General features: G+C 64.3%; 101 protein-coding genes and 5 tRNA genes (2 of these 106 cut by a window edge). 62 read left to right on the top strand and 44 right to left on the bottom strand.

What is annotated here, in order from left to right:
* The 4 genes from CAL22_RS07970 to CAL22_RS07985 form a co-directional block, all read right to left on the bottom strand.
* Positions 1–6: the 5' portion of an NAD(P) transhydrogenase subunit alpha gene (locus tag CAL22_RS07970; protein WP_094812023.1), read on the bottom strand. The gene continues 309 nt to the left of window position 1, outside the view; the window shows 6 of its 315 coding nt (coding positions 1–6); its start codon is at positions 4–6; the stop codon falls past the left edge of the window.
* A 1-nt stretch (position 7) separates the two neighbouring features.
* Positions 8–1,126 carry a Re/Si-specific NAD(P)(+) transhydrogenase subunit alpha gene (locus tag CAL22_RS07975; protein ID WP_094812025.1) on the bottom strand — a complete coding sequence of 373 codons (1,119 nt, stop codon included), beginning with the start codon at positions 1,124–1,126 and terminating at the stop codon, positions 8–10.
* Positions 1,127–1,316: 190 nt separating this feature from the next.
* A complete protein-coding gene (locus tag CAL22_RS07980) occupies positions 1,317–2,183 on the bottom strand; it encodes an N-formylglutamate amidohydrolase (RefSeq protein ID WP_094812027.1) in 867 nt (288 codons plus the stop codon).
* 59 nt (positions 2,184–2,242) lie between these two features.
* Positions 2,243–3,226: a tripartite tricarboxylate transporter substrate binding protein BugE gene (locus tag CAL22_RS07985; RefSeq protein WP_094812029.1), complete on the bottom strand. Its 984-nt coding sequence runs from the start codon at positions 3,224–3,226 to the stop codon at positions 2,243–2,245.
* A gap of 146 nt (positions 3,227–3,372) precedes the next feature.
* On the opposite strand from CAL22_RS07985, the gene gcvA reads away from it, so the two are divergent.
* The 3 genes from gcvA (at position 3,373) to CAL22_RS08000 (ending at position 6,316) form a co-directional block, all read left to right on the top strand.
* Positions 3,373–4,293 carry a transcriptional regulator GcvA gene (gene gcvA / locus CAL22_RS07990; RefSeq protein WP_094812031.1) on the top strand — a complete coding sequence of 307 codons (921 nt, stop codon included), beginning with the start codon at positions 3,373–3,375 and terminating at the stop codon, positions 4,291–4,293.
* An 8-nt stretch (positions 4,294–4,301) separates the two neighbouring features.
* On the top strand, positions 4,302–5,414 hold the full coding sequence (mnmA, locus tag CAL22_RS07995; protein ID WP_094812033.1) for a tRNA 2-thiouridine(34) synthase MnmA: 1,113 nt from the start codon (positions 4,302–4,304) through the stop codon (positions 5,412–5,414).
* 80 nt (positions 5,415–5,494) lie between these two features.
* Positions 5,495–6,316: a sulfite exporter TauE/SafE family protein gene (locus tag CAL22_RS08000; protein WP_094812035.1), complete on the top strand. Its 822-nt coding sequence runs from the start codon at positions 5,495–5,497 to the stop codon at positions 6,314–6,316.
* A gap of 82 nt (positions 6,317–6,398) precedes the next feature.
* Here CAL22_RS08000 and CAL22_RS08005 read toward each other — a convergent pair whose 3' ends face one another.
* On the bottom strand, positions 6,399–7,007 hold the full coding sequence (locus CAL22_RS08005; RefSeq protein WP_094812037.1) for a glutathione S-transferase N-terminal domain-containing protein: 609 nt from the start codon (positions 7,005–7,007) through the stop codon (positions 6,399–6,401).
* A 141-nt stretch (positions 7,008–7,148) separates the two neighbouring features.
* Here CAL22_RS08005 and purB point away from each other — a divergent pair, with 141 nt between their 5' ends.
* Entirely contained in the window at positions 7,149–8,525 is a 1,377-nt protein-coding gene (purB, locus tag CAL22_RS08010; protein ID WP_094812039.1) for an adenylosuccinate lyase, read from the top strand.
* 62 nt (positions 8,526–8,587) lie between these two features.
* Positions 8,588–9,031, top strand: a complete 444-nt coding sequence (locus CAL22_RS08015) for a c-type cytochrome (RefSeq protein WP_094812041.1) — start codon at positions 8,588–8,590, stop codon at positions 9,029–9,031.
* Positions 9,032–9,100: 69 nt separating this feature from the next.
* Here CAL22_RS08015 and CAL22_RS08020 read toward each other — a convergent pair whose 3' ends face one another.
* Together CAL22_RS08020 and CAL22_RS08025 are read right to left on the bottom strand one after the other, a co-directional pair.
* Positions 9,101–9,766, bottom strand: coding sequence for a cytochrome b/b6 domain-containing protein (locus CAL22_RS08020; protein ID WP_094812043.1), 666 nt, complete (start codon positions 9,764–9,766; stop codon positions 9,101–9,103).
* A 68-nt stretch (positions 9,767–9,834) separates the two neighbouring features.
* Positions 9,835–10,116 (bottom strand): hypothetical protein, encoded by a 282-nt coding sequence (locus CAL22_RS08025; RefSeq protein WP_094812045.1) that lies wholly within the window; start codon positions 10,114–10,116, stop codon positions 9,835–9,837.
* 689 nt (positions 10,117–10,805) lie between these two features.
* On the opposite strand from CAL22_RS08025, the gene CAL22_RS08030 reads away from it, so the two are divergent.
* Genes CAL22_RS08030 through speG form a run of 3 tightly spaced genes read left to right on the top strand, consistent with a single transcriptional unit; the run spans position 10,806 to position 13,313 of the window.
* Entirely contained in the window at positions 10,806–11,594 is a 789-nt protein-coding gene (locus tag CAL22_RS08030) for a DUF3053 family protein (protein WP_094812047.1), read from the top strand.
* Positions 11,591–12,697, top strand: a complete 1,107-nt coding sequence (locus CAL22_RS08035) for an AI-2E family transporter (RefSeq protein ID WP_094812049.1) — start codon at positions 11,591–11,593, stop codon at positions 12,695–12,697. Before CAL22_RS08030 ends, CAL22_RS08035 begins: the two co-directional genes overlap by 4 nt.
* Before the next feature lie 28 nt (positions 12,698–12,725).
* Positions 12,726–13,313, top strand: a complete 588-nt coding sequence (gene speG / locus CAL22_RS08040) for a spermidine N1-acetyltransferase (RefSeq protein ID WP_094812051.1) — start codon at positions 12,726–12,728, stop codon at positions 13,311–13,313.
* Positions 13,314–13,335: 22 nt separating this feature from the next.
* On the opposite strand, the gene CAL22_RS08045 is transcribed toward speG, so the two are convergent.
* The 3 genes from CAL22_RS08045 to gvpU form a co-directional block, all read right to left on the bottom strand.
* Complete coding sequence (locus CAL22_RS08045) at positions 13,336–14,694, bottom strand: diguanylate cyclase (RefSeq protein ID WP_094812053.1); 1,359 nt, start codon at positions 14,692–14,694, stop codon at positions 13,336–13,338.
* A 37-nt stretch (positions 14,695–14,731) separates the two neighbouring features.
* Complete coding sequence (locus tag CAL22_RS08050) at positions 14,732–15,889, bottom strand: GGDEF domain-containing protein (protein WP_143276946.1); 1,158 nt, start codon at positions 15,887–15,889, stop codon at positions 14,732–14,734.
* Positions 15,890–16,476: 587 nt separating this feature from the next.
* Entirely contained in the window at positions 16,477–16,893 is a 417-nt protein-coding gene (gvpU, locus tag CAL22_RS21275; protein ID WP_244193812.1) for a gas vesicle accessory protein GvpU, read from the bottom strand.
* Positions 16,894–17,084: 191 nt separating this feature from the next.
* Here gvpU and CAL22_RS21115 point away from each other — a divergent pair, with 191 nt between their 5' ends.
* From CAL22_RS21115 to CAL22_RS08070, 4 genes are all read left to right on the top strand, one after another.
* Entirely contained in the window at positions 17,085–17,261 is a 177-nt protein-coding gene (locus CAL22_RS21115) for a hypothetical protein (protein WP_167383579.1), read from the top strand.
* Positions 17,262–18,110: 849 nt separating this feature from the next.
* Positions 18,111–18,617 carry a sigma-70 family RNA polymerase sigma factor gene (locus CAL22_RS08060; RefSeq protein ID WP_094812057.1) on the top strand — a complete coding sequence of 169 codons (507 nt, stop codon included), beginning with the start codon at positions 18,111–18,113 and terminating at the stop codon, positions 18,615–18,617.
* Between the two features lie 11 nt (positions 18,618–18,628).
* Positions 18,629–19,600: a FecR domain-containing protein gene (locus tag CAL22_RS08065; protein WP_094812059.1), complete on the top strand. Its 972-nt coding sequence runs from the start codon at positions 18,629–18,631 to the stop codon at positions 19,598–19,600.
* 201 nt (positions 19,601–19,801) lie between these two features.
* On the top strand, positions 19,802–22,222 hold the full coding sequence (locus tag CAL22_RS08070; RefSeq protein ID WP_244193813.1) for a TonB-dependent siderophore receptor: 2,421 nt from the start codon (positions 19,802–19,804) through the stop codon (positions 22,220–22,222).
* 445 nt (positions 22,223–22,667) lie between these two features.
* Here CAL22_RS08070 and CAL22_RS08075 read toward each other — a convergent pair.
* From CAL22_RS08075 to egtD, 3 genes are all read right to left on the bottom strand, one after another.
* Positions 22,668–22,744, bottom strand: a tRNA-Met gene (locus CAL22_RS08075).
* Between the two features lie 114 nt (positions 22,745–22,858).
* A complete protein-coding gene (egtB, locus tag CAL22_RS08080; RefSeq protein ID WP_094812063.1) occupies positions 22,859–24,175 on the bottom strand; it encodes an ergothioneine biosynthesis protein EgtB in 1,317 nt (438 codons plus the stop codon).
* Positions 24,176–24,186: 11 nt separating this feature from the next.
* Positions 24,187–25,200: an L-histidine N(alpha)-methyltransferase gene (gene egtD / locus CAL22_RS08085; protein WP_094812065.1), complete on the bottom strand. Its 1,014-nt coding sequence runs from the start codon at positions 25,198–25,200 to the stop codon at positions 24,187–24,189.
* A 262-nt stretch (positions 25,201–25,462) separates the two neighbouring features.
* Here egtD and CAL22_RS21280 point away from each other — a divergent pair, with 262 nt between their 5' ends.
* A complete protein-coding gene (locus CAL22_RS21280) occupies positions 25,463–26,029 on the top strand; it encodes a hypothetical protein (protein WP_244193814.1) in 567 nt (188 codons plus the stop codon).
* Positions 26,017–27,405 (top strand): phospholipase D-like domain-containing protein, encoded by a 1,389-nt coding sequence (locus tag CAL22_RS08095; RefSeq protein WP_094812067.1) that lies wholly within the window; start codon positions 26,017–26,019, stop codon positions 27,403–27,405. The genes CAL22_RS21280 and CAL22_RS08095 overlap by 13 nt, the downstream gene beginning before the upstream one ends.
* On the opposite strand, the gene CAL22_RS08100 is transcribed toward CAL22_RS08095, so the two are convergent.
* The 4 genes from CAL22_RS08100 to CAL22_RS08115 all read right to left on the bottom strand — a co-directional run bounded on the left by CAL22_RS08100 (position 27,402) and on the right by CAL22_RS08115 (position 32,783).
* Positions 27,402–29,060: an FMN-binding glutamate synthase family protein gene (locus CAL22_RS08100; protein ID WP_094812069.1), complete on the bottom strand. Its 1,659-nt coding sequence runs from the start codon at positions 29,058–29,060 to the stop codon at positions 27,402–27,404. The genes CAL22_RS08095 and CAL22_RS08100 overlap by 4 nt on opposite strands.
* A gap of 151 nt (positions 29,061–29,211) precedes the next feature.
* Complete coding sequence (locus tag CAL22_RS08105; protein ID WP_432264294.1) at positions 29,212–30,504, bottom strand: YeeE/YedE family protein; 1,293 nt, start codon at positions 30,502–30,504, stop codon at positions 29,212–29,214.
* Between the two features lie 50 nt (positions 30,505–30,554).
* The gene (locus tag CAL22_RS08110; protein ID WP_094812073.1) at positions 30,555–31,838 is read right to left on the bottom strand and encodes an arsenic transporter; all 1,284 of its coding nucleotides are present in this window, start codon (positions 31,836–31,838) and stop codon (positions 30,555–30,557) included.
* Positions 31,839–31,841: 3 nt separating this feature from the next.
* A complete protein-coding gene (locus CAL22_RS08115; protein WP_094812075.1) occupies positions 31,842–32,783 on the bottom strand; it encodes an AEC family transporter in 942 nt (313 codons plus the stop codon).
* 112 nt (positions 32,784–32,895) lie between these two features.
* Here CAL22_RS08115 and CAL22_RS08120 point away from each other — a divergent pair, with 112 nt between their 5' ends.
* Complete coding sequence (locus CAL22_RS08120) at positions 32,896–33,345, top strand: GNAT family N-acetyltransferase (protein ID WP_094812077.1); 450 nt, start codon at positions 32,896–32,898, stop codon at positions 33,343–33,345.
* 130 nt (positions 33,346–33,475) lie between these two features.
* Here the strand turns inward: CAL22_RS08120 and CAL22_RS08125 are convergent.
* Positions 33,476–33,560, bottom strand: a tRNA-Leu gene (locus CAL22_RS08125).
* A gap of 145 nt (positions 33,561–33,705) precedes the next feature.
* Positions 33,706–33,790, bottom strand: a tRNA-Leu gene (locus CAL22_RS08130).
* 147 nt (positions 33,791–33,937) lie between these two features.
* On the opposite strand from CAL22_RS08130, the gene CAL22_RS08135 reads away from it, so the two are divergent.
* Positions 33,938–34,546, top strand: coding sequence for a tRNA-uridine aminocarboxypropyltransferase (locus tag CAL22_RS08135; protein ID WP_094812079.1), 609 nt, complete (start codon positions 33,938–33,940; stop codon positions 34,544–34,546).
* A 149-nt stretch (positions 34,547–34,695) separates the two neighbouring features.
* Here CAL22_RS08135 and CAL22_RS08140 read toward each other — a convergent pair.
* A tRNA-Leu gene (locus tag CAL22_RS08140) sits at positions 34,696–34,780 on the bottom strand.
* A 129-nt stretch (positions 34,781–34,909) separates the two neighbouring features.
* Here CAL22_RS08140 and rnr point away from each other — a divergent pair.
* From rnr to CAL22_RS08205, 13 genes are all read left to right on the top strand, one after another.
* Entirely contained in the window at positions 34,910–37,384 is a 2,475-nt protein-coding gene (gene rnr / locus CAL22_RS08145) for a ribonuclease R (RefSeq protein ID WP_094812081.1), read from the top strand.
* 108 nt (positions 37,385–37,492) lie between these two features.
* On the top strand, positions 37,493–38,230 hold the full coding sequence (gene rlmB / locus CAL22_RS08150; protein WP_094812083.1) for a 23S rRNA (guanosine(2251)-2'-O)-methyltransferase RlmB: 738 nt from the start codon (positions 37,493–37,495) through the stop codon (positions 38,228–38,230).
* A gap of 49 nt (positions 38,231–38,279) precedes the next feature.
* Complete coding sequence (locus CAL22_RS08155) at positions 38,280–39,524, top strand: cystathionine gamma-synthase family protein (protein WP_094812085.1); 1,245 nt, start codon at positions 38,280–38,282, stop codon at positions 39,522–39,524.
* 325 nt (positions 39,525–39,849) lie between these two features.
* Positions 39,850–40,122 carry an HU family DNA-binding protein gene (locus CAL22_RS08160; protein ID WP_094812087.1) on the top strand — a complete coding sequence of 91 codons (273 nt, stop codon included), beginning with the start codon at positions 39,850–39,852 and terminating at the stop codon, positions 40,120–40,122.
* A gap of 116 nt (positions 40,123–40,238) precedes the next feature.
* Positions 40,239–40,314, top strand: a tRNA-Val gene (locus CAL22_RS08165).
* 299 nt (positions 40,315–40,613) lie between these two features.
* Positions 40,614–41,399 (top strand): energy transducer TonB, encoded by a 786-nt coding sequence (locus CAL22_RS08170; protein ID WP_208621919.1) that lies wholly within the window; start codon positions 40,614–40,616, stop codon positions 41,397–41,399.
* A 21-nt stretch (positions 41,400–41,420) separates the two neighbouring features.
* On the top strand, positions 41,421–42,338 hold the full coding sequence (locus tag CAL22_RS08175) for a MotA/TolQ/ExbB proton channel family protein (protein ID WP_094812089.1): 918 nt from the start codon (positions 41,421–41,423) through the stop codon (positions 42,336–42,338).
* Positions 42,338–42,913 (top strand): ExbD/TolR family protein, encoded by a 576-nt coding sequence (locus CAL22_RS08180; protein WP_094812091.1) that lies wholly within the window; start codon positions 42,338–42,340, stop codon positions 42,911–42,913. Before CAL22_RS08175 ends, CAL22_RS08180 begins: the two co-directional genes overlap by 1 nt.
* Positions 42,914–43,027: 114 nt before the next feature.
* On the top strand, positions 43,028–43,699 hold the full coding sequence (locus CAL22_RS08185) for a response regulator (RefSeq protein WP_094812093.1): 672 nt from the start codon (positions 43,028–43,030) through the stop codon (positions 43,697–43,699).
* Positions 43,700–43,754: 55 nt separating this feature from the next.
* The gene (locus CAL22_RS08190; protein WP_094813519.1) at positions 43,755–44,876 is read left to right on the top strand and encodes a sensor histidine kinase; all 1,122 of its coding nucleotides are present in this window, start codon (positions 43,755–43,757) and stop codon (positions 44,874–44,876) included.
* Positions 44,860–46,740 carry a potassium transporter Kup gene (locus tag CAL22_RS08195; RefSeq protein ID WP_208621927.1) on the top strand — a complete coding sequence of 627 codons (1,881 nt, stop codon included), beginning with the start codon at positions 44,860–44,862 and terminating at the stop codon, positions 46,738–46,740. The genes CAL22_RS08190 and CAL22_RS08195 overlap by 17 nt, the downstream gene beginning before the upstream one ends.
* Positions 46,741–46,921: 181 nt before the next feature.
* A complete protein-coding gene (locus CAL22_RS08200) occupies positions 46,922–48,109 on the top strand; it encodes an FkbM family methyltransferase (RefSeq protein WP_094812097.1) in 1,188 nt (395 codons plus the stop codon).
* A gap of 327 nt (positions 48,110–48,436) precedes the next feature.
* Positions 48,437–49,489 carry an acyltransferase gene (locus CAL22_RS08205; RefSeq protein ID WP_244193815.1) on the top strand — a complete coding sequence of 351 codons (1,053 nt, stop codon included), beginning with the start codon at positions 48,437–48,439 and terminating at the stop codon, positions 49,487–49,489.
* 111 nt (positions 49,490–49,600) lie between these two features.
* Here CAL22_RS08205 and argG read toward each other — a convergent pair whose 3' ends face one another.
* The 3 genes from argG to CAL22_RS08220 all read right to left on the bottom strand — a co-directional run bounded on the left by argG (position 49,601) and on the right by CAL22_RS08220 (position 53,226).
* Positions 49,601–50,938 carry an argininosuccinate synthase gene (argG, locus tag CAL22_RS08210; protein ID WP_094812101.1) on the bottom strand — a complete coding sequence of 446 codons (1,338 nt, stop codon included), beginning with the start codon at positions 50,936–50,938 and terminating at the stop codon, positions 49,601–49,603.
* Positions 50,939–51,047: 109 nt separating this feature from the next.
* On the bottom strand, positions 51,048–51,989 hold the full coding sequence (gene argF / locus CAL22_RS08215) for an ornithine carbamoyltransferase (protein ID WP_094812103.1): 942 nt from the start codon (positions 51,987–51,989) through the stop codon (positions 51,048–51,050).
* Positions 51,990–52,044: 55 nt separating this feature from the next.
* Positions 52,045–53,226 (bottom strand): aspartate aminotransferase family protein, encoded by a 1,182-nt coding sequence (locus CAL22_RS08220; RefSeq protein ID WP_094812106.1) that lies wholly within the window; start codon positions 53,224–53,226, stop codon positions 52,045–52,047.
* A 158-nt stretch (positions 53,227–53,384) separates the two neighbouring features.
* On the opposite strand from CAL22_RS08220, the gene CAL22_RS08225 reads away from it, so the two are divergent.
* Positions 53,385–53,675 carry a DUF3579 domain-containing protein gene (locus CAL22_RS08225; protein WP_094812108.1) on the top strand — a complete coding sequence of 97 codons (291 nt, stop codon included), beginning with the start codon at positions 53,385–53,387 and terminating at the stop codon, positions 53,673–53,675.
* A 54-nt stretch (positions 53,676–53,729) separates the two neighbouring features.
* Here CAL22_RS08225 and CAL22_RS08230 read toward each other — a convergent pair whose 3' ends face one another.
* The gene (locus tag CAL22_RS08230; protein ID WP_094813521.1) at positions 53,730–54,683 is read right to left on the bottom strand and encodes a 2-hydroxyacid dehydrogenase; all 954 of its coding nucleotides are present in this window, start codon (positions 54,681–54,683) and stop codon (positions 53,730–53,732) included.
* A gap of 193 nt (positions 54,684–54,876) precedes the next feature.
* Here CAL22_RS08230 and CAL22_RS08235 point away from each other — a divergent pair, with 193 nt between their 5' ends.
* The 6 genes from CAL22_RS08235 (at position 54,877) to garL (ending at position 61,399) form a co-directional block, all read left to right on the top strand.
* Complete coding sequence (locus CAL22_RS08235) at positions 54,877–55,809, top strand: dihydrodipicolinate synthase family protein (RefSeq protein ID WP_094813523.1); 933 nt, start codon at positions 54,877–54,879, stop codon at positions 55,807–55,809.
* A gap of 61 nt (positions 55,810–55,870) precedes the next feature.
* The gene (locus CAL22_RS08240; RefSeq protein ID WP_244193816.1) at positions 55,871–56,575 is read left to right on the top strand and encodes a FadR/GntR family transcriptional regulator; all 705 of its coding nucleotides are present in this window, start codon (positions 55,871–55,873) and stop codon (positions 56,573–56,575) included.
* Positions 56,576–56,655: 80 nt separating this feature from the next.
* Entirely contained in the window at positions 56,656–57,741 is a 1,086-nt protein-coding gene (locus CAL22_RS08245) for an Ldh family oxidoreductase (protein WP_094813525.1), read from the top strand.
* A gap of 17 nt (positions 57,742–57,758) precedes the next feature.
* Positions 57,759–59,501, top strand: coding sequence for an L-arabinonate dehydratase (araD, locus tag CAL22_RS08250; RefSeq protein ID WP_094812112.1), 1,743 nt, complete (start codon positions 57,759–57,761; stop codon positions 59,499–59,501).
* Positions 59,502–59,591: 90 nt separating this feature from the next.
* Positions 59,592–60,587, top strand: a complete 996-nt coding sequence (locus CAL22_RS08255) for a Bug family tripartite tricarboxylate transporter substrate binding protein (protein WP_094812115.1) — start codon at positions 59,592–59,594, stop codon at positions 60,585–60,587.
* Positions 60,588–60,631: 44 nt separating this feature from the next.
* Entirely contained in the window at positions 60,632–61,399 is a 768-nt protein-coding gene (garL, locus tag CAL22_RS08260) for a 2-dehydro-3-deoxyglucarate aldolase (RefSeq protein WP_094813527.1), read from the top strand.
* Between the two features lie 125 nt (positions 61,400–61,524).
* On the opposite strand, the gene rpsT is transcribed toward garL, so the two are convergent.
* The 13 genes from rpsT to CAL22_RS08325 form a co-directional block, all read right to left on the bottom strand.
* The gene (gene rpsT, locus CAL22_RS08265; RefSeq protein WP_012417773.1) at positions 61,525–61,788 is read right to left on the bottom strand and encodes a 30S ribosomal protein S20; all 264 of its coding nucleotides are present in this window, start codon (positions 61,786–61,788) and stop codon (positions 61,525–61,527) included.
* Between the two features lie 206 nt (positions 61,789–61,994).
* Entirely contained in the window at positions 61,995–63,014 is a 1,020-nt protein-coding gene (locus CAL22_RS08270; protein WP_094812117.1) for a FecR domain-containing protein, read from the bottom strand.
* 185 nt (positions 63,015–63,199) lie between these two features.
* Positions 63,200–63,577 carry a c-type cytochrome gene (locus CAL22_RS08275; protein WP_094812119.1) on the bottom strand — a complete coding sequence of 126 codons (378 nt, stop codon included), beginning with the start codon at positions 63,575–63,577 and terminating at the stop codon, positions 63,200–63,202.
* A 23-nt stretch (positions 63,578–63,600) separates the two neighbouring features.
* Complete coding sequence (locus CAL22_RS08280; RefSeq protein ID WP_094812121.1) at positions 63,601–65,382, bottom strand: GMC family oxidoreductase; 1,782 nt, start codon at positions 65,380–65,382, stop codon at positions 63,601–63,603.
* Between the two features lie 9 nt (positions 65,383–65,391).
* Complete coding sequence (locus CAL22_RS08285; RefSeq protein WP_094812123.1) at positions 65,392–66,123, bottom strand: gluconate 2-dehydrogenase subunit 3 family protein; 732 nt, start codon at positions 66,121–66,123, stop codon at positions 65,392–65,394.
* A 280-nt stretch (positions 66,124–66,403) separates the two neighbouring features.
* Positions 66,404–67,963 (bottom strand): murein biosynthesis integral membrane protein MurJ, encoded by a 1,560-nt coding sequence (gene murJ, locus CAL22_RS08290; protein WP_094813529.1) that lies wholly within the window; start codon positions 67,961–67,963, stop codon positions 66,404–66,406.
* A 63-nt stretch (positions 67,964–68,026) separates the two neighbouring features.
* Positions 68,027–68,785: a 3-hydroxyacyl-CoA dehydrogenase gene (locus CAL22_RS08295; RefSeq protein WP_094812126.1), complete on the bottom strand. Its 759-nt coding sequence runs from the start codon at positions 68,783–68,785 to the stop codon at positions 68,027–68,029.
* A 96-nt stretch (positions 68,786–68,881) separates the two neighbouring features.
* Positions 68,882–69,538, bottom strand: a complete 657-nt coding sequence (adk, locus tag CAL22_RS08300; protein WP_094812128.1) for an adenylate kinase — start codon at positions 69,536–69,538, stop codon at positions 68,882–68,884.
* 164 nt (positions 69,539–69,702) lie between these two features.
* Positions 69,703–70,467: a 3-deoxy-manno-octulosonate cytidylyltransferase gene (kdsB, locus tag CAL22_RS08305; protein ID WP_094812130.1), complete on the bottom strand. Its 765-nt coding sequence runs from the start codon at positions 70,465–70,467 to the stop codon at positions 69,703–69,705.
* A gap of 17 nt (positions 70,468–70,484) precedes the next feature.
* Positions 70,485–70,664 carry a Trm112 family protein gene (locus CAL22_RS08310; protein ID WP_094812132.1) on the bottom strand — a complete coding sequence of 60 codons (180 nt, stop codon included), beginning with the start codon at positions 70,662–70,664 and terminating at the stop codon, positions 70,485–70,487.
* Between the two features lie 25 nt (positions 70,665–70,689).
* Entirely contained in the window at positions 70,690–71,724 is a 1,035-nt protein-coding gene (lpxK, locus tag CAL22_RS08315; protein ID WP_094812134.1) for a tetraacyldisaccharide 4'-kinase, read from the bottom strand.
* Positions 71,721–72,137: an ExbD/TolR family protein gene (locus CAL22_RS08320; protein ID WP_094812136.1), complete on the bottom strand. Its 417-nt coding sequence runs from the start codon at positions 72,135–72,137 to the stop codon at positions 71,721–71,723. The genes lpxK and CAL22_RS08320 overlap by 4 nt, the downstream gene beginning before the upstream one ends.
* The gene (locus CAL22_RS08325) at positions 72,134–72,730 is read right to left on the bottom strand and encodes a MotA/TolQ/ExbB proton channel family protein (RefSeq protein ID WP_208621934.1); all 597 of its coding nucleotides are present in this window, start codon (positions 72,728–72,730) and stop codon (positions 72,134–72,136) included. Before CAL22_RS08325 ends, CAL22_RS08320 begins: the two co-directional genes overlap by 4 nt.
* Before the next feature lie 340 nt (positions 72,731–73,070).
* Between CAL22_RS08325 and xseA the strand changes: the two genes are divergently transcribed.
* From xseA to pcaF, 4 genes are all read left to right on the top strand, one after another.
* Complete coding sequence (gene xseA, locus CAL22_RS08330) at positions 73,071–74,429, top strand: exodeoxyribonuclease VII large subunit (protein ID WP_094812140.1); 1,359 nt, start codon at positions 73,071–73,073, stop codon at positions 74,427–74,429.
* A gap of 93 nt (positions 74,430–74,522) precedes the next feature.
* Positions 74,523–75,101 carry a superoxide dismutase [Fe] gene (sodB, locus tag CAL22_RS08335; RefSeq protein ID WP_094812142.1) on the top strand — a complete coding sequence of 193 codons (579 nt, stop codon included), beginning with the start codon at positions 74,523–74,525 and terminating at the stop codon, positions 75,099–75,101.
* A 218-nt stretch (positions 75,102–75,319) separates the two neighbouring features.
* Positions 75,320–76,651 carry a chloride channel protein gene (locus CAL22_RS08340; RefSeq protein ID WP_348271684.1) on the top strand — a complete coding sequence of 444 codons (1,332 nt, stop codon included), beginning with the start codon at positions 75,320–75,322 and terminating at the stop codon, positions 76,649–76,651.
* Between the two features lie 104 nt (positions 76,652–76,755).
* A complete protein-coding gene (gene pcaF / locus CAL22_RS08345; protein ID WP_094812144.1) occupies positions 76,756–77,961 on the top strand; it encodes a 3-oxoadipyl-CoA thiolase in 1,206 nt (401 codons plus the stop codon).
* Positions 77,962–78,021: 60 nt separating this feature from the next.
* On the opposite strand, the gene CAL22_RS08350 is transcribed toward pcaF, so the two are convergent.
* On the bottom strand, positions 78,022–78,471 hold the full coding sequence (locus CAL22_RS08350; RefSeq protein ID WP_094812146.1) for a DUF192 domain-containing protein: 450 nt from the start codon (positions 78,469–78,471) through the stop codon (positions 78,022–78,024).
* Positions 78,472–78,603: 132 nt separating this feature from the next.
* The gene (locus CAL22_RS08355) at positions 78,604–78,849 is read right to left on the bottom strand and encodes a cold-shock protein (RefSeq protein WP_012249572.1); all 246 of its coding nucleotides are present in this window, start codon (positions 78,847–78,849) and stop codon (positions 78,604–78,606) included.
* A 224-nt stretch (positions 78,850–79,073) separates the two neighbouring features.
* Between CAL22_RS08355 and clpS the strand changes: the two genes are divergently transcribed.
* The 13 genes from clpS to CAL22_RS08420 all read left to right on the top strand — a co-directional run bounded on the left by clpS (position 79,074) and on the right by CAL22_RS08420 (position 101,843).
* Positions 79,074–79,388, top strand: coding sequence for an ATP-dependent Clp protease adapter ClpS (clpS, locus tag CAL22_RS08360; protein WP_094812148.1), 315 nt, complete (start codon positions 79,074–79,076; stop codon positions 79,386–79,388).
* 102 nt (positions 79,389–79,490) lie between these two features.
* A complete protein-coding gene (locus CAL22_RS08365; RefSeq protein ID WP_244193817.1) occupies positions 79,491–84,683 on the top strand; it encodes an alpha-2-macroglobulin family protein in 5,193 nt (1,730 codons plus the stop codon).
* Positions 84,641–86,833, top strand: a complete 2,193-nt coding sequence (gene pbpC, locus CAL22_RS08370) for a penicillin-binding protein 1C (RefSeq protein WP_094812153.1) — start codon at positions 84,641–84,643, stop codon at positions 86,831–86,833. The genes CAL22_RS08365 and pbpC overlap by 43 nt, the downstream gene beginning before the upstream one ends.
* 53 nt (positions 86,834–86,886) lie before the next feature.
* Entirely contained in the window at positions 86,887–89,196 is a 2,310-nt protein-coding gene (gene clpA, locus CAL22_RS08375) for an ATP-dependent Clp protease ATP-binding subunit ClpA (protein WP_094812155.1), read from the top strand.
* A 23-nt stretch (positions 89,197–89,219) separates the two neighbouring features.
* Entirely contained in the window at positions 89,220–90,524 is a 1,305-nt protein-coding gene (locus tag CAL22_RS08380) for a paraquat-inducible protein A (protein WP_094812157.1), read from the top strand.
* 25 nt (positions 90,525–90,549) lie between these two features.
* Entirely contained in the window at positions 90,550–92,217 is a 1,668-nt protein-coding gene (locus CAL22_RS08385) for an intermembrane transport protein PqiB (protein ID WP_094812159.1), read from the top strand.
* Positions 92,218–92,221: 4 nt separating this feature from the next.
* Positions 92,222–92,875 (top strand): PqiC family protein, encoded by a 654-nt coding sequence (locus CAL22_RS08390; protein ID WP_094812161.1) that lies wholly within the window; start codon positions 92,222–92,224, stop codon positions 92,873–92,875.
* Between the two features lie 143 nt (positions 92,876–93,018).
* Positions 93,019–96,825, top strand: coding sequence for a trifunctional transcriptional regulator/proline dehydrogenase/L-glutamate gamma-semialdehyde dehydrogenase (gene putA / locus CAL22_RS08395; protein ID WP_094812163.1), 3,807 nt, complete (start codon positions 93,019–93,021; stop codon positions 96,823–96,825).
* Positions 96,826–97,053: 228 nt separating this feature from the next.
* Positions 97,054–98,199, top strand: a complete 1,146-nt coding sequence (locus CAL22_RS08400; protein ID WP_094812165.1) for a branched-chain amino acid ABC transporter substrate-binding protein — start codon at positions 97,054–97,056, stop codon at positions 98,197–98,199.
* Positions 98,200–98,393: 194 nt separating this feature from the next.
* Positions 98,394–99,245, top strand: a complete 852-nt coding sequence (locus tag CAL22_RS08405) for a branched-chain amino acid ABC transporter permease (protein WP_432264300.1) — start codon at positions 98,394–98,396, stop codon at positions 99,243–99,245.
* A complete protein-coding gene (locus CAL22_RS08410; RefSeq protein WP_094812169.1) occupies positions 99,242–100,318 on the top strand; it encodes an ABC transporter permease subunit in 1,077 nt (358 codons plus the stop codon). The genes CAL22_RS08405 and CAL22_RS08410 overlap by 4 nt, the downstream gene beginning before the upstream one ends.
* The gene (locus CAL22_RS08415) at positions 100,315–101,121 is read left to right on the top strand and encodes an ABC transporter ATP-binding protein (RefSeq protein WP_094812171.1); all 807 of its coding nucleotides are present in this window, start codon (positions 100,315–100,317) and stop codon (positions 101,119–101,121) included. Before CAL22_RS08410 ends, CAL22_RS08415 begins: the two co-directional genes overlap by 4 nt.
* Entirely contained in the window at positions 101,118–101,843 is a 726-nt protein-coding gene (locus CAL22_RS08420; protein WP_094812173.1) for an ABC transporter ATP-binding protein, read from the top strand. Before CAL22_RS08415 ends, CAL22_RS08420 begins: the two co-directional genes overlap by 4 nt.
* On the opposite strand, the gene CAL22_RS08425 is transcribed toward CAL22_RS08420, so the two are convergent.
* Positions 101,840–103,135 (bottom strand): MFS transporter, encoded by a 1,296-nt coding sequence (locus CAL22_RS08425; protein ID WP_094812175.1) that lies wholly within the window; start codon positions 103,133–103,135, stop codon positions 101,840–101,842. The two genes, CAL22_RS08420 and CAL22_RS08425, sit on opposite strands and share 4 nt — an antisense overlap.
* A gap of 83 nt (positions 103,136–103,218) precedes the next feature.
* Between CAL22_RS08425 and CAL22_RS08430 the strand changes: the two genes are divergently transcribed.
* Positions 103,219–103,824: a TetR/AcrR family transcriptional regulator gene (locus tag CAL22_RS08430; RefSeq protein ID WP_094812177.1), complete on the top strand. Its 606-nt coding sequence runs from the start codon at positions 103,219–103,221 to the stop codon at positions 103,822–103,824.
* 86 nt (positions 103,825–103,910) lie between these two features.
* Here the strand turns inward: CAL22_RS08430 and amt are convergent, their stop codons facing one another.
* Both amt and CAL22_RS08440 read right to left on the bottom strand, forming a co-directional pair.
* Complete coding sequence (amt, locus tag CAL22_RS08435) at positions 103,911–105,149, bottom strand: ammonium transporter (RefSeq protein ID WP_094812179.1); 1,239 nt, start codon at positions 105,147–105,149, stop codon at positions 103,911–103,913.
* 47 nt (positions 105,150–105,196) lie between these two features.
* Positions 105,197–105,535: a P-II family nitrogen regulator gene (locus CAL22_RS08440; protein ID WP_094812181.1), complete on the bottom strand. Its 339-nt coding sequence runs from the start codon at positions 105,533–105,535 to the stop codon at positions 105,197–105,199.
* 682 nt (positions 105,536–106,217) lie between these two features.
* Here CAL22_RS08440 and CAL22_RS08450 point away from each other — a divergent pair.
* From CAL22_RS08450 to CAL22_RS08485, 8 genes are all read left to right on the top strand, one after another.
* A complete protein-coding gene (locus CAL22_RS08450) occupies positions 106,218–106,481 on the top strand; it encodes an accessory factor UbiK family protein (protein WP_094812183.1) in 264 nt (87 codons plus the stop codon).
* A gap of 104 nt (positions 106,482–106,585) precedes the next feature.
* On the top strand, positions 106,586–108,088 hold the full coding sequence (locus tag CAL22_RS08455) for a YifB family Mg chelatase-like AAA ATPase (RefSeq protein ID WP_094812185.1): 1,503 nt from the start codon (positions 106,586–106,588) through the stop codon (positions 108,086–108,088).
* A 387-nt stretch (positions 108,089–108,475) separates the two neighbouring features.
* Positions 108,476–108,673, top strand: a complete 198-nt coding sequence (rpmI, locus tag CAL22_RS08460; protein WP_005012868.1) for a 50S ribosomal protein L35 — start codon at positions 108,476–108,478, stop codon at positions 108,671–108,673.
* A gap of 15 nt (positions 108,674–108,688) precedes the next feature.
* Positions 108,689–109,048, top strand: coding sequence for a 50S ribosomal protein L20 (gene rplT / locus CAL22_RS08465; RefSeq protein WP_012417735.1), 360 nt, complete (start codon positions 108,689–108,691; stop codon positions 109,046–109,048).
* A gap of 73 nt (positions 109,049–109,121) precedes the next feature.
* Positions 109,122–110,144, top strand: coding sequence for a phenylalanine--tRNA ligase subunit alpha (pheS, locus tag CAL22_RS08470; protein ID WP_094812187.1), 1,023 nt, complete (start codon positions 109,122–109,124; stop codon positions 110,142–110,144).
* Between the two features lie 12 nt (positions 110,145–110,156).
* A complete protein-coding gene (gene pheT / locus CAL22_RS08475; protein ID WP_094812189.1) occupies positions 110,157–112,574 on the top strand; it encodes a phenylalanine--tRNA ligase subunit beta in 2,418 nt (805 codons plus the stop codon).
* Positions 112,575–112,591: 17 nt separating this feature from the next.
* On the top strand, positions 112,592–112,930 hold the full coding sequence (locus tag CAL22_RS08480; protein WP_094812191.1) for an integration host factor subunit alpha: 339 nt from the start codon (positions 112,592–112,594) through the stop codon (positions 112,928–112,930).
* A 57-nt stretch (positions 112,931–112,987) separates the two neighbouring features.
* The gene (locus CAL22_RS08485) at positions 112,988–113,386 is read left to right on the top strand and encodes a MerR family transcriptional regulator (RefSeq protein ID WP_094812193.1); all 399 of its coding nucleotides are present in this window, start codon (positions 112,988–112,990) and stop codon (positions 113,384–113,386) included.
* A 65-nt stretch (positions 113,387–113,451) separates the two neighbouring features.
* On the opposite strand, the gene CAL22_RS21415 is transcribed toward CAL22_RS08485, so the two are convergent.
* On the bottom strand, positions 113,452–113,577 hold the full coding sequence (locus CAL22_RS21415) for a hypothetical protein (protein WP_279628537.1): 126 nt from the start codon (positions 113,575–113,577) through the stop codon (positions 113,452–113,454).
* A protein-coding gene (locus CAL22_RS08490) for a D-alanyl-lipoteichoic acid biosynthesis protein DltD (protein ID WP_094812195.1) crosses the window boundary here: on the bottom strand, positions 113,574–113,707 show its final stretch. 976 nt of this gene lie beyond the right edge of the window; 134 of the gene's 1,110 nt are visible here — the last part of the coding sequence; its start codon lies off the right edge, out of view; the stop codon is at positions 113,574–113,576. The genes CAL22_RS21415 and CAL22_RS08490 overlap by 4 nt, the downstream gene beginning before the upstream one ends.

The following is a 113,707-nucleotide window of genomic DNA, read 5'->3' on the forward strand; positions in this document are numbered from 1 at the left end:
TTCCATCTTAGGACCTCCGCGTGGGCTGGCCGGCTTCGCAGACCAGGCAGGCCGCGACGATGTCGTCGTCGCGCCGGATGGTGAGCGTGGCACCGTCGCCGGTGATGAGTTTGAGAAAATCCAGCAGGTTGCGTGCATAGAGCGCCGAAGCATCGGTGGCCAGCATGCCCGGCAGATTGCTCAGGCCGATCAGCGTCACGCCATGTTTTTGCACGATCTTGCCCTTTTCGCTCAGCGGGCAGTTGCCGCCGCGTTCGACCGCCAGGTCGACCAGCACCGCGCCCGGCTTCATGGCTGCGACGGTCTCCGCGCTGATGAGCACCGGCGCGGGGCGGCCAGGGATGAGCGCGGTGGCAATCACCACATCGGCCTGTTGGCAGCGCTGGGCCACCAGCGCCGCTTGCCGCGCCATCCAGCCGGCGGGCATGGGCCGGGCATAGCCGCCTGTGCCCTGAGCGATCTCGCGTTCTTCGTCGGTTTCGAACGGCACATCGATGAACTTCGCGCCCAGCGACTCAATCTGCTCCCGAACGGCGGGACGCACGTCGGAGGCTTCGACCACGGCACCCAGGCGTCTGGCCGTGGCGATGGCCTGCAGTCCGGCTACGCCAGCGCCCAGGACCACGACGCGAGCGGCCTTCACCGTACCGGCGGCCGTCATCATCATGGGAAACAGGCGCGCGCTGTGGTCGGCGGCCAGGAGCACCGCCTTGTACCCGGCCAGATTGGCCTGCGATGACAGGACGTCCAGGCTTTGGGCGCGTGTCGTGCGAGGCGCGGCCTCCAGGGCGAAGGCAGTCAGGCCGGCCTGCGCCATGCGGGCGATGCCCTCGGCGTCGAAAGGGTCCAGCATGCCGACCAGCACGGTGCCTGGCCGCAGCGTCTGCAGCTCCGTGCTCGAGGGCGCGCGCACTTTGAGAACGACCTCGGCGCTCAAAGCGCTTGCCGCATCGGCCAGTTCGGCGCCTGCGGCGCGGTACTCCTCATCGGCATAGCGGGCGGCGGCTCCGGCTTGCTGCTCGACGATGACGCGATGGCCTGCCGTCACGTACTTCTTGACCGTTTCGGGTGTCGCGGCGACCCGCGGCTCTCCGTCTCGGGTTTCTTTGGGTATCCCGATCTGCATCTGCGCTTCTCCTCCGAAGGCTTGCGTAGTTATACACGAAAGCCTTCGGCGGCCGCCGCAGGCCGACCTGGGCCGACGTCGGGCAGGCGGAGAAGAAAAACACCCCCTGGGCCTTATGGAACCCAGGGGGTCGAACGGATGACCGGGGCCGTGGCCGCCGGGTCCATCCCGAGCACGCAAGCGTCCGGCGTCAGGCCGTTTGCGCGCGCGTCCAGTCGATCAGCGCGGCCGTCAGGTCGCGCAGATCCGATTTGAGTTTGGCGTAGCCCTCATTGGGGCGCAGGCTGACTTCGTCCATGTACAGCTTGCGGTTGATCTCGATCTGCAGGCTGTGGCGGCCTTGCGCCGGGTTGCCAAAGGCACGCACCAATTCCACGCCCTTGTAGGGATCGTTGACGGTGACGTTGTAGCCCCGCTCGCGCAACCATTTGGCGATGAATTCGCGGAAGGCCGGATCGCTGGTCGAGCCGTCGCGATCGCCCAGCACGAAATCGGGATGCACCAGGCCGGGCCGGTCGGTGGCGAAGGCGCCCGCCACACTGGGCATGGAGTGGCAATTGATATGCCAGACCTTGCCAAAGTGGGCGTGGGTCTGGTCCAGCACTTCCGCAAGCTTGGCGTGATACGGCTTCCAGCAGGCATCGATGCGATGCCGGACTTCGGCGGCCGAGAGCTTGCGGTCATAAAGCGGGGTGCCGTCATCGAGCATGCGCCAGATCAGTCCCTTGCCCAGTTTGACCTTGGGCGAATCGCTCATGGGGCCATCCCAGGGCGCATCGAGCAAGAGCGGATCGACTTCTTCGGCCGAGCGGTTGGCGTCGATGTAGGCGCGCGGAAAGCTGGCGGCAATCAGCGGTACGCCCAGGCCGATGGCGTCGCCCCAGAGGTCGTCCACCCAGGTGTCCTCTGCGGTGCGCAGGGCGCCGAAATCGACCGAGGGCGCGAAATCCGGCGGGTAGCTCGTGCCGCTGTGCGGCGAGTCGAGCACCAGGGGTGCGGCTTGCGGAAAATGCTGCGGCAGGTCGAGGCGGTAGGACAGGGGATGGATGATAGGCATGACTGAAGGTGCGACAGGAATGGGGTGGGTCCCCGCGACACGCGGGGACCGGAGATCGATTAGTCGATCTTCACGTTGGCTTCTTTGGCGATGCGCTTGTTCTTGGCGATTTCATCGGAAATCTGCTTGGAAAACTCGGCAGGCTTGTTGCCCACCGGCGCGGCGCCCAGGCTTTCCAGACGGCTCTTCACATCGGGATCGGCGCTGACCTTGGCCACGGCGGCGTAGACCTTGTCGGTCACGGCTTGCGGCAGCTTGGCCGGGCCGACCAGGCCAAACCAGGAGGAGTCGTTGACCGGGGTCAGGCCGACTTCGGCAAAGGTGGGCACGTTGGGCAGATTGGCCACACGATGGGGGGCGGCCACCGCCAGCGCGATCAGCGCGCCGGACTGGATGTGCGGCAGCGAGGACGGCAGGTTGTCGAACAGCACGTCGACCTGACCGGCCAGCGTGTCGTTCAGCGCCGGGCCCACGCCACGGTAAGGCACGTGCATCAGATCCACGCCGGCCGACATCTTGAACAGTTCGCCCATCATGTGCGAGACCGAGCCGTTACCGGCCGAAGCGTAGGTGATCTTGCCCGGCTGGCTCTTGGCCAGTTTGACGAACTCGCCCATGTCCTTGGCGTGAACCTTGGGATTGATGGACATCACGTTGGGCACGGCGGCCAGATTCGAGATGGGGGTGAAGTCCTTCTCGGCGTCAAAGGCCAGGTTGGAATAGATGGCCGGGTTGATGCCGTGGGTCGAGACCGTGGCGATGCCCAGGGTGTAGCCGTCCGGCGCGCTGTTGGCGATGAAGGCCGAGCCGATCGAGCCGCCGGCGCCGCCGCGGTTTTCCACCACCACGGTCTGGCCCAGTTCCTTGCCGAGCTTGTCGGCAAACAGGCGGCCGACGATGTCGGTCGTGCCTCCGGGCGGGAAGGGGACGATCAGGCGGATGGGCTTGCTGGGATAGTTGTCTTCGGCGTGGACGGCGGTCAAGGGCGCGGCCAGGGTGGCGGCGGCCAGGGACAGGCCCAGGATGAGATGGCGACGTTGCATGATTTCCCCTGATTGGATGTGGGTCTTTGTGACTAACTGCGCGATTCTGAGAGCCGCAGGCAGGTTTGCGCAAACGAAAGATTCTCCGTAAGCTATTACTTTTTTTCATGCCAGGGCATTCTGTATTTCCGGCCCGGGCTTAAACCATGCGCCGATTCTGCCCCTCGCTTACCGACCTGCAAGCTTTCGAAGTGGCTGCACGGCATAGCAGTTTTACCCGCGCGGCCCAGGAACTATGCGTCACGCAGGGCGCGGTCAGCAAACAAGTGAAACATCTTGAAGAATTTGTTGGCGTCGAATTATTCCTGCGGATCAGGCAAGGCCTGGTTTTGACCGAGGCCGGCCGCAGCTATCTCAAACAGGTGCAGGCCGGGTTGAGCCAGATCGAAGCCGCCACGGTGGAGCTCATCGCCCACCAGGGCCGGGGGGGCACAGTACGCCTGACGTCCATGCCGACTTTCGGGGCGCGCTGGCTGATTCCGCGCCTGACGGCATTCCGGCGCCTGCGGCCGGACATCCATGTGGAATTCCTGCCGCACCGGCAGGGCTACGATTTCTCCACGCCCGAGCTCGACGCGGCGGTGCGTTTCGGCGAAGGCGTCTGGCCCGGCAGCGGCGCGGACTATATCGTTGGCCGCGAGATCCTGCCCGTCTGTAGCCCGCGCTTGATTCCACAGTCCTGTAGCGAGGCCGAGGAGCTGCTGCGTTATCCGCTGCTGCACCATACTTCGGCGCTCGAGGGTTGGCGCGACTGGTTCGAGCAGGCCGGCTGTGACGCGCGCCGGGCGCTGGAAGGCGCGCGCTTCGATCAGTATTCGCTCTTGTCGCAGGCGGCCGCGGCCGGCTTTGGGATTGCCCTCATCCCGCGCTGCCTGATCGAGGATGAGTTGCGCGACGGCAAGCTCGTCGTGCCGCTGCAACTGCCCATCCGGGCCCGCCAGGGCTATTACCTCTGCTATCCCGAGCAGAAAGCCAGTTCGCCGACCTTGCAGGCCTTCCGCTCCTGGCTCATGGAGGTCTCGCGCGCGGCCGAGCCCGCGCCGGACAATGCTCTGCCCTTAAAATAAGCTGCATCATGGTTCACACATCACCAAAGAAAGGCCGTGTCGTGGTCGGCATGTCCGGCGGGGTCGACTCCTCGGTCACTGCCTGGCTGCTCAAGCAACAGGGCTATGAAGTCATCGGCCTGTTCATGAAGAACTGGGAGGATGACGACGACTCCGAATACTGCTCGACGCGCCAGGATCTGCTGGATGCGGCCAGTGTGGCCGATCTGGTCGGGGTGGAGTTCGAGTACGTCAACTTTGCGACGGAATACAAGGATCGCGTGTTTGCGGATTTCCTGCGCGAGTACTCCGCTGGCCGTACGCCCAACCCCGACGTCCTGTGCAATGCCGAGATCAAGTTCAAGGCCTTCCTGGATCATGCGATGGCGCTGGGCGCCGAACATATCGCCACGGGCCATTACGCGCGCGTGCGCGCCGTCGACAGCGACCGCGGGCGGCGCTTTCAGTTGCTCAAGGCGCTCGACGGCAGCAAGGATCAGAGCTATTTCCTGCACCGCCTGAATCAGGCGCAGTTGGCGCGCACCTTGTTTCCGCTGGGCGAGCTGCACAAGACCGAAGTGCGCCGCATCGCCCATGAGATCGGGCTGCACAATGCCGCCAAGAAAGACTCCACGGGCATCTGCTTTATCGGCGAGCGGCCGTTTCGCGAGTTCCTCAGCCGCTATCTGCCGACCGCGCCGGGTCCCATCCTCACGCCCGAAGGCAAGCGCCTGGGCCAGCATCATGGCCTGGCGTTCTACACATTGGGCCAGCGCAAAGGGCTGGGCATCGGCGGCGTCAAGGGGCAGCAGCGCGAAGACGGCACGGCCGACGCCTGGTATACCGCTCGCAAAGACCTGAAGCACAACGCGCTGTATGTGGTGCAGGGGCATGACCATCCCTGGTTGTTGAGCCGCAGCCTGCACGCGCAGGACGTCAGCTGGATTGACGGCCAGGCGCCCGCGCCCGGCGACTATGCCGCCAAGACCCGCTACCGCCAGGCCGACGCCGCCTGCCGCCTCGAGGCCGATGCGCAAGGATTCGCTTTGTCGTTTGCCCAGGATCAATGGGCGGTCACGCCGGGTCAGTCCGCCGTGCTCTACGACGGCGAGGTTTGCCTCGGCGGCGGCATCATCAACTGATTGCCTGGCGGCGCTGGGGCCTTGAGGCCGGCCGCAGGGGCCTGCCGGCCGCTTTTTAACAATAACGATAGGAGACGAGCGTGGATGTGACGATGGTGGTTTGCCTGCTGATTCTGGGAGGGATCGTGGGCTTTGCGGCCGGTCTGCTGGGAATCGGCGGCGGCATGATGCTGGTGCCGTTCTTGACCATGTTGTTCAGCTGGAAGGGGATCGTGCCGGCGGACATGGTCGTGCATGCGGCCATCGCGACCTCCATGACTTCGATCCTGTTCACCTCGATCTCCAGTGTGCGCGCGCACCAGAAGAAAGGCACGATCGACTGGAAGATCGTGTTCGCGCTGGCGCCCGGGATCATCGTGGGGGGGCTGCTGTCCGGGGGCGCCGCGTTCGCGGCCATCAGCACGGCCTGGCTGTCGCTCTTTTTTGCCTTGTTCGTGGGTTATTCGGCCTGGAGCATGCTACGCAGCAAAAAGCCCAAGCCCAGCCGCCATATGCCTGGGGTAGCGGGCACGACGGCGGCGGGAGCGGGCATAGGCTTTGTCTCCGGGCTGGTGGGCGCCGGCGGCGGCTTTCTGTCGGTGCCGTTCATGGTCTGGTGCAATGTGTCGCTGCTCGTGGCTGTCTCGACCTCGGCCGCGCTCGGGTTTCCGATCGCGTTGGCCAACAGCATCGGTTATGTGGCCTCGGGGCTGGCCGAAGGCGTGCATCGGCCCGGGATGTTGGGTTTCATCTACTGGCCGGCGCTGCTGGCGCTGATCTGCACCAGCGTGTTGACCGCGCCCATGGGCGCGCGCCTGGCGCATCGCTTGCCGGTGGCCACGCTCAAACGCGTGTTCTCGGGCCTGTTGTTCTGCCTGGCCGCCTACATGCTGTTCAAAGCCTGCCAGGCGTTCATGGCGTAAGGCCGCGCCGCGTCGTGCTCGAAACAAAACGCCCCTGGCATGCGGATGCCAGGGGCGTTCTGCTGACTGAGCGTTGCCGGTATCAGGTAGGAGGCAGCGTGTCGGTGAAAGACGGCCGGGCCGATAGCTTGTCGTACAGACGAGCCAGATTGGCATGATCGGCGCGCCAGTTCAAGCTGGCAAAGCGCAGGTCCAGATAGCCCAGCGCGCAGCCCACGGCGATGTCCGCCAGGGTGTAGTTCACGCCCATGCAGTGCACATGCTCGCCCAGGCTGCCGTCCATGGCGCGCAGGGCGGCGCGGATCTTGCTGTACTGGCGTTCGATCCAGTCGGCGCTGCGTTGCGACTCGGGGCGCTGGTTTTCCTTGACGATGGTGACGCAGGCGTCGAGCAGGCCGTCGGCGATCGCTTCCCAGCACTTGACCGCGGCGCGTTCGCGGCCGGGCTGCGGGATGAGCCGGGCGACGGGCGACAGCGTGTCCAGATACTCTACGATGACGCGCGAATCAAACAGCGCGCCGCCGTCTTCCATCACCAGGCAAGGGACCTTGCCGAGCGGATTGAATTGCTGGATCTGCGTATCGGGGGACCAGACGTTTTCGAGTTCCAGCTGGTAATCCAGCTTTTTCTCGGCCATCACGACGCGGACTTTGCGCACGTAGGGGCTGGTAAGCGAACCGATAAGTTTCATGGAGTTATGGACGGAGTCGGAAAGCGGCCGCAGTATAGCAGGCTGGGCCGCCCTCTCGGATTGAGGGGAGGGGCGCACGGTGTTACAGGACTGCGGGTGATAAAATCGGAACCCGCTTTCAACCGCCATTTTTCTCCGATCATGCAGATTGCCGACCAGCTTACCCAACTCAATGCTCTTTCGCCACTGGATGGGCGCTACGCGTCGCGCAGCGATGCCCTGCGGGGGCTGCTGTCGGAAGCTGGTTTCATGGCGCATCGGGTCGAGGTCGAAGTGGCCTGGCTGGTCGCGCTGTCGGATGCTGGCCTGCCCGAGTTGCCGGTGTTTTCCGCCGCCGCCCGCGCCCGGCTGGCGCAGCTGGTCGCGGACTTCTCCGAAGCCGATGCCGCCCGCATCAAGGACATCGAGCGCGTCACCAATCACGACGTCAAAGCGGTCGAGTACTGGCTCAAAGAGCGCGTCGCCGATGACGCCGAGCTGGCGCGCGCCGCGGAGTTCATCCACTTCGCCTGCACGTCCGAAGACATCAACAACACGTCGCATGCGCTGATGCTCACCCGCGCCCGCGACCAGGTGCTGCTGCCGCGCCTGCGCGAGATGCAGGCCAAGCTCAACACCCTGGCCCTGGACAATGCCGCGCAACCCATGCTGTCGCGCACGCATGGTCAGCCCGCCAGCCCCACGACGCTGGGCAAAGAATTCGCCAACGTGGCCGCCCGCCTGGCGCGTGCCATCGCGGCCATCGAGGCCGTCGAACCGCTGGCCAAGCTCAACGGCGCGACCGGCAACTACAACGCCCACCTGTCGGCTTACCCCGAGATCGACTGGCCCGAGTTCAGCCGCAAGGTGCTGGCCGGCCTGGGCTTGACGCAAAACCGCCACACCATTCAGATCGAACCGCATGATTGGATGTCGGCGCTGTTCGATGCCGTGACCCGCGCCAACATCATCGTGCTCGATCTGGACCGCGACATCTGGGGCTATATCGCCCTGGGTTACTTCAAGCAGCGCCTCAAGGATGGCGAGGTCGGCTCCTCGACCATGCCGCATAAGGTCAACCCCATTGACTTCGAAAACTCCGAAGGCAACCTGGGCCTGGCCAATGCCGTGCTGCGCCACCTCTCCGACAAGCTGCCTGTCTCGCGCTGGCAGCGTGATCTGACCGACTCGACCGTGCTGCGCAATCTGGGCGTGGGGTTTGGCTATTGCCTGGTGGCATGGGATGCCTGCATGCGCGGGCTGAACAAGCTGGAAGTCAACGTCGCGGCGATCGACGCCGATATCGACGCTTGCTGGGAAGTGCTGGCCGAGCCGGTGCAGACCGTCATGCGCCGCTATGGCCTGCCGCAGCCCTATGAGCAGCTCAAGGCCCTGACGCGCGGCAAGGGCATCACCGAAAGCGCGCTGCGCGAGTTCATCGCTGGCCTGGAGTTGCCCGCCGATGCCAAACAGCGCCTGCTGGACATGACCCCGCGCTCCTATCTGGGTCTGGCCGTCGAGTTGGCCCGGGCGGTATAGTGAGTGACACGCCGGCGCGGCCGTCAGCCCGCCGGCGCTTCGCCCCGCCTCAGGAGATCTCCGTGAAGAAGCTGATTGCCCTCATTGCCCTGGCCTGTACGGCCGCGGCTGCTCCGGCAGCCGCACAGTTCGCCAAGCCCGAAGACGCTGTCAAGTACCGCCAGGCCGCGCTGACCGTGATGGCTTCACACTTCAGCCGCATGCAACCGGTGGTGCGGGGGCAGGCGCCTTATGACGCGGCCCAGATCAAGGCCAACGTGGACATTCTCAAAACGCTGGCCGCGCTGCCCTGGGCCGGCTTTGGTCCGGGTACCGAGGGGGGCGGCGCCAGGCCCGAGGTCTGGGCCGACGCGGCCGGTTTCAAAGCGAAGCAGCAGCAATTCATGGCCAACGTCGACAAGCTGTCGGTCGCGGCTGACAGCGGCGATCTGGCCAAGGTGCGGGCCGCTTTTGGCGACGTCGGGGCCAGTTGCAAGGCCTGTCATGACGCCTACCGCAAAAAGTAAGCCTGCCCCGCCTGCAAAACACAACGCCCCGTCATGGGGCGTTGTGTTTTGCAGGCGGGGCCGTTGTGCTCAATAGGCGGGCAGCGTGTCCAGGCTGTTGAGCCACAGCACCAGTGCGGCGCAGCAGGCGGCGAGCAGCAGCGCCCGCAAGCGCAATGACAGATCGTCCCGCGCCGGGACGAGGCCGGGGGATGCGGCGCCGTCTCCCGTGATCATGCTCTTGATCAGTGGCTGGCGCAGAACGAGGGCATGCCATAGCACGGCCAGCACATGCAGGCCGACCAATGCCAGCAGCAGCCATTCGTTGGCTTTGTGCAGTCGGGTGAGTCTGGCCGCCAGCTCGGGGGCGATGGCGCTATTGAGCGGCCCTTGAATCATGATGTCATCGCTGACGAACAGGCCGCTGACTGCCTGAAAGCCCAGCGCAAGCAGCATGGCCAGCACGGATAGCGCGCCCAGCGGGTTGTGGCCAGCCGTGCGTAACTGTCCGCGCAAATAGGCCGCCAGGGCGCGGGGGCCGCGCACAAACTGGGTAAAGCGCGCATACCGCGAGCCGCACACGCCCCACAGCAGGCGAAACAGGATCAGCCCCAGCGTGGCCAGCCCGAAGCGGACATGCCAGTCCATGTACAGGCCGCCCAGCTTGACGGTGACGAAAGCGCCTGTCACACAGGCCACCAGGGCCCAATGAAACAATCGGGTGGGAAGATCCCAGATGCGCAGCGTGGAAGGCATGATGCTTCAGTCCCGCAGTGTCAGACGCGGCCAATGTAGCATGGGGCCCGCGCCGCGGATCCGGGGGTTCAGGCCGAAAGCCGGCGTTGACGCGACACGGATTCGATGCGGTGCACATGCTCATGGCGAAAGCGAATGCGCTGGCCGAGCTTGGCGCCGCAAGGTTGAATCAGTTCGGTCGTGTACGTGGTCGTGCCGTTGATGGGCGCGTTGAAAATGACCGCGGCGCGAATGGCTTTGCCATCGGCGAGCTTCAGGTGAACGACATCTCCCACGTTGATGGGCATGTCATTCAGCTTGGACTGGATCGGGCGGCGCACCAGGTCCTGGGTGTTGAACAGCTTATTCATATGTTTTCCTCGTTAAAGTTGTTGTATGGAAACACGGCTCCGGTTTGACCGGTTTGCGTACTTCTATGTTGGCGCGGGTGGCGCGCCGGTGCCCGCTTAGGGCGGTGGCCAATATGGCCGTTGCGGGACGCAGGTTTCCCTGGCGTTGCGATGGCCAATATGGCCGTACCTGGTTTGCTGGCGGAAACACCGCAGGGGTCAACGTGTTGCGGGTGTAAAGCGAAACATGCTGCTTGCCCGGCGCAAACCTCCCGAGCGATACCGATGTTGTTGCCGCAGAATAGATATTGGAAGTGGCGGCGGCCCATGAGGGCCAACATCGATGTGGATTGGCTGCCGGCGCCAGGTGAGGGCGTCGGCGGGGGCGAGGGGCGCAAAGTGTGCGCAAAACGCCTTACGGCAAACACCGCGGGCGGGCCTTAAGGCCTAATGCCAGGGGCGGTGATCGATCCGTAGTTGATATCGGCCTTGTGCCTGGCAGCGTTCTTGAGGGCTTGAAAGCGACTCGTTTTGCTTGGGCTAAAAGGCGATGATCATGCCAATCCAATCGATGATATGGCTAAGTATTTGTTTTGTCAAGCCTTGTTGTGACAGCTGGCTTACGTTCGCAACAAAATCCTCTGCGCTGGCGAGAATGGGGACGGGTTAGGCTAAGCTCTGAGTTCCGCGTTGGATAGGTAGACGCCTACTTGTTGACTTCCGTGTTGCCACCCTTGCTGCACCGCCTGTCCCTGTTTTCGGGAGGGGCTTATGTGCTGCGCGCGGCATTGCTTGCCGCGCTCGCCCTGAGCGTGGCGGCCTGCTCACAGAACGAACCGCGGGAGCGTGCCGCGCTCATTGCCTGGTTGCAGCAGGACAGTCCTGCCGCGCCCGATACGGAGACGCTCAAGCAATTCGGCGAGTACCAGCGGCAATATGCGGTGATCGGTGATTATCGGCAGGCGCTGGCGCACGCGGCGCACGGAATGAGTCAGGCACTGGCCGAGTTGCCGGCCCACAGCCTGGCAGAAATCTCGGCTCGCCGCGAACGTTTGCTGGCACTGCGAGCCAGTATCCACCGCGAACAACAGCGCCTCGAACAGGCTTATCGGCAAGCTTTATCGCAGCGGGCCGACCTGTTGCAGGCCGCGGACCTCAAGACGGCCTATGATCAGGCCTTCGAACGCCTGGTGATCGGGCCGCAGGCCGCCATCGGGCCGGTTTGGGACCTGCTGGAAGGGCCGCTGTCGGCGTCGCTGAAAGTCGCCGATTTTGCTGCCTTGCATCAGGATCAGATCGCCACCACCGGCCCCTTGACCCAGGTGCAGGATCCCTCGGTGCGTGATGCACTCAATGCCTTGCTGGATACACTCAATGCGCAATCGCGCAATCTGGAGCGTGCCGCCGCGCGCTGCCAGGAATTGGGTCTGTGTCCGCCCGAGCCCGACGGGGCTTCCCCCTCACAGGCGCCCGCGCCGCGTTTTCAGGACGACTCATGACGCAATCGCCTCTTCTGCACAACCGGACGTTCATCGTCCTGCTGATCGCCGTTACCCTGGCTTTTCTCTGGCTGCTCTGGCCTTTCTTCGGTGCCGTATTCTGGGGCACCATCCTCGCCATCATCTTCGCGCCCCTGCATCGCAAAATCGCCCGCAGGCTGGCGCCGCGGACCAATCTGGCGGCCTTGCTTTCGCTGGGCCTGGTGTTGCTGGTGGTGATCATTCCGCTGGCGCTGATCACGGGTTCCCTGGTGCAGGAAGGCGCCAGTCTCTATCAGCGCATGCGGTCGGGCTCGCTGAATTTCGGCGCCTATTTCCAGCAAATCATGGATGCCATGCCGCCCATGGTGCATGACCTGCTGGCGCGCTTTGACCTGGATGATCTGGGCAGCATCGAGGAAAAACTGTCCGCCGGCGCCATGCAGGTGAGCCAGTTCCTGGCGACGCAATTGGTCAATATCGGGCAGGACACGGCGCAGTTTCTGGTCAGCTTCGGGGTGATGCTCTATCTGCTTTACTTCCTCTTGCGTGACGGCTCGCGTCTGTCGCGCCGCCTGCGGCGCGCTGTTCCGCTGGATGAGGATTACAAACAGCATCTGTTCCGCAAGTTCACCACGGTGGTGCGTGCCACCGTCAAGGGCAATATCGCCGTGGCGGCGGTGCAAGGCGCGCTGGGCGGCATCATTTTCTGGGTGCTCGATATCCAGGGGGCATTGCTCTGGGGTGTCATCATGGGCTTTCTGTCTTTGCTGCCGGCCGTGGGGGCAGGGCTGATCTGGGCGCCGGTGGCGATCTATTTCCTCGTGACAGGGGCCATCTGGCAGGGCGTGGTGTTGATTCTGTTCAGCGTCCTGGTCATCGGTATGGTCGACAATGTGTTGCGGCCCATTCTGGTTGGCAAGGACACCAAGCTGCCGGACTACGTCATTCTGATCTCCACGCTGGGCGGCATGGCATTGTTCGGCTTGAATGGCTTTGTCATCGGACCGCTGATCGCGGCCCTGTTCGTGGCCTGCTGGGATCTGTTTTCGCCGCCGGCTCCGGAGGATCTGCCCAAGGACGCCGACAGCTTGCCGGAAACCACCAAGCGCGCCCGGTCCTGATCCGAGCCCGCCGCAGGAGAACCCCCACATGACAGCCATTGCCAGTGATATCCAGTTGCGGCCGCTCGAGCGGGGTGACCTGCATTTCGTGCACGCGCTCAACAACAACGACGCCATCATGCGTTATTGGTTCGAAGAGCCTTACGAGGCCTATGACGAGTTGATGGCGCTGTATGACCGGCACATCCATGATCAGTTCGAGCGGCGTTTCATCGTCGAGCGCGAAGCCGGGCAGATGGTGGGGCTGGTCGAGTTGGTGGAGATCAATCACATCCACCGGCGGGCCGAGTTCCAGATCATCATCGCGCCCGGATTCCAGGGGCATGGCTATGCCAAAGCCGCCACGCGCATCGCCATCGGCTATGCCTTCCGGGTCCTCAACCTGCACAAAGTCTATCTGGTGGTGGATAAGCAGAATGCGGCCGCCGTGCACATCTACCAGGCTTGCGGCTTCTCGGTGGAGGGCGAGCTGCGTGAAGAGTTCTTCTCCAATGGGCGCTACCGCGATGCCTATCGCATGAGCCTACTGCAGGCCGAGTACCTGCACACCTACGGCACGATCCCCGAGCACGCCTCGGTATTGCGCGACTGGCTGCCGCAAGCCCCGCAGGCCTGACCCCGGGGCGGTGGCGGCCGCTTCAGTCGGCCAGCACACAGGTGTTGCGGCCACGGGCTTTGGCGGCGTAGAGCGCATCGTCGGCGCGTTTGAGCAGGCGCTGGTAGTCCGGATGGCCATCGTGGGTGGCCACGCCCACGCTCATCGTGACGCGCCGCTGGGTGCCGTCGGGCAGCAGCAGAGCCTTGTCGGCCAGGCGTTGGCGCAGGCTTTCGGCGACATTGAGCGCCTGCACGGCATCGGCGTCGACCAGCACCACCAGGAATTCTTCGCCGCCCAGACGGAAGGTGTAGTCGCCGCCACGGCTATAGGTGGACACCAGTGTGGCCACCTGTTGCAGCACGACGTCGCCGGCGTCGTGGCCATGCTCGTCATTGACGCTCTTGAAGTAGTCGATATCGACCATCAGCACGGACAACGCTGAGTCCGTCTTGCGCGCGTAGGCGACTTCCTTGCTCATTACGACGTGCAGAAACTTGCGGTTGAGCAAGTGGGTCAGCGTATCGCGCCCGGAATCCAGGTGCGCGGCTTTCTCAAACAGCGCGTCGATGAGATAGGCCAGGGTCTTGGTGGCTTCGCGCACCGCATGCAGCAGGCGAATTCTGTCCTGCGGTTCAGCGGGTGCGTCGAGCAGTTTGTCGATGGCTTCGATCTGTACCCGGGCCTGAGCGGCCTCCTTGGCGCCTTCGAAGGCATGCGCGGCCTTGTGGGTAAACCACAGGCCGAACTCGGATTTGCGCAGCCGGCGGAGTTTGTCGGCACTGTCGCCGACAGACAGGCCGAATAACAATTGGTTTTCCCAATCCAGCAGGGCGGCGCGCTGACGTTCCTTCTCTGTGCCGACGTTCTGCGACAGGCTCAGCAGGCGATAGCCTTCCTCGGCGCGCGCATTGCGGTCATGCGAGTTGGCGTAGGCCAGCGACATGAGTTCGATGGCAAACAGCATGATCTCGCCGAGATAATCCGACAGCGGCCAGCGCAGCGCGGCGGGGATATCCGGGTCGCGTGCCAGCGTGGCACGCATGCGACAGATCAGCATGCGAGTGCCTTGCAGCACCAGATAGACGGGGATGTCGATGCGGGCGTGCACGTCTCCGACCCGTTGCTGGAAGGCGACCGCGGTCACGTAGTCTTGGTGGACGGCCGCGCCGAACACCGAACGCAACCAGGCCTGCATGGAAGCGTGCAGTTTCTGATGGACGATCTGATCCGACAGAAAATAGGCGGCCGCGTCGTCGGCCAGCATGGTTTCGTAAAACGTATCGGCCAGTTCGGCGGCTTGCTTGTCGACGCGTTCAAAGGCCAGATTGAGGATGTCGCGGGAATACGGCGCGCAGGTTTCCTTCCAGCGCGCCACGAACGTATCGGTAGAGAGTTTCAAGACGGGAAGTACTTAAAAGAGAAAGGCTGTGCTGCGCTCAAGCCGTGGCGGCTTGCAGCACCACGCGATTGCGTCCGTCGCGCTTGGCCTGGTAGAGCAGGACATCGGCGCGCCGCATCCAGAGGGATACGGTATCGCCGAGTTGTAGCATAGTCAGGCCCGTGCTGGCGGTGATGACATGATCATCTTCCAGTTCGGGGATGCGGGTCTGGGCCAGGATGTGGCGTAGACGCTGCGCCAGGGTATGCGCCTCGGCCAATTCGGCCGGCACGACAATCGCGAACTCTTCTCCGCCGACCCGGCCTGCCAGCGCATCTCCCCCAGCGCAGTCGCGGATCAGGCGGCTGACCGTGCGCAACACGTTATCGCCCGCCGCGTGGCCATACCGGTCGTTGATCGCCTTGAAGTGGTCGATATCGATGAGCAGGAGTGCAAAGGGGCGCAGGCCGGCGCCCGAGATCAGGTTCTCCAGGCGCTCGTCGAGGGCGCGCCGGTTCCATAGCCCGGTCAGGCCGTCGATGTCCCTGTCATCGCGCAGGCGCGTGATCATATCGGTCAGGCTGGCGGCGAACAGCAGCAGCGCCAGGATCAGGCCGGTCAACACCAGCAGCAACTGCAGGACGAACCAGAACGCCAGGCTGTCGAAGCCCTGTGGCGCGAGTTGCGCGGGCAAGGCCAGAATGAGCAGCGTGCGGACAAAGAAGCTCAACGCAAAAAGCGTGAAAACCCAGTGGACCGTCTTATCGATGGCGCTGATGCCGCTGGCGATGCGGATACGCCACGCGGCCACGCTGAGAATGGTGCCGATGCCGCAGTTCAGTACATGGCTGCGTAAGGCGTCTTCGGGCTGGGCGTAGCAGAGATAGGCGACTGCCAGCCAGGTAATCAGGGCGGCCCCGCCCAAGGCCAGGCCGGCGCGCTGGTGGTAGCGGCGCAACAACCCTTCGGCCATGCAGGAGATGCTCAATAGATAGACGGCCGAGGAAGTCAGGCTGCTGAGCGGCTGGTCTCTCGGCCACTGCAGAATCTGCATGGCCGCGCCCGCAGCATAAAGTAGAAACGCGCAGGCCAGCAGTGCGAGGTAGGCACGGCGATCCAGAAACTTCCAGATGCACAGGAAGCTTCCCGAGATGACCAGTGCGATGGCAGGGCTGCCCAGCGTGAGCACCTGGGTAGCGCTTAAGTTCAGATTCACGGCGGTAGAACAAGGAGGGTGGCACTGCGGCTGCGGCCCGTCCGAGTAGATATTGAGTCCTGTGATGTCGCTTGAATGAAAAGAGCGCTGCCCGGTGGTTCAGCAGCCACTTCCGGCCTTGATTCCCATCGTGGCGTCCGTGGCTGTGGCGCCTTCAAACCTTGTGCTATGCCCGCAGCGAGAGGGCGATCGGGGCGTCATGCGGGACGCCGCCGGATACAGGTGAGTTAAACCGCGCCTGCTCAAAAATAATACAGGCCTCCAAAAGGCCTGTATGCGTGGCAATCGTATCGCAGTAAGCGGAATATTAATATAAATACTTGAGGTTTATATTAATTTGATAATGTGATCAATAAGCCAGTAAGTAATATAACTCAATGTTTTTTATGGGATAATTTCAAAAATTGCATTTCCTTCCGGAGAAATGGCGCCGTGATGGGCCGTATGGGCTGATTTTTGAAAATATAGGAAATAAAAGTATTTTTTTCGACGCCGGCGGATTTCAAATTCGCTTGTTTGCAGAGAATTTCCGCGGGCGGCGCCATCTAGGGATTGTCCCTAGCGTGGCAATCCTTACTGCGTCGGCCTCACTGGGGCTGCAGGCGGCCCAGCACGAAGCCATCCACTTCCGCCAGGCGTCCGCGCCACAGCGTGGGCTGCAGGCTGATCGGCTCGCCGTCAGTGGTAAAGAAGAGTGCATCGGCCAGATGGATGTAGTTCGGTAGCGGATCGACGGGCTGGGGTTGGCGAAACACATCACCCAGTTGGGCCAGGGCGTTACGCACCGCCTGCCGATCCGATGCCGAATCGACCTCGCTGGCGAAGTTGTCGGCGAAACGGTCGAAATAGCCCGCGCCGGACACGATGGTGCCTCCCACCAGGATGCCGCCCATCTGGAGCGTGACACCGATGCCTTGCAGGGCGTCGCCGCTGTTGACCAAATTGACCAGAAATTGCAGGAAGGCGTCGGCGCGCGGGGTTTGATGATCGGGCAAAGATGGCATGGCAGGCCTCGGGCAGGGAAAGAGGCGTCATTATCGAAGTGCGGTGGGAAGGGCAATGCGCTGATCAGCCCATCAATTGCAGGTTTATTGAGCGGATGTGAGGGCGGGCAGGCGGGCCGAGCATGGCTTCGTGGCCACTGAGCGCGGCGCGTGCGGTAAGGCGTGGCATCCCCCATGCAATAATTCAGGGCATGAATGCCTTTCTTCCCGTTTCGCTCTCTCTGCTTTGCGTCGGTGTGGTCTTTCTGGCCATTGGCATCGCGCGCAACGACACCACCTTTCTGACGCTGGGCGGCGTCTTCATGGCCTCGGCCGGACCGCTGTTGGCTATCGGCCTGGGCCGAAAACGGTTTGCCAAAACAAACTGAGTAGCCCGGCCGGTGCAAGGCAGAGCGAAGCGCAGATGATTCTTCTCGCCTTGGGCTGAAAGACCGCGCCAGCGCCGTCGAAGCGCGGGTCAGCCTTTGCCGCGGCAAGATCGTCGCCGGTAGCGGTGATGCTGCCGCACATTTTGAAGAAGATAAAGACGCTCAGGGTGCGTGCCAGGCCATCGGCAAGTTGGCGAATGCCCCGTCTTAGCGACCGCGGGTAGGCCGGCGCCAGCTGCATCAATCATTCAGGATGCACCCCCGCGCAAACCCGGGGGTGAACGCAGCGCTCGGTTCAGTTTTCCCTTTGCCGGGGATAGCGGGGGTCCGAGCAGGCCTGCATTTACGGCGCCCCGCAGCGGCATGAGCGGACTCCCATGCGCAGCGGGGGGCGAGGGCGCGCGACACTGCCAATCTGCCCGCGGCCATGTATTGATCGCTTTTGCGCCCCGCAGGCATCGCCCTTCATGCTCGAGCGCGCCGCGCCGAACGCCGGTTCGCATCAGCGCGCGTTGATCCGTCGATGGGTCGCGCGCGGTGCGCCTCATCGCGCTATCGGGCGGCGTGGTCTCGCTCTGTTCCTCTCGCTCGACAGCGCTCGGGCCGCTCGTGCCCGGGGCGGCCAGGTCGATCGCCTGACGGAAGCCCTAGGTGTCTCGCTCGAGACCCTCATCGCTCTCGGCCTGGTCCGTCCCCTGCGGCTGCGGATTGGCCACATCGGGGCAGGGCAAGGGGGACAAAAACTTGCCAATATCAATGTCCTTATTGGAAAATTGATATTAATTCTCATTATTTGTTGTCAATCCGGAGCATCTGATGCCCGCCACACCCCCTGCCGACGCATCATCGATGCACACGCTTTACAGCGCCAATCATCGTTGGCTGCTGGGTTGGCTGCGCCGCCGCGTGGGCGACCCTTTCGATGCCGCAGATCTGGTGCAGGATACTTTCGTGCGCGTGCTCAAGACGCACACCAACCCCAGTGGCGACATCGGCAGCATCCCTCCCGGTACCCCCATTCGTGAACCCCGGGCGTATCTCGCCACGATCGCCAAGAGCTTGATGATCGATTTTTTTCGACGTCAAACCTTGGAACGCACCTATCTGGAAGTCCTCGCCGCGCTCCCGCCCCAAGAGGTTCCCTCGCTGGAAGACCAAGCCGTACTGCGTAGTGCGCTGATGGACATTGACACGATGCTCGATGGGCTCGGTGTGAAGGTCAAGCAAGCCTTTCTGATGGCGCAATGCGAAGACCTGCCCTACGCGGAGATCGCAAGCCGTTTAGGGGTATCGCGCCGCACCGTGGACAATTATTTGGCCCGAGCAATGACGCATTGCTGCCTGCTGCTACCGTAGGGGCCGCCGTCATGCCTTCGGACGCAACGTCAAAGCCGAGCGCGCAGGCCCTGCGGGCGATCAACGAAGCCGCAGCCTGGTATGTGCGGCTAGGCTCAGAAACGGTCAGCCAGGAAGACCAGCAAGCATGGCGTCACTGGCTTGGCCACAACGATGCCAACCGCGCCGCTTGGGACAAAGTCGAACAAGTCTGCCGTCAACTCGGTCGCCTGCCGGGCAGTATCGCCCGGCCTACCCTTGCCGCGACCAAGGTAACGCGTCGTGCGGTGCTAAGCAGCATCGGCCTGCTGGCGGGCGTGGGAGGCACATCGTGGCTGGGCTGGCAGACGCTGCCCTGGCATAGCTGGGTAGCGGATTACCGCAGCGCGGTCGGTGAGCGGCGCAACATATCATTGGCTGACGGCTCATCCATGCTGCTGGATACGGATACCGCCGTAGACGTCACGTTCGACGCAGAGGCGCGCATTCTGGATCTACGGTCTGGCGCCATCTTCGTCACGACGCACCCCGATCCCCACCATACGCCTCGCCCCTTTATCGTGCGGACGCGCCAAGGTACGGTGATTGCCCTGGGTACCCGCTTCACCGTCAAAGCCGAAGGCGACTGGACGAACGTCGCTGTCCTGGAGAAATCGGTTCGGATTGCCCCGAATCAGGGGCACGACACCCTGACCCTGCACGCCGGCCAGCAAACACAATTTAGCGACAGCGCCATTTCGCCGCCTCAGAACAGCGATCTCACCACGGCATCGTGGGTGACGGGGAACCTGGTGGTATTCGACATGCCGCTGGGCGAGCTGGCCGCCGAATTGGGCCGATACCGGCGCGGCGGCCTGACGTGTGATACGGACATCGCGCATTTGCTGGTCTCGGGCTCATTCCCCTTGAACAATACCGATCAGGCATTGGCGTCCCTCACGCAAAGCTTCCCAATCAAGGCATCGCGGTTTCTGGGTTACTGGACGCGGCTCGTCGCCCGCTAGTCGCCCACTCCTCGCCCACTTATCGCCCACGATTCGGGCCCGCGCCATCGCCTCGGAATTTTTTTTCGAAAAAATTGCGCATTTGACTCGCCTCGCTCGTCCTCTCAGGCAGATCCCTTATTTCATGTTCATCTGAGAGACTTCATGTCAGCTAGTCGGTCCGTTCCCGCTGTCCCGCCCCTGCGTTTTCGCCTTCGTACCATGCCGTCGCAGCTGGCGCTGCTCTTCATGGCATCGGCCACGCTGGCCTCACCCTTGCTCCATGCACAATCGGTCAACGCCGTGTCCGACAGTGCGACCCGGCGCTTCGATATTCCTGCCGGCTCCCTGACCCAAGTGATCAGCCAATATGCCAGCGCGGCGCGCGTCGCCATTTCGTTTGACAGTGCGCAAACGCGCGGCCTGAATTCCGCGGGCGTGCACGGGACGTACACGGTCGATGCGGGCTTTGCGGTCGCGCTGGCGGGCAGCGGGCTGCAGGCCGTGCGCGGCGACCAGGGCGCCTATACCTTGCGTGCCGCACCCCAGACGGGTGCGGTTGCGACCTTGCCGACGGTCGCAGTGACGGGCTCCACCGGGGCTTCAGAAGGCGATGGCTTCGTGGCATTGCGCACCTCCACGGGGATGAAAACCAACACCCCGATCATCGAAATTCCGCAAGCGATCAGCATCGTCACGCGTGAGGAGATGGATCAGCGCGGTGTTCAGAATTTCAACGCCGCGGTTGCCTATACGCCAGGGATTCGCGCCATCGACTACCCGGGTGGTCAGGGTGCGCCCGATATCTATCTGCGGGGTTTCCGCGCTTTTAACCTGTTCTCTACTTATCGCGATGGCCTGCGTGCCGGGTTCAATCAGTACGACATCGACATCGAGACATACGGCTTAGAGCGCATCGACGTCATCAAGGGGCCGTCATCGGTCCTGTATGGCCAGATTTCGCCGGGCGGCCTGGTGGACATGAGAACCAAGCGCCCCACGGAAACACCGCTGCATGAGATCGAATTGCAGGGCGGTAATTTCGATCGCCGTCAGGCGGCCTTCGACTTCGGCGGGCCCTTGGATGACGAGGGAAAATGGCTTTACCGCGTTACGGGCGTTGCCCGCGACAGCGGCACCCAAGTCGATCACTCACCCGATGACCGCCTGTACTTTGCGCCGTCGCTGACATGGCGGCCCACCGACCAGACGAGCGTGACGGTCTACGCCAGCTATCAAAAGTCCAAGCGTGGCGGCTCAGAGCAGAGCCTCCCGCTGATCGGGACGGTCAAAGACAACCCGGCTGGCCGTTTCCCGTCCGACGTCTTCCTGGGCCAACCGGATTTAACGCATTACACGGTTGAAAATACGTCGGTCGGTTATGATGTCGAACATCAGGCCTCGCAGAACTGGACCATTCGTCAGAAAGCAAGATATCTGCATTCCGACGTGGATTACATTTCCAGTGGCGCGCGCAATAGCGCACAACTCACGGGCGGCCGCTACTACACGTTCGGCATGCAAGACCGACCGAAAAGCACCGATACCTTCCTCATCGATACCAGCATCGAAGGCCGCCTTTCCACGGGGGTGATCCAGCACACGGTACTGACCGGGCTGGACTATGGCTATTACTCCGGCCGGGAATCCCGCCGGGGCGGCACTAACGGCACGATTGATATCTTCAATCCCGTTTATACCAATACCACCACCTGGAACAGCTTCAAATCGGTCGATGGCAAAAGCCAGGTTTATCAAACGGGTTTGTACGCGCAAGACCAGATGCGTTATGACCGCTGGATACTGACGCTGGGTGGCCGCTACGATTGGGCTACCAACAAAGAGACCGATTATCTGTCGCATGCCGCGAGCAAAGTCGATTCAGAAGCGCTCACCGGCCGGGCCGGGCTGACCTATCTGTTTGATAACGGCGTTGCGCCTTATCTCAGTTATTCAACGTCGTTCCAACCCGGTTCGGGCACCTTGGCCCCGGCTCGCGGGGGTGGCACGTTTGACCCGACCAAAGGCAAGCAGTATGAAGTGGGCGTGAAGTACCAGCCCCCCGGCTCCGACAGCTTGCTCACGGCGTCCCTGTTCCAGTTGACCCAGTCGAATGTCTCCACCGCCGACCCGCTGTATTCCGGATATTCGGTGCAAGATGGTGAGGTTCGCTCCCGAGGACTGGAGCTGGAGGCCAAGACCGCGCTGACCCCAAGTTTGAATGTCGGCGCCTCATATACCTATGTCGATGCCGAGATCACCAAAGACAATGCCAACCTCGTCACCGGGATCAGCAAAAAAGGCCTGCATCCTGCTTCGGTGCCGCGCCATATGGCCGGTTTGTTTGCTGACTACGCGATCCATGGCGGCCCTCTGGCCGGGTTGGAGATTGGCGGCGGTATCCGATATGTGGGCTCGTCTTACAACGCGGCCAATACCGTCAAAATTGGGGGCTACACCTTGTTTGACGCCATCCTGCGCTATGACCTGGGGCAGTTGAGCCCCAGCCTGAAAGGCTTCCGGGCCTCTTTGAGCGCGACCAATTTGTTCGACAAACGCTATTTCACGCCGGGCTTCTATGATCAATCCGTGTTTTACGGCAATCGCCGTACCATCGTCGGGACGCTGAACTACCGTTGGTAAATGAGGGGGCGTTGATCCGGCTTGAACACCTCGTGCAAGAGGATAAGGTGTTCAGGCTTTATCGGAGGCGCCGACCGCCCCGCGATGATCGCCGCGCCTGTGGCAGCCGGCCGAGTCAATGGCCAGCAAGCGCTGCTACCCCTAGGGTAGCAGCGCTTTTTTCTTGGAAAGGCAAGGGGGCCCCCTCGTCAATGAGGCGAAGCGGGGGCCGGGACGGCCGATCAGCGGAGCGTTAGAAAATGCCACCCGGCGCCGGCCTACGCTTGGTAGCCTGCCAGCCTGTGGCACTTGAGGCCCGTCTACTGAGGCATCATTTATGCTGTGTTTTGGCGTGGGCAGGATGCACGGGCAGGGCAATCGATCACACCGTGCGAAATGGCGAAGCGGAAGGAATATTGCGAAGCAAAACAAAAGGCCCGCAAGCGATTGCGGGCCTTTGAATTCTTGGTGGCGCATCCCTGATTCGAACAGGGGACCTGCGGATTATGATTCCGTCGCTCTAACCGGCTGAGCTAATGCGCCAATGCGGCTTGCGCTGCATTTTTTCGCCAACCTCGCAAGCACTGCGTGATCAACGAAGAACGAAATTCTAGCACAAAGATTTTTCCGTGTGCAAGTGCACTCTCGCGATTGTATTTAGTTGTCGCGCGCCAGCCGGATGCCGCTGAATTGCCAGCGCGCTTCGGGCGGGAAGAAGTTGCGGTAGCTGTTGCGGATGTGGCGCGCGGGGGTGACGCAGGAGCCGCCGCGCAAGACGTACTGGTTGCACATGAATTTGCCGTTGTACTCGCCGATGGCGCCGGCGGCCGGTTTGAAACCGGGATAGGCGTCGTAGGCGCTCGCGGTCCATTCCCAGACGTCGCCAAAGAACTGCACCGGGCCGCCCGCCATGCCTGGACGCGGCGCGGGGCAGGGCGCGAAACGGCCGCTTTCGAGCAGGTTGGGCGCCGCGCCTGCATGGCGTCTGGCGGCGAGTTCCCATTCCGCTTCGCGCGGCAGGCGCACCCGCGCCCAGCGGGCATAGGCGTCCGCCTCGAAGTAGCTGACGTGGCACACGGGCGCCTGTAGATCCAGCGCCTGCAAGCCGGCGAGGGTGAATGCCTGCCACTCGTCTTTCTGGCCTTGCCAATAAAGCGGGGCGCGCCACCCCTGGGCGCACACCAGATCCCATCCCTGCGAGAGCCAGAGCTCCGGGCGGCGGTAGCCGCCGTCGAGAATGAACTGGAGGTACTCGTGCTGGGTGACCAGTCGGTTGGCCAGGTGAAAAGGCGGCAGCAGCACGTCATGCGCGGGGCCTTCATTGTCGAAGGCGAACCCGGGCCCGGTGTGCCCGATGCGGGTCTGGCCGCCGGCATAGTAGGTCCAGCCCGCCGGGGTGCCTGGCGGCAGCGTCAGGACGGGGGCGGGCAAATAGGCCGGCAGGCAGGGGTTGCAGGACAGCAAGTGTTTCAGGTCGGTAAGGATGAGTTCCTGATGTTGCTCTTCATGGTTCATGCCCAGCTCGACCATGTGGTGCAGGGCGGGGTCATCGGGTCTGCGCGCCAGCAGATTGGCCACGGCCTGTTCGACCTCATGGCGGTAGGCCATCACGGCGTCGAGGCTGGGCCGGGTGAGCAGGCCGCGCTGGGGCCGGGGGTGCCGGTCTCCCACGCTTTGGTAGTAGGAGTTGAACAGCACGCGATATTCGGGGTGCCGGGGGCGGTAGCCCGGGTCCTGACGCGCCAGGATAAAGGTCTCGAAGAACCATGTCGTATGTGCCAGATGCCATTTGACCGGGCTGCAATCGGGCATGGACTGAGCCTGGCAGTCTTCCGGCGACAGCGGCGCGGCCAGCGCTTCGGTGGCTGCGCGCAGGTGCAGCAGCCGCGCTGCGGAGTCAGCCGGCGGGGCGGCCGGCAGCGGGTGAGTCAATGCGCAGGACAGGGGGTCGGCGGCGAAAGGGCGGATAGGCATGGGCGGCACCGTCAGACGCGAGCGTGATAGACGGTGAACCAGTCGCGCGCATCCGACCAGTGCTGTACCTCGCTGAAGCCCGCCTCATGCAGCAAGGCTTGGAAGTCCTCGGTGCTGTATTTGTATGAGCTTTCGGTATGGATGGTTTCGTCAGGCTGGAATTGCCGGCGTTCTCCCGGCCACTGCACCTGCACCTCGCGCACGGCACGCAAATGCATTTCCACGCGTTGTTTGGCGGCATCGTAGCGCGCCAGATGCTCCCAATCGCGCGCGTCGAAGTTGCTCTGCAGGATCTGATTGACGTGGCGCAACAGGTTGAGGTTGAAGGCCGCGGTCAGATGCAGGGCATCGTCGTAAGCCTGCTCCAGAATGTCGCGCGGCTTGATGCGATCCACGCCGATGAGCGCCTGGGCACCGAGTTGCGCCATGCTGCGCAGCAGCGCCAGGGCGCGTTGGCGGTCCAGATTGCCGATACTCGAGCCCGGAAAGAACACCAGGCGGTCTTGCGGCGCGGTGAACGCCGGCAGGCGCAATCCGCCGCTGAAATCCTGTTCGATGGGGACAATCTCCAGATCGGGATGGCTGCGCGTGAGGCGCTGCACTGCCTGGCGGAGATAGTCGGTGGAAATATCCACCGGCATATAGCACTGCGGTTGCAATGCCGGCAGCAGCTTTTCGGCTTTGGCGCAGTCCCCCGCGCCCAGGTCGATGAGGGTGCGCACCGGGCCGGTGCGGGCCGCGATGGCCTGGCTCTGCTCGGCCAGGATTTCCGCTTCGCACCGGGTGGGGTAATACTCGGGCAGGAGCGTGATGGCGCTAAACAGCGTCGAGCCCAGGGCGTCGTACAGATACTTGGGGTCAACATGCGCCGCCGGCGCGAGCAAGCCGGCTTGCAGCGCGAGGTGTTCGGGCGATTTGCTGGGGGGCTGGCCCGGGTCTATCAAGCGCAGCCGGGCGGTGTGCGAAGCGGAGGTGCTTACCAGCGGGGGTCTTGCTTGCTGCGGGTGCTTCTGTGGGTGGGCCATGATGGGTTCCCTTTGAAGTCGCGCGGAAAAAGCCATTGTCAGCGGATGGGCCTACGCGCTGTCAACCGGAAAACCCTGCCCTGCAATGGATTTTTACGAAATGCGGGCGTTGCGCAGGCGTTGCATGCTGCAACATGGTCTTGCTGTAGCGGCGGCATCCGGGCCCTCGGAAATAAGGCTTTACGGCTGGTTGCGAAACCAGAGGACTGAAGCCCGAGGGAGCGGGAAAATGAGGGTCAGGTAATTCCGCTAGGGAGGCCATATGACTCGCATTGTGCTCGCGCGTTTTGACAGTATGGCTTCGGCTCGCAGTGCGGCGCATGCGCTCATCGCCGACGGGATCGCTGAGCAAGCCGTAAGCCTTCTACTGGAGGATAGCCGTCAACCGGTGTATAGCCGCCGGGGGACAGATCTACGTTCACCCTCGGCCCGGTATGGGGCCATCGCTACCGCCGCTGCGTTGGCCATGCTGGGCGCCATCCTGGGCGCCTTCACGCCGCTTTTGCTGCATGCCGCGGACGTGGGGTTGATGCTTATCGGGGCAGCCGTCGGTGCCTATCTCGGTGCCATGGCGGGCGCCATTTTCCTGCTGCGTGCCTTGCGGCTGACCCGTTTGCGGCTGGCACAGGCCGAGGATGAGGCCGTGAGCCGCGGCGTGGTGCTGGCCGCGCAGGTGCATCCGGATGAAGAGCTGGCCGTGCTCAGCTTGCTCAATGATGCGGGCGGGCGGCATATTCAGCGGCAGCAACATCTCGGCCGTGCCCCGGTGGGGTGGGCGGCACGCGATCACACCATGAGTCAGGCGCGCCGCACGCAATGGCAGAGCTGAGCAGGTTCGCGCGCTGCGGCCTGTCCTGTCTGTTGCTGCTGCTGGCAGCCTGCGCCAGCGTGCCCAGCCCGCGTGTGCTGCAGGAGCGGCGGGAGCAGGCGGCATTGTCGGCGGGGTCGGCCCGCCAGAGCCAATTGGCGGGTCAGCGTCTCGCCGCACGCACGGCTGGCGCTGAGGGCGCCTCCGAACAAGCCCGTTTTCTGGCGCGCCACCTGGCCGTCGAAAGCGCCATCTCGGGCAGCCCGCTCGTGCCGGGTAATGAGGTCAAACTGCTGGCCGATGGGCAGGCCGCGTATGCGGCCATGCTGCACGCCATCGAGCGGGCAGCGCGCTATGTCCACATGGAAACCTATATTTTTGACGAAGGAGCGGCCGGTGAGGCGTTCGTCAGTGCGCTGATCGCGGCGCGCCAGCGCGGCGTGCCCGTCGCGGTCACGGTCGACGCGGTGGGCACCTTGCAGACGCCCGAGTCGCTTTTCGATCGCTTGCGGGCCGCGGGTGTGCAGGTGGTGGTCTTCAACCCCGTCAACCCGGTGCGGTCGCGCAAGGGCTGGTCGCCCAATCAGCGCAATCACCGCAAGTTGTTGGTCGTTGATGGCGAGGTGGGCTTTCTCGGCGGGATCAATGTCAGCGATGTGTATGCGGCCTCGGGCAGTTCGCCCGGGGGCGACGAGCCGGGGCAAGCACCTTGGCGCGACACGCATATGGAGGTCCGCGGGCCGGCCGTGACACAGATCGAGGAAGTGTTGCTGGCCGGCTGGCAGGCGCAGCGCGGGCCGCCGCTGGACGGGGGGCGTTTTCTGCGCGTCGTGCCTCGGCAGGGCGATACGGTGTTGCGGATTCTCGCCAATGATCCGCAAAGTCAGGATGGGTATGCGGTCTATCTCACCCTGATGTCGGCCTTCGAGAGCGCGCAACATGCCATTCACATCACCATGGCTTACTTCGTGCCGGATCCGGCGTTTGTCCAGGCCCTGGCCCAGGCCGCTCGCCGCGGCGTGGATGTGGTGCTCGTGCTGCCCGGCTTTAGCGACAGCGCCATCGTCTGGCACGCGGGCCGCTCGCATTACACGGCGCTGCTGCAAGCGGGCGTGAAAATTTATGAGCGGCGCGACGCGCTGCTGCACGCCAAAACCACGGTTGTGGACGGCGTCTGGGCCACCGTGGGGTCCAGCAATATGGATTGGCGCAGTTTCGGCTTGAATTACGAGATCAATGCTGTCGTCCTGGGACCGGCTTTCGCGCAGGAAATGGAAGCCTTGTTCGAGCGCGACCGGCAGGCTTCGGTCCGGGTGGACGCTGCGCAATGGGGCGATCGCCCGGCGGGCGACCGCTTCATGGAGTCATTTTCGCGCCTGTTCGAGCGCTGGCTCTAGGCCGGCTGGGCATGATCGCGCTGCAGTTCGGCCAGCGCGGTGGTGATGTCGGTGACAGGCTGGAAAGAGTCGGCCGTCGCCATGCTCCAGCCCACCTTGAACACATTGTGGCGGAACTCGCCACGCAACAGTTCGCCCGGCGTCAGCTCGGGAAACAGCGCCGACAGCAGGCGCACTTCGCTGGACGAAATGCGGCGAGCGATATGGTGGGTGCGAAGCTGATTGGGATGCGTGAGCCCCGCGGCCTCGAGGAGTTCGGCCAGCGCATGCAGGGTGTTCTGGTGGAAGTGGGCCACGCGTTGGGCTTTGTCAGGCACGACGAGGGCGCGTTGCCGCACGGGGTCTTGCGTGGTCACGCCAGTCGGGCATTTGCCGGTATGGCAGGCCTGAGCCTGGATGCAACCGATGGCAAACATGAACCCGCGCGCGGCATTGCACCAGTCCGCGCCCATGGCCATGACGCGCGCCATGTCGAATGCGGTAATGATCTTGCCCGAGGCGCCGATGCGGATGCGGTCGCGCAGGTTCACGCCAACCAGGGTGTTGTGAACCAGCCGCAAGGCTTCGCGCAGCGGGGTGCCCACATGATCGACGAACTCCACCGGCGCGGCGCCCGTGCCGCCCTCGGCGCCGTCGACCACGATAAAGTCAGGTGTAATGCCGGTTTTGAGCATGGCCTTGACGATGGCGAACCATTCCCAAGGATGGCCCATACAGAACTTGAAGCCGACGGGTTTGCCGCCCGACAGTTCGCGCAGGCGCGCCACGAAATGCATCAGGCCAACCGGCGTATCGAACGCGCTGTGGCTGGACGGCGAGTTGCAGTCCTGCCAGGCGGGCACGCCGCGCGCCTCGGCGATCTCGAGCGTGACCTTGCCCGCGGGCAGAATGCCGCCGTGACCGGGCTTGGCGCCTTGAGAAAGCTTGATCTCGATCATCTTGACCTGCGGCGTACAGGCGTTACGCACGAAAGCCTCTTCGGAGAAATTGCCTTGCTCGTCGCGGCATCCGAAATAGCCCGAGCCGATATTCCAGATCAGCGCGCCGCCCGGCTGGCGGTGGTAGCGGCTGATGCCGCCTTCGCCGGTGTCATGGGCGAAATTGCCGATGCGCGCGCCGTCATTGAGGGCCAGCACGGCGTTGGCCGACAGGGCGCCAAAGCTCATCGCCGAGACATTGAAAACCGACATGGCGTACGGCTGGGTGCAATCCGGCCCGCCTACCTGAACGCGAAAATCGGGTTCGGTGATATGGGAGGGCGACATGGAGTGGTTGATCCACTCATACCGATCGCCATAGACATCTTCCTGCGTGCCGAACGGGCGCTTGTCGATCTCCTGTTTGGCGCGCTGATAGACGATGGAGCGCTGGGCCCGCGAAAAGGGCGCGGCGTTGGTGTCGTCTTCCAGGAAGTATTGGCGGATTTCCGGACGGATGAATTCGAACAGAAAGCGCAGATTGCCGATGACGGGATAGTTGCGGCGAATCGCATGGCGGGTCTGGATGAGGTCATAGACCCCTAGCAGGCTGAGTGCCGCCAGCGGCAACGCTGCCCAAAGCCAGGCGGGGCCGCGCAGTTCTGCCAGGGCGATGCTCGCTGCCGTGCCTATGAGAATGAGGGCGAAGGCCGAGTAGCGGCCAGCGATCCAGTGCATATGCGTCTCCGAGGTACTGATTTGCCGCCAACCTTAACAGAATCCCCTGACACCTCTCTCAATGGGGCGCACGCGCGCTCCCAAGAAAAAAACCCCCGCAGGCCGGATCTGCTCCAGCTTGCGGGGGCGTCGCGCTGTGCGCGCTTCGTTGTCAGCAGCTCGACGGCGCGGGGGTTTTCTCGACCGCCAGCCCAAAGTAGGGGCGTAGCCGCACGCCCAGGGCGCTGCCCAGGAAGGCGGCCGGCAGCCACAGCCAGGCATGCAGGCTGCCCGACAGAATGCCGCTGAAATAGGCGCCGATGTTGCAACCGAATGCCAGGCGCGAACCGTAGCCCAGCAACAAGCCGCCGATGATGGCGCCCGCCAGCGAGCGGGCCGGCACCTTCCAGATGGGGGCAAACTTGCCTGCGGCCGATGCAGCGGCCAGCGCGCCCAGCATCAGGCCGATGTCCATGACCGAGGTGACATCGCGGCTGACCGGTGCGGCCAGGGCGGCCTGTTGCTTGGTCCAATAGGCCCAGGTGGAGACATCGCCACCGAAAGCGTCGAGGGTCTTGGCTCCCCACAGCGCGAAGGCCGACGTGATGCCCCAGGGGCGGCCGGCCAGCGCCAGGGTGGCGAAGTTGAGAATGACCAGCGCGACACCGCCCCAAACCAGCGGCCAGGGGCCTTGCAGCAGGGTCGCCGGCCGGCTGGTGTGCGCCGCGGAGGAAATCAGATGACCGTGCCGGCGTTTTTCCAGCACGGTGGTCAGCCAGGCAATGAAGGCGAATACCGCCAGATTCGCCACCAGGGCCGTGGGCAAGCCCCAGGTCTTGATGAGCGAGGTGGGGGGCAGCGCCGGCAGGTTGGACCACCAAGGGAAGTTGGCCGTTGCCAGCACCGACCCGATGATGAAGAACAACAGGGTGACGATCATGCGGGTGTTGCCGCCACCGACCGCAAACAAGGTGCCCGACGCGCAGCCGCCGCCCAGTTGCATGCCGATGCCGAACAGAAAAGCTCCCAGCAATACGGAGACACCCGGGGGCGACACCAGGCCGTTGACCGGCATGCCGAACAGCGTGCCCGAGGCCAGAAAGGGGAAAAACAGAATGACGCCGAAAGCCAGCATGACCATCTGCCCACGCAGGCCGGCGCCCCGCCGATCGGAGACGAAGACGCGCCAGGCTTGAGTAAAGCCGAAAGAGGCGTGATAGAGCGTCACACCCAGCAGGGCGCCCACGATCCACAGCGCGCTCTGACGCCAACTGACGGTTTGCAGCAGGTAGATGGCACCGGCCAGAACCAGCAGCAAGGCGACCAAAAGTGGCTTGCGGTTGATCTGGATGGCGGCAGAGGGAAAGGGCAGGGTGGAGGCGGGTGTGCTCATGGATACACGCAAAAAAGCGGCGGAAATGGGGCGCGTAGGCGCCCCAAAATCGCAGTATAGGAGTCCGAACAAATAATAAAAAACAATTATTTATTGTTTTTATATATCCAAAAGATATATTGCTAGAGGCTCAAGCGCCACGCCAGCGCTACCAGGGTAGCCAGCAATACCGGCACGGTCAGCACCAGGCCCACCCGGAAGTAATAGCCCCAGGTTATGACCAGCCCCTTGCGTGCAAGGACGTGCAGCCACAGCAAGGTGGCCAGGCTGCCTATCGGTGTGATCTTCGGGCCCAGATCGCTGCCGATCACGTTGGCGTAGATCATGGCCAGCCGGCTGCTGTCGTGCGCGACCTGCGCATCCGCGATGGACAGGGCACCGATCAGGACCGTGGGCAGATTGTTCATGATCGAGGACAGCACGGCGGTGGCGATGCCAGTGCCCATGGCCGCTCCCCAAACGCCGTATGCGGCGCAATGCTCCAGCAGTGCGGTCAGGGCCTGGGTCAGGCCGGCATTGCGCAGACCATAAACCACCAGGTACATGCCCAACGAGAACACCACGATATGCCAGGGGGCCTCGCGCATGATGCGGCGGGTGCCGACGATGTGCCGGCGGCCGGCGATCAGCAGCAGGCCGGCTGCTCCCAGCGCGGCGATGGCGCTGACCGGCACGCCCAGTGGTTCGAGCAGAAAAAAACCGGCCAGCAGCAATGCCAGCACGACCCAGCCGACGCGAAACGTCAGGCTGTCTCGAATGGCGGTATGCGGCGGCGGCAGGCTGGCCACCTCGTAGCGCGCGGGCAGGTCACGGCGGAAAAACAGCCACAGCATGGCCAGCGAGGCGCCCACGGCGACGAGGTTGACCGGCGCCATGACCGACGCGTATTCGCCGAAGCCCAGCCCGAAGAAGTCGGCCGAGACGATGTTGACCAGATTGGAGACGATGAGCGGAATGCTGCCGGTATCGGCAATGAAGCCGGCCGCCATCACGAAGGCCAGGGTGGCGGCCGGGCCAAAGCCCAGCGCCAACAACATCTCCATCACGATGGGCGTGAGAATGAGCGCGGCGCCGTCATTGGCAAACAGTGCCGTGACGGTGGCGCCGAGCAGCACGATGAGGACGAAGAGGCGATGGCCGCTGCCGCGGCCCCAGCGCGCCACATGCAGGGCTGCCCATTCGAAAAAGCCCGCCTCGTCGAGGATGAGGCTGGTGATGATGATGGCGATGAAGGTGGCCGTGGCATTCCAGACGATGTGCCACACCACCCCGATGTCTGTCCACTGAACCACGCCAGTCAGCAAGGCCAATGCGGCGCCGATGCACGCGCTCCACCCGACATTCAGCCCGCGCGGCTGCCAGATGACCAGGGTGAGTGTCAGGACGAAAAGGGCGAGCGCCAGCATGATTCAGAGCGGATGGAATTGTTGAATCCAGGCGACCAGGGCCGAGATCGTGATGACTGACAGCAGGGTCGACAGTAGGATGGCGCGCGATGTGTTGCCAGCGGCGCGGCCATAGAGCTGGGCCAGCATGAACGGCCCGGTGCCCATGGGCAGGGCGCTGATGAGCACCGCGCACCAGGCCCACAACGGCGGCATGGAAAACACCCAGAAAGCCAGGATGGCCGTGATGAGGGGCTGCAGCAGCAATTTGCCCGCGACCAGTCGGCCCACGGATGTACTGCCTACGGCCGGTTGCGCCTGGGCGAGAAACAGCCCGATGGTGATGAGCGCGCAAGGGCTGGCCGAGGCACCCAGCAATTCCACATAGCGGTCCAGGCCTTGCGGCAGGGAAACGTCCAGCCCGGCCACCAGGGCGCCGGCCACGGGCGCGATCAGCAGCGGATTGCGCGCCAGCGCGCGCCCCACTTTGTAGAGCGTGGCGCCCCAATGCCGCTGGCGATGCTGGTCATACTCGATCAGGGCAATGGCGCAGGCAAACAAGGCGCAGGCGGTCAGCAAGGTGGTGATGATGGCCGGCGGCAGGCTATCCGGGCCCAGCACCACCAGGCAGAGCGGGATGCCCATATAGCCGGCGTTGGCGTAGGCCGCGGCCAGGCCTTCTATTGTCCGGTCGGTCAGCGGGGCACGTCGTCCGGCCACCGCCATCGTCACGCCGAAGGTGATGCAGATGCCGCCCCAGAACGCCGCGATAAATCCCCAATGCAGCATGTCATCCATCCTGGCCTGGGCCATGGCGCGAAACAGCAGGGCGGGCAAGGAAAGGTAGGCGACATACCGGTTCAGGGCGTCGGTGGCGGTGGGCCCGAGCACACGCATGCGGGCAGCCAGCCAACCGGTCAGTATCAAGGCAAAGACCGGCAGCGTAGCGTTGACGACGGCGGACATGGCGCGGGGGGAGGGGGAAAAGCCAGCATTTTACTGAATGACGCGCGGGGGCTTGGAGGCTGCGGTCTGGCCTGAGACAATCGGGTAAGAACAACTTGCTGGAATCATCGTCATGAGTGCTGTGTCCGCCACGCCTGTGCGTATTGTCATCGGAACCTGGGATCGTCTGCGCGACCATGCCGCGCAAGTGCGGCATGAGGTTTTCGTGCTCGAGCAGAAAGTGCCGCCCGAGATCGAACTCGACGACGAGGATGCGGTCTCCGTGCATGCGGTGGCCTATGACGCCGCCGGGCAGCCTATCGGCACGGGCCGGTTGCTGCCGGACGGCCATATCGGGCGCATGGCGGTACGCCGGCAGGCGCGCGGCGCCGGGGTGGGGGGCCAGGTGCTGGACGCGCTCATCGCGCAAGGCCACGGCGACGGGCATCGCGTGCTGGTGCTGCACGCGCAGACCCACGCGAAGTCATTTTATGAGGCGCATGGCTTTCAGGCCGACGGCGAGGAGTTCGTCGAAGCCGGCATTCCGCATGTGGCCATGACGAGGGAGATCGTTCGCGCTTGAAGGCCGGCGTGGAGGGGGCGGGTTCAGCGTGGCCGCGGCCTGCCCGGCCCTTGCCGGGGCAAACGCGCCGCGCAGGCAACAAAAAACCCAGCCTAACCATTCGTTATGCTGGGTTTGTTGTCTTAAGCGGTGGTGCCCAGGAGAGGACTCGAACCTCCACACCTTGCGGCACATGGACCTGAACCATGCGCGTCTACCAATTCCGCCACCTGGGCACGATCTGTCATGCTGAGTCGTTTTGCTCACCGTCAAGCGCACGACCATGCTGTTTGGGGCCGGGCATGAGCCGGCGATCCTGAAAGAAAAACCCGAATAGGCTTCGGGTTTGGCGCGCCGTGCGGATCATCACGACGTTGTTATTGGTGCCCAGGAGAGGACTCGAACCTCCACACCTTGCGGCACATGGACCTGAACCATGCGCGTCTACCAATTCCGCCACCTGGGCTCTGTCGATCTTGCGTTGCCGCGCAATCAGCAGGACGCGAATTATGCACATTTTTCAGGGCGTGCGCAAGTCAATAACGCCCGCCCGGCCGGGCGCGGCTATGCTTAGGGCTTGGCTGCCGCGCGCAGCATTGTTTAGCCCTTATTCATGACTCGTCCGCATTGCCTCCGTTGCGACCGTCCGCTCACCCATTGTCTGTGTGCGGTGCTGCCCAAATTGTGGTCGCAGACGCGCGTATTGATTCTGCAGGATCCGCGGGAGGCGGGGCATGCGCTCAATACCGCCCGCCTGGCATGTCTGGGGCTGGCCCGGGCCAGGCGCGTGGTGGCCGAGCATTTCGACGCGGGGCTGTGGTCGCAGCCGGGGCAGCAGGCGTTTTTGTTGTTTCCGGGGGCGGCGGCCGTTGCGGCCGGGCCGGCGTTGCCGCCAGCGCTGCCGCGCTTGTTGGTTGTGCCGGATGCGACCTGGCGCCGTGCGCGCAGCATGATTGCGCGGCATCCGGCGCTGGCGGCCTTGCCCCGGCTCGATCTGCCCCACGCCGGGCCAGGACGCTACCGTGTCAGGCATGCGGATCTGCCGGGTGCGCTTTCTACGCTGGAAGCGGTGGCCGCGGCGCTCAATGCGATGGAGGGCACGGATCGTTTTGATGCCTTGCTCGCGCCTTTGGAGCGCCTGGTTCAGGGTCAGATCGACGCCATGGGGCAGGGGCGCTATGAGGCGCATCATGTGCGCCGCGAAGGCAGCCGGTCGCGATAAGTCTGCCGGCTGATCGGGCACGAAAAGCGCACGAAAAGCAAAACCCCGAGTCGCTTGCGCGGCTCGGGGTTTTGAATCCCACCAGGCGAATCGATAAATCAATTTGCCTTTACCAGGCAGTTTGCGGGCAAACTGCCTGAAAAAAACTGTGGTGCCCAGGAGAGGACTCGAACCTCCACACCTTGCGGCACATGGACCTGAACCATGCGCGTCTACCAATTCCGCCACCTGGGCACTGTGTCTGACAACATTTTTGCGCTGGATTTCACGTAGACTAGCTACTTCGCAAATCGCTGTGCTTGACTTTCAGTGTCGCACTGGGCTGACCACAGAAGCTGCGCATTATATACGGGATTTTCAGCTTTGGCAAAACGATCGAACAACGACGCAAACAAAAATAATAGATCTACTCCGGTCCTGCCCGATGCTCCACCGGATTTTGATCCGGACGTCCCGTCTCGCGAAGAGATTCTCAATGCCTTGCGCACGGCCGGCGCGCCTTTGGCACCGGCCGAACTCGCGCAGCGCATGGGTGTCGAGCGCGAGGCGACCGTGGTCGGCTTCGAGCGCCGCCTTGCCGCGATGGAGCGCGACGGCCAGTTGCTGCCCAATCGCAAGGGTGTGTTGTTGCTCGCCACCAAACTGGATTTCGTCGCCGGCCGCGTCCAGGGCCACCGCGACGGCTTCGGTTTTCTCGTGCGTGATGACGGCGGCCAGGATATTTTCCTGTCTCCGCGCGAAATGCTGAAGGTGCTGCACGGCGACCGGGTGTTGGTCAAGCCGTCTGGTGAGTATCGCGGCAAGCCCGAGGGCACCATCGTCGAGGTCATCGAGCGGCGCACCAACAAACTGGTGGGCCGGTTTCTGCACGAGCATGGCTTGTCCATCGTCGTGCCCGAAGATCAGCGCATCAAACATGACATCCTGATTCCCCCGAGCGACACCAATGGCGCGCAGCATGGCCAGGTCGTGTCGGTCGAAATCATCGAGCAGCCGACGCGGCACACCCAGCCCCTGGGCAAGGTGTTCGAGGTCCTGGGCGAGATCGATGATCCCGGCATGGAGATCGAAATCGCGGTGCGCAAGTTTGACGTACCGGTCGATTTTTCCGAGGCGGCGCGCAAGCAGGCCGCCCGCCTGCCCGACAGCGTGCGCAAGAGCGACCTCAAGCAGCGCGTGGATTTGCGTGATGTTCCGCTGATCACGATTGATGGCGAAGATGCGCGCGACTTCGATGACGCCGTCTACTGTGAACCGGTCGATCTCGGCACGGGGCAGCGCAAGCGCCCGGGCTGGCGCCTGTTGGTGGCCATCGCCGATGTCAGCCACTACGTCCAGCCTGGCGATGCCATCGACGACGATGCGATCGAGCGCGGCACCAGCGTGTACTTCCCGCGCCGCGTCATTCCCATGCTGCCGGAGTCGCTGTCCAACGGACTGTGCTCGCTCAACCCCGATGTGGATCGCCTGGTGCTGGTCTGCGACATGGTGATCCCCGCCACGGGAGCCAAGGCCGGCACGGTCACGGCCTATCAGTTCTACAACGCCGTGATGCACTCGCATGCGCGCACCACGTACACCAGCATCTGGGAGGCCTTGCAGCAGCCGGGGGGGCCGGCTGCGCTGGCCCTGGGCAAGCTGTTGCCGGATGTGCAGCATCTGTACGAGCTCTACCAGTTGCTGTCACAGCAGCGCAAAAAGCGTGGCGCCATCGATTTCGAAACCATCGAGACGCGCATCGTGTGCAATGAGCTGGGGCGCATCGAACAGATCGTGCCCATGGTGCGCAATGACGCCCATAAGCTCATCGAAGAATGCATGCTGGCGGCCAATACCTGCGCTGCGGACTTCATGCTGCGCAGCAAACATCCGGGCCTGTACCGTATCCACGAGGGCCCGACCCCTGAGCGGCTGCAGGCTCTGCGTGATTTTCTGCGCACGATGGCGCTGTCTTTGGGGGGCGGCGACACGCCCACGGCCAAGGATTACGGCGAATTTCTCGATACGGTGCGCGGGCGCCCGGATTTCCCGCTGCTGCAGACCATGAGCTTGCGCTCCATGCAGCAGGCTGTTTACAGCCCCGACAACATGGGCCACTTCGGTCTGGCTTATCCGGCCTATTCGCATTTCACCTCGCCTATTCGGCGCTATCCCGATCTGCTGACGCACCGCGTCATCAAGGCATTGCTGGAAGGGCGGCGCTACGTCCCCGAGCTGCAATCGCAGCCGGTGGTCATCGGGCGCAGCCAGCGCGACCACGAGCACGCCATTTGGGAGAAGCTTGGCTTGCTCCTGTCGGCCAGCGAGCGCCGGGCCGACGAGGCCTCGCGCGACGTGGAGGCCTGGCTCAAATGCTGGTTCGTGAAGGAGCGCGTGGGCGAGGACTTCAGCGGCACGGTGACGGGCGTGGCGAGCTTCGGCATTTTCGTGACGCTGGATACGCTGCATGTGGAGGGGTTGGTGCACGTCTCCGAGCTCGGCGGCGAATATTTCCAGTTCAACGACTCGCTGCACGAACTGCGCGGCGAACGCACCGGCATGCGCTATCGCCTCACCGATAAAGTGCAAGTGCAGGTGGCGCGTGTCGATCTCGAAGCCCGGCGTATCGAATTCCGGCTGGTCAAAGGGACGAGCTACGAATCCTTGCGCAAGCAGAGCGCGCGCAATCCGGACGAGCCGCGTCGCATCAAGAAGGCCGCCGCGCCCAAACCCGCTGCGCTCAAGGGGCAAACCGCCAAACAGCGCCGCGCCGAAGCCAAGAAGGCCAATAAAGTGCCGCCGACGCCCGCCAAGCGGCCCGCGGCGCCAGCCAAGAAGGCCACGCGCGGGCGCCGCTAGCCTTCTGGCGCGGTAACATTGCGGGATTGCAGGGGTGGGCCCAGGGGGCCACGCCCCGGCCCGTCGCCGTTGCGGCGGGCCTTCCTGTTTTCAAAGGTAGTCATCACCATGGCGTCGACCCAAGTCCTGGCGGGGTTTCACGCAGTCGTGGCGCGTTTGCGCCACGCCCCTGAGTCCATCAAGGAAATCTATGTCGAGGCATCCCGCCGCGACAAGCGCATGCAGACGCTGATCGAACAGGCCGAGCGCGCCGGGCGCCGGGTCCATCCGGTGCCGGCCGAGCGCCTTGACGGCATGGCGCGCGGCACCCGTCACCAGGGCGTTCTGGCCGTGGCCGACGAACGGCCGCTGGCCGTCGGCGTGGCCGAGGTGCTCGACGAAATCGAAGGGCCGGCCTTTCTGCTCATCCTGGATGGCGTGACCGATCCGCACAACCTGGGCGCCTGCCTGCGTACCGCCGATGCGGCGGGCGTGCATGCCGTCATCGCGCCGCGTGATCGCGCGGTCGGCCTGAATGCCACGGTGCAGCGCGTGGCCTGCGGCGCGGCCGATACGGTTCCCTACATCATGGTCACCAATCTGGCGCGCACCATGCGCGAATTGAAAGAGCGCGGCGTGTGGCTGGTGGGGACCGATGATCAGGCCGGTCATGACATGCATGCGGTCGATGCGCGTCAACCCATGGCGTGGGTCATGGGCGCCGAGGGCGAGGGCATTCGCCGCCTGACGCGCGAGACCTGCGATGAGTTGGTCAGTATTCCCATGTTGGGCTCGGTCGAGAGCCTCAACGTCAGCGTCGCCAGCGCGGTCTGCCTCTACGAGACCGTGCGCCAGCGGCGTCATTGATTTTCATTTTTTGCCACTTTCCTGCCGGCTATCCGGCTCCGGGCACACCATGCACCAAAACGGCTTTACCACCACGATTCTCCATTCCGATCGCACCCAGGCTGTCGAGCACGGCGCGGTGCACAAGCCCATGCATCCGTCCTCCGAGTTCGCCTACGAAGACTCGCGCGAGCTGGCGGCCGTGTTTCAGGGTAAGGCCGGGTTCACCTATGCGCGCCAGGGAACGCCGACCACCAACGCCCTGGAAGCCAAGATCAGTCAGATGGAGGGCGGCAAGAGCTCGGTGAGCTTTGCCACCGGCATGGCCGCGCTGGCGGCGATTTTCACGACCTTGCTGCGCCGTGGCGATCACCTCATATCGAGCCAGTTCATCTTCGGCAATACCAACAGCCTGCTGGGCACCTTGGTCGAACTCGGCGTTGAGGTCACCTCGGTCGATGCCACGGATGCGGAACAAGTGCGCGCCGCCGTACGTCCGAACACCCGCATGGTATTTACCGAAACCATCGCCAACCCTGGCACGCAGATCGCGGATCTGGCCGCCATCGGCGAGATCTGCCGCGAGCAGGGGCTGGTGTACGTGGTGGACAATACGCTGACGTCGCCCTGGCTGTTTCAGCCGCGCGAAGTCGGTGCGTCGCTGGTGATGAATTCGCTGTCGAAGTACATCGGCGGCCATGGTCACGCACTGGGCGGCTCGGTGACGGACACGGGGCTGTTCGACTGGTCGGGGTACACGAATATCTTCGAGACCTATCGCAAAGGCGCGCCGACGAGCTGGGGGCTGACCCAGATCAAGAAGAAGGGCCTGCGCGATATGGGGGGCACGCTGGCGGCCGAGCCGGCGCATCGCATCGCCATCGGTGCCGAGACGCTGGCGCTGCGCATGGACAGGCATTGCAGCAATGCGCTCGCGCTGGCGCACCTGCTGCAGTCGCATCCCGGCGTGGCCAAAGTGCATTACCCGGGCTTGGCGGCCCACCCGCAGCACGCGCGGGCCGGCAGCCTGTTTCGCCAGGGACGCTATGGGGGCTTGCTGGGCGTGGAGCTGGCTGATGGCATCGATTGCTTTGACTTTCTGAATCGCCTGAACATCGTGCTCAATGCCACGCATCTTGGCGACACGCGCAGCCTGGCGCTGCCGGCCGCGCACACCATTTATTACGAGATGGGCGCCGAGCGGCGTGCGCAGATGGGTATCGCCGACAGTCTCATTCGCGTCTCCGTGGGCATCGAGGACGAAGCGGACCTGTTGCATGATTTTGATCAAGCGCTCAAAGGCTCGATGGCCTGATCATGCGTATGTCGCTTGGTGCGCGCAGCGGATGCCTGGCGTTTTTGTTTATTGCGTAAAGCGTTAAAAGCCAGTATCGGCGCGGTTTCTCGCTTGGGTAATGCTTGACAGTCGCAGACGCGCCGGGCCTAATACGTCACTGCGTCGCAGCTTTCCACAGCTTGAAAAAGCCTGCCAGGAAGCTGCGACGCAGCAATTAAAAGGTTGTGCTTTTGCAGCGCAAGAAATACTAAATCGTCACTCGTCAGTTCTGGCGCGAGCCCAACATCGGCGCTTTCGCGCTGCGCGGGGCGCGTAATTCATACCTTGTGAGGGGTAATCCTGAATGAACAAAACCGAACTCATCGATCACATCGCCAGCAAAGCCGATATCTCCAAGGCAGCTGCCGGTCGCACGCTTGACGCTTTGATCGGTGCCGTCAAGACCACGCTCAAAAAGGGGGGCACGGTCACCCTGGTGGGTTTCGGCACCTTCGCTGTGTCTGCACGCGCTGCCCGCACGGGCCGCAACCCGCGCACGGGTGAAACCATCAAGATCAAGAAAGCCAAGGTGCCGAAGTTCCGTCCCGGCAAGGCCTTGAAGGACGCCGTCAATTAAGCGTTTGTATTGGCGGGTCGGCGGCTCGTTGCGTATCGCGAGCAATCGATTTGCCGACTCATGCGAGGTTCGCTATACTTCGGGCCGCGCAAGACTTTGAGTGGCCCCGCGCATACGGGTGCTTAGCTCAGTTGGTAGAGCGGCGCCCTTACAAGGCGTAGGTCACAGGTTCGACCCCTGTAGCACCCACCAAAGCTGCGCATCACGCTCAAGGCCCTTGGACCACCGGTTCAAGGGCTTTTTGTTTTGGGGCTCGTGATTCGCCTGGCCTTGGCCATTTCCCGCCGTTGAGTCCGTCAGGGGTGTGGGCCGCAGAGGTTTCGCGATGGGCAAGGGCAGGGCGGCCGGGTTGGGAGCATAATATAGGCCAGAGTAAACTTGCGAATCATTCGCATTTGATATATCGTAGTGGACTTGGAAACGCCAGCCGGTGGCCGGGATAATTCTCCCGGTTGCATGCTGGCGTACTCGTTAATGTTTCTGGCTGATTCATGCCTAGCCTTCAATACGGTTGGACTTCTACCCCGCAAGCGTCGATGGGGTTACGCGTGGGGGCCGGCATTGCCGTGCTTGCCGTGCACGCAGCGGTGATTGGTGCCATTTTCTTCAACGACACCGAAGCGCCTGTCATGCTCGACCAAGAGCCTGTCATGGTGAGCGTCATCGAAGCCCCTGTGCCTCAGGTCGCCAAGGCCGAGCCCAATCCCGAACCCCCCGTGGAAGAGATACCGCCTCCCGAGCCGGTCGTCGACCCTACGCCTGAGCCGGATCCCGAGCCTGAGATCGAGCCTGAGCCCGAGCCGGAGCCCGTGGTGGAAAAGCCGCCCGTGCCCGCGCCGCCTCCGCCGCCCAAGCCTAAGCCCAAGCCGAAACCTCAGCCCAAGCCGCAACCCAAAACCGAGGTCAAGCCCGATCCGACGCCCAAGCCGCCGGCCGGTGAGACCGACGGCGAACAGGTCACGCAAGCGCCCAAGCAAGGCCCCGCTCCTGACGAGCCGGTCTTCATGTCCAGCGTGGAGTATCTGGGTGACCGCCCGGCGCCCAAGTACCCGTCGGAGTCCATCCGGCGCCGCGAACAAGGGCGTGTGATCGTGCTGGTCACGATCAATCCGCAAGGGTATGTCGACAAAGCGGTCGTCGACAGTTCGTCGGGCTTCCGCCGGCTGGATGCCTCGGCGATCGAAGCCGTGCGCAAGGCCCGCTTCAAACCATTGACACGCAACGGGGTTCCGCAAACGGCCATGGCCAGGATTCCGTTCGATTTCGGACTTAAGTGATTCAAGCAAAAGGGAACTGAAATGTTCAACGCACTCCAAAACGCCATGATGGTCGTGGCCCAGGCCGCGGGCTCTGCAGCGCCCGCCGCGGGCGGCACCGCCACGCCGCCCGCCGCGCCCGAGACGCTGCAACCGGCCGCCGATACGCTCAACGCCGCCGCAGCCGCTTCCCTCGCGCCGCCGCCGCCCGCCGTGCCCGACATGGGGTTCATGCACTTCGTCGCCCAAAGCGACTTCGTCGGCAAGACGCTCTTCATCATTCTGATCCTGATGTCGGTGGTCACCTGGTACCTCATCGTCGTCAAGACGATCAGCAACGTGCGCATGCGCAACCGTGCCGCCGCCTTCCTGAATCACTTCTGGAACGCCGGTTCCCTCAAGCAGGTCGAAAATGAGATCGCCACGCATGGCGCCCGCGATCCCTTCTCGCATCTGGCCAGCCATGCCATCCACGCCCAGAGCCACCACGCCAAGTTCGGTGCGACCAAGCTCGAAGAGGCGGGCAGCAACGGCGAGTTCGTCACCCGCACCATGCGCAAGGTCATCGACGAAGAAACCGCCAAGCTCGAAAACGGCCTGACCATTCTGGCTTCGGTGGGTTCGACCGCACCGTTCGTCGGCCTGTTCGGCACGGTCTGGGGCGTGTACCACGCGCTGGTGGGTATCGGCCTGTCCGATGGCGTCACCATCAACCGCATCGCCGGCCCCGTGGGCGAAGCGCTCATCATGACCGGCCTGGGTCTGGCCGTGGCCATTCCCGCCGTGCTTGCCTACAACGCTTTCGTGCGGAACAACCGCGTCTTCCTGTCGCGTCTGGATGCCTTCGCGCATGACCTGTTCGCCTTCCTGACGACCGGCCAGCAAGTCGCCGTGTCCGATGGCAAGGTGCGTGCGCTGCGTCGCCAGGGTGGCCAAGCCGATGCACGAGGGAGCGAATAATGGCTTTCGGCAGCTTCGACAATAAAGGGTCGGGCGGCCACACCGTGTCCGAGATCAACATGGTGCCGCTCATCGACGTGATGCTGGTGCTGCTGGTGATCTTCATCATCACGGCGCCGCTGCTGGCGCATTCGATCAAGATCAACATGCCGCAGGTTTCGGCCGAGCAGCTGCAGGAAGATCCGAAGACGATCGACCTGGCCATCGACGCGAGCGGCTCGATTTTCTGGGACGAGCAGCCGATCACCCTGGAAGACCTGCCTTTCCGCTTCCACGCGGTGGCAGGCGACAAGCCGCAACCCGAGATTCGTATCCGCGCTGACCAGAACACGCGCTACGAAACGCTGGCCAAGGTCATGGCGTCGGCGCGCCGCTCCGGCATGGGCCGTATCGGCTTTGTGACCACGCCGGCTCCGGCCGGCGCCGCCCCGGCGCCGGGCGCTGCCCAACCGGCCGCTCCGGGCGCTCAGCCCGCAGCCACGGGGGCTCACCCCGCGGCCCACCCGGCAGCCCAGCCTGCCAAGCCGGCGCCCGCCAAGGCCGGCGCCCAGCCCGCGGCTCAGCCCGCGCGCTGACCGGCAGGGGAGATGCTTCGGTTGTCCGGCCGAAACATCTCCCCGCGGTCCATCTGGCAATGGCTCGCATATTTGATCTGGGCGTGCAGCCCGGGTTCGCGCTAGAATCGCGGCATGCGAGTACTCGTAATCGAAGATGACACCACCCTGGGCCATGCGCTCCAGGAATTCCTGTCCGACCAGGGCTATGCCGTGGACTGGCTCACCGAAGGTGACAAGGTCCAGGGAGCGCTGGCGGGGCAGCCGTACGATCTGCTTCTGCTGGATCTCAATCTCCCCGGCCAAAGCGGCCTGGACGTATTGCGCCAATTGCGTCAGGAAGGCAACCAGGTTCCGGTGCTCATCCTGACCGCCCGCGATGGTCTGGACGATCGCGTGGCCGGCCTGGATGCCGGGGCGGACGACTACGTCACCAAGCCCTTTGATCTGCCCGAGCTGGCAGCCCGCGTGCGGGCCTTGGGCCGCCGGCGGACGGGGCAGGCTCAGCCGCTCATCGAAGTCGGCCCCCTCGTGTTTGACACCGTCGGCCGCGAAGTCCGGGCCAATGGTCAGCGCCTGGCCTTGTCGGTGCGTGAGTTGTCCGTGCTGGAGATGCTCATGGCCCGTGTCGGCCGTGTCGTGACCAAGCGCCAGATCGTCAATTCGCTTTCTGCCTGGGATGCCGACTTCAGCGAGAACGCCGTTGAAGTGTATGTCTATCGCTTGCGCAAGCGCCTCGAGGGCACGGGCGCCAGCATCCAGACGGTGCGCGGTTTCGGCTATATGCTGGACGTCGAAGCTGCCTGACCCCGCCTGAAACGGACGCCGGCCCGCAAGGGTGGGCGCATACCGCTTTCTCACCATGCCGGACTCAAGACCCGAACCTCTGCCGCAACAGCCGGGCTGGAAGCTGCCGGTTGGTTCGCTGGCGCGCCACCTGGTGGTGCGACTCATGCCGCCCATTCTGCTGCTGTTTCTGCTCGATCTGGCGGCGACCTGGGTCATCACGCACAAGATCGACATGTCCGTCTGGATGCTGGAGGATTTCTTCTGGCTCATGGTGGCGGGTCAGATCCTGTTGATCATTCTGTTTGCCGGGGTCATCGTGCAGGGCGTGCGCTCGGGCCTGCGCTCCGTCAATCATCTGTCGGAAGAAATACGCCAGCGATCCATCGACGATATGCAGCCCATGGCGGTGCAAGGCCTGCCCGCAGAGATCGCGCCGCTGGTCACGCATATCAATGATCTGTTGTTGCGCCTGGATGCCTCGCTGGCCGCGCAGCGCCGCTTCATCGGCCATGCTGCTCACCAATTGCGTACCCCCTTGAGCGGTCTGCGTCTGGAGTCCGAGCTCATGTTGGCGCGGCCGCTGCCCGAAGACGTGCGGGCTCGGGCTGAACGCATCAAGGTCGTGAGCGATCGCATGATCCGGCTGGGGCAGCAATTGCTGGTGCTGGCCAAGGCCGACCCCAACGCCAGGCCGCAGGATCGCTTCGTGCGCCTGGACCTGTGCGAGTGGGTGCGCGCCAGCGGCGCCGAGTGGATCCCCCGCACCCGGGCCTCGCAGGTCGAGCTGGACCTGCTGGCGCCCGACCATCCCATCTGGATCGATGGCGATCCTTTGCTGCTCGACGAGCTGCTGGGCAATCTGATCGACAATGCCCTGCGTTATGGGGCGGGCCTGGTGACACTGACCATCGGCGAGAATCCGCCGTCGCTCACGGTCGAGGATGATGGCCCGGGTATTGATCCGCAAGAGCGCGAGCGCGTCTTCGAGGCGTTTTACCGCTCGCCGTCGGCCAGTGCGGATGGTTCGGGCCTGGGTCTGGCCATCGTGCGCGAGATCGCGCACGCGCATGGCGCGTGGTGGAAGCTGAGCAGCCGCCCGGAGTTTGGCGGCACGCGGCTGACGGTTGTTTTCCCTGGTCCCCGCAAGGGCGCCCAACTTACACGCCATGAGCGTCCCTATGAGTCAGACCTCTGAAGCAGGCAAATCCCGGCGCATGGCCTTGATGATGGGGGCGCTGGGCGTGGTGTACGGGGACATCGGCACCAGCCCGCTGTATACGCTGCGGGCTTGCCTGACGGGCTTCGCCGATCTGGAGCCCGCGCATATTCTGGGCGTGCTGTCGATTCTGTTCTGGCTGCTCATGGTGGTCGTTTCGCTCAAATACGTGACGCTCATCCTGCGGGCGGACAACCAGGGCGAGGGCGGTACGCTGGCGCTGCTGGAGTTGGCGGTGCGCGGCCGCAGCGGCAAGATGCGCATGTTTCTTGTCATTCTGGGCATCTTCGGTGCCGCGCTCTTTTACGGCGACAGCATGATTACGCCGGCGATCTCCGTGCTCTCCGCGATCGAGGGCATCGGCGTGGTGTCGCACACTATGGATCGCTGGGTCGTGCCGGCCGCCATCGTGGTGCTGGTGGCCTTGTTTGCCATCCAGTCGCGCGGCACGGGGGCCATGGGCAAGCTCTTCGGGCCGGTCATGGCGCTTTGGTTCGGCACGCTGGCCGTTCTGGGCGCCTGGCAGATCTGGCAGGCGCCGGAAGTTCTGGCGGCTCTCAACCCGATGTGGGGGCTGCGGTTCATCGTTGAGTTTCCCTTGATGAGTTTTCTGCTGCTCGGCGCGGTGGTGCTGGCCTTGACGGGAGCCGAGGCGCTGTATGCCGACATGGGCCACTTTGGCCGGCCGGCGATCCGGCGGGCCTGGTTCAGCATGGTGCTGCCGTCGCTGACGCTGTGCTATCTGGGGCAGGGGGCTTTGCTGCTGCGCGATCCCACGGCCATACGCAATCCCTTTTTCCTCATGGCACCGGAATGGGGTCTGGTGGCGCTGGTGGCGCTGGCCACGGTGGCCACGGTGGTGGCCTCTCAGGCCGTGATCTCGGGCGCCTTCTCGGTGACGCGGCAAGCGGTGCAGTTGGGCTTCTGGCCGCGCATGCAGATTTTGCACACGTCCGCCATTGAAAAAGGCCAGATCTATCTGCCGCAGGTCAATGCCTTGCTGTTGTGCGCCGTGCTCTTGCTGGTGCTGGCCTTTCGCAATTCCGAGAACCTGGCGGCGGCCTATGGTTTCGCTGTCACCGGCACCATGCTGACCACCTCGGTGCTGGCGTTTGCGGTGCTGCCCCGGGGCAGCACGGGCGGCAGAAGGCTGGCGTGGATGCTACTGTTGGGCGTGCTGCTGCTCATCGATGTGCTGCTTTTCGGCGCCAATATCTTCAAGATCCACGAAGGCGGCTGGATGCCCTTGCTGGTCGGGGTGATCGTCTTTACGCTCATGATGACCTGGCGGCGCGGCCGCCTGCTGTTGGCGCAACTGCAGGCCCGTGATCGCCAGCCGCTTCAGGAATTCATGGAGCAGCTGGAAACCTACCCGCCGGCGCGCGTGCCTGGTACCGCCATTTTCATGACCATGAACAGCGGCAACGTGCCGCCGGCGCTGTTGCACAACCTCAAGCACAACAAGGTGCTGCACGACCACGTGGTGTTCTTGTCCATCAGAGTGGCCGATGTCCCCTACATCCCGGATGACGGCCGCTTCGATGTGACGCAGATCAGCGCCTCGAGCTGGCAGGTCATCATTCATTATGGCTTCAAGGAAGATCCCGATGTGCCGGAGGCGCTGCGTGAGGTGGCGCAAGCCTACCCGGAGATCGATCTTGAGCCCATGCGGACCTCCTATTATCTGTCGCGCCAGACCGTGGTCTCGGGCAAGCGGTCGGCCATGTCGCGCTGGCGCCGTGCGGTCTTTTCCTTCATGGCCCGCAACTCCACCCGCAGCACGCGCTTTTTCAAGATCCCGCCCAATCGGGTGGTTGAAATGGGCATGCAGGTCGAGCTGTGAGTGGGGCGGAAACGTTCCGCCTGGATCAGGCATCCTCCTACGCCGTGCGCTGTAGCGCCTGATTGCAGCCACCCCCGCGGCCGCGTCACACTCCCAGACTCCTGTTGACTGCCGGTGTGTTGACTGCCGGTGTGTTGACTGCCGGTGTGTTGACTGCCGGCTCTGCTATGGAGGCCGGTAGATGGTCCTTGACGACTGGCGCGAGCTCAAACGCCTGGGTGATGAGCGCATGGCCCGGGTGCGCGCCCTGGAAGGCTTTTACGTGCTGTGGCCGCGCTATTGCAGCGCCTGGACCCAGCACTTGCACGAGGTGGCGCAAGGCTCCACCTATCGCGCAGATCCGCGATTCCTGGGGTTCTGTGAAGTGGGTGAGAAACCCACGCTTCCCAATGCGATGATTCCGGTTCCGCCCAGCCAGGAAGGGGCGATCTCGATGCTGGAATACCTGCGGCAGCGCAGCCGCAATCCCCGTATCGGCTTGATGTGCTTTCCGGGCACGCACGGCGAGTGGGCGTTGTGGCAGGGCGTGCAGGGTCAATTCGATTACCTGGCGCACATGGCGGCCAGCGGGGCCGCCCATACCTATGTGCCCGTCATCGAAGAGCGCGAGCATTATCTGGCCGAGATCGCCAGCTATCAGGCCATGATGGCCGAGATGGACCTGTTGTCGCGACAGACGCTGGCAGCCCGGATCCACGCGTATCTGGCGCTGGATCGCGGTCCTTTGCTGCGCTACATGATCTCCGCCGACTACCAGTACTTCAACGGCGCCAGCCCGCATTGCTCGTTCGTGCCGCGCGAACACGAAATCTACATCGATGTGGGCGCCAGCCAGGGAGAGTGCCTGGGCCGGATGGCGGGGCTGGTGGGCCCCGGTTCCGAGCTTTGGGGGCTGGAGCCCAATCGCCTGGACTTCGCCAGTTTGCGCAGCCTCTCCTGGTTGCTGCCCATCCGGGCCGAGCGCGTGGTGGCAGGACCGACCCATGGCGGTTCGGTGGCCTTCTACACCGATCCCGACTATCCGCATGGGTCGCGTTTTGTACTGCCCTCGGATAGCGCGCAGTGGCGCGAGGCGCGCAAGGAGTGGATCGAAACCTTGCCCGCGGTGTCTCTGGATGGCCTGGTGCCGGGGCAGGCCACGATGATCAAGGCCGATGTCGAGGGCGGCGAACTCGGCATCCTGGAGGGCGCCACACGCCATTTGGCGCAGCCTGAGTGCCGCCTGAGTATCGCCGCCTACCATTACCCCAACGATCTGCTGGCCCTGAGCCGCTTTATGCGCGGGCTGGGTCGCAAGCGCCACGCCGTGCGCGGGCACCACGCCAGCGTGTGGGACCTCGTGCTGTACGTGCACGAGGAGGCGGCTTAATCCCGCCGGCAAGCGGGTCTGCTCGAGGCGCCCGGCGCGGGAGTTTTTCCGGCGCCGTGGCGCTATCGCGGCACGGATTCCGTACCGGGAGGCTTGCGCCGCCTGCAGGATGGCTGCCCGCGCGGGCCAGCTGGACGACCAGATTATCTTCGTCGGTTCCAGCGATTCATTCGGCAATCATTCTCCGGATGTTAAATATAATGTTAAATCATCAGAGAATAATAAATTATATAAATTGCGCGGCGGTAATTTTGTTTGTTACCCTGAATCGGTATTTTTCTTCGGGGTTCCTCCTGGGAATTCGATATCGATTGTCTGGGAGAACTGGTGAGGAATTATTACTGGATTTCATTGGTCAAGGCGGCGGCAATGATGGGCGTGGTCGGTATTCACGTCGCGGGATATACCGGTGTTGCCCCGGGCGCCAGAGATACTCTGGTGGGCAAGGTGGCGATCCTGATTGCAACGCTCGGACTGTGCGCGGTGCCTTTGTTCGTGATGGTCAGTGGCGCATTGCTGCTCGATCCGGCCAGATTTCACGGCGTCAATGATTTCTTGAAGAAAAGAACGCTGAGAATACTCGTGCCCCTGGTTTTCTGGCACGTTGCCTACTATCTCTTCATCGTTTTCTATCTGGGTTGGCATTTGTCACCGCTGCAGGCGGTAAAGAACGCCATGAATGGCAACCTGTATACAGCGCTGTACTATTTCTGGGTGATTCTGGGGTTGTCCGTGCTGACGCCGGTTTTAATCCCCTATGTGAGAGAGAAGAACAACAATATTTTAGGGTTCGGGGTGCTTGCCTGCTGTATTCCTGTGCTCTCTGTCGCCCTGGTGTCCCTGCGGCCGGGGCAGCCGGTCTGGATTCATACACCGTGGACGTGGTGGATCCCCTACCTGGGCTACTTCATGCTCGGCTGGGCGCTCAAAGAGGTGGTGCTGCCGCGGCGATGGTCGGTGGTCGCGGTATGCTGCGCCGCTGTCATGGTGCTGGGGTTGTATTCCACCTGGAGCAATAGCAATGTCAGCATCCTGGCCGCCGCCGTTTGGCCGGCAAGCTATTACAGCCTCGCAACGCATTTGTTTACGATCTCAGCCTTTCTGATTATCAAGTCGCTTCCCTTCGTTCGAACGCAGGCCCAATGCCGGGTTGGCGCGCGTTTTGCGCAAGTGATAGGAAAACTGGGCGAAGGCACGTTGGGTGTTTTCGCCATGCATTTGATCGTCTTGGCTGTCCTGCTGCGGCAGGAGTGGTTCGGGCGGAGTCCCGTCTCGCACAGCATCATGCAATTGCTGGCCAGGATCGTGATTGTCTACGTGCTCACCTATGCCATCGTGCTGGCGCTGCGGCAGGCGCCGGCATTGCGCAGGCTGCTGTGAGCGGCGTCAGGCCGGGGGGGGGCGTGACCTCGGCGCCGGCCCGGTCTGGATAGGGACGAGGCGAAAAAAAACCTGGGCCAAGGCCCAGGTTTTTCACGCCTGCCGGCAGGTTTACTTTTTGTCTTCCTTGATTTGCGGCAGGGCGGCATTGCCTGCCGACGACAGCAGGCCGGCCTTCACGTAGGTGAAGAGTTTGTCGCGCGTGTCCGTGATATCCAGATTGCGCATGGTGAGCTGGCCAATGCGGTCAGCCGGCGTGAACGGCGCATTCTCGACCTTTTCCATGGACAGACGCTCGGGAGCGTAGGTCAGGTTGGGCGATTCGGTGTTCAGCAGCGAGTAGTCATTGCCGCGGCGCAGTTCGAGGGTGACTTCGCCAGTGATGGCACGGGCCACCCAACGTTGAGCGGTTTCGCGCAACATGATGGCTTGCGGGTCGAACCAGCGCCCTTGATAGAGCAGGCGGCCCAGCTTGCGGCCGTTTTCGCGGTACTGCTCGATGGTGTCTTCGTTATGAATGCCGGTGACCAGGCGCTCGTAAGCGATGAACAGCAGAGCCAGGCCCGGGGCCTCGTAGATCCCGCGGCTCTTGGCTTCGATGATGCGGTTTTCGATCTGGTCGCTCATGCCCAGGCCGTGACGCCCGCCGATGCGGTTGGCTTCGAGCAGCAGTTCGACGACATCGTTGTACTCGACCCCATTGAGGGCGACCGGACGGCCTTCCTCGAAGCGCACGCTGACTTCTTCGGCCTTGACGGCCACATCGTCGCGCCAGAAGGCAACGCCCATGATGGGCTTGACGATGCGGATGCCGGAGTTCAGGAACTCCAGATCCTTGGCTTCGTGGGTCGCGCCCAGCATGTTGGAATCGGTCGAGTAGGCTTTTTCGGCCGACATTTTGTAGTCGAAACCGGCGCGGCGCATGTATTCCGACATCTCGGAACGGCCGCCGAGTTCGTCGATGAAGGTCTGATCCAGCCAGGGCTTGTAGATCTTCAGGTCCGGGTTGGTGAGCAGGCCGTAGCGGTAGAAGCGCTCGATGTCATTGCCCTTGAACGTGCTGCCGTCACCCCAGATGTTGACGCCGTCTTCCTTCATGGCGGCCACGAGCATGGTGCCCGTCACGGCGCGCCCGATGGGCGTGGTGTTGAAGTAGGTCAGGCCTGCGGTGGAGATGTGAAACGCACCGCTTTGCAAGGCCGCCAGGCCCTCGGCCACCAATTGCGCGCGGCAGTCGATCAGGCGGGCATTCTCGGCGCCGTACTGCAGGGCGCGGCGCGGGATCTCTTCGTAGTCGGGCTCGTCGGGCTGGCCCAGATTGGCGGTATAGGCGTAGGGGATGGCGCCTTTTTCGCGCATCCACAGCAGGGCTGCGCTGGTGTCCAGGCCGCCAGAAAAGGCAATGCCGACCTTCTGGCCGGTGGGAAGGTTCGGGAGAATGGTAGTCATTGTGTGATCGAAAGCGTCAAAGGGCTGACGGCGGGGAGCTCAAGCGGGCTATTTTAGCGCGTTTGCCCCCCGCCGGCCGGGGTGGGTCAGGGGCGTGGCGGGCGGTGCTTCAGTGCACTTCGCCCAGCAACAGGAATTCCATCAGGGCCTTTTGCACGTGCATGCGGTTCTCGGCCTCATCCCAGACCACGCTTTGCGGGCCGTCGATGACTTCGCCGGTGACCTCTTCGCCCCGGTGCGCCGGCAGGCAATGCATGAACAGGGCTTTGGGGTCGGCGGCGGCCATCATTTCGGCGTCCACGCACCAGTCGGCGAAGGCGGCGCGCCGCTCTTCGTTCTCGGCTTCGTAGCCCATGCTGGTCCAGACGTCGGTGGTGACCAGATGCGCGCCCTGGCAGGCCTGCATGGGATCCTTGAATTGCTTGAGTACCGAGGGCGGCGGGTTGCCGACGCGGGCGGTTTCGAGTTCATACCCGGCGGGCGTGGACACATGCAGCGTGAAACCGAGCATCTCGGCGGCCTGCAGCCAGGTGTAGGACATGTTATTGGCATCGCCCACCCAGGCCACGATCTTGCCGGCGATGGGGCCGCGATGTTCGATATAGGTGAACAGGTCGGCGAGGATCTGGCAGGGATGGTACTCGTTGGTCAGGCCGTTGATGACCGGCACGCGCGAGTGCGAGGCAAAGCGCTCGATGCGGGTTTGCTCGAAGGTGCGGATCATGACGATGTCGACCATGCGCGAGATGACCCGGGCGGTGTCTTCGATGGGTTCGGAGCGCCCCAGTTGCGAGTCGTTGGACGTCAGGTTGATGACCGAGCCGCCCATCTGGTACATGCCGGCCTCGAAGGACACGCGGGTGCGCGTGCTGGCCTTCTCGAACACCATGGCCAGCGTGCGGTCGTGCAGCGGCATATGGGGTTCGTAGCGCTTGAACTTATCCTTGATGATGCGGGCGCGGTCCAGGACATAGCCGATCTCGGCGGCGGTGAGGTCTTTGAACTGCAGGAAATGCCGCAGGGGGCCGTTTTGCGTCGTAGGAGGAGTCATGGTGAGGTCACAGGTCGATAGACGGCGGCCCGGCTCGTGGCCCGGCCGCCTGTGATTATGCTTGTTCGGCCAGGAAGGTCTTGATCAGGGGCACGAGGATTGCGACGATTTGATCGGCTTGTTCGGCGTTGAGGATCAGCGGCGGCAGCAGGCGGATCACGCGGTCACGCGTGACGTTGATGAGCAGGCCGGCCTGCAGGGCCCGTAGGGCCAGCGCGGCGCAAGGGCGTTCGAGTTCGATGCCGATCATGAGGCCGCGCCCGCGCACTTCTTTCACGCCGGCGACACCGGCCAGCGCCTGGCGCAGCGCCTCTTGCAGCTGCGCGCCCACGCGTTCGGCGTTGCCCAGCAGATCGTCTTGTTCAAGCACATCCAGCACGGCCAGACCGGCGGCGCAAGCCAGCGGGCCGCCGCCGAAGGTGGTGCCGTGGCTGCCTGGGGTGAGGACCCCGGCGGCAGGGCCCCGGGCCAGCATGGCGCCGATCGGCACGCCGCCGGCCAGTCCCTTGGCCAGCGTCATGACATCGGGTTGAATGTCCGCCCACTGATGGGCGAACCATTTGCCCGTGCGGCCGATGCCGGACTGGACTTCGTCGATCATGAGCAGCCAGCCGCGCTCGGTGCAGAGCGCGCGCAGGGCTTGCAGATAGGCAATATCCGAGGGGCGGATGCCGCCTTCGCCTTGCAGGACCTCCAGCAGGACGGCAGTGACGCGCGATTCGCGGTCGCCGGCCTGGCGCACCGCTTCCAGGTCGTTGTAGGCAACCTGGATGAAGCCGGTGGGCAGGGGCTCGAAGCCTTTGCGCGCTTTCTCGCTGCCGGTGGCGGCCAGGGTGCCCAGCGTGCGGCCGTGCCAGGAAGACTCCATCGTGATGATGTGAGCGTGCGTGTTGCCGCGTTGATAACCGTAGTAGCGCGCCAGCTTGATGGCGGCCTCGTTGGCTTCGGAGCCGCTATTGTTGAAGGCGACTTCCTGCATGCCCGACAAGGCGTTCAGGCGGGCAGCCAGTTCGGTCTGCTGGGGGACTTCGTAGATGTTGGAGGTGTGAATGACCCGCCCGGCCTGCTCGGCGATGGCGCGCACCAGCCGGGGATGGGCGTGGCCCAGGCAGGACACCCCGATGCCGGCCAGCGCGTCGAGATACTTGCGGCCTTCCGGGTCCCAGAGCCAGATACCCTCGCCATGGGTAAAGGAGACCGGCAGGCGGGAATAGATATTGGCCAATGGCGAGTTCATCGCGGCGTACTCCACGGGAAAAACCAGGGATAAGGCCCCCTCATGCCCCAGGGCGGAAGCGGACCAAAGGATCAATCATATACAATTCGCGGCGCGGGTCGCATGTTTGAGACGCGGCCGATCTGGCGTCCGCGCGCGCAGCCCGTTGTGAAGGTCCCATGGCAACTCGCGTCAAACAATTCATTATTCATGGCGTCACCGAAAGCGGTGCGCGTTTCCGCCCCAGCGACTGGGCGGAGCGTCTCGCGGGCGTGATGGCGCAATTCCGGCCGCCTGGCAGCGCCGGCAATCACCTTACCTATTCGCCCTATGTCCTGCCCGTCGTGATCGATGGTGTGCGCGGCATCGTGGTCGACCAGCGCCTGCGCGAGCTCGAGCCCCTTGCGTTCAAGTTTGTGGTCGATTTTGCGCGCGATAACGGCCTGAAGACCGAAGAACGCGAAATTTGATGCCAAATTGGCGTATGGCAACGAACCCCCCTCGGGGGCTTCGTGCATGCGGCACTACACCGGCGTGGTGACCTTGCCCGTGGCGAAGTAGGCGGCCAGGTTTTCCAGCATGAGGTTTTCCATGTCCATGCGGGTTTCGGTGGTGGCGCTGCCGATATGCGGCAGCACGACCGCCTGGTCCGTGGTCCGCAGAAACTCCGGCACCTTGGGCTCGTGCTCGAACACATCCAGGGCTGCGAAACCGAGCTCACCCGACTCCAGCAGGCTGACCATGGCGGCTTCGTCGATCACCGGGCCGCGGGCGATATTGACGATAATGCCCTTGGGGCCGAGGGCGCGCAGCACTTCGCGGTTGACGAGATGGCGCGTGCTGGGTCCGCCGACGGTGGCCACGATCAGGAAATCCGCCCAGTCGGCCAGCTCGGTCAGGCTCGCGGCGTAGCCGTAGTCCACGTCGCTGCGTTCGCGACGATTGTGGTAGCGCACTTGCATGTCAAAGCCCAGGCCGCGGCGGGCGATCGCTTCGCCGATGCGGCCCAAACCGATCACGCCGAGTTTCTTGCCGCTCACGCGCATGCCCAGGGGGATGCTGCCATGGACTTGGCCCCATTGGCCGGCGCGCACGAAGCGCTCGCCCTGGCCCATGCGGCGCGCTGCGGCGATCAACAGGCCCCAGGCCAGGTCGGCCACACAATCGGTAAGCACATCCGGCGTGTTGCTGACCTGGATGCCGCGTTCCTGGGCGGCCTGCACGTCGATGGTTTCATAGCCCACGCCCCAACTGCAGATGGCCTTGAGATCGGGCAGGGCGGCGATGAGGTCGGCCCGGGCACCCATATTGGCGGAGGTCACGAGGGCGGTCACGCCGGGGCCGAATTCCGCCAAGGCTGCCGCGCGATCCTGATGCTTCCAGAGTTCGACGACGTCGTAGCTTGCGGCGAGGCGCTGATTGGCGGTGGCGGAGCCGGCCAGCGGGCCGACCTGGATGATGCGATGCTTGCTTGTCATGGCGTCCAACATTGGGAAGGAGGGGGCAAAGCGAAAATGCTACTTGATTCCGCGCGGGCGTGGTCGGCACGCCGTCGCGCAGCGGCAATCTGCGGGTTGGCTCCACTTGTAAAACAAATGATTGTGTTGATAGTATGCCTGTCAATCAAGTGCGGCGCCGCCCAGACGCCCGATTTTGTGGAGTTGCATGGCCATGAAGACCAGCCCCGTCACCCCCGCCGATTTGCAGCGGTCCGTGATTGCCGTGCCCCCGCTGGCGCGTGGCGCCGATCTGACGTTCAATCTGGCGGCCAATCAGGCCGTGCTGCGGCATCTGGAGCAGGGCGGCGTGCGCAATGTGATGTACGGCGGCAATGCGAACTTCTACAACATCGAGGTCAGCGAGTATGCCGCCGTCGTCGACGCGCTGGCCGACGCTGCGGGCGCCGATACCTGGATCTTGCCCTCGGCCGGACCGGATTATGGCAAGTTGATGGATCAGGCCCGCCTGCTGCGCACGCGCGCATTTCCGACAGCCATGCTGCTGCCCATGGCCTTTCCGTACACCGATGCTGGCCTGGCCGATGGCGTGCGGCGCTTCAGCGATGCCTTGGGCCGGCCAGCCGTGGTTTACATCAAGTCCGCCAACTACTTAGCTCCCGCGACGCTGGCGCGGCTGATCGAGGAAGGCCGCATCGTGGCGGTCAAGTACGCGGTGGTACGCGAGGATCCCGCGCAGGATGCCTATCTCGCCGCCTTGCTCCAGGAGGTCGACGCGCGGCATGTGGTCAGTGGATGCGGCGAGCGGCCGGCCATCGTGCATTTCCGCCAGTTTGGGCTCAAGAGTTTCACCTCCGGCTCGGTATGCGTGGCGCCGCGTGGCGCCATGCAATTGCTGCAGAGTTTGCACGCTGGCCGCTACGACGAGGCCGAGCGGCTGCGCGCCCGCTACCTGCCGCTGGAGGATTGTCGCGACGCCATCAGCCCGATACGCGTGCTGCATGATGCCGTCACGCTGGCGGGCGTGGCCGATATGGGGCCCATGCTGCCTTTGCTCAGCGGACTGGATGCCGCCGAGCGCGAGCGGGTCGCGCCGGTGGCGCGCGCGCTGCTGCAGCAGGATGGCCCGGCGGCCCGGCTACCATAGCGGCTGTTTATCATTGATTTCAGGAGCCCGCGTGGCGAGCAACAGTAAAGGAGATGAGCCAGTGCCGCTCGAAAGGCGCCAGCGTGTGCGCCTGGGCGATCAGCTCTATGGGCAGATCTTCGAGCAGATTACGTCGGGCCGCCTGAGCGTGGGCGACAAGCTGCCCTCCGAACACGAGATCTGTGAGCGCTTCGGCGTGTCGCGGCCGGTCGTGCGCGAGGCGCTGCTAAGGCTGCGCGCTGATGGTTTGATCACCGCGCATCAAGGGCTGGGCACCTTCGTCAGCCATCAGCCGGCACCGCGCTTGAAAACGTTTCCCGATGTCGAGAACGTCAGCTCCTATCTGCGGGCGCAAGAGGTGCGCGTGGCGCTCGAGGGCGACGCCGCGCGCCTGGCCGCCATTCGGCGCAGCGACGAGCAATTGGCCCGCATCGAGCAGGCGCATGCCGGTTTTCTCAATCGCCTGGCCGATGGCAAGGTTTCGCCGCAGGCGGATCTGGCCTTCCATGCCAGTATCGCCGAGGCCAGCGGCAACGATTTTTATCTTGGCGTGCTGGAAAGCATTCACGAGGCCGTCAGCGGTTTCATGCGTCTGGCATTGAACCTGACGCGCACAGGATCGCGCGAGCGCGGAGAGCGTGTGGCCGACGAGCATGCCGCGATTTTGTCGGCCATTCGGGCGCAAGACGGTGAGCGTGCGCGGGTCGCCATGCAGTTTCATCTGGGGCAGGCGCGCCGCCGGCTGGTGGACAAGGAGCGCGACTGACCCTGATTCGGCAAGCGGGCGTCAGACCCGCGGGCAGATTCCAATAGGAGACAAGTGTGCAAGCGGAAAGCGATGCAGGCATGCGCGCCGGGGTAGCCCTGGTGCGTGATCAGATAGAAAGGGTGTTGACCGCCTGGGGGATGCCGCAGGATATGGCCGCCATCAGTGCGCGCCTGATGGCCGAAACCGATCGGCTCGGCGTCGATTCGCACGGCATTTCCATGCTGCCCATGTACGAGCAGAAATGGCGCGCGGGCATTCTGGATCTGACCGCGCGGCCGCGTGTGGTGCGCGAGGGCACGGCCAGCGCCTTGCTCGATGGCATGGGCGGCCTGGGGCATCCGGTGTCACGGCAGGCCATGGAGCTGGCTTGCGACAAAGCGCTGAGCCATGGCGTGGGGGCGGTGTCGGTGCGCAACTCCCACCACTTCGGCGCGGCTGGCGTCTACGCGCGCCTGGCGCTGGCGCGCGGCCTGGTCGGCCTGGTCGCCAGCAGTGCTGTCACGCTCATCATGGTGCCCACGCGTGGGGCCATGCCCCGTCTGGGCACCAACCCGCTGGCGTTTGCGGCGCCGGGCGGGCATCACCCGGGACTGGTGCTGGACATGGCCACCACGACGGTGGCGGGCAATAAGGTCAAGGTCTACGATTTTTACGGCAAGCCCTTGCCCGAAGGTTGGGCGGTCGATGGCCAGGGCCGTAGCGTGACAGACGCCAGCCAGGCGATGGAATTCATTTTCAAGCGCGACGAGGGCGGGCTCACGCCGCTGGGCGGCACGGCCGCCATGAGCAGCCACAAGGGCTATGGCCTGGCGCTGATGGCGCAGACCTTGGGGGGCACCTTGGGCGGCAGCGCGCTGGCGGCGCTGCATGCACAGAAGCGGCAGCCGGGGCAGGGCGATGACGTCGGGCATTTTTTTCTGGCGCTCAATCCGGATGCCTTCCGTGAGGCGGGCTCGTTCGAGGACGACATGGACGAGCTCATCGACACCATGCGTGACACCCCGGCGGCCGATCCGCAGGTGCCGGTGCTGGTGCCCGGCGACCTCGAAGCGGCCGAAGCCTTGCGGCGCGACGAGGCGGGTGTGCCGATCTCGCGCGCACTGGACGAGAAGCTGCGCGCCATCTGCGAGCGCAGCGGTGCGCGCTATGTACTGGGCTTATAACGAAGGAAGACAGCACGATGAGTCAATCTCCCAAGCGCAAGCTGCCCGAAGACTTGCGCAGCCACCGCTGGTATGGCGTGAAGGATCTGCGCGCTTTTGGCCACCGCTCGCGCACGGCGCAGATGGGCTATCACCGCTCCGATTATGCGGGCAAGCCGGTGATTGCCATCATCAATACCTGGAGCGACATCAATCCCTGCCATAGTCATTTCAAGCAGCGGGTCGAGGAGGTCAAGCGCGGTATCTGGCAGGCCGGCGGTTTCCCGGTGGAAATGCCCGCGATGAGCTTGTCCGAACCCTTTCAGAAACCCACGACGATGCTGTATCGCAATCTGCTGGCCATGGAGACGGAGGAGCTGCTGCGCTCTTACCCGGCCGACGGCTGTGTGCTCATGGGCGGTTGCGACAAGACCACGCCGGCATTGCTTATGGGCGCCATTTCCATGGACTTGCCGACGATTTTCGTGCCGGCCGGCCCCATGCTGCGCGGCAACTGGAATGGCGTGACCCTGGGTTCCGGGTCCGACACCTGGAAGTATTGGGCCGAGCTGCGGGCAGGCAATATTTCCGAGGAGGATTGGCAGGGCGTGGAAGACGGCATCGCGCGTTCACCGGGGCACTGCATGACCATGGGCACGGCCTCCACCATGACGGCGGCCGTCGAAGCGCTAGGCCTCTGTCTGTCGGGGTATTCCTCCATCCCGGCGCCGGATTCGCGCCATGGGCAGATGGCCAGCCTGACCGGCAAGCGCATCGTCGACATGGTCTGGCACGACCTCAAGCCCAGCGATTTTCTGACCGAAGCGTCTTTCGACAATGCGGTGCGCACGGTGCTGGCGCTGTCGGGCTCGACCAATGCAGTGGTGCATTTGATCGCGCTGGCGCGCCGCGCCGGCTTCGGTCTGGACCTGGATCGTTTCGATGCTTTGGCGCGGACCACGCCAGTGCTGGCCAATCTGCGGCCGGCAGGCAAGTATTTGATGGAAGATTTTTTCTATGCGGGCGGCTTGCGCGCCATGCTGGCGCAGATGACGGATCTGCTGGATCTGACGCAGGGCTCGGTGGACGGCCGCAGCCTGGGCGAGAACATCGCCGGGGCGCGGGTGTTCAATGATGATGTCATTCGCGGGCGTGATCAGGCGCTGGTGGCCTGTGATGGCCTGGCGGTGCTGCGCGGCAACCTGGCGCCGGACGGGGCAGTCATCAAACCCGCGGCGATGGAGGCGCGGCTGCAGGTGCATACCGGTCCGGCGGTGGTGTTCAAGGACTACAACGACATGGCCGAGCGCATCGATGATCCCGATCTGGATATCACCGCCGACAGCGTGATCGTGCTGCAGAACGCCGGCCCGCAAGGCGCGCCCGGCATGCCCGAGTGGGGGCAGTTGCCGATTCCCCAGAAGCTGCTCAAGCAGGGAGTGCGCGACATGGTGCGGATATCCGACGCGCGCATGAGCGGCACAAGTTATGGCGCCTGTGTGCTGCACGTCGCGCCGGAAGCCTATGTCGGCGGGCCGTTGGCCTTGATCCGCAGCGGCGATCGGGTCCGTCTGGATGTGCCTGGCAGGCGTATCGATGTGCTGATCGATGAGGCCGACATGGCGGCTCGGAAGCAGGCCTGGCAAGCGCCGCCGCCGAAATTCGAGCGCGGCTTCGGCGTGTTGTACCTCAAGCACATCGGGCAGGCCGACAGCGGCTGTGATTTCGATTTTCTGCAAACGCGCAAGGCCGAGGAAAAGGAAGAGCCTGAGATTCACTGATAGGTAGAGGCAGGCGGGCCGGGCGGCCCGCGGTGTTCACACTTGCTCGACAAATGAGATGCCGGTCCGGCCGGCACGAGGAGACAAAGCATGTTGTGCCGTAAATCCTGGTTTGCCAATCGCCGCCGTGTTGTGGCGGCTTTCGTGGCCTGTGTGGGCCTGTACAGCGGACTGCCCGCCGGGGCGGCCGAGTGGCCCGACAAGCCCGTGCGCCTGGTCGTGCCGTTCCCGCCGGGCGGCAGCACCGATGCCGTAGGCCGGATGCTGGGCGTCGAGTTGGGCAAGGAGCTGGGCCAGACCGTGATCGTCGAGAACAAAGGCGGCGCCAACGGCAACATAGGCTCCGATGTGGTGGCCAAGGCCGCGCCCGACGGGTATACCTTGCTGCTGTCCGGTGTGGGTTCCAACGCCATCAACTATGCGCTCTACCAGTCCATGCCCTACCAGGACAAGGATTTCGCGCATATCTCCTTGCTGGCGACCGGCCCCAATGTCCTGGTGGCCAATCCTGAGTTTCCGGGCCGCAGCTTCGCCGAGTTCATCCGCTTGGCCAAGGAAAGCCCGGACAAGTACACGCACGCCAGTTCGGGCAGCGGCTCTTCCGGCCATCTGGCCATGGAGATGCTCAAGCAGGCCGCGGACATCAAGCTGGTGCATGTGCCCTATAAAGGGGGCGCGGCCGCCATCACGGACACCATAGGCGGGCGGGTGTCCGTACTGTTTCTGAACCAGGATAACGTGTTGCCCCAGGTGCAGGCCGGCAAGCTGCGGGCGCTGGCCGTGGCCAGCGCCAAACGCAATCCGGCCTATCCCGATATCCCCACCATCGCCGAGTCCGGCTATCCTGGCTTTGCCGCCGAATCCTGGTTTGGTCTGTCGGCTCCTGCGGGCACGCCACCAGCGGTGATGCAACGTCTGCACAGCGCCACCGTCAAGGCCATGGCCGATCCGGCGCTGCGTGAAAAGCTCGAGAAAGTGGGCTTTGTCGTGGTGGGCAGCTCTCCCCAGGCGTTCTCGGCCTTTGTCAGCCAGGAAATAGATAAATGGGGTAAGGCCGCCAAACTCTCTGGCGCCCGCATGGATTGATCACCGGCCGCAAGGCCAGCTTTTTCTTCGTCGTGGATACATCAATGACTTCACCTTTGCCCAATGTTTTCCGTCAACGGATACTCGCGCGCGAGCGCGTGATCGGTTTATGGCTTTCCATGACCAGTCATCTGACCTCCGAGATGATCGGTTTGGCCGGCTTCGACTGGCTGTTGCTGGACGGCGAGCATGCGCCCAACGAGATCCCGAGCTTCGTGCAGCAACTGCAGTCGCTGCAGGGCAGCCCGAGCGCGGCGGTGGGTCGGCCCTCGTGGAACGACCCGGTCGAGATCAAGCGCATGCTGGATATCGGCTTCTATAACCTGCTCATCCCTTTTATCGAGTCCGAGGAGCAGGCGCGCCAGGCCGTGGCGGCGACGCGCTATCCGCCGCAGGGTATCCGTGGCGTGGCCGGTTTGCTGCGCAGTAACCGCTATGGCACCGTGCCGGACTACCAGCACACGGTCAATGACCATATCTGCGTGCTGCTGCAGATCGAGAGCCGTGCGGGTCTGGAGGCCGTCGACAAGATTGCCGCCGTGGAAGGGGTGGATGGTGTGTTCATCGGCCCGTCCGACCTGGCAGCGGCGCTGGGGCATCTGGGCAACCCGGGGCACCCTGAAGTGCAGGAGGCCATTGCCCATCTTTACGAGCGCGTCAACGCGGCGGGCAAGGCAGTCGGTATCCTGGCGCCCGTGGCCGCCGATGCCAGGCGCTATCTGGACATGGGCATGCACTTCGTGGCGGTGGGCACGGATATGGGGGTATTAAAGCAGGCGGTGTTTGGCCTGCGCGAGGCTTTCGCGAGCTAGGGCCGCCCCAGGCGGGCGCCGGCCCGCCAATACAAAAAGGATGCCTAAGCATCCTTTTTTTTGCCGCATTCCTATGCTGCTCATGTGCCCCGACGACTTGCCAGGGCCATAAGCGGCATAACTGCTTAGGCGAGCGCCTTGACGGCCGCAGCCAGGCGGCTCTTGTGGCGAGCGGCCTTGTTCTTGTGGATGATGTTTTTGTCAGCCACGCGGTCGATCACGCTGCTTGCTTTGCGCAGCGTCTCGCCAGCCACAGCCTTGTCGCCGGTAGCGATGGCTTGGCGAACGCGCTTGATCGCGGTACGCAGCATCGAGCGCAGGCTGGAATTGTGCTTGTTACGCTCAACCGATTGGCGAGCGCGCTTGCGGGCTTGGGCGGTATTGGCCATGTTGCTTAAGAGTCTAGTGAATTCGGCAAAGTCAGATATTGTATCAGGCTTGCCAGATAATGCAAGTCCTTTGAGACAAAGCTGTTTTTAACCAGGCAGCAGCGCCTACATCGAGGTCTGCCGACGACGGCTTTCGTGTTTCGGGCGCTAGTGTACCTCGTCTGGGCAGGCAGGCGCAGAACGCTCACCCTGCCGGCCGGCAAGCCTCAGGCAACGGCCACGCTGATGGTGACGAACCAGGGGGTCAGCCGCTTGATGGCGATGGGCATGCGCTCGCCCAAGGCGCGCAGGGCAGCCTCGGGGTCGTCCAAGGGATACATCCCCATGACGGGCAGGCCACCCGCGGCCATGGAGACGCGCAGTGTTCCATGGCGGTAGGGCCGCAGCGCCGCGATGATCTCGGCCAGCGGGCGGCCGTTGGCATTGATCCAGCCGCCTTCCCAGGCGGCTTCGGCGGCCAGTTCGCTGCGCGCGATATCCAGGCGGGCAGCGTCAAAGCGCGCGCCCATGCCCTGCGGGATACTGCCTCGCGTGCCGCCGGTCGTCTCGATATCGAGATCGCCATCCTGCGCCACGACCAGGGTGCGGCGCGCCTGCTGGCGCACCATGTAACGTTTGCCCGAGGAGCGGACCACGCCCTCGGCGGTCTGCACCAGAAAGGGCCGGTTGGGGTCTTCGGGCGAGGTGACGGCGACCGCGCCTTCGAGCAGCATGAGGCGCCGGTAGGTGGCGGTGAATTCCAGATTGACGCGGCTGCGGGCATCGAGCAGCAATTCCGTGCCGTCGGTGAGCTGGTAGCGGCGGCGCTCGCCCGTGGCGGTGGCCGCGTCGGCGGCCACGCTGGACAGAGGGTAGAAGTCGCGCACGGCCACGAGCGCGCCCGCGCCGGCGGCGGCCGTGATGGTCAGCGCCGCGGCCAGAAACCGGCGGCGCGGCGGCGCGGGTTCGTCCTCATCGAAAGCCGGCGCCCGTGCGGTGACGATCGGGCGCGCGGGTGGCACGCTGGCGTTGCCCTGGTAGCCCAGGGGATAGGCGTCTCCCAGACGGCCGGCCATGGTGTTGCTCAGCGCCTGCGAGATTTGCTGCCAGGCGTTTTCATGCAGAGGACTGGCTTCACGCCAAGCCATGAAATTGGCGTAATCGCGCCGGGTCGCTCGGCCGGAACGCAGCAGGAGCAACCAGTCAATTACTTGGTCCGAGAGCGGCGGTATGTCGGTGGATGTCACTTCTTTTTCCACGCTGGACCCCGCGGGGGCCTCAGTAACGCAGTTAATAAATAATTGTCTTTTTTACTAAACCTTACTCTAGCGTAGCAGGGTCTTCGCATTCCACCAATTGAAAAGACCACTATTTCTAGTGGTCTTTTTGTTATTTCGCAATAAAAGGAAATATAGTAACAGTTTCTTAGTTTTTACTTCAAGGTCTCAATGTACTTGACCAGCGCCGCGCGTTTTTCGGCGTCTGCCATGCCCGAATAGGGCATGCGGGTGCCGGGCACCAGGGCCTGCGGGTTCTCCAGATACTTGTCCAGCGTCTCGGCGTTCCAGGTCAGGCCGCTGCGTTTCATCGGCCCGGAGAAGCGGAATCCCGGCACGTCGCCGGCCTTGGTGCCGTACACGCCTGCCAGGCTGGGGCCGACACCGTTTTCTCCGGCCTTGACACTGTGGCAGGCGATGCATTCCTGATAGGCCTGCTTGCCGAGGTCCATGACCTTGTCCTGGGCCCAGCTGGCCGGGCTACAGGACAACATCAGCGCCAGGGCCGTCAGGCCCGTTGATATCTTTGTCATTGCCAACTCCTTGAGTCCGGGGATCAGGCGTGCAGCAGCGCGCCAGGATGCTTGAGATACTGGCCCTTGATCGCGTCGGCCGTGTAGTAGGCCAGCGCGCCGACCGGGCCGGTCGGGTTGTAGGCCGCGTTGTGGCCAAAGAGCGAAGCGCCGCAGATGAACAGGTTGTGGGCGTCCCAGCATTGCCCGTACTTGTTGGTCACGCTCAGGGACGGGTCGGTGCCCATGATGGTGCCGCCCGTGTTGTGCGTGCTCTGGTAGGGCACGACCGACCATGACATGCGCGCCTTGGCTTCGTTCAAATGCGTGGGATTCATTGACTTGGAGATTTCGTTGATGATCTTGGCCGCGTGCGCCGAGATCCGTTGCTCGTTCTCTTTGTAGTCAAAGGTCATGCGCATCAGGGGCTGGCCGAAGGCATTGCGATAGGTCGGATCCAGATCGAGGAAGTTGTAGCGATTGGCCATGACGCTGCCAGACGAGCCGATGCTCATGGCGCGCAAATACCATTTCTGCACCGCCTCCTTCCAGCCTTTGCCCCAGCGCGGCGTGCCCCCGGGCACGGGGTGGTATTCGATGGGCCGGCCGTGATACATGCCGCCGGTCACGGTGTAGCCCCCCACGAAGCGCGCGTCGGCCTGGGCCCGGTCGAAGTCCCAGTTGGCGTTGAAGTCGTCGATGACGGTCGACAGCCCGCCCGTGGACATAAAGGGATTGAAGATGTGCCCCTCGTCGAAGAACAGCGTCGCGCCGGCACCGGTCTGGTAGCAGTAATTGCGCCCCACCACGCCCTTGCCGGTAGCCGGGTCGTAGGGCTTGCCGATACCCGACAGAAGCATCAGATGGACATTGTTCAGGGCGTAGGCCGACAAGATCACCAACTTGGCCGGCTGGAACACCTGCTCGCCGTTGGTGAGGTTGGTGTACTCCACACCGGTGGCCGTCTTTTTCTGCTTGTCCATGACGATCCGGGTGACCCAGGCCTGCGTGCGCAGCTCGAAGGTGGGTTGTTTCTTGGCCAGCGGGATGACGGTGATCAGCGGGCTGCCCTTGGCATTGGATTCGCAGCCGTAGCGCTCACAGAAACCGCAGTACTGGCACTGCCCGAATTCCGAACCGTCCGGATTGGTGTAGGGCTTGGAGGCATTGGAGGTCGGCATGGGGAAGGGGTGGTAGCCGGCCTTTTTGCTCGCGCCTTCGAAGAGTTCACAGGCGTAGCTGCGGTCCAGGGCGGGCAGGGGGTAGCCGCGTTTGCGTTCGGCTTCGAAGGGATTGCCGCCGGCTATTTTCTTGCCGTCCACATTGCCGGCAGTCCCCGAAATGCCCGCGACATACTCGAAGCGGTCGTAGTAGGGTTCGAGCTCGGCGTAAGTGATGCCCCAGTCGTGCACCGTCATGTCGGCGGGGATGAATTTCTTGCCGTACTTCTGTTCGTACATCGACCGGACTTTGAACTCGTGATCGGTCCAGCGCCAGGTGTGGCCGTTCCAGTGCGAGCCGGCGCCACCCAGGCCGTCGCCGGGCAGAAACGAGCCCAGGCGGCGCATGGGCAGTGCGGTTTCCTTGACGTTATTGCGTATCGTGAGCGTGTCGCGCCGGGTATCCATCATCAGGCCATGGCGCATGCTGTAGTTCAACTCATCGCGGATGTGCGGCACCGAGAAATCCTCGGCAGGGGCGCGATGCTCACCGCGCTCCAGGGCCACCACCTTCAGGCCTGCTTCGGCAAGCTCCTTGGACAGAATGCCGCCGGTCCAGCCCATGCCGATGACCACGACGTCGACTTCGGGAAGTTTCTTGGCCATGTCGTCCTCCTACGCCAGATCGGCGATGCTCATCGGCTTGTTCGGGAAAAGCTTGTTCTTGAAGTCCACGATGTTGCGCGCATTCGTGGCCACGACGCCTGGAAAACCGATCTCTTTCCACACGGCTTTGTCGTAGTTGCCCCCATAGATGGGATCGGCGAACATGCCTTCGACGACGAGTTGATAGAGCAGATTGAAGAAGACTTTGGAGGGAGGGCCCGCGTCGAAGGCGATGCTGCCCGACTCCAGTCCTTTGAGGATCTCCTCACGCTGAGCCTCGGTGACCATGTCGAACGATTTGCCTTCGTACTTCTTGCTACAGGATGCGTTGGTTTGCAGGATGCCCGTGCGCATGAGTTCGGCGGGAGACAGCGCCAGTTGGTAGCCCTGATTGGCCGTGCCCAGTTGCCAGGGGCCTTGCATGTAGAGCCGGTCGCCCTTGCCCCAGTTGCCCGCCAGCGCGCGGTCGATGTAGGTGTTGAGTCCCAAGTCCATCCCGCTGCCGCCCAGGCCTCCTTCGGCAGGCACCATGTGCATGACGAGCGCTTCGACGAAAGCGGCCTCATCCGGCATGAGGAACACGTACCCGGCTGGCGTGTCCTCGGCCGTCGGCGCCGGGGCGGCGGCCGCTGCGGCCTGCTGGGCCAGGCCGGCCAGCGGAAGCCCGGCACCGGCCGCAGCCGTGCCTCCGATCACCGCGCCGCGCAGGAAGACGCGGCGGCTCTCCTTGAACTCTTCCATAAACCTCTCCGTATCGTGCTTGCTGTTATCGAGTAGACAAGTCATGACCGGCCAGCGCGCCTAGGCGAGGGCGAGTGTCAACGAAGGGGGAGATGGCAACGCGTTCAGAGCACCGACACAAAGCTTTGCGACGGCCGCGGTGCTCTGCGGCAAGGGGCAGCGAAGGTTCAGGACTCGGACGTGACAAACACGGCGCAGCTAAAGACCCTGGATCACACTTGCACTGGCAGGACTCGGCTAGCCTAGGCTTGTTAGGCTGAATTCAAGCTGAACGATAAGATCAGGAGGCCGAACGGCGCTGGAAGTCGCGCGGGCGCATGCCCAGCGCGAAAAGCATGCCGAAATAGACCGCGCCGCTGGCGGCCAGCACGCCTGCCAGCCAAGCCGCGCGCAACCATGGCGTGTGTTGCAGCGCGATCCAGTCGATGCGCTGGTCCGCCCAGAGCAGCAGCGCGGCCAGCGCCAGCAAGGCGGGCACCAGACGCAGCACGAAACGCAGCCAGTGCCCGCCTGGCTGGTAGACGCCCCGGCGGCGTAATCCCGTCAGCAGCAGCAAGGCATTGAGGCAGGCGCCCAGGCCGATGGCCAGCGCCAGGCCAGCATGCGCCATCATCGGCACGAAGACCAGATTCATGAGTTGGGTCATGACCAGCACCAGAATCGCGATCTTCACAGGCGTGCGGATATCCTGTTTGGCATAAAAGCCCGGGGCCAGGATCTTGACCGACAGCAGGCCGATCAGGCCCACGGCATAGGCAATGACCGCCAGCCGGGTCTGCTGTACGTCGCCGGCCTGAAAGGCGCCGTAGTGAAACAGGGTGGCCACCAGGCCGTCGGCCAACAGCATCATGCCCAGCGCCGCAGGCAAGCCCAGCAACAGCACCATGCGCAGGCCCCAGTCGAGCAGGGCGCTGTACCCGGCGTGATCCTGGCGCGCGTTGGCGGCCGATAGCGTCGGCAGCAAGACGGTGCCCAGCGCCACGCCCAACAGCGCGGTGGGGAATTCCATCAAGCGGTCGGCAAAGGACAGCCAGGTGACGCTGCCCGGAGTGAGCCAGGTGGCGATGTTGGTATTGATGAGCAGAGAAATCTGCGCGACCGACACGCCCAGCGTGGCCGGGGCCATCTGTTTGAGGATGTGTTTGACGGTAGGGTCTGTCCAGGCCTGGCGCACGCGCAGCGTCAAGCGTGGCGTGAGGCCGAGATGGGCCAGGGCGGTCCATTGGATGACCAGTTGCGCAATGCCACCGGCCATCACCCCGATGGCCAGGGCGTAGATCGGCACGTCCAGGCGCGGAGCCAACCACACCGCCGCGGCAATCATGGACAGGTTCAGCAGCACCGGCGTGAAAGCCGGGACCGCGAATTTGCGCCAGGTATTGAGCACGCCGGAAGCAAAAGCCACCAGGGACATGCACAGAATGTAGGGGAACATCACCCGCGTCATCCAGACGGCGGCGCCGAATTCGGTGTCGCGCGCGCTGTCACGCAGGCCGCTGGCCATGGCGGTCACGATCCAGGGTGCGGCAATGATGCCTAGCGCGGTGACGGCCATCAGCGTCAGGGTCAGCACGAGCGCCACGCGGTCCAGCAGCACGCGCACACCGTCGTCGCCGTGGCGTGTGCGGGCCGTGCCCAGGATGGGCACGAAGGCCTGCGCGAAGGCGCCCTCGGCAAACAGGCGGCGCAGCAGATTGGGAATGCGGAAAGCCACCCAGAAGGCATCGGTCAGGGCGCCCGCGCCAAATGCGCGCGCGATCAGGATGTCGCGGACCAAACCAGTGATGCGCGAGAGCAGCGTAAAGCTGCTGACCGTTGCGGCCGAGCGGAACAATGCCATGGGGAAAAGCTTGAATGAAAAAAGCGTGCCGGTCAGGGCCGGCACGCGGGACTGCGCTGCAGTTTACTTCGGCGGCATGCGGATCGCGCCATCGAGGCGGATCGTTTCGCCGTTGAGCATCTCGTTGGTGACGATGCTGTAGACCAGTTTGGCGTAATCTTCGGGCCGGCCGAGGCGGGCCGGGAAGGGAATGCTGGCCGCCAGCGAATCCTGGACTTCCTGCGGCATGCCGAAAATCATGGGCGTGCCGAAGATCCCCGGGGCGATGGTCATGCAGCGGATTCCGGTCTTGGCGAGGTCACGTGCGATGGGCAGGGTCATGCCGGCCACGCCAGCCTTGGAGGCGGCATAGGCCGCCTGGCCGATCTGGCCATCGAAGGCCGCGACCGAAGCGGTGTTGATCAGCACGCCGCGCTCGCCGCTGGGCTCGGGGGTGTTCTGGCTCATGGCTTCGGCAGCCAGGCGCATCATGTTGAAACTGCCGATCAGATTGATGGACACAACCTTCTGGAACAGGTCCAGGGGGTGGGCCCCGTTCTTGCCGACAATCTTGGCCGCCGGCGCCACGCCGGCGCAATTGACCAGGCCGAACAGCGCGCCGGCTTCCAGAGCCGCCGCCACAGCGGCTTTGCCGTCGGCTTCCTGCGTGACATCACAATGCACGTAGCGCTGGCCCAGCTCTTTGGCCAGGGCCTGGCCCGGCTCGTCCTGCAGGTCGGCGATGATGACTTTGCCGCCGTTGGCGACCAGCATGCGGGCCGTGCCGGCGCCCAGGCCGGACGCGCCGCCCGTGACGATGAATACCTTGTTGGCGATTTCCATGGCAGATCTCAGAGAAGTCAGAAGCCCGGCCCGCAGTCGGCGGCGGGCAAAGAAAACCGGCTGCGTTCCACGGGGGAGGGCAGCCGGCGGTTTGCCTCAGTCTTGCAGCGCAGCGGCCAGTCGGGCCTTGATTTCCTCGACCGAGCCCACTCCCGAGATCTTGCGATACTTGGGGGCGCTGGCGGCGTCTTGCGCCGACCAGCCCGAGTAGTAATCGACCAGCGGGCGAGTCTGTTTCTGGTAGACCGCCAGGCGGTTGCGCACGGTCTCTTCGCGGTCGTCGTCGCGTTGAGTCAGGGGCTCGCCAGTCACGTCATCCTTGCCTGCCGCCTTGGGCGGGTTGGATTGCACGTTGTAGGTCCGGCCGCTGGCCAGGTGCACCCAACGGCCGCTCATGCGTTGAACGATGTCTTCGTCCGGGACGGCGATTTCGACCACGTAGTCCAGCTTGACGCCGGCTTCCTTGAGCGCGTCGGCCTGCGGAATGGTGCGCGGAAAGCCATCAAACAGATAGCCCTTGGCGCAGTCCGGCTGGGTCAGGCGGTCCTTGACCAGGCCGATGATGATCTCATCCGACACCAGGCCGCCCGCGTCCATCACCTTCTTGGCCTCGATGCCCAGGGGCGTGCCAGCCTTGACGGCCGCGCGGAGCATATCGCCGGTGGAAATTTGCGGGATGCCGTAGGCCTGCGTGATGAAGGCAGCCTGGGTGCCTTTGCCAGCGCCCGGGGGGCCGAGCAAGATGAGACGCATAAGTGCTCCTGAAGAGGTGGTTTTTTTTGTGGTCGGGGGCGATTATGCCGCAATGCAGCAGTGCATGTGGGGCAGCGCCATTGGAAATAACCCTTAGATGGCGGATTGTTTGATCCGGATCCATTTCCGCCAAAAGGCTGTCTGCGGCCATGCACGGCCGGGAACTACACCCCCTTGGCGTAGATGGCGCGCACCCGCTCCAGGTCTGCGGGCGTATCGACGCCGGCAGCCGGCGCGGCCGCGCTGCGATAAACCACAATACTGTGCCCATACTCCATGGCGCGCAACTGCTCCAGCGACTCGAAACGCTCGAGCTGACCTTGCGGCAGGGTGGGGTAGCGGTGCAGAAAACCGACGCGATAGGCGTACAGACCGATATGGTGCAGGGCAGGCAGCCCGGCGGCCAGGACGCGTTCGCCGCCGGCCAGGGCGTCGCGCGCCCAAGGAATCGGCGCCCGCGAGAAGTACAGGGCGCGGTCCTGAGTGTCGCACACCACCTTGACCACATTGGGGTTGAACAGCGCCTGGGCATCGGCCAGCGGACAGGCGCAGGTGGCGATGTCGGCCGCCGGCGTGGCGGCCAGGCGCCGCGCCACGGCGTCGATGGTTTCGGGTTCGATCAGGGGTTCGTCGCCCTGCACATTGACGACGATGGCGTCATCGGCCAGGCCTAGCAATGTGACGGCTTCGGCCAGGCGGTCGGTGCCGGTGGGGTGGTCGGCGCGCGTCATGACGGCCTGGAACCCATGCTCGGCGACCACGCGGGCGACGCGCTCATCATCGGTGGCCACGCACACCAAGGAGGCGGCGGATTGCGCCGCGCGCTCGGCCACGCGCACCACCATGGGCTTGCCGGCGATGTCGGCCAAGGGTTTGTCGGGCAGCCGGGTGGAGGCGGCGCGGGCGGGAACGAGGGCGACGAAGCTCAAGGTCGTGGCTCGCGGGCTCAGGCGTCGGCAGCCGGATCGAGCGAGCGGGCCTCGCTTTCGAGCATGACGGGAATGCCGTCGCGCACCGGAAAGGCGAGGCGGTCTGCGTGGCAGACGAGCTCATCGTCGGCGCGCAGGGATTCGAGACGGCCCTTGCACAGCGGGCACACGAGAATGTCGAGTAGGCGGGATTCCATGATTGAATTCTAAAGCAGAACGCGCTCAGCGCGGGGGCAGGGCGTGCAGGCGCGACACGAGCCAGTCCAGAAAGTCGGGCGCGGAAAACGCCGCGCTCACCGGAACCGCCCACAGGCGGGGATCGTCGAAGGCGGCGCACTTGACCGCGTCCTTGGTGGTGATGAAGATGGCCTCGGCACGCAGCCCGGCAAAGGGCGAGCGGGCGTAGTCGTAATGATCCGGCAGCGCCAGGCGCGGCGTGGGCAGCAGCCCGGCGCTCTCGAGCGTGCGGAAAAAGCGGCCTGGATTGCCGATGCCCGCCGCGGCAGCCACCGGCTGGCCGGCAAAGCTTGCCAGGGGGCGTTGTTCGCCGTCGGTCAGGCGGCGTGCGGCCCCGGGTTCGAGCCACATGGCCCATTGGCGGGCGGGGCCCTGCGCAGGCGCGCGGCCCGGCCCGGTATTCAGATTGGTGATGACTGCATCGACGTGGTCCAGGCGCTCGGGCGGCTCGCGCAAGGGACCGGCCGGCAGCAGCCGCCCGTTGCCGCAGCCGCGCTCGTCCTGCACCACGATTTCGATATCGCGCGCCAGGGCCAGGTGCTGCAGGCCGTCATCGGCCACGATGACATCGACCTCCGGATGGGCGGCCAACAGTGCCTGGGCGGCTTCGGCGCGGCGCGGATGCACGGCGACGGCCGCCGCGGTGGCCGCGGCGATGAGGGCGGGCTCATCGCCGAAGTCCGCCGCGGACAGCGTCCCCTGGCCGACCCGGGCTGGGCCGTCGATGCGCACGCCATAGCCGCGGCTTACCATCCCGGGGGTGTAGCCGCGAGCGCGCAAGCCTTGCAGCACGGCCACGACCACCGGGGTCTTGCCAGTGCCGCCCACATAAATGTTGCCGACCACGATGACCGGCACCGGCGCGCGCCAGCCCGTTTTGCGGCCGGTCTGGTAGGCCTGCCGCTTGCGGCGCACCGCGATGGCGGTCAGGGCCGACAACGGGCGCAGCAGCGTGGCCAGCCAGCCACCCAGCCGCCACTGGCGTTGAACGAAACGATGCAGGCGGTCGCGCAGCTTCACCGGGCGGTCTGAGCAGCGAAGTTGATGCGGCCGATGCCTGCCTGGCGCGCCGCCTGCATGACGTTGACCACCGCCTGGTGGGCTGCCTGGGCATCGGCGTTGATGATGACCACGGCGTCGGGTTTGTCGCCGGCGGCCTGACGCAAGGCCAGCGCCATGGTGTCCGGGTCGCTGCTGTCGAGCAGCGTGCCATTGAGCGCGTAGTGGCCATCCTGGCTGACCGCCACCTCCAGGGTGGCGGGCGGCTGCAGCACCTCGGCCTGGGCCTGCGGCAGGGTGATCTGCAACTGGCTGTAGCGCGCGAAGGTGGTCGTGGCCGCAAGAAAAATGAGCATGACCAGCAACACATCGATGAGCGGGATGAAATTGATGTCCAGCTCATCCTGGTGACCGCGGCGGCGGCGGAAATTCATGGCTGGACTCCGCGCGCCAGGCGCGTCGCCGCCTGCTCCATCGCGCTCATGTAGTTGTCCACACGGCTGCGGAAATAGCGGTGGGCGATCATGGTGGGGATGGCAATGAGGATGCCGAAGCCGGTGTTGTACAGGGCAACCGAAATGCCATGGGCCAGCTGGGCCGGGTCGGCGCTGCCAGGGTTGTAGGCGCCAAAGATTTCGATCATGCCCACCACGGTGCCGAACAGGCCCATGAGGGGGGCCACCATGGCAATCGTGCCGATGGCCGGAATGTAGCGGTTGAGTTCCTGGGCGACACCCTGCCCGACGACTTCGACGGCGTCACGCATTGCCTCGCGCGAGCCGTGGCGCATGCGCAGCACCTCGGCCAGAATGAGTCCAAAGGGCGAACTGCGCTCCAGGCGTGCCAGCGCCTCCGGGCTTTCGTCGTGATTGCGCAGCATCTCGTGGACCTGTTCGGTCAGCCCGCGCGGCATCACCTGGGAGCGGCGCAGTGAGAGCAGCCGTTCGAGTATGAGGGCCAGCCCGAAAATGGAGGTCGCCAGCAACGGCCAGATCGGCCAGCCGGCATCGCGCAAGAGGGATAGCAAGACGGGGTGCTCCTGTGGTCGCAGCGGTTTGGCTGCAAGGCATACAAGGCGGCAATGTAACGGCCTGCCGGCATCAGTGGCAAGTCGCGCGGGCGCCAAAGCTATCCACAGTTTTTGTGGATAATTCTGTGCAAAACTTCCGGGAAACACACGCCGGCCATGGGTTTAGGGTGGTTTGCGCCCCTTTTGCGCAATGTGGGTTTCGGCGTTTGTTGATAAAAATCAATGGCTTGCACGGATGACCAAGGCGCTCCGGGCAGCCGGCGGGCCGGCATGGTTTGCGCTATCATGCGAGCCCGCAATTTCAAGCCCTGTGGACACATTTGCCGCTCAAAGCCCCATGACAATTGGATTTGCTGTCAAAGACGACGTGTTTGCGCGGGATATCCTCTCGGTTGCCCAGCTGAACCAAGCGGTGGGGCAGTTGCTCGAGCGCAGCGTCCCGCCCATATGGGTTCGCGGCGAGGTGTCGAACTTCACGCAGGCCGCTTCCGGGCATTGGTACTTCACGCTCAAGGACGCCCGCGCATCGGTGCGGACCGTAATGTTCCGCAGCCGCGCGGCGGCGGTCGGGTTCGTCCCGCGGCCTGGCGATGAGGTCGAGGTGCGGGCGCGGGTGTCCCTGTACGAGCCCCGGGGCGATTACCAGCTCCAGGCCGACGCCATGCGCCGCGCAGGGGTGGGAAACCTGTATGAGACGTTTCTGCGCCTGAAAGAGACGCTGGCCGCCGAAGGCTTGTTCGACCCGCAACGCAAACGCGTCCCGCTGCGACTGCCGCGCGCCATCGGGGTGGTCACCTCCCTGCACGCGGCGGCGCTGCGCGATGTGCTCTCGGCGCTGGCGCGGCGGGCACCCCAGGTCGAGGTCATCATCTATCCCGCGCCGGTGCAGGGCGCCGACGCGGCCGCGCGGCTGGCCGGGCAGGTAGCTGTGGCCAGTGCCCGGCAGGAAGTCGATACGCTGTTGCTGGTGCGCGGCGGCGGGAGTATCGAAGATCTCTGGAGTTTCAACGACGAGGCGCTGGCAAGGGCGGTGGCGCAATGCGCCATGCCGGTCATCAGCGGCGTTGGCCACGAGACCGACTTTACGATCGCCGACTTCGTGGCCGACGTCAGGGCGCCCACACCCACGGCGGCGGCCGAGCTGGCCTGCGTTGCCCGCGGCGATCTGCTGGCCGAATTGGGACACGTGACGGCGCGGCTGGCGCGGGCGCAGCAGCGGCGCCTGGATCAGGCCGGCCAGCGCCTGGACAGGGCGAGCGCGCAATTGATTTCGCCGGCCCAGCGGCTGGCGCATCAACGCGAGCGTCTGAGCACGTTGCGGCACCGGCTGGCTTCGGCGGCCTTGCGCCCGCTGGCGGCCAGCGGCAGCCGCCTGACGGTGCTGGCGCAACGCCTGGCGCGGCGCGGGCCCCAGACCGGGCGCGGCCTGGACCGGGTGCAGGGGTTGACGCGCCGTCTCGTGCGCGGCCAACAGGCTTTGCTGGCCGAGCGTCGTGCGCGGCTGCAGGCCTTGGCAGCCCAACTGCGCGCGCTCGATCCCGAGAACACGCTGGCGCGGGGTTATGCGGTGCTGCGCGACGCGCAGGGACAGGTGGTGAGCCAGGCTGCCGCGCTCGCGCCGGGTGAGGGCGTCACCATCGACCTGGCTCAAGGCCGGGTCAGCGCCGACATCACGCGTATTGAATCCAGCCGTTAACCCCAGGCTGCGCCAGGGTTAGGCGCAACCCCTCGAGAAGAGCCGATACAATCAACCGGCTTGATCGTGCATTCAACAAAGAAGGAATCGACTATGGCACATACTCTTCCCCCTCTGCCTTACGCCCTGGACGCGCTGGCTCCGCGCATTTCCAAGGAAACGCTGGAATACCACTACGGCAAGCACCATCAGACCTACGTCACGAATCTGAACAATCTGATCGCGGGCACCGAGTTCGAAAACGCCTCGCTCGAAGATATCGTCAAGAAGTCGTCCGGCGGTGTTTTCAATAACGCGGCCCAGGTCTGGAACCACGCCTTCTACTGGAACAGCCTCTCGCCCAATGGCGGCGGCGAGCCCTGTAGCACCTTGACCGAGGCCATCAATGCCAAGTGGGGCAGCCTCGACGCTTTCAAGGAAGCCTTCAACAAGTCGGCCGCCGGCAACTTCGGTTCGGGCTGGACCTGGCTGGTCAAGAAGGCCGACGGTTCGCTGGATATCGTCAACACCAGCAATGCCGCCACGCCGCTGACCACGACCGACAAGCCCCTGCTGACCTGTGATGTGTGGGAACACGCCTACTACATCGATTACCGCAATGCCCGCCCCAAGTACCTGGAAAATTTCTGGGCCCTGGTGAACTGGGACTTCGCGGCAAAGAACTTCGCCTGACAGGCAAATGGCGCGCCCGGCGCGCCCTGCACGATCGAGGCCCGGCACCATGCCGGGCTTTTTTCTGCTGTCTTGTGCTATCAGGTTGATGTTACGTTGGCAGTGTTATGTTGCCGTTCTTCCCCCTGGTAAAACCCATGTCCCTGGATCCGCCTCCTTCGAGACTGACTCGCTTGACCGTGCGCGCGCGGCGCCTGGCCCGGCGCAAGCTACGTCAGATGCGGCGGCTGTCGCGCAAAAGTGTGCAGATCGGCCTGATGTTGGGAGGTGCCGCCCTGGTCGCCCTGGTGTCGATGGGGTTCGCATTGATGGCAGACAAGGCGCTCGAGTGGAATCGGGAATGGACCCACGCCCATGGTCTTTGGGCATTGCTGGTGTTGCCTTGCGCGTTGGCCGCTTTGCGTTGGCTGACCCTGCGGGTTGCCCCGCAGGCCGCCGGCAGCGGGATTCCGCAGGTCATCGCCGCCTTGTCGCTGCCGCCCGGCGCGGCCCAGAGCAGCCTGGTCAGCTTGCGCCAAACCCTCTGGAAGATCCCGCTGACCTTCTGCGCCATGCTGGCCGGGGCGTCGGTGGGCCGGGAAGGGCCTTCGGTGCAAGTAGGCGCGGCCGTCATGCTGGCCTGGGGCAACCTCTGCCGCCGCCTCGGTTTGCGCATGCGGGGTTTTCACAGCCAGGAATTGATCGCCGCGGGCGCCGCCGGTGGCCTGGCCGCGGCCTTCAACGCGCCGCTGGCCGGCGTCATCTTCGCCATCGAAGAGCTCGGGCGCGGGGCGGCGCTGCGTTGGCAGAGGCTGGTGCTGCTAGGCGTGCTGGCCTGCGGTTTCATGGTCGTGGCGCTAGCGGGCAACAACCCGTATTTCGGCGTGTTCGGGGCGGGTTCGCTGTCCCAGAACATGGTCTGGTGGGTGGCCGCCTGCGGCGTCCTGAATGGCTGCCTGGGCGGGATATTCGCGCGACTGCTGGGCAAGGGGCTGCCGGGGGTGCTGCCGCTGCGCTGGCGCGACACCGTGCGGCGCCACCCCGTGGGTGCGGCGTTCGCGCTGGGGCTGGTCGTGGCGCTGATCGGCGTGGCCAGTTCGGGGGCGACCTACGGCACGGGCTACGAAACGGCGGCGGTGCTGCTGGGCAGTGACGGGCAGGCCCCGACGGGGTTTGGCCTGAGCAAGTTGGCCGCCACGGTCGCCTCATACTGGGCGGGTATTCCCGGCGGTATTTTTACCCCGGCGCTGACCACCGGCGCGGGTCTGGGGCATCAGTTGTGGCTCTGGACCGGCGGCACCGTGGATGGCCGTGTGCTGGTGTTGATTTCGATGGCCGCTTTTCTGGCCGCCGCGACCCAGGCGCCGTTGACGGCCAGCGTGGTCGTGATGGAGATGACGGGTAGTCAGCCCATGCTGTTCTGGCTGCTGGCGGGGGCGTTGCTGGCTTCCGTGGTGTCGCGCCAGTTCTGCCCGCAGCCTTTCTACCATTTCGCGGCAGGGCGTTTTCGCCGTGCGGCGCTGCAGGAGGCCGCGCGGCCCGAGCGGCCGCCAGATCTGTCCAGGCAATAGACAGCGTCCGTTCTCTGGACACCTGTGGCTGCACCAGGATGGCGCAGGAAACGCTGCGGTAACATGGCCGTAACCCCCATTCACTCATCCCTTTCTGACGAGCCATGACCCAGCAAGCCTTTATCTGCGATGCGATCCGTACTCCTTTTGGCCGCTATGGCGGTGCCTTGTCGTCGGTGCGTGCCGATGACCTGGCCGCCATTCCGATCAAGGCGCTGATGGCGCGCAACCCGAATGTGCGTTGGGAAGAAATCGACGACGTCATTTTCGGCTGCGCCAACCAGGCGGGTGAAGACAACCGCAACGTGGCCCGCATGGCTACCCTGCTGGCGGGCTTGCCCATCGAGGTGGCCGGTTCGACCATCAACCGTCTGTGCGGCTCCGGGCTGGACGCCATCGGTACGGCCTCGCGCGCGATCCGTGCTGGCGAAGCCGGCCTGATGCTGGCCGGCGGGGTGGAAAGCATGAGCCGCGCGCCCTTCGTCATGGGCAAGGCCGACAGTGCTTTTTCGCGCAATGCCGCCATTTTCGACACCACCATCGGCTGGCGCTTCATCAACAAGCTGATGAAGGCGCAGTACGGTGTGGATTCCATGCCCGAGACGGCCGAGAACGTGGCCGATGACTACAACATCTCGCGCGCCGATCAGGACAAGTTCGCGCTGGCCAGCCAGCAGAAGACGGCTCGCGCACAGAAAGAAGGTTATTTCGACGCGGAAATCACGCCGGTATCCATCCCGCAGAAAAAGGGCGATGCTCTGATCGTCGACAAGGACGAGCATCCGCGTGAAACCAGCCTGGAGTCGTTGGCCAAGCTCAAGGGCGTGGTGCGCGAGGGCGGCAGTGTCACGGCAGGCAATGCCTCTGGCGTCAATGACGGGGCGGTCGCGCTCCTGCTGGCCGACGAGAAGGCGGCTGCGCGCCATGGCCTGACGCCGCGAGCCCGCGTGGTGGGCATGGCCACCGCTGGCGTTGCGCCGCGCATCATGGGCATGGGTCCGGCCCCGGCCACCCGCAGGGTGATGGCCCAGACCGGCCTGACGCTCGCGCAGATGGATGTGATCGAGTTGAACGAGGCGTTCGCCGCGCAGGGCCTGGCCGTGTTGCGCGATCTGGGTATTGCCGATGATGACGCACGCGTCAATCCGAATGGCGGTGCCATCGCCCTGGGCCATCCTCTGGGCGCCAGCGGCGCCCGTCTGGCCACGACCGCCATCAATCAGCTGCATCGCACGGGCGGCCGTTATGCGCTGTGCACGATGTGCATCGGGGTCGGTCAGGGTATCGCGCTGATCATCGAGCGCGTCTGAATCGCCTGAAGGCGTCAAAAGGAGTCCGCTTCGCGGACTCCTTTTTTATTTCGGCCGCGCTCAGGGCAGGCCGTCGAGTTTGGCGCCGGCCTTGACGCCGCGCTCGGCAAACCAGCCCTGGCTCATTTCCAGCGCATAGCGCACCGGCTTGCGCGAGCAATGCGCGTCGTCGGTCTGGGGCGCCATGTCCTCGATGTTGGAAATCGTGCCATCATCGGCAATGAAGGCGATGGACAGGGGCAGCAGGGTGTTGCGCATCCAGAAGCACTGCAGATCGGGCTGTTCGAACACAAACAGCATCCCGGTGTTGCCCGGCAACGCCTTGCGGTTCATCAGACCGATGCGGCGTTTGGCGTCGGTATCGGCCACTTCGGCCTGAATCACATGGATCCCGGTCGACAATTGCGTGGTGGGCAAGGTGTTCTGCTGGGGGCCGGCAGCGAAGGCGGCCAAGGGTGACAGTGCCAGCGCAAGGGCAGCGGAACGGATCAAGGCGGAAAGAGTCTGCATGTACGACAATAGAGGGTCGGCGGATGGGAGCTATGGTACCCCCAACCGCGGCGTACTGGCACCGCCGCCGGCGACAAATGAAAAGGCGGAGCCAGAGGGCTCCGCCTGCATAATGCTGTCTGTCGGCCTGGCTCAGGCCGACGTAATATTGAGTGCTTGCTTGCCTTTGGGACCCTGGATAATCTCGAAAGCGACTTTCTGGCCTTCCTTGAGGGTTTTGAAACCGTTCATCTGGATAGACGAAAAATGCGCGAAAAGATCTTCTCCGCCATCATCGGGTGTAATGAAGCCAAAACCTTTCGCGTCATTGAACCACTTGACGGTTCCGGTCGATTTTGGATTGTCCCCTTGGACGGCGGTTGCGGTCGTGTCAGACATGCGGACTGCCTCTTTTGAATCGTATGGTGGACGAAGGGGCCACGGCCTGGCCTGAAGCCCATCCGGGAACGGTTGCCCTGGCCAGCGAGTGATAAGGCCCCCGATTGCATGGATAATGCGCCCCTTTTCTTTCTGGCGTCAAGTATGGAAACTACGCATGTCCGCGTGTAATTTTGAGTAAGTCTGACGTGATTATTTGGCCGATTAAATAGAATAGCCGCCCTATGAGTTCTACCTTGGATTCGCAGCACGATATCGTGGTTGAAAAGCAGTCGGCGCGTACCGCGCCGCCGCCGATGTATCAGGTCGTTCTGCTTAATGACGATTACACCCCGATGGAATTCGTGGTGAAGGTTTTGCAGAAGTTTTTTGGCAAAAATCAAGAAGAAGCCACCCGGATCATGTTACAGGTACACCACGATGGTCGTGGCGTTTGCGGGGTCTACCCGCGTGACCTGGCGGCCACGCGCATTGCGCAGGTTGCGCAATATGCGCGGGCCAAACAGCATCCCCTGCAGTGCATCATGGAACCCGTGTAGTAAAGGGTTCGGGCATTGCTGGCCCGACTTCCCTTTTCACAGTAAGGCCGCTGCGGCCAGTATCCTGGCGGCGGTCATCGATGTAGCAGCATGAGGTGCGCCTTGACGAACACAAAGAAGGTCTGGTTGGGAGCGGTCGTCATCGCCGCTGCCGTGGGGCTGGGGTGGTTGGCGGGGAAAGGCCCCGCGCCGCAGGCCGTCTCGCCGCAGGCCGCTCGCCAGGCTGAGCAGACGGTTGTCGCCACCGCGGAACGGGCCGCCACGCCGGCTGCCAGCGGCACGGCGGCCGCACCGGTGGGGCAGGCCACGGTGGGCGCGCCCGATGCCTTCGCGGCCCTGAATTGCCAGCCGCGCCAGTACAACGACAGCCTGGCCCTGGCGCTGACCTTCACGCAGCCCGTGGATCGCAAGGCCGATCTGAGCCGCTATCTGCAGGTTACCGAGCTGGGCGCATTGGGCAAGGCCGACAGCGATGAGGCCGCCAGTGTTCAGAGCCCGGCTCAGACCGGGCAGCCCGCGCCCGCCGGGCGCGCCGTGCAGGGCGGCTGGGTGGTGGGCGACAACCCCCGGGTCGTGTATTTCCCCTACGTGCAGCCGCTCAAGCGCTATGCCATCAGTGTGCGCGAAGGTTTGCCCGGCGGGCAGCCCGTGGCAGCCTTGCCGCAGGCGGCCCGTTGCGATGTCAGCACGCAGGCCATGCCGCCATCGTTCTACTTTGCCAGCCGGGGCGTCGTGCTGCCGGCCGGCCAGAACGGCGGCTTGCCGGTGGCCACGGTCAATATGCCCGAGGTCGATGTGCAGTTTCTGCGCGTGGATCCGCAGCGCGTGCCCGAGTTTTTCGACACGGTGCTGGGCGTGGGGCGCAAGACGGCCGCTGCGGACGACGAAGACGAGGCGGATCCCGACGAGGAGGACGACTGGCGTTACGCGGAAAACCGGAGCATGAAAGGCTCCGTCAGCAACTGGGATCTGGACCGCCTGAATACGCTCACCACCAGCGTCTATCAGGGCCGCTTTGTCACGGATGACAAACCCAATCGGCGCCATGTGACTTTCCTGCCGGTCGAGCACATCAAAGAACTGCAGGAACCCGGCCTCTACATCGCCGTGATGAGCCAGCCGGGGCGTTTCCGCTACGAGTACCAGACCACCTATTTTTACGTCAGTGACATCGGCCTGCACGCGCGCCGCTATCCGGATCGCAGCGAGGCCTATGCCGTGTCCCTGAAGACCGGCCAACCTTTGTCCGGCGTGCGCATCGAACTGATCGATGGCGCGGGCAAGACGCTGGCGCAGGCAGACGCCGATGCGCAAGGCCATGTGCGGTTCGATGGTTCGCACGCCAATGCGCGGGTGATGCGCGCCACGCGCGGCAAGGAGATGACGCTGCTGGCATTGGGCGAACCGGCGCTGGATCTCTCTGAGTACGACATTGGCGGCCACCCCGCGCGCAACAACAATCTTTTTGTCTACGCCGGGCGCAATCTCTACCGGCCGGGCGAGGATTTCCATGTCTCGGTGCTGGCGCGCGACCCCGACGGCCGGCCGCTGGCGGCCAGTCCGCTGACCGCCACGCTGAAGAGGCCGGACGGGCGCGTTGCCCGCAGCACGTTGTGGCATCCCAAGAGCGGTCTGCCGAACTATCTGGAACAGGTCGTCAGCCTGCCATTGGACGCCCAGACCGGCACCTGGATGTTGGAGTTGCGGGTCGATCCGTCGGCCCGCCTGCCGGACGCGAGCTGGAAGTTTCAGGTCGAGGAATTTCTGCCCGAGCGCATGAAGCTCGCTCTGGACACCGACCAGCCCGTCTTGGCGCCCGGTGAGCCGTGGACAGTAGATTTGCAGGGGGACTACCTGTATGGCGCGCCGGCGGCGGGCAATCGCGTGTTGGCCAGCTTTCAGGTCAAGCGCGACCGCGTCGCCTTGCCGCAGCAATGGCCAGGGTTTATTTTCGGTGACGTCGCCGACGATGCCCGGCGCAGTTTCGAGGAGCTGCCCGACACGGAATTGAACGAGAAAGGCAGCGGTGCGATCAGCGTGGATCCGCAGGTCGCCGATACGCATTCGCCCATGAAAGTCCGTTTATCGGTAAGCCTGTTGGAGTCGGGCGGGCGCCCCGTGGTGCGATCCATCGAGCGCAACGTCTGGCCGGCCGATACGCTGATCGGCGTGCGCCCCTTGTTCGACCGCGACGTGACGCGGGAAGGCGCGCCAGCGGGATTCGAGGTCATTCGCGTCAACGCCGAAGGCAAGCCGCAGGCCGTCACGGGTGCTCAGGTACGGTTGTACCGGGAAGAGCGGCAATACTATTGGCGCTTCGATGATCAGCGCGGCTGGAACAGTGGCTATACCGAAACCGAAGAACTGGCCGACTCGCGCGTGATGGATATTGCGGGGCGGGCCGCGCTGACCCTGGATGTGAAGTGGGGCCGTTACCGCCTGGAGATCTCCGATCCGCAGACGGGACAAGTGGCGCGCTACCGCTTCTACGCCGGCTGGAATGCCCAGGACGCCGATGCGGTCGGCAATCGGCCCGACCGTGTGCAACTGCAGATGCAGGGGCTGCCCGCCCAGCCGGGCGACAAGGTGCGCATGACCGTCGTGCCGCCGCATGATGGCCAGGCGCTCATTACTGTCGAGGGCGACCGCATGTTGTGGTCGCAATGGCTGCCGGTCAAGGCCACAGGGACCGAAGTCGAGATTCCGGTCAACGCCGATTGGAAGCGCCATGATCTGTATGTGTCGGCCACGGTGTTCCGCCCGGGCAGTGAGGGCGATCGCGTCACCCCGGCGCGCGCCTTGGGGCTGGCCTATCTGCCACTGGCCAGTGGCTCGCGCAAACTTGGCGTCAGCCTAGCCGCCCCGGTCAAGGTCGAACCCGAGCGGGCCGCCACCGTGCGTGTGAAGGTCGATGGCGTGGCGGACGGTAAGGCCTACGTGACCCTCTCGGCGGTGGACGTGGGCATTCTGAATATCAATCAGTATCCCACCCCGGATCCGATGGATTTCTTTTTTGGCAAACACCGTTACGGGCCCGAGCTGCTCGATATGTACGGCAAGTTGATCGAGAAAATGGATGGCACGCAGGGACGCCTGAAATGGGGCGGCGACGCGGCCATGCGGGGCGACAGCCGCAGCCTGCCCAAGAAGGTCAAGCTGGTGGACTTGTTCTCGGGCGTGGTGCAGCTCGATGACAAAGGCCAGGCCGACATCAAGCTCGATGTGCCGGATTTCAATGGCACCTTGCGTCTGATGGCGGTGGCATTTTCCGCCGATCGCTACGGCAGCGCCGACGCGGAAATGACGGTGGCCGCGCCCGTGGTGGCCGAACTCAATACCCCGCGCTTCATTACGCCGGGGGATCAGGCCGCTGTGGCCCTGGACCTCACCAACCTGAGCGGCGCGACGCGGCAGTTGACCGTCAGGCTGCAAGCCCTGGATCCGCTGGCCATTGCCGACAGTACGCGTACCGTCACGCTCAAAGACAAGGAGCGCACCACCCTGCGTTTCGTCGCCAGCACGACGGGCTCTTATGGCCTGGGCCTCATGCGTCTGCAGGTCGAGGGGGATGGACTGAGCATCACGCGTGAATCGGTGCTGCAAGTGCAGCCCGCCTACGCGGCCGAGCGCCGCGTGCGCCGCATCCGCCTGAATCCCGGCGAAGACTGGACGCCGCCTGCCGAGCTGCTGGCCAATTGGCATGCGGATTCGGTCACCGCGTCGATGACGTTGTCGAACCGGCCGCCCCTGAATGTCGGCCGGTTGGTGCAGGGGCTTCTGAACTATCCGTATGGCTGCACGGAGCAGACCATTAGCGCCACGCTGCCGTGGGTCATCATCGATGATGCGGCGGCCCAGCGTTTCAGTCTCGCGCCGCGCACGCCCGCCGAACGGCAGGACAAGATAGATGGCGCCTTGGCCCGGCTGTCCGGCATGCGAGCGGCGACCGGTTCATACTCCTTGTGGGGCGACTCCGGCGTGCGCGATATCTGGCTGTCGGCCTATGCGCTGGGCTTCATGCAGGACGCACGGGATCGCGGTTTCAAGGTGCCGGAGGAGAGTCTGCAACGCACGCGCCAATGGCTGCTGGAGCAATTGCAGCAAACGCCGAACAGCTTTGGCACCTGGTCGGCCAATCTGCGCAATGGCCTGGAAAGCGGCCGTATCGATAGCGGCAGCGTGGAGGTATTGCGCAACGACCATCGGCGCTTTGCCGGCCTGGCCAGCGCCGCCTTCGTGCTGGCCCGCGACGGCAAGGCGCCGCTGTCGACCGTCAGGCAGTTGTTCGACAATTATGGCGATCGGGCGCGCTCGCCGCTGCCGCTCATTCAGCTTGCGGTGGCCTTCAAACTGCTGGGCGACGAAGGCCGCATGAAAGCCGCGCTGGAGCAGGGCATGACGCGGGCCTACGGCATTACGCGCCGGGGTTCCGGATACTACGAAGACTGGCTGGGCGATTACGGCAGCAGCGTGCGCGATTATGCCCAGGCGTACGCACTGGTCGGGCAATATGGCCTGAAAGATCCGCGCAGCGAGAATCTGCTGGAGCAGACAGCGGCCCGATTGGGAAATCGTTCCTATCTTTCGACGCAGGAGCGTATGGCTTTGCTGTTGGCGGCCAATGCCGCCGGCGGCGACCGCGCCACGCCGTGGCAGGCCAATCTGCAGCAGGGCGGGGGCAGCCGCAACCTGTCCAGCGACCAGGACCAGACCCTGGAAATCAGCGCGGGCGCGGTGGCCGCCACGCAGTTGCGCAACACCGGGAATCAGTCGCTGTTCGTGGAGTTCGACGCGCAAGGCACGCCCAAAACGGCGCCCGCGCCGCGCAAGGATGTCATTACCTTGCAGCGAAGCTGGTATCGCCCCGACGGCAGCCCATGGGATGGCGGTCTGTTGCAGACGGGCGATATGCTGGTCGTGAGAATCCAGGCCGATGCGACCCAGTACGTACCCGATGCCTTGATCGTGGACCGGGTGCCGGCGGGCTTCGAGGTTGAGAACCTCAATCTCGCACAGAGCCCGGCCATGCAGGATTGGCAGATCGGCGGACGCCGGGTGGCCGACGCCATGGCCAATCCCAGCGTCAAACACCGCGAGTTCCGTGACGACCGCTACGTGGCAGCGGCCAGCCTGGGACGAGGCAAGGTCGACATTTTCTATCTGGCACGCGTGGTGACGCCCGGCCGCTACAGTGTTCCTTCGGTTGTGGCCGAGGATATGTATCGACCCGAGCTGCGTGGTGTGGGCGATACATGGAGCAGCATCGAGATCCGCGACCGTCAGCCGCGCCGGTGACGCGGCGCAGGCGCCTGGCTCTGGCGGGCGCCTTCCTGCTGGCCCTGCCGCTGCTGGTTCTATTTGTGTTGGACCGTGCATGGCCTTTGCCGCCGCCGGGGACGGCCGGCGCGCGGGTGGTGGTCGCCAGCGATGGCACGCCTTTGCGTACCTACCCCAGCCGTGACGGTGTGTGGCGTTATCCGGTGTCACCGGATAACGTGTCGCCGCGTTATGTGCAGACTTTGCTGTCGTACGAGGATCGCTGGTTCTACTGGCATCCCGGCGTCAATCCTTGGGCCATGGTGCGCGCCGGCTGGCAATGGGTGCGCCACGGCCGCATCGTTTCCGGCGGCTCGACCCTCACCATGCAGGTGGCCCGCATGCTCGATCCGGCGCTGGCCGGACAGCCCTCGCGCAGCCTGCGCGCCAAGTTGCGCCAGGTCTGGCGTGCGGTGCAGTTGGAGATGCACTACAGCAAGGATGAAATCCTCGCTATGTATCTGGCGCACGCACCCATGGGCGGCATCGTCGAAGGCGTGGAGATGGGGGCACGGCTGTGGTTGGGCAAATCCGCGCGCGACCTCAGCGATGCCGAGGCCGCCTTGCTCACGGCGCTGCCGCAGGCCCCGTCGAGGCTACGGCCCGACCGGCATCCGGAAGCGGCCAGGACGGCGCGCGATAAAGTCCTGGCGCGCATGCAGGCGCTGGGGGTGTGGTCGGCGGGCCGCGTGGCCGATGCGCGCATCGAGAATGTGGTCGCCCCGCCGCTGCGGGCCCGCTGGCTGGCGCCGCTGGCCGCGCAGCGCCTGCTGCTTGCCCGGCCGGGCACCGAGGCGGTGGTGACCAGCACGCTCGATGCAGACATGCAGGCCACCGTCGAGCGCATGCTGCTCGACCGCGTGGACAGTCTGCCGCCCAAGGTGTCCATGGCCGTACTGGTCATGGACAACGACAGCCTCGAGATCAAAGCCTATGCGGGCTCCGCGGATTTTTCCGATGACAGCCGGTATGCGCATGTCGACATGGTGCGCGCGATACGTTCGCCCGGATCCACGCTCAAACCGTTTCTATACGCCCAGGCGCTCGATGACGGGCTCGTGCATTCCGAAAGCCTGCTCATGGACGTTCCGATGTCATTCGGCGGCTACGCGCCAGGCAATTTCCAGGCCTCGTTTTCCGGACCAGTCAGTGTGTCCCAGGCCTTGCAGCGGTCCTTGAATGTGCCTGCGGTCGATTTGCTGGATCGGGTAGGGCCGGCGCGCTTTGCGTCGGCCATGCTCAACGCCGGTGTGCAGTTGCGCATGCCGGCCGGCGCGGCGCCCAATCTGAGCCTGATCCTCGGCGGCGCGGGGACCAATCTGCAGGAGCTGGTGGGGGCTTATCGCGCCCTGGCGCGCGACGGGCTGGCCGGCCAGCCGCGCCTGAGCCCGCAGGATGCCCGCCGCGAGAGCCGCGCCATGAGCGCGGGGGCGGCCTGGATCGTGCGCGACATTCTGGAAAGCGGCGGCCATCCCGAGCGGCCCTTGTTCCAGCAGGCGGCGGCCGGACGCGCCCTGGCCTGGAAAACCGGCACCAGTTTCGGGTTTCGCGACGCGTGGGCCATCGGCGTGACGGACCAGTGGACGTTGGGCGTATGGGTGGGGCGGCCGGACGGCACGCCCAACCCGGGGTTTTTTGGCGCCAATATTGCGGCGCCCTTGTTGCGCGATGTGGTGTCGGCCCTGCCGGCGGGCCCGCCCAGGGCGCGGCTGCGGCCGGAATCGGTGCGCGCGGTGGTGTCGTGCTGGCCCTTGGGATGGCGCCGGGAGAGCGCGCCTGGCGGCGTTTGCCCGCAACAGCGACCGGCCTGGGCCTTGAATGATACGGTTCCGCCCTCATTTACCGAATATGCCAACGTGGCAGGCGGCCCCATTCGTATCGAGGGCGTCGCCCAGGGATCGGTGCTGCGGCCCGTCCCTGGCGCACGCGTCGTCGCACTGGATCTGGCCCTGGCAGGCGCCCAAGGTCAGGTATGGTGGATGTTGAATGGTAAGTTATATCGTCATGCCGAGGCGGCCGAAAGGCAGGGATTGTCCCTGGCGCGCAATGGGCGCTACCACCTCACCGTGATGGACGAAGCCGGGCGATACACTGACCTGGAATTTGAAATCGCTGGCGTTACGCCCTGATCGGCATAGAATACGAAGCGTGTACCTGCCGCTTCGTGCGTTACGGAGGAAGCGTGATTTCCCAAGAGCTTGAAGTCAGCCTGCATATGGCGTTCGTCGAGGCCCGTTCGGCTCGGCATGAATTCATTACTGTCGAGCATTTATTGCTGTCGTTGCTGGACAACGCCTCGGCTGTCGAGGTGTTGCGCGCCTGCGCGGCCAATCTGGACGATTTGCGCCGTAATCTGCGCCAATTCGTTACTGAAAACACGCCTGTCATTCCCAGCGGGGCCGAGGTGGATACCCAGCCGACCTTGGGTTTCCAGCGCGTGATTCAGCGCGCGATCATGCACGTTTCGGCCGGCGGCACGGGTAAAAAGCCCGTGACCGGCGCCAATGTGTTGGTGGCCATTTTTGGCGAAAAAGACTCGCATGCCGTTTACTACCTGCAGCAGCAGGGCGTCACGCGGCTGGACGTGGTCAATTTCCTGTCGCATGGCATTACCAAGCAGCCCCAGGAAGAGCCGTCGTCCGTGCAGAAAGAACAGCAGAGTCCGGGCGAGGAGGGCGGCGAAACCCGCCAGTCGCCGCTCGATCAATACGCCACCGATCTGAATGCCGCCGCGCTTGCCGGCCGCATCGATCCGCTCATCGGCCGCGAGCATGAGGTCGAGCGTGTGATCCAGGTCCTGTGCCGCCGCCGCAAGAACAATCCCTTGCTCGTGGGCGAGGCCGGTGTCGGCAAGACGGCGATCGCCGAGGGCCTGGCCTGGCGTATCACCCGTGGCGAGGTGCCCGAGATCCTGCAGGCCGCGCAAGTCTATTCGCTGGACATGGGCGCGTTGCTGGCCGGCACCAAGTACCGCGGTGATTTCGAGCAGCGCCTCAAGGGCGTGCTCAAGCAGATCCGCGGCAATCCGAATGCGGTGCTCTTCATCGACGAGATTCACACCCTGATCGGTGCCGGGTCGGCCTCGGGCGGCACGCTGGATGCCTCCAATCTGCTCAAGCCGGCCCTGTCTTCCGGGCAGCTCAAGTGCATTGGCGCGACCACCTATACCGAATACCGCGGCGTCTTCGAGAAAGACCATGCGCTGTCGCGCCGCTTCCAGAAAATCGATGTGCCCGAGCCCAGCGTCGAGCAGACCGTGCAGATCCTGCGTGGCCTCAAGAGCCGCTTCGAAGAGCACCATAGCGTGCGTTATTCGGCGGCTGCCCTGAGCGCCGCGGCCGAGCTGTCGGCGCGTTATATCAATGACCGCCACCTGCCGGACAAGGCAATCGACGTGATCGACGAGGCGGGCGCCGCCCAGCGCTTGCTGCCGCGCTCGCGGCAAAAGAAAGTCATCGGCAAGGCCGAGATCGAGGCCATCGTCTCCAAGATTGCGCGGATTCCGCCGCAATCGGTCTCCAATGACGATCGCAGCAAGCTCGCGACGCTGGATCGCGACCTCAAAACGGTGGTCTTTGGTCAGGATCAGGCCATCGACGCGCTGGCCGCGGCCATCAAGATGGCCCGCTCCGGCTTGGGCAAGCCCGACAAACCCATCGGCGCCTTCCTGTTCTCCGGGCCGACCGGCGTGGGCAAGACCGAGGTGGCGCGGCAGTTGGCCTTCACCCTCGGGGTGGAGTTGCTGCGCTTTGACATGTCCGAGTACATGGAGCGCCATGCCGTGTCGCGCCTGATCGGCGCGCCGCCCGGATATGTGGGGTTCGATCAGGGCGGCCTGCTGACCGAGGCCATCACCAAGCAGCCGCATTGCGTGCTGCTGCTTGATGAAATCGAAAAAGCCCATCCGGATATCTTCAATATCCTGCTTCAGGTGATGGATCACGGCACGTTGACGGACAACAATGGCCGCAAGGCCGACTTCCGTAACGTCATTCTCATCATGACGACCAACGCCGGTGCCGAGACCTTGAACCGCGCGGCGATCGGATTCACCAACACGCGGGTGGTCGGCGATGAAATGGCCGAAATCCGCCGGATGTTCACGCCCGAGTTCCGCAATCGCCTGGATGCCATCATCCCGTTTGCGGCGCTGGATCGCGAGATCATTCTGCGCGTGGTCGACAAGTTCCTCATGCAGCTCGAAGATCAGTTGCACGAGCGCCGTGTCGAGGCGGTGTTCACCGAGAAGCTGCGCGATTATCTGGCCAAGAACGGCTTCGACCCGCTCATGGGCGCGCGGCCCATGCAGCGGCTCATCCAGGACACCATCCGCCGTGCCTTGGCCGATGAGTTGCTGTTCGGGCGCCTGGTCGATGGCGGCAACGTCACGGTCGACCTCGATGCCGAGGGCAAGGTGGTGCTGTCTTTCGACGATGCGGCCAAGCCGTCAGCCAGCCCGAAGGACAAGCCGGAAGTGGAGCTGGTCGACTGATGCCAACTGTCTAAGGTTCCTGCTTGGAACGCCACTCTCTTATCGCCTGCGAGCACTGTGCCAGCGTTTATCGCTGGCACAGTCTTGATCCGGGCGAGGCGGCTGCCTGCGAACGTTGTGGCTCCACCCTGTGGCGCTACAGCGGGCTGACGCTATCGAGCTGGCTGGCGCTGGCCATCACGGGCCTGCTGCTGTTCGGCGTGGCCAATTTCTACCCTGTGGCCGCGTTGTCGGTGCAGGGGATGACGAGCGAGGCCACGCTGCTGGACGCCGTGGCGATCACCTGGCGTCAAGGGCACTACATCGTGGCGATCATGACCGGCACCGTCGGGTTCGTGATCCCGCTGATGCAGTTGTGCGTGCTGCTCTGGATGCTCGGGCCGCTGGCCAGCGGCCGACTGCCCTTCGGGTTTGCTACCGTGGTGCGTCTGCTGGGTCTGCTGCGGCCTTGGAGCATGGTGCAGGTCTTTTTGCTGGGTGTGCTCGTTTCGGTGGTCAAGCTGGCGGGCATGGCGTCGGTCGAACCTCGGGTGGGTCTGTTTGCCTTCGGCGCGCTGACGGTGTTTCTCACCATGCTCAGCCGGCTGGCGCCACCGGTCATCTGGCGCCTGGCCGAGCGCGCCGGCCTGGTGCCGGTGCATATTCCTCCGATGGAAGCCGATACCGTCCTGACGGGCTGCCATGTCTGCGGGCAGGTGCAGGCCTTGGACGAGGCCGATGACGCCGAAACCACCCATCATTGCCATCGTTGCGACGCGGTGCTGCACTATCGCAAGCCCGATACCCTGGCGCGCACCTGGGCGCTGCTGATTGCCGCGGTGGTGTTCTACATCCCGGCCAATGTGTTGCCCGTCATGCGCGTGAGTTCCATCGCCGGCGAGAGCTCGCATACGATCCTGGGCGGCGTGGTCGAGCTGTGGGCCATGGGCTCCTGGGATATCGCTCTCATCGTCTTTATCGCCAGCGTGGTGGTGCCGCTCACCAAGCTCGTATCGCTGGGGTTTCTGGCGCTCACCTTGCAATGGCGCAGCGGGACCAACTTGCGGCAGCGTACGCGTCTCTATCAAATGGTAGAGTTCATCGGGCAATGGTCGATGCTCGACGTTTTCGTGGTTATCATTCTGGCGGCGCTGGCCGATTTCCAGGGTTTGATGGAGATCAGCGCGGGGGCGGGCGCCGCTTCTTTCGGCATGGTGGTTGTCCTGACCATGCTGGCGGCGATGAGTTTTGATTTGCGCCGCGCCTGGGATTACGAAAACGAGTCGGAGTGGGACGCCGATCACCCCGCAGCCGCCACCGAGTGCGCGCGGGTAGTTCCTGAACAATAAGCTCCATTACAAGGAAGCGCACGATATGGCTGAGCCGACCGATACGCCGGACACTCCGTTGGGCAAGGTCAAGGTGACCAAGAAACAGCGTTCGCGCGTTTCCTGGATCTGGCTGGTCCCATTGGTGGCCGCGCTGGCGGGCCTGTCGCTGGTCGTGCGGACTTGGATGCAATCCGGGCCCGAGATCACCATTGAGTTCAACACGGCCGAAGGGCTGGAGGTCGGCAAGACCCAGTTGCGCTTCAAGGACGTGACCATCGGGACGGTCAAGGGCATCCACTTCAACGAGGATCGCAGCAAGGTCGTGGTCGAGGCCGAACTGGCCAAGGAAGTGCAGAACATGGCCCGCGAGGGCACGCTTTTCTGGGTCGTGCGGCCTCGTTTGGGAATCAGCGGCGTGTCCGGTCTGGGTACCCTGTTGTCCGGCGCCTATATCGGCGTGGACGCCTCGGGCGATCCCAACGACCTGGAGCGCAAGGCCACCAAGCTGCACTTTGTCGGGTTGGAAACACCGCCGCCGGTCGAACACGACCGTCCCGGCAAGCGCTTCGTGCTGCGCGCCTCCGATCTGGGGTCGCTCGATATCGGCTCGCCCGTCTATTACCGGCGCATCAGCGTGGGCCAGGTCATCGGCTATTCTCTGACCGACGACGGCAAGGCGGTGGATGTGCAGGTGTTCGTCGATGCGCCCAATGACCGCTACGTCACCGAGGGCGCGCGCTTCTGGAATGCCAGCGGCGTGGATTTTTCCGTCAATGCTGAAGGGCTGAAGGTGCGCACGCAGTCGCTGGTGTCCGTGGCTGTGGGCGGCGTGGCCTTCGAGAACGTGGTCAGGCGCGAAAGCGGCGAGGCCAAGGCCGATACGCAGTTCCAGCTCTACGGCAGCGAAGCTAACGCCAAGGCCAATACCGACGGCACGCCCTTCCGTATCCGCATGCGTTTTGATCAGTCCGTACGCGGCTTGTCCGTGGGCGCACCGGTCGACTTCCAGGGCATCGTCCTGGGCGAGGTCACGCAGGTGGCTATCGACTTCGACGGCAGCAACAAGCGCTTTTATGGCGTGGTCGACGCGACCATCTATCCGGAGCGCCTGGGCGGGCTGTTCGACGAAATCGTCCAGAGCGTGGAGCGCGATACCGGCAGCAAGGACCTGGCGCCGGGCCGCACGCTGGGCGTACTCGTGAAGTACGGTTTGCGCGCGCAATTGCGTTCGGCCAATTTGCTGACCGGCCAGATGTATGTGGTGCTGGATAACTTCCCGTCGGCCAAGCCCGTCAAGTACGAGCCCACCGAGCCGGCCAACATTCCCACCATCCCGGGCCAGTTCGACCAGTTGCAGGAGCAGATCGGCAGCATCGTGGCCAAGATCGAGAAGATTCCGTTCGATCAGATCGGGCAGGATCTGCGCACGACGCTGGCCAACACCTCCAAGCTGATGACACGTCTGGACAAGGATCTCGCACCCGGCGCCGCGGCCATGATGAAGGAGGCGCGCCGCTCGATGGAGCAGATCAACGAGTTGCTGTCTTCGGATTCTCCGCTGCAGCTCAACGCCGACCGCTCCATGCAGGAGCTGTCGCGCGCGGCTCGGGCATTGCGCAATCTGGCGGATTACCTGCAAGCCAATCCCCAATCCCTGCTGCGCGGCAGAGGTGAAGATCCTATCCCCGGCTCCGGCTCCGTCAGGAACTGATTCCATGAAACCCATACGTCTCTGCGCTCCGCTCCTTCTGCTGTCCCTGCTGGCGGCATGCGGCAGCTCGTCTCCGGCGCGTTATTACACCTTGCAAACGCCCGCCGCCAAGGCGGAGCCGGCGGCCGGTAATCCCGGTTTCATGATCGAGGTGCTGCCGGTCATCGTGCCGGCGCAGGCCGACCAGCCGCAGATCATGCTGCGTACCGGTCAGGGCAGTATCGCGCCGTTGTACTCCGAGCGCTGGAGCGCGCCTTTGGGTGATGAGCTTCGGTCGGCGCTTTCCGACGGCCTGACGCGCGATCTCGGCGTGCTGGATATCCGGGTGGTGCGCCCGACGGTGGCCTCGCCGGTCTGGCGGGTGCAGACCGACGTGCAGCGCTTTGACGTCAGCGAACAGGGGCCTGCCGTGCTGGATGTCACCTGGCGGGCGCGTCCCATCAACGTCAAGGGCCAGGCGCTGATCTGCCGCAGCATCGTCACCATGCCTGCGTCGGGCACGGACATCCCCCGCCTGGTGGCGGCGCAACAACAGGCCGCGGCCTTGTTGGCGCGAACGATCGCCTCAGGAATTCGCCACGGCGGCCAGACCGCTGAACCGGCCGGGCCGGAAGTCGTCATGCAAGGTTGTACGGCCTTGTCCGACTCGCTGAGTTGAGAACGAGGTTAACCAGTCTATTTTCAGGGTTAACCAGTATTCCGAACGGGTTGCAACTTACTTAGCATTCGGTTCTACCGCCCGGCCGGTACAACTGCGAGCAGTCGCGGTTGCCGGCAGCGGTATCGAGGACGCGAAACGCTATGGCAAGCACCACCCTGGGCGTCAAGGTTGATGACGCACTGCGAGATCGCCTGAAGGCGGCCGCCCAAAAGCTTCAGTGCACGCCGCATTGGCTGCACAAACAGGCCTTGGTCGCCTATTTGGAAAAAATCGAACGCGGCCATCTGCCGCCGGAAATGGCGCATCTTGGGCGCGACGATGAGGGCACGGAAGAATCTTTCGACGCCGGCCCGACCCCGCCCTTCTATGAATTCGGCCAGGATGTTCAGCCGCAGTCTGTGCTGCGCGCGGCCATCACGGCTGCCTATCGCCGCCCCGAGCCCGAGTGCGTGCCCTTGTTGCTGGGGCAGGCGCGTATGCCGCAACTGGAGAAAATCCACGCCATGGCTGCCGGGCTGGTGCAGACCTTGCGCGACAAGCGCACCGGGGGCGGCGTCGAGGGGTTGATCCAGGAGTTCTCGCTTTCCAGTCAGGAGGGGGTGGCGCTCATGTGCCTGGCCGAGGCGCTGCTGCGCATCCCCGATCGCGCCACGCGCGATGCGCTGATTCGCGACAAGGTCGCCCGCGGCGACTGGCGGTCGCACATGGGCGGCTCGCAATCCTTGTTCGTCAACGCCGCGACCTGGGGCTTGATGATCACCGGCAAGCTGGTGGCCGTGAGCAGCGAGCAATCGCTATCGCGGGCCTTGACCCGTTTGATCGGCAAGGGGGGAGAGCCGCTGGTGCGCAAGGGCGTGAACATGGCCATGCGCATGATGGGCGAGCAATTCGTGTCCGGCCAGACAATCTCCGAAGCCCTGGCCAACAACCGCAAACTGGAAGCCCGGGGTTTTCGCTATTCGTATGACATGCTGGGCGAGGCGGCCACCACGGCGCAGGATGCCGATCGCTACAACGCGGCTTACGAGCAAGCCATCCATGCCATCGGCAAGGCTGCGGCCGGGCGCGGGATTTACGAAGGCCCGGGTATCTCCATCAAGCTGTCGGCCCTGCATCCGCGCTACGCCCGCGCGCAGCGCGAGCGCGTCATCCGCGAGCTGCTGCCGCGCATCCGGCACCTGGCCATTCTCGCGCGCCAGTACGACATCGGGCTGAATATCGACGCCGAAGAGGCCGACCGCCTGGAGATTTCGCTCGATCTGCTGGAGGCCCTGTGTTTTACCCCCGAGCTGGAGGGTTGGAGCGGCATCGGTTTTGTGATTCAGGCCTATCAGAAGCGCGCGCCATTCGTCATCGATTACGTGGTCGACCTGGCCCGGCGCAGCGGTCATCGCCTGATGATCCGCCTGGTCAAGGGCGCTTACTGGGACAGCGAAATCAAACGTGCGCAGGTCGACGGGCTGGAGGGCTATCCGGTCTACACGCGCAAGGTCTACACCGACGTGGCCTATCTGGCCTGCGCCCGCAAGCTGCTTGCCGCCCCGGAGGCGGTCTATCCGCAGTTCGCCACTCACAATGCCTACACGGTGGCGGCCATCTACCACCTGGCCGGGCAAAACTACTATCCCGGCCAATATGAGTTTCAGTGTCTGCACGGCATGGGTGAGCCGCTGTATGACGAGGTGGTCGGTCCGCTGGCTCAGGGCAAACTCAATCGTCCTTGCCGTATCTACGCGCCCGTTGGCACGCACGAGACGCTGCTGGCCTATCTGGTACGCCGCCTGCTGGAAAACGGCGCGAATACGTCTTTCGTCAATCTGATCGGCGACGACAGCATTCCGGTCGAGCAACTGGTGGCCGATCCGGTGCAAACGGCGGCGCGCATCGTGCCGCTAGGCGCTCCGCACGAGAAAATTCCCCTGCCGCGCGAGCTTTATGGTCCGGCGCGCGCCAACTCGGCCGGCCTGGATCTGTCCAACGAGCATCGGCTGGGATCGCTGTCGGCGGCCCTGCAGGCCGGCGCCGCGACGCCTTGGCGCGCCATGCCTTTGCTGGGCGAGGCTGAGCCTGGCTGGGATGAGTCGCGTGCGATGGACGTGCTCAACCCGGCGGACCAGCGCGATGTCGTGGGGCGTGTCATCGAGGCTGATGAGCGCACCGTCGAGGCGGCGCTGCGCGCGGCGGCCAATGCCGCGCCGATCTGGCAGTCCACTCCGGTGCAGGAGCGGGCCCAATGTTTGCGCCGCGCGGCGCAATTGCTGGAAGAGCAGATGCAGACGCTGCTCGGCCTGATCGTGCGTGAAGCGGGCAAGACGCTGGCCAACGCCATTGCCGAAGTGCGCGAGGCGGTGGATTTTCTGCGCTATTACGCCGACCAGGTCGAGCGTGAGTTCGACAACGATACGCATCGGCCGCTGGGGCCGGTGCTGTGCATCAGCCCCTGGAACTTCCCCTTGGCCATTTTCACCGGCCAGGTGGCCGCCGCCTTGGCGGCCGGCAATACGGTATTGGCCAAGCCGGCCGAGCAGACTCCGCTCATTGCCGCGCAGGCGGTGGGGATTCTGCGCGCGGCCGGCATTCCGCCCGGTGCCGTGCAGCTCTTGCCGGGGCGGGGAGAAACCGTGGGGGCGCAACTGGTGGCGCATCCGATCGTGCGCGGCGTCATGTTCACCGGCTCGACCGAGGTGGCGCGCCTGATCGCGCGGCAACTGGCCGACCGCCTGGACGATCGCGGCCATACCATCCCGCTCATCGCCGAAACCGGCGGCCAGAACGCGATGGTGGTGGATTCTTCCGCCCTGGCCGAGCAGGTGGTCGCGGATGTGCTGATTTCGGCATTTGATTCGGCCGGGCAGCGTTGTTCGGCCTTGCGCCTGCTTTGCGTGCAGGAAGATAGCGCCGACCACGTCATCACCATGCTGCGCGGCGCCATGCGCGAGTTGCGCATGGGCAATCCGGATCGGCTCAGTACCGATGTGGGGCCGGTCATCGATCCCGAAGCGCGGCAGAACATCCTGCGGCATATCGACGCGATGCGCAGCGCCGGACACGAAGTCGTGCAGATAGACGGCGCGCCGGAGTGCCGGTTTGGCAATTTCGTTGCGCCCACCTTGATCGAGATTGCCGCCGTCGCCGAGCTCAAGCGCGAGGTGTTCGGGCCGGTACTGCATGTGCTGCGATACGCGCGCGACGACCTGGACCGCGTCATCGAGGACATCAACGCCACGGGTTATGGTTTGACGTTCGGGGTGCATACGCGCATCGATGAGACCGTGGCGCGGGTGGCCGAATCGGTGCAGGCGGGCAATATTTACGTCAATCGCAATATCGTCGGCGCGGTCGTGGGGGTGCAGCCGTTTGGCGGCGAGCATCTGTCCGGAACCGGCCCCAAGGCGGGCGGGCCGCTTTATCTCTATCGCCTGTTGTCGCTACGGCCGGCCGGCCTGCCGCCGGCGCTGGCCGGGGCGGGCGAGATGCCCGTGGATGTGTCCTTGCCCGGCCCGACCGGCGAGACCAACACCTATCGGGCCGAGCCGCGCGGGGCGGTGTATTGCGTGGCCGCCACGGCGCTGGGCGCGCGGGCGCAATGGGAGGCCGCGCGCCTGACCGGTAATCTGGCCTGGTTCGCGGATACCCCGGGCGCGCGCGAATGGCTGGCTTCGCTGGATCCGGCCCTGCGCGATGAGCGGGTTGCCGTGCTCGAAGACAGCGAAGTCGACGCGGCGGACTTTCAGGCCGTCCTTTTCGAGGGCGACGGCGATGCGCTGCGGCACCTGAATCAACGCATTGCCCGTCGCGAAGGACCCATCCTGGCCGTGCACGGCTTGAGTCCGGATGAGGTGGCTGCCGGCGTGGCCTATGCGCCCGAGCGCCTGCTCAATGAACGGGCAATCAGTATCAACACCGCCGCCGCGGGCGGCAATGCCAGTCTCATGACCATAGGTTGAGCGTCCGAAAAATACCGGGTTAGCCCGCAGCTTGTCCTCGGGTTATCTCCAATAGTCGTCCGGGTTGCACTACGAGGAAAATCCGGTCGCACCGGCTGAGCGGCCACGTAGCACGGCACTCAGCAATTCACCCCAGGGCCAGGCGGTCTTGGGGAATAACCAGCCCACCCGCGCCACAAGCGCGGGTGCAAGAAGCCAGATTCAGTACGTCATCACGGAGGAAACACCATGACGTTGCGCACCCCAATCAAGCTGCTGGCCGCGGGTATCGCCGCTGCCTGCGTTACGAGCGTGGCTCAGGCCGCCGATATCAAGTTCGGCTTTGCCGCCCCGCTGACCGGCCCCCAATCGCATTACGGCGAAGATATGCAGAATGGCCTGACATTGGCCATCGAAGAGGCCAACCAGAAGGGCGTCCAGGTCGGCGGCAAGCCGGCCAAGTTCGTGCTGGTGTCGCGCGACGATCAGGCCGACGCGCGCGTGGCCGTGCAAGTGGCCCAGCAACTGGTGGATGAGGATGTCAATGGCATCCTCGGGCACTTCAACTCCGGCACCACCATTCCGGCCTCGCGCGTCTATCACGACGCCGGCCTGCCGCAGATCTCCATGGCCACCTCGCCCGAGTACACCAAGCAAGGTTACGAGACGACCTTCCGCATGATGACCAGCGATACCCAGCAAGGCGGGGCGGTGGGCAAGTTCATGGTGGAGAAGCTCCACGCCAAGAAAGTGGCCCTCATCGATGACCGCACGGCCTATGGCCAGGGTCTGGCCGACGAAGTCGAGAAAGCCGTCAAGGCCGCGGGCGGCCAGATCGTGCGCCGCGAGTACACCACCGACAAGGCCAATGATTTCACCTCCATCCTGACCAACATCAAGGGCGTGGCGCCCGACGCCATTTTCTACGGCGGTCTGGATGCGCAGTCCGGTCCCATGAAGCGTCAGATGCAGACGCTGGGCCTGAAGGCGCCGCTGGTTTCCGGAGAAATGACCCGCAGCGATACCTTCATCAAACTGGCTGGCGACGCCGCCGAGGGCACGTACGCCTCGCTGGCCGGCGTGCCGCTGGACAAGATGAGCGCGGGCAAGGACTTCGCGCAGCGTTACCAAACCCGGTTCAAGAAGGCGCCGGGCGTCTACGCGCCCTATGCTTACGACGGTGCCTGGAACATGATCAGCGCCATCGAGAAAGCCGGTTCGGCCAAGCCCGAGAAGTATCTGCCGGAGCTGGCCAAGCTCAACCGCAAGGGCGCGACCAGCGAACACATCGCCTATGACGCCAACGGCGATCTGAAGGAAATCTCGGTCACCCTTTACCAAGTCAAGAATGGTAAGTGGGAAATGGTCGAGACCATGGTCAGCCAGGCGCAGTAAGCCTGGTCAGGCGGCGCCGCAGGGCGCCGCCGCCGGGCGCCATGCTCGTCCGGCTGGGCTCATCCAGCCCCGTCCTTGCAGTGACGGCTTTTCCGCCCCTCTTTACCGCGGGTAGTATGGATATCTTCATTCAGCAACTCATCAATGGCCTGACACTGGGCAGCGTCTATGCGCTGGTCGCGCTGGGCTACACGATGGTGTACGGCATCATTGGCCTGATCAACTTCGCCCACGGCGATGTCGTCATGATCGGCGCGATGACGGCCACCATGATCGCCGCCTCCCTGGTTGGCGCCGATGCCAATACGTCGGCTTTCGCGGTGCTGGGCCTGGGCCTGCTGGTGGCCGTGCCGCTGTGCATGGCGGTAGGCTGGACCGCCGAGCGCGTGGCCTACCGGCCGCTGCGCCGCGCCCCGCGCCTGGCGGCGCTCATCACCGCCATCGGCGTGTCCATCATCCTGCAGAACCTGGCCATGATGGTCTGGGGCCGCAACTACCTCAATTTTCCGCAGATCCTGACGCCCCAGGTGCTGGATGTGCTGGGCGCGCGCATCAGCACGCTGCAGATCGCTATCGTGGTGATCGCCGCGGCGATCATGGGGGCTTTGCTCCTGGTGGTGCACAAGACCCGGCTGGGCACGGCCATGCGGGCCACGGCGCAGAATCGCGAAGTCGCCGGCCTGATGGGGGTGAACATCAATACCGTGATCTCCGCTGCCTTTCTCATCGGTTCGGCGCTGGCCGCCGTTGCCGGCATGATGGTCACGACCTACTACGGCGTGTCGCAGTACACCATGGGATTCATGCTGGGCCTGAAGGCCTTCACCGCGGCGGTGCTGGGCGGTATCGGCAACCTGGTGGGCGCCATGTTGGGCGGCTTGCTGCTCGGTGTGATCGAGGCCCTGGGTTCGGGCTATATCGGCGATCTGACGGGCGGCTTTCTGGGCAGCCACTACCAGGATGTATTCGCTTTCGTGGTGTTGGTCCTGGTGTTGATTTTCCGTCCCTCGGGTCTGCTGGGCGAACGGGTGGGAGACCGCGCATGAGCACCAGAAAGATTCCGCTTTCGACCTTGCTGGGCATCGTGCTGATCGGTGTGGTGCTGGCCGTGCTGCCTTTCGTGCTGGGCATGGCCGGGCAGAGCTGGGTCCGCATTCTCAATTTTGCGCTGCTCTATGTGATGCTGGCCTTGGGCCTGAATATCGTGGTGGGCTTTGCCGGCTTGCTGGATCTGGGCTATATCGCGTTTTATGCGGTGGGCGCTTATACCTGGGCGTTGCTGGCCTCGCCGCATTTCGGGCTGCATCTGCCGTTCTGGGCCATCCTGCCCATCGCGCTGCTGCTGGCCTGCATTTTCGGTGTGTTGCTGGGTGCTCCCACCTTGAAGCTGCGCGGCGACTATCTGGCCATCGTCACGCTGGGTTTCGGCGAGATCATCCGGATTTTCCTGAACAATCTGAACGCGCCGATCAACATCACCAATGGGCCGCAGGGCATCAACCGCATCGACCCCTTCAAAATCGGGGATTTCAATTTCGGGCGCACGGAAACCTTGCTGGGTCTGCGCATCACCGGGCCAGAAAAGTACTACTACCTGCTGGTCCTGCTGACGCTGATCATCGTGCTGGTGTGCGCGCGCCTGCAAAATTCGCGCATCGGCCGGGCCTGGGAAGCCATCCGCGAGGACGAAATCGCCGCCAAGGCCATGGGCATCAACACGCGCAACATCAAGTTGCTGGCCTTCGCAATGGGGGCGTCTTTTGGCGGTGTGGCCGGCGCGCTCTTCGCGTCGATGCAGGGTTTCGTCAGCCCCGAGAGTTTCAGCCTTACCGAGTCCATCTCCGTGCTGTGCATGGTGGTTCTGGGAGGGATGGGCAACATCCCGGGCGTCATCCTCGGGGCCATCATTCTGGCGGCCTTGCCCGAGTTCCTGCGCGCGGTGGTCGAGCCCGCGCAGAATTTCCTGTTCGGTTCGGTGGTGCTGGATCCGGAGGGCATACGCATGCTGCTGTTCGGCCTGGCCATGGTGTGCGTGATGCTGTTCCGCCCGGCCGGTTTGTGGCCGTCTGCGGTGCGCAAGCGTGAGCTGGCCGCCACTGGCCGGGGAGGTGCCGCATGAGCAAGCTGCTGCAAGCACAGGGTCTGGGCAAGCGTTTTGGCGGCTTGCGCGCGTTGACCGACGTCAGTTTCGATATCGAAGAAGGCGAGATCTACGGCCTGATCGGGCCGAACGGGGCGGGCAAGACCACCTTGTTCAACGTGTTGACCGGCCTGTACGTGCCCGAAGAAGGGCGCTGCGATTTCAACGGCTTGTCCATCGTGGGCAGCAAGCCTCATCAGGTGGCGCAAGCCGGTCTGGCGCGGACGTTTCAAAACATCCGGCTCTTTGCCAATCTGAGCGCCATCGAAAACGTCATGATAGGTCGGCATGCGCGCACGCGCGCCGGCGTGCTCGGGGCCGTGCTGCGCTCGCGTGCGCAGCGCGCCGAAGAGGCCGCGATCGAGCAGCGGGCGCAAGAATTGCTCGATTACGTCGGCATCGGGCATCGGGGCAATGATCTGGCCCGCTCGTTGCCGTACGGAGATCAGCGCCGGCTGGAAATCGCCCGGGCGCTGGCGACCGAACCCAAGCTGCTGGCGCTCGATGAACCGGCGGCAGGCATGAATGCCTCGGAGACCGTGGTGCTGCGCCAGTTGATCGAGAAGATCCGCGCCGACGGTATTACGGTGCTGCTCATCGAGCATGATATGAAGCTGGTCATGGGCTTGTGCGACCGGGTGCTCGTGCTCGAGTACGGCAAGGTCTTGTCCATGGGGCGGCCGGCCGAGGTGCAGCGCGACCCCAAGGTCATCGAAGCCTATCTGGGCGCGGGCGCCGCCCAGGATCCCCTGTTGCATCTTTCGACGGAGCAGCCTTCATGACGCAGGCCTTGCTTGAATTACGCGGCCTGGAAGTGGCCTATGGCGGCATCCGTGCCGTGCGCGGTATTGATTTGCGAGTGGACACCGGCGAACTGGTGTGCCTGATCGGCGCCAACGGGGCCGGCAAAAGCACCACCTTGCGCGCCATTTGCGGCCTTGTGCCTCCCGCGGCCGGCGAGATCCACTACGACGGGCAGCCGATCAACGGCGCGCGGTCCTTTGAACTGGTGCGGCGCGGTCTGGTGATGGTTCCGGAAGGCCGGGGGATCTTCGGTCAATTGACCATCGAAGAAAACCTCGCCATGGGCGCCTACGTCCGGCGCGACACGCAGCAGATCCGCGAGGATACGGAGCGCGTGTTCACGCTGTTTCCGCGCCTGGCCGAGCGTCGCCGCCAGGCGGCGGGCACGCTGTCGGGCGGTGAGCAGCAGATGGTGGCCATGGGACGCGCCATGATTGCGCGGCCCAAGCTGCTCCTGCTGGATGAACCCTCCATGGGTCTGGCGCCGCTGATGGTCGACAAAGTGTTCGAGGTGGTGCGCAGCATCGCCGCGCAAGGCGTGACCATTCTGCTTATCGAGCAGAATGCGCGCCTGGCGCTGGAGCATGCCGATCGCGGCTATGTGATGGAGTCAGGCGAGATCACGCTGACCGGCCCGGCGCGCGGCATGCTGGACGATCCCAAGGTGCGGGCGGCCTATCTCGGCGAAGTGCACGACTAGGCCTGGGCTTGCTGCAGGGGCGGCACGGCCGGCTTGCGATGGATGCGCAGCGCGATTACCGCTGCGGCCAGGCCGGTCGAACCCGCCAGCACGAAGGCCAGCATATAGCTGCCCGATATCTCGCGCACCGCGCCGCCCATCCAGGCCGCGGCGGCCGCACCGAGTTGATGGCCGGCCACGATCCAGCCGAAGACCACGGGGGCGTCGCGTTCTCCAAAGGCTTCGGTGGTCAGGCGCAGCGTGGGCGGCACGGTGGCGATCCAGTCCAGCCCGAAGAAGATGGCGAAGATGGACAGGCTGTAGAACGAGAAGTCGGAATAGGGCAGGTACATCAGAGACAGGCCGCGTAGCGCGTAGTAGACGAAGAGCAGCTTGCGCGGGTCGTAGCGGTCGGTCAGCCAGCCTGAGGCCGTGGTGCCGACCAGATCGAAAATCCCCATGAGCGCCAGCAGGCCCGCGGCCTGCACTTCGGCGATACCGTGGTCGCCGCACAGCGAGATGAGGTGGGTGCCCACCAGGCCATTGGTCGTAAAGCCGCAGACGAAGAACGTGGCAAACAGATACCAGAACGCCCGGGTGCGGCGAGCCCGGTTCAGCGCGCCGAAGGTCTGCGTCAGCAGTCCGGTGCGCGGGGTGGCCGGGGACAGGGCCGCATGCGGGTCGGCGCCGTACGGATGCAGGCCGACACTGGCTGGTCTGTCAGGCACCAGCCACCAGGCAAAAGGCACGATCAGGGCGGCGCCCAGCGCCACGGCCCAGACCACGCGCGTCCAGTCGCCGGATGCGGCCAGCGCGGCGAGAACCGGCAGGAAAAGCAGATTGCCGGTAGCGGTGCTGGCGGTGAGCAAGCCCATCATCAAGCCGCGACGCGTGGCGAACCAGCGGTTGACGACGGTGGCGCCCAACACCACGGCAACGGCGCCGCTGGCCAGACCGGAGAACAGCCCCCAGGTCAGCAGCAAATGCCAGGATTCGGTCATGAACGCGCTGGCCGCGCTGGAGGCCGACATCACGACCAGCGCCGTGATCAACACCCGGCGCAGTCCAAACCGCTCCATGGCGGCGGCCGCGAAGGGGCCGGCCAGCCCATACAGAAAGATGCCCAATGCGGCCGCCGCGGAGATCGTGGCGCGGCTCCAGCCGAAGTGCGCCTGCAGGGGCGTGAGCAAGACGCTAGGTGTGGAACGCAGGCCGGCGGAAATCAGCAGCGCAAAGAAGATGACGGTCACCACCACGAAAGCGTAGTTCTGGCCCATGCGCTGGAAGGGGCGGGGAAGGCGGGCTATACTCATGTTACTGACCGGTACGTACGAGATGGCTGGATAGTACGTACCGGTCAGTAACATCGTCAAGTTTTTTCTCTGACGGAGGATAGATGAACACCTCGATCGCGCCCGCAGGCAAAGGCAAATCGGCCGCCGACCGCATCCGCGAGACGGCTCGCAAGCTCTTTTACCGCGAAGGCATACGGGCGGTGGGCGTGGATGCGATCGTGCAGGAAGCGGGTGTCACCAAGCCGTCTTTGTATCGTGCGTTTTCGTCCAAGGACGAGTTGGCGGCGACCTATCTGCGCGATTACGAAGCCGAGTTCTGGAAGCGGTTCGAGACCGGCCTGGCCGCGCACCCCGATGACCCGCGCGCGCAACTGATGGTGTTTCTCGATATCGTCGCTCAGCGCATCGCTCAGGCGCCGGAATATCGCGGCTGTGGGTTGAGCAATGCCGTTGTGGAGTATCCCGATAGCCAGCATCCCGCCCGGCGCGTGGCGGTGGCGCACAAGCGAGTGCTGCATCAGCGCTTGCAGGAGATGGCGCGTGGGATGGGCGCGCGGGACCCGCAGGCGTTGGGTGACGCGTTGATGCTGTTGCTCGAAGGCGCGTTCGTGAGCGCGCAACTGTTTCCCGACAAGGATGGCCCGGCACGCAGTCTGGCCGCGGCGGCGCGCCAAATGATCGACGCCAGTCTGGCCAACCCGCCCTGATCGCCATGGCGCGCAAATAACAAAGCGGCGTCCGAGGACGCCGCTTTTCGTTTCGCCCAGCCGGCTGAGCCGGCTGGGCGGGCAGATCAGCTATGGTAGGCCGATTCGCCGTGGCTGGTGACATCCAGCCCTTCACGTTCCTGATCTTCCGGCACTCGCAGACCGAACACACCGTTGGCGATCTTGTAGGCGATGAAGGCGACGATGCCGGACCAGACGATGGTCAGCAACACGCTTTCAAGCTGAACCCACACTTGGCCCAGAATGAGCGAGGTGCTGTCCAGGCCCGGGCCGCCGAGTGCCTTGGCATTGAACACGCCGGTCAACAGGGCACCAATGATGCCGCCCACGCCATGCACACCGAACACGTCCAGGGCATCATCGGCACGCAACATGCGCTTCAGACCATTGACGCCCCAGACGCAGATCACGCCGGCCACGATGCCGATGATGAAGGCGCCCATGGGGCCGACCAGACCCGCGGCCGGGGTGATGCCGACCAGACCCGCGACCGCGCCGGAGGCTGCGCCCAGAACGGAAGGCTTGCCTTTGATCGACCATTCGGTGGCGACCCAGGCCAGGACAGCGGCGGCCGTGGCGATCATGGTGTTGAAGAAGGCCAGGGTAGCGGCTTCGTTAGCGGCCAGGGCCGAACCGGCGTTGAACCCGAACCAGCCCACCCACAGCAGCATGGCGCCGGTATAGGTCATGGGCAGGTTGTGCGGTTGCATCGCTTCGCGGCCGTAGCCCACGCGCTTGCCGATCACATAGGCGCCGACCAGGCCAGCCACGCCGGCGTTGATGTGCACCACCGTGCCGCCTGCGAAATCGAGGGCGCCGTGCGCGTTGAGCAGGCCGGGGGCCGTTTCAGAGGCGAACCACACCATGTGCGCGATGGGGATGTAGGCGAACGTGAACCAGATCACGGTAAACAGAAGCACCGCCGAGAAACGCGCGCGCTCGGCGAAGCTGCCGACGATCAGCGCGCAGGTGATGCCCGCGAACGTGGCTTGGAAGGAAGCGAACAGCAGCTCGGTCAGCGTGGCCGACATGGCGTATTTACCATCGACGGCGTTGAACATGCCGGAGAAGAATGCCCGCGACAAGCCGCCGAAGAAGGCATTGCCTTCGGTGAAGGCCAAGGAGTAGCCATAGATGAACCACAACACCACGGCCAGCACGAAGGTGCAGAGCACTTGCATGAGGACCGACAGCACGTTCTTGCTGCGCACCAGGCCGCCGTAGAACAGCGCCAGGCCCGGCACGGCCATCATCAGCACGAGCAGGGTCGATACCAGCAACCAGGAGATATCCGCTTTATCCATTTTTCATGGCTCCAATAGGGTCTTGATTCTTTTTCTTGCGTTCGTGCTCAGAGGGCTGCTTCGCCGGCCTCGCCAGTGCGGATGCGAATGACTTGCTCCAGCGGGGCGGTGAAGATTTTTCCGTCACCGATCTTGCCGGTGCGAGCCGCTTGTTCGATGGCTTCGACGACCTGATCGACGAGGTGATCGGGCACTGCGGCTTCAACCCGCAGCTTGGGCAGAAAATCGACGGCGTATTCCGCGCCGCGGTAGAGCTCGGTGTGACCTTTCTGGCGTCCGAAGCCCTTGACTTCAGTGACCGTCAGACCCTGGACACCGATGCCGGACAGCGCCACCCGCACTTCGTCCAGCTTGAATGGCTTGATGATGGCGATGACAAGTTTCATGGCTTATTCCTCTCTTGGTTGCACGTGGGCATCGGGTATCAAGCAAGTTCCGTGCCATGTTTTTCTGCCCGGACTTGAGCCGGCCGGCGGGCTTGGGCGGGCACCGGCTTCGGGCATGCGCACCATCGTGGTGCATAAGATCGGGCATCGCGCATCAATACAGTGCGCAAGCTTTGCGCACCATAAGTGGCGCGCCTGCCAGCCGGGCTGGCCCACGAAGGACGCGGAGATGTAGCAAATTGCTGAAAACCGGGCGGCCGTTGGCGCGGGAAACAGGGCCGGGGCGGGGCGGCCGGGAGAGGGCGCCAGGGCGGGTTTACCTGGGGGCGGGGGGCGCGGCGCCGGTGTTGGGCCGTCTGCGGTCCGCCTTCCTGGCCGGAGCGGGCTCAGGCATGCTTTGTCATGTTTGAAACGCCGGATTACAGCTGGCGGCTTGTTGCATGGCAGCCGCTAATGAAGAATCAATTCAGGGTGGGCTCTGCAACGGTTCGCCCCAGCGTGGAAGCCGCGGCAATCGGTCTTCGCGCTGTCATGTGGGCTGGCCTAGGGCGGCTGGCCCGGAATCGCTTCCCGGCGATTCCGTTTTTCTCCTGTGCTTTGAAAGGCGGCACCGTCTCCGGGCCGCTTTTTTTTCGCCCGGAGGTCTTACACTCTCGGTATCACTGTTTCAAGCGAGGGCACTATGAACCGCACCCAATGGATGGAAGACCTGCAGAAGAATGTGTCGGGCCTCATCGCCCGCAGCCCCGCGGCCGATGTGGAGCGCAATGTGCGCGCCATGCTGACCCAGGGTTTTGCCCGGCTCGACCTCATTACCCGGGAAGAGTTCGACGTGCAGACCGAATTGCTGGCGCGGGCGCGCACCCGCATCGATCAGCTCTCGGCGCAACTGCAGCAACTGGAAGCCCGGGTCAACGCCATGTCCAGCGAAGCGCCGCGCGAGTAAGCGGCGCGGCGAGCTTGCGGTAAGCCGCAAGGGGCAGGGCGGTCGCCGGTGGTGCCGGCGGCGCTGCGCGCACGGCAGACTGGCGCTTTTTACCGGTTCGCATCATGACGCTTGCCATGCTCAGCAGTCGCGCGCTCGCCGGCCTGCAGACACCGCCCGTGCGTGTCGAGGCCCATTTGGGGGCGGGTTTGCCCGCCTTCAGCATCGTCGGTCTGCCTGACCTGGAAGTGCGCGAGAGCCGTGAGCGGGTACGGGCCGCCATCGTCAATAGCGGGTTCGAGTTTCCGGCCGGCCGGGTGACGATCAATCTGTCGCCGGGCGACCTGCCCAAAGCCTCCTCGCGTTTCGATCTGCCGATCGCCGTCTGCATCCTCTTGGCCTCGGGGCAGGTCGTGGCGGCGGCGCCGACCGACCGGCTGGTGCTGGCCGGCGAACTGTCATTGTCCGGGGCGCTGGTGCCGGTCGCCGATCCGCTGGCGCTGGCCTTGGGCGTGGCCGGCGAGGCCGAGGCCAGCGTGCTCATCCTGCCCGAAGAGAGTGCGGCGCAGGCCGCCCGCGTGCCGGGGCTGCAGGTCCTGGCCGCCCGAGGGCTGGCCGAGGTGGCCGCGCATCTGTCGGGGCTGGCTTGCCTGCCGCCGGCGCAAGCTGCGGCCAGGCCGCCGATCACGGCCGGGCCTTGCCTGTCCGATGTCCGGGGGCAGCCGGCCGCCCGCCGCGCGCTCGAGATCGCGGCCGCCGGCGGGCACAGTCTGTTGATGTGCGGGCCGCCAGGCGCCGGCAAGAGCATGCTGGCGCAGCGCTTGCCAGGGCTGCTGCCCGAACTGGATGACGCGGCCGCCCTGGAGGCCGCGGCGATCGCCCGGTTGGCGGGATTGCCGGATCCGCCGTTCGGGCTGCCGCCGTTTCGCGCGCCGCACCACGGGGCCACCCCCGCCGCGCTGGTCGGGGGTGGGTCGCCGCCTCGGCCGGGCGAGATCTCGTTGGCGCATCAAGGCGTGCTGTTCCTCGATGAGTTGCCCGAGTTTGAGCGCCGCGCCTTGCAGGCCTTGCGCGAACCCATGGAGTCCGGCGAAGTCAGCCTCTCGCGGGCTTGCGCGCGCCTGAGCTTTCCGGCGCGCTTTCAATTGGTGGCGGCCATGAATCCCTGCCCCTGCGGCTGGCGCGGGCATCCGGTCAGAGCGTGCCGTTGCTCGCCGCAGCAGGTCACCCGCTACGCGGAGCGTATCGGCGGCCCCTTGCGCGACCGCATCGATCTGCATCTGTGGTTGCCGCCCGTGGAGCCGGACTGCCTGAGCGGCCCGCCCGGCGAGGCCTCGCCGGCCGTGCGCGAACGGGTGCGGGTCTGCCGGCAGCGGCAATGGGCGCGCCAAGGCTGCAGCAACGCGCGGCTGCAGGGCGCGCAACTGGCCGGGCACGCCGATCTGGACGAGGCCGTGGGGACCTGGTTCGCGCAGGCCATGCGGCGCCTGGGCGGGTCGGCCCGCGCCAGTCATCGGGTATTGCGGGTGGCGCGCACGGTGGCCGACCTGGCGGGGGAGGTCCGGATAGGGCGCCCTCATCTGGCCGAGGCGCTGCAGTTTCGGGATGCGGGCCGGCCCGGCGCATGAATCTGGGGCCGCATCCCACCCGCCCGGCGCACGGTTTGTCGCGCTTTTGCCTTAAGTTTCGGATAAGCGGCTCGACAAGTCTTAGGAAATCGCCATATAATCAAAGGCTTTCCGGCATTTGCCTTATCCGTATAGTTTGCGCTTGCCCTCTGGCGCCCCTAGCGGGCTGAAAGATCGGGTGGCATGGCGCGACGAAATCCGGTGGAACTGAAGCCTTGTGCGGTTAAACGCGCAGGCTTGGCGGATGTGATGTTTTACCCGCAGCGCGACGGGCGCTTGCCGGAGAAAAAAGAAGTGGCGCAGGTTTACCAAGCGTTGGGCCGGGTCCTCTTGGGCGGCTCGAACACCTGTGGTCATGTATATCAACAAACTGTTTTAGGAATCATCATGCCCAAGATGAAGACCAAGAAAAGCGCGGCTAAGCGCTTTCAGGTCCGCGGCAGCGGCTCCATCAAGCGCGGTCAGGCGTTCAAGCGTCACATCCTGACCAAGAAGACCACCAAGAACAAGCGCCAACTGCGCGGTTCGGCTGCGGTCCATGAAACCAACATCGCCTCCGTCAAGGCGATGATGCCTTTCGCTTGATAAGGGAGATCTACTATGCCTCGCGTTAAACGTGGCGTTACCGCCCGTGCCCGTCACAAGAAAGTCATTGCCGCCGCCAAGGGTTACCGTGGCCGCCGTGGCAATGTATTCCGCATTGCCAAGCAAGCGGTCATGCGTGCTGGTCAGTACGCCTACCGCGACCGCCGCAACAAGAAGCGTACCTTCCGCGCTCTGTGGATCACCCGTATCAACGCCGCCGTGCGTGAACAGGGTCTGAGCTACAGCGTGTTCATCGCCGGTCTGAAGAAGGCTGCGATCGAACTCGACCGCAAGGTGCTGGCCGATCTGGCCGTGCGCGACAAGGCCGGCTTTGCCGCCATCGTGCAACAAGCCAAGGCTGCGTTGGCTGCCTGATCGCGTTCATTCATCGCGGATCGCTGCAAACGGGGCTCGATGGGCCCCGTTTGCGTTTTGAAGGCTAATTCTCATGACTCTACCGGTTGACGACCTGGTTTCCCAGGCGCAAGAACGCTTCGCCGCTGCGACCGACGCGGCCGCGCTGGAAAACGCCAAAGCGCGTTTTCTGGGCAAAGAGGGCGCGCTGACCGTGCTGCTCAAGGCCCTGGCGCAACTCGATCCTGCCGCCAAGCGCGAAGCCGGCGCCCGTATCAATCAGGCCAAGCAAAAGGTCGAGGAGCTGCTCAATGCTCGCCGTGCGGAACTCGCGCAGGCTGAGCTGGACGCCCGCCTTGCCTCGGAAACCATCGATGTCACGCTGCCTGGCCGTGGCCGAGCCTCGGGCGGGATTCATCCGGTGATCCGCACCTGGGAACGCGTCGAAGCCATCTTCCGTTCCATCGGCTTCGATGTGGCCGACGGCCCCGAGGTCGAAAACGACTGGACCAATTTCACCGCGCTGAACAATCCTCTGGACCATCCGGCGCGGTCCATGCAAGACACCTTCTACGTCGACATGCAGGACGCCGACGGCCTGCCGCTGTTGCTGCGCACGCACACCAGCCCCATGCAAGTGCGCTATGCGCGCATGCACAAGCCGCCCATCAAGGTGATCGCCCCGGGCCGCACCTATCGGGTCGACAGCGACGCCACGCACTCTCCCATGTTTCATCAGGTCGAGGGTTTGTGGATCGCCGAGGATATTTCCTTTGCCGACCTCAAGGGCGTGTACACCGACTTCCTGCGCTGCTTCTTCGAAAGTGACGATCTGGTCGTGCGCTTCCGGCCGTCGTTCTTCCCGTTCACGGAACCGTCGGCCGAAATCGACATGATGTTCACCTCCGGCCCGAACCGCGGCCGCTGGCTGGAGATCTCGGGCTCGGGCCAGGTGCATCCGCAAGTGGTGCGCAATTTCGGCCTTGATCCCGAACGCTACATCGGTTTTGCCTTTGGCTCCGGCCTGGAGCGCCTGACCATGCTGCGCTATGGCGTCAATGACCTGCGCCAGTTCTACGAAGGCGATTTGCGCTTCCTGCGCCAGTTCAACGAATAAATACGGCTGATCATGCAATTTTCCGAATCCTGGCTGCGTACGCTGGTCAATCCGGCCATCGGCACCGAAGAACTCGCGCATCAGCTCACCATGGCGGGGCTGGAAGTCGAAGATACTCATCCCGCCGCGCCAGCCTTCAGTGGCGTGGTCGTGGCGCGCATCGCCGAGATCGCGCCGCACCCCGACGCCGACAAGCTGCGCGTGTGCAAGGTCGATGATGGCAGCGGTGAGCTGTTGCAGATCGTCTGCGGCGCGCCCAACGCGGCCGCCGGTCTGGTGGTGCCCTTGGCCCGCGTGGGCGCGGAACTGCCTGGCGGCATGAAGATCGGCGTGGCCAAAATGCGCGGCGTGACCTCGTCGGGCATGCTGTGCTCGGCGCGCGAATTGGGCCTGTCCCCGGATCATGGCGGCCTGCTGGAGTTGTCCGCCGATGCCAAGCCGGGCACCGACATTCGCCAGGCCCTGGATCTGGACGACACGCTGTTCGAGCTCAAGCTCACGCCCAATCGCGCCGATTGCCTGTCGATTCTCGGCGTAGCGCGCGAAGTCGCCGCCCTGACGGGTGCGCCGCTGACCTTGCCGCAGGCGCAGGCCGCTGCCGTCACCATCGACGATCGCCTGGCCGTGCATGTCGAGGCGCCCGATCTGTGCGGGCGGTTTGCCGGTCGCGTGATCCGGGGCGTGAATGCCCGCGCCGCCACGCCTGACTGGATGAAGACGCGCCTGGAGCGCGCCGGCCAACGTTCGGTGTCGGCGCTGGTCGATATCTCCAACTATGTGATGCTCGAAGTCGGCCGTCCCTCGCATGTCTTCGACCTGGACAAAATCCAGGGGGATCTGACGGTGCGCTGGGCCCGCCCAGGCGAACGCCTGGAGCTGCTGAGCGGCGCGCACGTCGAACTGGACGACAAGGTGGGTGTCATCACTGCCGGGTCCATCGTCGAGAGCCTGGCCGGCATCATGGGCGGCGAAGCCACGGCGGTCACGCTGGATACGCGCAACATCTATCTCGAAGCCGCCTTCTGGTGGCCGGGCGCCATTGCCGGCCGCGCGCGCCGCTATAAGTTCAGCTCCGAGGCCAGCCACCGTTTCGAGCGTGGCGTGGACTATGGCAGCATCCCCGAGCATATCGAGCTGATTACCGCGCTCATTCTGGACATCTGCGGCGGCCAGGCAGGCCCGGTCGACGATCAGATCGTCAATCTGCCGAAGCGCGAACCGGTGCGTATGCGTCTGGCGCGCTGCCATCGCGTCCTTGGCGTGCCCGTCTCGCAAGAAGACGTCGCGCAGATTTTCAACCGTCTCGGCCTCGCGTTCACCACCGAGGGCGAAGATTTCATCGTCACGCCGCCGTCGTATCGCTTCGATCTCGAGATCGAAGAAGATCTCATCGAAGAAGTGGCGCGCATCTATGGCTTTGAGCGCATCCCGAGCGTGCCGCCGGTGGCGCGCGCCAAGATGCATGCCCAACCCGAAGTCCGCCACGGCGAGCACGCCATGCGCCGTGCAGTGGCTGCGCGCGACTATCAGGAAGTGGTCAATTACAGTTTCGTGCAGGCCGAGTGGGAGCGCGATTACGCCGGAAATGATCATCCTGTGCGGCTGCTCAATCCCATCGCCAGCCATCTGTCGGTGATGCGTTCCAGCCTGATCGCCGGTCTGGTGGCCATCGTGCGGCACAACGCCAACCGCAAACAGCCGCGCGTGCGCCTGTTCGAGTTGGGTCGGGTGTTCCTGCGCGATGCGCAGTTGGCCGACGGCCCGCTCGAAGTGGCCGGCATACGCCAGCCGCTGAAACTGGCTGGCGTGGCTTGGGGCCCCGCCAACGAGGAGCAGTGGGGCGAGCCCGTGCGCCAGGTGGATTTCTTTGACGTCAAAATGGACGTTGAAGCGCTGTTCGGCAAGCGGGCCAGCGCATTGCGTTTCGTGGCTGACCGGCATCCGGCCATGCATCCAGGCCGCGCGGCCCGCATCGAGTTGGCCGGCCAGCAGGTGGGCTGGGTGGGTGAGCTGCATCCTCAATGGACGCGCCAGGCGGATCTGGCCCACGCGCCCGTTGTGTTTGAGCTCGACGTGCAGGCGCTGTCGCAAGGCGAGTTGCCGGTCGTGCGCGAACTGTCGCGTCAGCCCGTCGTGCAGCGCGATCTGGCGCTGTGGGTCGATGAGTCGGTGTCGCTGCAAGCCATGCTGGATACGATGGCTGAGCTGATCAAATCCGATGCGCAATTGGCCGTGGTGCAGGACATCCAGCTCTTTGACGTATGGCGCGACAAACCCCATGCGGGCCAGGCGGCCGCCGAGAAAAGCCTTGCTTTCCGCTTCTGGCTCCAGGACACTGCGGTTACATTGGATGAGGCGCGAGTCGCCGAGTGCATCAATCGCATCAAGGATGCCCTGGTCAGCGCGCATGGCGCGCGTCAACGGGTTTGATCATGGGAAACGCCGCTATGCTTGCCGAGCCGCGCACGCTCACCAAGGCCGAGCTGGCCGAACTGCTCTTTGAGCGGGTCGGCCTGAATAAGCGCGAGGCCAAGGACATCGTGGATACCTTCTTCGAAGAGATCCGCGAAGCGTTGGCGCGTGGCGACGCGGTCAAATTGTCGGGGTTCGGCAATTTCCAGGTCCGCGACAAGCCGCCGCGTCCGGGGCGCAACCCCAAGACCGGCGAGACGATTCCGATTGCCGCCCGGCGCGTGGTGACTTTTCATGCCAGCCAGAAATTGAAAAGCATCGTAGAGCAAAGCGGCGGCCCGTTGGATGGCTCTGACGACGACCCGGCAGAGTGATACGCTTTGTCGGTAATTGTTAACGGCCTTTGAAGTAACGCGACATAAAATTCACCCATGACGAAACCTGAATCCACTGTCACGCTACCGCCCATCCCAGCCAAGCGTTACTTCACCATCGGTGAAGTCAGCGATCTGTGCGGCGTCAAGCCCCACGTTCTTCGGTACTGGGAGCAGGAATTCACGCAGCTCAAGCCGGTCAAGCGCCGCGGCAACCGCCGTTATTATCAGCACCACGAGGTGCTGCTGATCCGCCGCATCCGCTCCTTGCTGTATGAGCAGGGCTTCACGATCAGTGGCGCGCGCAATCGCCTGGGCGATACCCGCGACGCGCCGCATGACAGCGCCGAAGCGGCGGTCAGGTTGTCGGCCGCCGAGCTGCAGTCTTTGCGCAACGAGCTGCATGATATTTCTGCGAGCCTGACCGAGGCCGTCAGCCAGGCCGCGGCGCACTGACCTGCGCCTGCCGCAAGCTCTGAACCCCGCGCCAGCGGGGTTTTTCTTTGCGGGCCCGCCGGCAGCTAGAACTGCTGATATTGGAATTCGACGCTCAGCGGGCGGCCCAGATTCGCGGAGGTGTCGCTCAGCAGCAGCAGCGTCAGGGCCAGGCCGAGATAGAGCAGATAGAGGCGAAGAAAGCGTTTCATTGGCTCATCACGTCGGCGATTTTTCGGCTGACGGCCAGCCAGCCCGGCTCGCCCAGATGCTGGCCGTCACGCAGCGTCCCGATGGCGTAGGGTTGAGCGCCATACATATCCATGCAGGGGATTGTGTACT

Source organism: Bordetella genomosp. 12 (assembly GCF_002261355.1).
Classification (GTDB): Bacteria; Pseudomonadota; Gammaproteobacteria; order Burkholderiales; family Burkholderiaceae_B; genus Bordetella.

Bases quoted from the DNA above. Each gene is read 5' to 3' on its own strand.
- CAL22_RS07975 (WP_094812025.1), bottom strand. From the start codon at position 1,126: ATGCAGATCGGGATACCCAAAGAAACCCGAGACGGAGAGCCGCGGGTC.
- CAL22_RS07980 (WP_094812027.1), bottom strand. From the start codon at position 2,183: ATGCCTATCATCCATCCCCTGTCCTACCGCCTCGACCTGCCGCAGCAT.
- CAL22_RS07985 (WP_094812029.1), bottom strand. From the start codon at position 3,226: ATGCAACGTCGCCATCTCATCCTGGGCCTGTCCCTGGCCGCCGCCACC.
- gcvA (WP_094812031.1), top strand. From the start codon at position 3,373: ATGCGCCGATTCTGCCCCTCGCTTACCGACCTGCAAGCTTTCGAAGTG.
- mnmA (WP_094812033.1), top strand. From the start codon at position 4,302: ATGGTTCACACATCACCAAAGAAAGGCCGTGTCGTGGTCGGCATGTCC.
- CAL22_RS08005 (WP_094812037.1), bottom strand. From the start codon at position 7,007: ATGAAACTTATCGGTTCGCTTACCAGCCCCTACGTGCGCAAAGTCCGC.
- purB (WP_094812039.1), top strand. From the start codon at position 7,149: ATGCAGATTGCCGACCAGCTTACCCAACTCAATGCTCTTTCGCCACTG.
- CAL22_RS08020 (WP_094812043.1), bottom strand. From the start codon at position 9,766: ATGCCTTCCACGCTGCGCATCTGGGATCTTCCCACCCGATTGTTTCAT.
- CAL22_RS08025 (WP_094812045.1), bottom strand. From the start codon at position 10,116: ATGAATAAGCTGTTCAACACCCAGGACCTGGTGCGCCGCCCGATCCAG.
- CAL22_RS08035 (WP_094812049.1), top strand. From the start codon at position 11,591: ATGACGCAATCGCCTCTTCTGCACAACCGGACGTTCATCGTCCTGCTG.
- speG (WP_094812051.1), top strand. From the start codon at position 12,726: ATGACAGCCATTGCCAGTGATATCCAGTTGCGGCCGCTCGAGCGGGGT.
- gvpU (WP_244193812.1), bottom strand. From the start codon at position 16,893: ATGCCATCTTTGCCCGATCATCAAACCCCGCGCGCCGACGCCTTCCTG.
- CAL22_RS21115 (WP_167383579.1), top strand. From the start codon at position 17,085: ATGAATGCCTTTCTTCCCGTTTCGCTCTCTCTGCTTTGCGTCGGTGTG.
- CAL22_RS08060 (WP_094812057.1), top strand. From the start codon at position 18,111: ATGCACACGCTTTACAGCGCCAATCATCGTTGGCTGCTGGGTTGGCTG.
- CAL22_RS08065 (WP_094812059.1), top strand. From the start codon at position 18,629: ATGCCTTCGGACGCAACGTCAAAGCCGAGCGCGCAGGCCCTGCGGGCG.
- CAL22_RS08070 (WP_244193813.1), top strand. From the start codon at position 19,802: ATGCCGTCGCAGCTGGCGCTGCTCTTCATGGCATCGGCCACGCTGGCC.
- egtB (WP_094812063.1), bottom strand. From the start codon at position 24,175: ATGCCTATCCGCCCTTTCGCCGCCGACCCCCTGTCCTGCGCATTGACT.
- egtD (WP_094812065.1), bottom strand. From the start codon at position 25,200: ATGGCCCACCCACAGAAGCACCCGCAGCAAGCAAGACCCCCGCTGGTA.
- CAL22_RS21280 (WP_244193814.1), top strand. From the start codon at position 25,463: ATGACTCGCATTGTGCTCGCGCGTTTTGACAGTATGGCTTCGGCTCGC.
- CAL22_RS08095 (WP_094812067.1), top strand. From the start codon at position 26,017: ATGGCAGAGCTGAGCAGGTTCGCGCGCTGCGGCCTGTCCTGTCTGTTG.
- CAL22_RS08100 (WP_094812069.1), bottom strand. From the start codon at position 29,060: ATGCACTGGATCGCTGGCCGCTACTCGGCCTTCGCCCTCATTCTCATA.
- CAL22_RS08110 (WP_094812073.1), bottom strand. From the start codon at position 31,838: ATGCTGGCGCTCGCCCTTTTCGTCCTGACACTCACCCTGGTCATCTGG.
- CAL22_RS08115 (WP_094812075.1), bottom strand. From the start codon at position 32,783: ATGTCCGCCGTCGTCAACGCTACGCTGCCGGTCTTTGCCTTGATACTG.
- CAL22_RS08120 (WP_094812077.1), top strand. From the start codon at position 32,896: ATGAGTGCTGTGTCCGCCACGCCTGTGCGTATTGTCATCGGAACCTGG.
- CAL22_RS08135 (WP_094812079.1), top strand. From the start codon at position 33,938: ATGACTCGTCCGCATTGCCTCCGTTGCGACCGTCCGCTCACCCATTGT.
- rlmB (WP_094812083.1), top strand. From the start codon at position 37,493: ATGGCGTCGACCCAAGTCCTGGCGGGGTTTCACGCAGTCGTGGCGCGT.
- CAL22_RS08155 (WP_094812085.1), top strand. From the start codon at position 38,280: ATGCACCAAAACGGCTTTACCACCACGATTCTCCATTCCGATCGCACC.
- CAL22_RS08160 (WP_094812087.1), top strand. From the start codon at position 39,850: ATGAACAAAACCGAACTCATCGATCACATCGCCAGCAAAGCCGATATC.
- CAL22_RS08170 (WP_208621919.1), top strand. From the start codon at position 40,614: ATGCCTAGCCTTCAATACGGTTGGACTTCTACCCCGCAAGCGTCGATG.
- CAL22_RS08175 (WP_094812089.1), top strand. From the start codon at position 41,421: ATGTTCAACGCACTCCAAAACGCCATGATGGTCGTGGCCCAGGCCGCG.
- CAL22_RS08180 (WP_094812091.1), top strand. From the start codon at position 42,338: ATGGCTTTCGGCAGCTTCGACAATAAAGGGTCGGGCGGCCACACCGTG.
- CAL22_RS08185 (WP_094812093.1), top strand. From the start codon at position 43,028: ATGCGAGTACTCGTAATCGAAGATGACACCACCCTGGGCCATGCGCTC.
- CAL22_RS08190 (WP_094813519.1), top strand. From the start codon at position 43,755: ATGCCGGACTCAAGACCCGAACCTCTGCCGCAACAGCCGGGCTGGAAG.
- CAL22_RS08195 (WP_208621927.1), top strand. From the start codon at position 44,860: ATGAGTCAGACCTCTGAAGCAGGCAAATCCCGGCGCATGGCCTTGATG.
- CAL22_RS08200 (WP_094812097.1), top strand. From the start codon at position 46,922: ATGGTCCTTGACGACTGGCGCGAGCTCAAACGCCTGGGTGATGAGCGC.
- argG (WP_094812101.1), bottom strand. From the start codon at position 50,938: ATGACTACCATTCTCCCGAACCTTCCCACCGGCCAGAAGGTCGGCATT.
- argF (WP_094812103.1), bottom strand. From the start codon at position 51,989: ATGACTCCTCCTACGACGCAAAACGGCCCCCTGCGGCATTTCCTGCAG.
- CAL22_RS08220 (WP_094812106.1), bottom strand. From the start codon at position 53,226: ATGAACTCGCCATTGGCCAATATCTATTCCCGCCTGCCGGTCTCCTTT.
- CAL22_RS08225 (WP_094812108.1), top strand. From the start codon at position 53,385: ATGGCAACTCGCGTCAAACAATTCATTATTCATGGCGTCACCGAAAGC.
- CAL22_RS08230 (WP_094813521.1), bottom strand. From the start codon at position 54,683: ATGACAAGCAAGCATCGCATCATCCAGGTCGGCCCGCTGGCCGGCTCC.
- CAL22_RS08235 (WP_094813523.1), top strand. From the start codon at position 54,877: ATGAAGACCAGCCCCGTCACCCCCGCCGATTTGCAGCGGTCCGTGATT.
- CAL22_RS08245 (WP_094813525.1), top strand. From the start codon at position 56,656: ATGCGCGCCGGGGTAGCCCTGGTGCGTGATCAGATAGAAAGGGTGTTG.
- araD (WP_094812112.1), top strand. From the start codon at position 57,759: ATGAGTCAATCTCCCAAGCGCAAGCTGCCCGAAGACTTGCGCAGCCAC.
- CAL22_RS08255 (WP_094812115.1), top strand. From the start codon at position 59,592: ATGTTGTGCCGTAAATCCTGGTTTGCCAATCGCCGCCGTGTTGTGGCG.
- garL (WP_094813527.1), top strand. From the start codon at position 60,632: ATGACTTCACCTTTGCCCAATGTTTTCCGTCAACGGATACTCGCGCGC.
- rpsT (WP_012417773.1), bottom strand. From the start codon at position 61,788: ATGGCCAATACCGCCCAAGCCCGCAAGCGCGCTCGCCAATCGGTTGAG.
- CAL22_RS08275 (WP_094812119.1), bottom strand. From the start codon at position 63,577: ATGACAAAGATATCAACGGGCCTGACGGCCCTGGCGCTGATGTTGTCC.
- CAL22_RS08280 (WP_094812121.1), bottom strand. From the start codon at position 65,382: ATGGCCAAGAAACTTCCCGAAGTCGACGTCGTGGTCATCGGCATGGGC.
- CAL22_RS08285 (WP_094812123.1), bottom strand. From the start codon at position 66,123: ATGGAAGAGTTCAAGGAGAGCCGCCGCGTCTTCCTGCGCGGCGCGGTG.
- murJ (WP_094813529.1), bottom strand. From the start codon at position 67,963: ATGGCATTGTTCCGCTCGGCCGCAACGGTCAGCAGCTTTACGCTGCTC.
- CAL22_RS08295 (WP_094812126.1), bottom strand. From the start codon at position 68,785: ATGGAAATCGCCAACAAGGTATTCATCGTCACGGGCGGCGCGTCCGGC.
- adk (WP_094812128.1), bottom strand. From the start codon at position 69,538: ATGCGTCTCATCTTGCTCGGCCCCCCGGGCGCTGGCAAAGGCACCCAG.
- CAL22_RS08310 (WP_094812132.1), bottom strand. From the start codon at position 70,664: ATGGAATCCCGCCTACTCGACATTCTCGTGTGCCCGCTGTGCAAGGGC.
- CAL22_RS08320 (WP_094812136.1), bottom strand. From the start codon at position 72,137: ATGAATTTCCGCCGCCGCCGCGGTCACCAGGATGAGCTGGACATCAAT.
- xseA (WP_094812140.1), top strand. From the start codon at position 73,071: ATGACAATTGGATTTGCTGTCAAAGACGACGTGTTTGCGCGGGATATC.
- sodB (WP_094812142.1), top strand. From the start codon at position 74,523: ATGGCACATACTCTTCCCCCTCTGCCTTACGCCCTGGACGCGCTGGCT.
- CAL22_RS08340 (WP_348271684.1), top strand. From the start codon at position 75,320: ATGCGGCGGCTGTCGCGCAAAAGTGTGCAGATCGGCCTGATGTTGGGA.
- pcaF (WP_094812144.1), top strand. From the start codon at position 76,756: ATGACCCAGCAAGCCTTTATCTGCGATGCGATCCGTACTCCTTTTGGC.
- CAL22_RS08350 (WP_094812146.1), bottom strand. From the start codon at position 78,471: ATGCAGACTCTTTCCGCCTTGATCCGTTCCGCTGCCCTTGCGCTGGCA.
- CAL22_RS08355 (WP_012249572.1), bottom strand. From the start codon at position 78,849: ATGTCTGACACGACCGCAACCGCCGTCCAAGGGGACAATCCAAAATCG.
- clpS (WP_094812148.1), top strand. From the start codon at position 79,074: ATGAGTTCTACCTTGGATTCGCAGCACGATATCGTGGTTGAAAAGCAG.
- pbpC (WP_094812153.1), top strand. From the start codon at position 84,641: ATGGAGCAGCATCGAGATCCGCGACCGTCAGCCGCGCCGGTGACGCGG.
- CAL22_RS08385 (WP_094812159.1), top strand. From the start codon at position 90,550: ATGGCTGAGCCGACCGATACGCCGGACACTCCGTTGGGCAAGGTCAAG.
- CAL22_RS08390 (WP_094812161.1), top strand. From the start codon at position 92,222: ATGAAACCCATACGTCTCTGCGCTCCGCTCCTTCTGCTGTCCCTGCTG.
- putA (WP_094812163.1), top strand. From the start codon at position 93,019: ATGGCAAGCACCACCCTGGGCGTCAAGGTTGATGACGCACTGCGAGAT.
- CAL22_RS08400 (WP_094812165.1), top strand. From the start codon at position 97,054: ATGACGTTGCGCACCCCAATCAAGCTGCTGGCCGCGGGTATCGCCGCT.
- CAL22_RS08405 (WP_432264300.1), top strand. From the start codon at position 98,394: ATGGTGTACGGCATCATTGGCCTGATCAACTTCGCCCACGGCGATGTC.
- CAL22_RS08410 (WP_094812169.1), top strand. From the start codon at position 99,242: ATGAGCACCAGAAAGATTCCGCTTTCGACCTTGCTGGGCATCGTGCTG.
- CAL22_RS08415 (WP_094812171.1), top strand. From the start codon at position 100,315: ATGAGCAAGCTGCTGCAAGCACAGGGTCTGGGCAAGCGTTTTGGCGGC.
- CAL22_RS08420 (WP_094812173.1), top strand. From the start codon at position 101,118: ATGACGCAGGCCTTGCTTGAATTACGCGGCCTGGAAGTGGCCTATGGC.
- CAL22_RS08425 (WP_094812175.1), bottom strand. From the start codon at position 103,135: ATGAGTATAGCCCGCCTTCCCCGCCCCTTCCAGCGCATGGGCCAGAAC.
- CAL22_RS08430 (WP_094812177.1), top strand. From the start codon at position 103,219: ATGAACACCTCGATCGCGCCCGCAGGCAAAGGCAAATCGGCCGCCGAC.
- amt (WP_094812179.1), bottom strand. From the start codon at position 105,149: ATGGATAAAGCGGATATCTCCTGGTTGCTGGTATCGACCCTGCTCGTG.
- CAL22_RS08440 (WP_094812181.1), bottom strand. From the start codon at position 105,535: ATGAAACTTGTCATCGCCATCATCAAGCCATTCAAGCTGGACGAAGTG.
- CAL22_RS08450 (WP_094812183.1), top strand. From the start codon at position 106,218: ATGAACCGCACCCAATGGATGGAAGACCTGCAGAAGAATGTGTCGGGC.
- CAL22_RS08455 (WP_094812185.1), top strand. From the start codon at position 106,586: ATGACGCTTGCCATGCTCAGCAGTCGCGCGCTCGCCGGCCTGCAGACA.
- rpmI (WP_005012868.1), top strand. From the start codon at position 108,476: ATGCCCAAGATGAAGACCAAGAAAAGCGCGGCTAAGCGCTTTCAGGTC.
- rplT (WP_012417735.1), top strand. From the start codon at position 108,689: ATGCCTCGCGTTAAACGTGGCGTTACCGCCCGTGCCCGTCACAAGAAA.
- pheS (WP_094812187.1), top strand. From the start codon at position 109,122: ATGACTCTACCGGTTGACGACCTGGTTTCCCAGGCGCAAGAACGCTTC.
- pheT (WP_094812189.1), top strand. From the start codon at position 110,157: ATGCAATTTTCCGAATCCTGGCTGCGTACGCTGGTCAATCCGGCCATC.
- CAL22_RS08480 (WP_094812191.1), top strand. From the start codon at position 112,592: ATGCTTGCCGAGCCGCGCACGCTCACCAAGGCCGAGCTGGCCGAACTG.
- CAL22_RS08485 (WP_094812193.1), top strand. From the start codon at position 112,988: ATGACGAAACCTGAATCCACTGTCACGCTACCGCCCATCCCAGCCAAG.
- CAL22_RS21415 (WP_279628537.1), bottom strand. From the start codon at position 113,577: ATGAAACGCTTTCTTCGCCTCTATCTGCTCTATCTCGGCCTGGCCCTG.